108 protein-coding genes and 1 pseudogene (2 of these 109 running past the window's edge) are annotated in these 111489 nt (G+C 66.2%); 60 read left to right on the plus strand and 49 right to left on the minus strand.

The window, feature by feature from the left end:
• On the minus strand, positions 1 to 1268 hold the 5' portion of the coding sequence (gene atpA / locus J2X38_RS20845; RefSeq protein WP_058537705.1) for a F0F1 ATP synthase subunit alpha. The gene continues 262 nt to the left of window position 1, outside the view; only the first 1268 of its 1530 coding nucleotides appear in the window; the start codon lies at positions 1266 to 1268; the stop codon falls past the left edge of the window.
• Between the two features lie 3 nt (positions 1269 to 1271).
• Complete coding sequence (locus tag J2X38_RS20850) at positions 1272 to 1838, minus strand: F0F1 ATP synthase subunit delta (RefSeq protein ID WP_310257122.1); 567 nt, start codon at positions 1836 to 1838, stop codon at positions 1272 to 1274.
• 202 nt (positions 1839 to 2040) lie between these two features.
• Here J2X38_RS20850 and J2X38_RS20855 point away from each other — a divergent pair, with 202 nt between their 5' ends.
• The 3 genes from J2X38_RS20855 to J2X38_RS20865 are packed head-to-tail and all read left to right on the plus strand — an operon-like array spanning position 2041 to position 4044.
• A complete protein-coding gene (locus J2X38_RS20855; protein ID WP_310257126.1) occupies positions 2041 to 2718 on the plus strand; it encodes a dienelactone hydrolase family protein in 678 nt (225 codons plus the stop codon).
• Positions 2715 to 3245, plus strand: a complete 531-nt coding sequence (locus J2X38_RS20860) for an AAA family ATPase (protein ID WP_310257129.1) — start codon at positions 2715 to 2717, stop codon at positions 3243 to 3245. The genes J2X38_RS20855 and J2X38_RS20860 overlap by 4 nt, the downstream gene beginning before the upstream one ends.
• Before the next feature lie 10 nt (positions 3246 to 3255).
• Positions 3256 to 4044, plus strand: a complete 789-nt coding sequence (locus tag J2X38_RS20865; RefSeq protein ID WP_310257131.1) for an alpha/beta hydrolase — start codon at positions 3256 to 3258, stop codon at positions 4042 to 4044.
• A 3-nt stretch (positions 4045 to 4047) separates the two neighbouring features.
• Here J2X38_RS20865 and J2X38_RS20870 read toward each other — a convergent pair whose 3' ends face one another.
• Both J2X38_RS20870 and J2X38_RS20875 read right to left on the minus strand, forming a co-directional pair.
• Entirely contained in the window at positions 4048 to 5589 is a 1542-nt protein-coding gene (locus tag J2X38_RS20870) for a serine protease (RefSeq protein ID WP_310257134.1), read from the minus strand.
• Between the two features lie 41 nt (positions 5590 to 5630).
• The gene (locus J2X38_RS20875) at positions 5631 to 6452 is read right to left on the minus strand and encodes a DUF2306 domain-containing protein (protein WP_310257137.1); all 822 of its coding nucleotides are present in this window, start codon (positions 6450 to 6452) and stop codon (positions 5631 to 5633) included.
• Positions 6453 to 6616: 164 nt separating this feature from the next.
• Here J2X38_RS20875 and J2X38_RS20880 point away from each other — a divergent pair, with 164 nt between their 5' ends.
• From J2X38_RS20880 to J2X38_RS20890, 3 genes are read left to right on the plus strand one after another with little or no spacing between them, the layout of a single operon-like run.
• Positions 6617 to 7081 (plus strand): DUF1203 domain-containing protein, encoded by a 465-nt coding sequence (locus tag J2X38_RS20880; protein ID WP_310257140.1) that lies wholly within the window; start codon positions 6617 to 6619, stop codon positions 7079 to 7081.
• Between the two features lie 2 nt (positions 7082 to 7083).
• Positions 7084 to 8118, plus strand: a complete 1035-nt coding sequence (ada, locus tag J2X38_RS20885) for a bifunctional DNA-binding transcriptional regulator/O6-methylguanine-DNA methyltransferase Ada (protein ID WP_310257142.1) — start codon at positions 7084 to 7086, stop codon at positions 8116 to 8118.
• On the plus strand, positions 8118 to 8876 hold the full coding sequence (locus tag J2X38_RS20890; protein ID WP_310257144.1) for an isocitrate lyase/phosphoenolpyruvate mutase family protein: 759 nt from the start codon (positions 8118 to 8120) through the stop codon (positions 8874 to 8876). The genes ada and J2X38_RS20890 overlap by 1 nt, the downstream gene beginning before the upstream one ends.
• A gap of 7 nt (positions 8877 to 8883) precedes the next feature.
• Here the strand turns inward: J2X38_RS20890 and J2X38_RS20895 are convergent, their stop codons facing one another.
• The 4 genes from J2X38_RS20895 to J2X38_RS20910 all read right to left on the minus strand — a co-directional run bounded on the left by J2X38_RS20895 (position 8884) and on the right by J2X38_RS20910 (position 16177).
• Positions 8884 to 10440 carry a hypothetical protein gene (locus J2X38_RS20895; protein WP_310257146.1) on the minus strand — a complete coding sequence of 519 codons (1557 nt, stop codon included), beginning with the start codon at positions 10438 to 10440 and terminating at the stop codon, positions 8884 to 8886.
• Positions 10441 to 10510: 70 nt separating this feature from the next.
• A complete protein-coding gene (locus tag J2X38_RS20900) occupies positions 10511 to 12679 on the minus strand; it encodes a primosomal protein N' (RefSeq protein WP_310257148.1) in 2169 nt (722 codons plus the stop codon).
• Positions 12680 to 12826: 147 nt separating this feature from the next.
• Positions 12827 to 13912 carry a PepSY-associated TM helix domain-containing protein gene (locus J2X38_RS20905; RefSeq protein WP_310257395.1) on the minus strand — a complete coding sequence of 362 codons (1086 nt, stop codon included), beginning with the start codon at positions 13910 to 13912 and terminating at the stop codon, positions 12827 to 12829.
• An 18-nt stretch (positions 13913 to 13930) separates the two neighbouring features.
• The gene (locus J2X38_RS20910) at positions 13931 to 16177 is read right to left on the minus strand and encodes a TonB-dependent receptor (protein WP_310257150.1); all 2247 of its coding nucleotides are present in this window, start codon (positions 16175 to 16177) and stop codon (positions 13931 to 13933) included.
• A 144-nt stretch (positions 16178 to 16321) separates the two neighbouring features.
• Between J2X38_RS20910 and J2X38_RS20915 the strand changes: the two genes are divergently transcribed.
• Positions 16322 to 18634 carry a patatin-like protein gene (locus tag J2X38_RS20915; RefSeq protein WP_310257152.1) on the plus strand — a complete coding sequence of 771 codons (2313 nt, stop codon included), beginning with the start codon at positions 16322 to 16324 and terminating at the stop codon, positions 18632 to 18634.
• 116 nt (positions 18635 to 18750) lie between these two features.
• Here J2X38_RS20915 and dnaJ read toward each other — a convergent pair whose 3' ends face one another.
• Together dnaJ and dnaK are read right to left on the minus strand one after the other, a co-directional pair.
• A complete protein-coding gene (dnaJ, locus tag J2X38_RS20920) occupies positions 18751 to 19875 on the minus strand; it encodes a molecular chaperone DnaJ (protein ID WP_058537719.1) in 1125 nt (374 codons plus the stop codon).
• A gap of 116 nt (positions 19876 to 19991) precedes the next feature.
• Entirely contained in the window at positions 19992 to 21899 is a 1908-nt protein-coding gene (gene dnaK, locus J2X38_RS20925; RefSeq protein ID WP_058537720.1) for a molecular chaperone DnaK, read from the minus strand.
• A 154-nt stretch (positions 21900 to 22053) separates the two neighbouring features.
• Here dnaK and J2X38_RS20930 point away from each other — a divergent pair, with 154 nt between their 5' ends.
• The 3 genes from J2X38_RS20930 to J2X38_RS20940 are packed head-to-tail and all read left to right on the plus strand — an operon-like array spanning position 22054 to position 24473.
• A complete protein-coding gene (locus J2X38_RS20930; protein ID WP_310257157.1) occupies positions 22054 to 22581 on the plus strand; it encodes a copper chaperone PCu(A)C in 528 nt (175 codons plus the stop codon).
• Between the two features lie 27 nt (positions 22582 to 22608).
• Entirely contained in the window at positions 22609 to 23064 is a 456-nt protein-coding gene (locus J2X38_RS20935) for a vgr related protein (protein WP_405053479.1), read from the plus strand.
• A gap of 56 nt (positions 23065 to 23120) precedes the next feature.
• Positions 23121 to 24473 (plus strand): DNA recombination protein RmuC, encoded by a 1353-nt coding sequence (locus J2X38_RS20940; protein WP_310257164.1) that lies wholly within the window; start codon positions 23121 to 23123, stop codon positions 24471 to 24473.
• A 194-nt stretch (positions 24474 to 24667) separates the two neighbouring features.
• On the opposite strand, the gene J2X38_RS20945 is transcribed toward J2X38_RS20940, so the two are convergent.
• The 8 genes from J2X38_RS20945 to J2X38_RS20980 form a co-directional block, all read right to left on the minus strand.
• Positions 24668 to 25375, minus strand: a complete 708-nt coding sequence (locus J2X38_RS20945) for an META domain-containing protein (RefSeq protein WP_310257167.1) — start codon at positions 25373 to 25375, stop codon at positions 24668 to 24670.
• A 52-nt stretch (positions 25376 to 25427) separates the two neighbouring features.
• Positions 25428 to 26237, minus strand: coding sequence for an RNA methyltransferase (locus J2X38_RS20950; protein WP_310257169.1), 810 nt, complete (start codon positions 26235 to 26237; stop codon positions 25428 to 25430).
• A 4-nt stretch (positions 26238 to 26241) separates the two neighbouring features.
• Entirely contained in the window at positions 26242 to 26520 is a 279-nt protein-coding gene (locus tag J2X38_RS20955; RefSeq protein WP_058537727.1) for an HPr family phosphocarrier protein, read from the minus strand.
• Positions 26517 to 26945: a PTS sugar transporter subunit IIA gene (locus J2X38_RS20960; protein ID WP_037513594.1), complete on the minus strand. Its 429-nt coding sequence runs from the start codon at positions 26943 to 26945 to the stop codon at positions 26517 to 26519. Before J2X38_RS20960 ends, J2X38_RS20955 begins: the two co-directional genes overlap by 4 nt.
• A gap of 14 nt (positions 26946 to 26959) precedes the next feature.
• Positions 26960 to 27898 (minus strand): RNase adapter RapZ, encoded by a 939-nt coding sequence (gene rapZ / locus J2X38_RS20965; protein WP_058537728.1) that lies wholly within the window; start codon positions 27896 to 27898, stop codon positions 26960 to 26962.
• Between the two features lie 10 nt (positions 27899 to 27908).
• Positions 27909 to 28355, minus strand: a complete 447-nt coding sequence (locus J2X38_RS20970; protein ID WP_310257176.1) for an HPr kinase/phosphatase C-terminal domain-containing protein — start codon at positions 28353 to 28355, stop codon at positions 27909 to 27911.
• A 129-nt stretch (positions 28356 to 28484) separates the two neighbouring features.
• Positions 28485 to 30107 carry an ATP-binding protein gene (locus J2X38_RS20975; protein WP_058537843.1) on the minus strand — a complete coding sequence of 541 codons (1623 nt, stop codon included), beginning with the start codon at positions 30105 to 30107 and terminating at the stop codon, positions 28485 to 28487.
• Positions 30097 to 30807: a response regulator transcription factor gene (locus J2X38_RS20980; protein ID WP_058537730.1), complete on the minus strand. Its 711-nt coding sequence runs from the start codon at positions 30805 to 30807 to the stop codon at positions 30097 to 30099. Before J2X38_RS20980 ends, J2X38_RS20975 begins: the two co-directional genes overlap by 11 nt.
• A 280-nt stretch (positions 30808 to 31087) precedes the next feature.
• On the opposite strand from J2X38_RS20980, the gene J2X38_RS20985 reads away from it, so the two are divergent.
• On the plus strand, positions 31088 to 32689 hold the full coding sequence (locus J2X38_RS20985; protein ID WP_310257183.1) for a phosphoenolpyruvate carboxykinase: 1602 nt from the start codon (positions 31088 to 31090) through the stop codon (positions 32687 to 32689).
• 49 nt (positions 32690 to 32738) lie between these two features.
• Entirely contained in the window at positions 32739 to 33188 is a 450-nt protein-coding gene (locus tag J2X38_RS20990; RefSeq protein ID WP_310257186.1) for a hypothetical protein, read from the plus strand.
• On the opposite strand, the gene J2X38_RS20995 is transcribed toward J2X38_RS20990, so the two are convergent.
• From J2X38_RS20995 to J2X38_RS21005, 3 genes are all read right to left on the minus strand, one after another.
• On the minus strand, positions 33185 to 34126 hold the full coding sequence (locus J2X38_RS20995) for a DUF2268 domain-containing putative Zn-dependent protease (RefSeq protein WP_310257188.1): 942 nt from the start codon (positions 34124 to 34126) through the stop codon (positions 33185 to 33187). The genes J2X38_RS20990 and J2X38_RS20995 overlap by 4 nt on opposite strands.
• A complete protein-coding gene (locus J2X38_RS21000; protein WP_310257191.1) occupies positions 34123 to 35967 on the minus strand; it encodes a DUF885 domain-containing protein in 1845 nt (614 codons plus the stop codon). The genes J2X38_RS20995 and J2X38_RS21000 overlap by 4 nt, the downstream gene beginning before the upstream one ends.
• A 124-nt stretch (positions 35968 to 36091) precedes the next feature.
• Positions 36092 to 36490: a DUF3597 domain-containing protein gene (locus J2X38_RS21005; RefSeq protein WP_039577117.1), complete on the minus strand. Its 399-nt coding sequence runs from the start codon at positions 36488 to 36490 to the stop codon at positions 36092 to 36094.
• A gap of 179 nt (positions 36491 to 36669) precedes the next feature.
• Here J2X38_RS21005 and J2X38_RS21010 point away from each other — a divergent pair, with 179 nt between their 5' ends.
• The gene (locus tag J2X38_RS21010) at positions 36670 to 37263 is read left to right on the plus strand and encodes a DUF937 domain-containing protein (RefSeq protein WP_310257194.1); all 594 of its coding nucleotides are present in this window, start codon (positions 36670 to 36672) and stop codon (positions 37261 to 37263) included.
• Between the two features lie 91 nt (positions 37264 to 37354).
• On the opposite strand, the gene J2X38_RS21015 is transcribed toward J2X38_RS21010, so the two are convergent.
• The 3 genes from J2X38_RS21015 to rplU all read right to left on the minus strand — a co-directional run bounded on the left by J2X38_RS21015 (position 37355) and on the right by rplU (position 39002).
• Positions 37355 to 37951, minus strand: coding sequence for a GNAT family N-acetyltransferase (locus tag J2X38_RS21015; RefSeq protein ID WP_310257196.1), 597 nt, complete (start codon positions 37949 to 37951; stop codon positions 37355 to 37357).
• A gap of 240 nt (positions 37952 to 38191) precedes the next feature.
• On the minus strand, positions 38192 to 38461 hold the full coding sequence (gene rpmA / locus J2X38_RS21020; protein WP_037513604.1) for a 50S ribosomal protein L27: 270 nt from the start codon (positions 38459 to 38461) through the stop codon (positions 38192 to 38194).
• Between the two features lie 52 nt (positions 38462 to 38513).
• On the minus strand, positions 38514 to 39002 hold the full coding sequence (gene rplU / locus J2X38_RS21025; RefSeq protein ID WP_058537736.1) for a 50S ribosomal protein L21: 489 nt from the start codon (positions 39000 to 39002) through the stop codon (positions 38514 to 38516).
• A gap of 228 nt (positions 39003 to 39230) precedes the next feature.
• Here rplU and J2X38_RS21030 point away from each other — a divergent pair, with 228 nt between their 5' ends.
• The gene (locus tag J2X38_RS21030; RefSeq protein ID WP_310257199.1) at positions 39231 to 39740 is read left to right on the plus strand and encodes a hypothetical protein; all 510 of its coding nucleotides are present in this window, start codon (positions 39231 to 39233) and stop codon (positions 39738 to 39740) included.
• Positions 39741 to 39888: 148 nt separating this feature from the next.
• Here J2X38_RS21030 and pspF read toward each other — a convergent pair whose 3' ends face one another.
• Positions 39889 to 40920, minus strand: a complete 1032-nt coding sequence (pspF, locus tag J2X38_RS21035; RefSeq protein ID WP_058537738.1) for a phage shock protein operon transcriptional activator — start codon at positions 40918 to 40920, stop codon at positions 39889 to 39891.
• A gap of 178 nt (positions 40921 to 41098) precedes the next feature.
• On the opposite strand from pspF, the gene J2X38_RS21040 reads away from it, so the two are divergent.
• From J2X38_RS21040 to J2X38_RS21085, 10 genes are all read left to right on the plus strand, one after another.
• On the plus strand, positions 41099 to 41269 hold the full coding sequence (locus tag J2X38_RS21040) for a hypothetical protein (RefSeq protein ID WP_156419602.1): 171 nt from the start codon (positions 41099 to 41101) through the stop codon (positions 41267 to 41269).
• 102 nt (positions 41270 to 41371) lie between these two features.
• Positions 41372 to 42037, plus strand: a complete 666-nt coding sequence (pspA, locus tag J2X38_RS21045; RefSeq protein ID WP_310257201.1) for a phage shock protein PspA — start codon at positions 41372 to 41374, stop codon at positions 42035 to 42037.
• A gap of 12 nt (positions 42038 to 42049) precedes the next feature.
• A complete protein-coding gene (gene pspB / locus J2X38_RS21050) occupies positions 42050 to 42325 on the plus strand; it encodes an envelope stress response membrane protein PspB (protein ID WP_056367989.1) in 276 nt (91 codons plus the stop codon).
• Between the two features lies 1 nt (position 42326).
• Positions 42327 to 42707 carry an envelope stress response membrane protein PspC gene (pspC, locus tag J2X38_RS21055; protein WP_056367992.1) on the plus strand — a complete coding sequence of 127 codons (381 nt, stop codon included), beginning with the start codon at positions 42327 to 42329 and terminating at the stop codon, positions 42705 to 42707.
• A gap of 39 nt (positions 42708 to 42746) precedes the next feature.
• Positions 42747 to 43046, plus strand: coding sequence for a hypothetical protein (locus J2X38_RS21060; RefSeq protein ID WP_056367994.1), 300 nt, complete (start codon positions 42747 to 42749; stop codon positions 43044 to 43046).
• 14 nt (positions 43047 to 43060) lie between these two features.
• Positions 43061 to 43378, plus strand: coding sequence for a hypothetical protein (locus tag J2X38_RS21065; protein ID WP_310257204.1), 318 nt, complete (start codon positions 43061 to 43063; stop codon positions 43376 to 43378).
• Positions 43379 to 43390: 12 nt separating this feature from the next.
• Positions 43391 to 43654 (plus strand): hypothetical protein, encoded by a 264-nt coding sequence (locus J2X38_RS21070; protein WP_037513613.1) that lies wholly within the window; start codon positions 43391 to 43393, stop codon positions 43652 to 43654.
• Positions 43655 to 43684: 30 nt separating this feature from the next.
• Entirely contained in the window at positions 43685 to 43948 is a 264-nt protein-coding gene (locus J2X38_RS21075; protein ID WP_310257206.1) for a hypothetical protein, read from the plus strand.
• Between the two features lie 23 nt (positions 43949 to 43971).
• The gene (locus J2X38_RS21080; protein WP_310257208.1) at positions 43972 to 44220 is read left to right on the plus strand and encodes a hypothetical protein; all 249 of its coding nucleotides are present in this window, start codon (positions 43972 to 43974) and stop codon (positions 44218 to 44220) included.
• Positions 44221 to 44354: 134 nt separating this feature from the next.
• On the plus strand, positions 44355 to 44765 hold the full coding sequence (locus J2X38_RS21085) for a SufE family protein (protein WP_310257210.1): 411 nt from the start codon (positions 44355 to 44357) through the stop codon (positions 44763 to 44765).
• A gap of 102 nt (positions 44766 to 44867) precedes the next feature.
• On the opposite strand, the gene J2X38_RS21090 is transcribed toward J2X38_RS21085, so the two are convergent.
• The 6 genes from J2X38_RS21090 to J2X38_RS21115 all read right to left on the minus strand — a co-directional run bounded on the left by J2X38_RS21090 (position 44868) and on the right by J2X38_RS21115 (position 54192).
• Positions 44868 to 48083 (minus strand): TonB-dependent receptor, encoded by a 3216-nt coding sequence (locus tag J2X38_RS21090; RefSeq protein ID WP_310257212.1) that lies wholly within the window; start codon positions 48081 to 48083, stop codon positions 44868 to 44870.
• Positions 48084 to 48352: 269 nt separating this feature from the next.
• The gene (clpX, locus tag J2X38_RS21095; protein ID WP_310257214.1) at positions 48353 to 49624 is read right to left on the minus strand and encodes an ATP-dependent Clp protease ATP-binding subunit ClpX; all 1272 of its coding nucleotides are present in this window, start codon (positions 49622 to 49624) and stop codon (positions 48353 to 48355) included.
• Positions 49625 to 49793: 169 nt separating this feature from the next.
• Positions 49794 to 50444, minus strand: a complete 651-nt coding sequence (locus J2X38_RS21100; RefSeq protein WP_058537746.1) for an ATP-dependent Clp protease proteolytic subunit — start codon at positions 50442 to 50444, stop codon at positions 49794 to 49796.
• Positions 50445 to 50598: 154 nt separating this feature from the next.
• Positions 50599 to 50937, minus strand: a complete 339-nt coding sequence (gene fdxA / locus J2X38_RS21105; RefSeq protein ID WP_058537747.1) for a ferredoxin FdxA — start codon at positions 50935 to 50937, stop codon at positions 50599 to 50601.
• A gap of 115 nt (positions 50938 to 51052) precedes the next feature.
• Complete coding sequence (locus J2X38_RS21110; protein ID WP_058537748.1) at positions 51053 to 51412, minus strand: RNA-binding S4 domain-containing protein; 360 nt, start codon at positions 51410 to 51412, stop codon at positions 51053 to 51055.
• Positions 51412 to 54192: a helicase-related protein gene (locus J2X38_RS21115; protein ID WP_310257217.1), complete on the minus strand. Its 2781-nt coding sequence runs from the start codon at positions 54190 to 54192 to the stop codon at positions 51412 to 51414. The genes J2X38_RS21110 and J2X38_RS21115 overlap by 1 nt, the downstream gene beginning before the upstream one ends.
• A 274-nt stretch (positions 54193 to 54466) precedes the next feature.
• Between J2X38_RS21115 and J2X38_RS21120 the strand changes: the two genes are divergently transcribed.
• The 5 genes from J2X38_RS21120 to J2X38_RS21140 all read left to right on the plus strand — a co-directional run bounded on the left by J2X38_RS21120 (position 54467) and on the right by J2X38_RS21140 (position 60516).
• Positions 54467 to 56011 carry a M23 family metallopeptidase gene (locus J2X38_RS21120; protein ID WP_310257397.1) on the plus strand — a complete coding sequence of 515 codons (1545 nt, stop codon included), beginning with the start codon at positions 54467 to 54469 and terminating at the stop codon, positions 56009 to 56011.
• Between the two features lie 173 nt (positions 56012 to 56184).
• A complete protein-coding gene (hemB, locus tag J2X38_RS21125; RefSeq protein ID WP_310257219.1) occupies positions 56185 to 57183 on the plus strand; it encodes a porphobilinogen synthase in 999 nt (332 codons plus the stop codon).
• Entirely contained in the window at positions 57180 to 57722 is a 543-nt protein-coding gene (locus J2X38_RS21130; RefSeq protein WP_310257221.1) for a GNAT family N-acetyltransferase, read from the plus strand. Before hemB ends, J2X38_RS21130 begins: the two co-directional genes overlap by 4 nt.
• A complete protein-coding gene (locus J2X38_RS21135) occupies positions 57719 to 59971 on the plus strand; it encodes a fused MFS/spermidine synthase (RefSeq protein WP_310257222.1) in 2253 nt (750 codons plus the stop codon). The genes J2X38_RS21130 and J2X38_RS21135 overlap by 4 nt, the downstream gene beginning before the upstream one ends.
• Positions 59968 to 60516 carry a gamma carbonic anhydrase family protein gene (locus J2X38_RS21140; RefSeq protein ID WP_310257224.1) on the plus strand — a complete coding sequence of 183 codons (549 nt, stop codon included), beginning with the start codon at positions 59968 to 59970 and terminating at the stop codon, positions 60514 to 60516. The genes J2X38_RS21135 and J2X38_RS21140 overlap by 4 nt, the downstream gene beginning before the upstream one ends.
• A 146-nt stretch (positions 60517 to 60662) precedes the next feature.
• On the opposite strand, the gene J2X38_RS21145 is transcribed toward J2X38_RS21140, so the two are convergent.
• The 6 genes from J2X38_RS21145 to J2X38_RS21170 form a co-directional block, all read right to left on the minus strand.
• Positions 60663 to 61241 carry a urate hydroxylase PuuD gene (locus J2X38_RS21145; RefSeq protein WP_310257226.1) on the minus strand — a complete coding sequence of 193 codons (579 nt, stop codon included), beginning with the start codon at positions 61239 to 61241 and terminating at the stop codon, positions 60663 to 60665.
• 81 nt (positions 61242 to 61322) lie between these two features.
• The gene (locus J2X38_RS21150; protein ID WP_082639535.1) at positions 61323 to 61994 is read right to left on the minus strand and encodes an inner membrane-spanning protein YciB; all 672 of its coding nucleotides are present in this window, start codon (positions 61992 to 61994) and stop codon (positions 61323 to 61325) included.
• The gene (gene ftsY / locus J2X38_RS21155) at positions 61991 to 62917 is read right to left on the minus strand and encodes a signal recognition particle-docking protein FtsY (protein ID WP_058537753.1); all 927 of its coding nucleotides are present in this window, start codon (positions 62915 to 62917) and stop codon (positions 61991 to 61993) included. The genes J2X38_RS21150 and ftsY overlap by 4 nt, the downstream gene beginning before the upstream one ends.
• The gene (locus tag J2X38_RS21160; RefSeq protein ID WP_310257230.1) at positions 62914 to 64227 is read right to left on the minus strand and encodes a MiaB/RimO family radical SAM methylthiotransferase; all 1314 of its coding nucleotides are present in this window, start codon (positions 64225 to 64227) and stop codon (positions 62914 to 62916) included. The genes ftsY and J2X38_RS21160 overlap by 4 nt, the downstream gene beginning before the upstream one ends.
• Positions 64224 to 65030, minus strand: coding sequence for a diaminopimelate epimerase (dapF, locus tag J2X38_RS21165; RefSeq protein WP_310257232.1), 807 nt, complete (start codon positions 65028 to 65030; stop codon positions 64224 to 64226). The genes J2X38_RS21160 and dapF overlap by 4 nt, the downstream gene beginning before the upstream one ends.
• 51 nt (positions 65031 to 65081) lie before the next feature.
• Entirely contained in the window at positions 65082 to 66713 is a 1632-nt protein-coding gene (locus tag J2X38_RS21170) for an EAL domain-containing protein (protein ID WP_310257234.1), read from the minus strand.
• 271 nt (positions 66714 to 66984) lie between these two features.
• Between J2X38_RS21170 and ffh the strand changes: the two genes are divergently transcribed.
• From ffh to J2X38_RS21190, 4 genes and pseudogenes are all read left to right on the plus strand, one after another.
• Positions 66985 to 68433: a signal recognition particle protein gene (gene ffh / locus J2X38_RS21175; RefSeq protein WP_197411425.1), complete on the plus strand. Its 1449-nt coding sequence runs from the start codon at positions 66985 to 66987 to the stop codon at positions 68431 to 68433.
• Positions 68434 to 68473: 40 nt separating this feature from the next.
• Positions 68474 to 68929: pseudogene (rpsP, locus tag J2X38_RS21180) on the plus strand (30S ribosomal protein S16); the annotation flags it as partial.
• Between the two features lie 258 nt (positions 68930 to 69187).
• A complete protein-coding gene (gene rimM, locus J2X38_RS21185) occupies positions 69188 to 69697 on the plus strand; it encodes a ribosome maturation factor RimM (RefSeq protein ID WP_310257237.1) in 510 nt (169 codons plus the stop codon).
• A 163-nt stretch (positions 69698 to 69860) separates the two neighbouring features.
• Positions 69861 to 71378, plus strand: coding sequence for a serine hydrolase domain-containing protein (locus tag J2X38_RS21190; RefSeq protein WP_310257239.1), 1518 nt, complete (start codon positions 69861 to 69863; stop codon positions 71376 to 71378).
• A gap of 79 nt (positions 71379 to 71457) precedes the next feature.
• Here J2X38_RS21190 and J2X38_RS21195 read toward each other — a convergent pair whose 3' ends face one another.
• Positions 71458 to 71658 carry a hypothetical protein gene (locus tag J2X38_RS21195; protein ID WP_058537761.1) on the minus strand — a complete coding sequence of 67 codons (201 nt, stop codon included), beginning with the start codon at positions 71656 to 71658 and terminating at the stop codon, positions 71458 to 71460.
• 101 nt (positions 71659 to 71759) lie between these two features.
• Here J2X38_RS21195 and J2X38_RS21200 point away from each other — a divergent pair, with 101 nt between their 5' ends.
• Positions 71760 to 72698, plus strand: a complete 939-nt coding sequence (locus tag J2X38_RS21200; protein ID WP_058537762.1) for a LysR substrate-binding domain-containing protein — start codon at positions 71760 to 71762, stop codon at positions 72696 to 72698.
• Here J2X38_RS21200 and J2X38_RS21205 read toward each other — a convergent pair.
• Positions 72695 to 73279, minus strand: coding sequence for a bifunctional transcriptional activator/DNA repair enzyme AdaA (locus tag J2X38_RS21205; protein WP_058537763.1), 585 nt, complete (start codon positions 73277 to 73279; stop codon positions 72695 to 72697). The two genes, J2X38_RS21200 and J2X38_RS21205, sit on opposite strands and share 4 nt — an antisense overlap.
• Positions 73280 to 73404: 125 nt before the next feature.
• On the opposite strand from J2X38_RS21205, the gene J2X38_RS21210 reads away from it, so the two are divergent.
• The 9 genes from J2X38_RS21210 (at position 73405) to J2X38_RS21250 (ending at position 79558) form a co-directional block, all read left to right on the plus strand.
• Entirely contained in the window at positions 73405 to 73815 is a 411-nt protein-coding gene (locus J2X38_RS21210; protein ID WP_310257242.1) for an SRPBCC family protein, read from the plus strand.
• A gap of 38 nt (positions 73816 to 73853) precedes the next feature.
• Positions 73854 to 74591, plus strand: a complete 738-nt coding sequence (gene trmD, locus J2X38_RS21215) for a tRNA (guanosine(37)-N1)-methyltransferase TrmD (RefSeq protein ID WP_058537765.1) — start codon at positions 73854 to 73856, stop codon at positions 74589 to 74591.
• A gap of 5 nt (positions 74592 to 74596) precedes the next feature.
• Positions 74597 to 74974 carry a 50S ribosomal protein L19 gene (rplS, locus tag J2X38_RS21220; RefSeq protein ID WP_037513643.1) on the plus strand — a complete coding sequence of 126 codons (378 nt, stop codon included), beginning with the start codon at positions 74597 to 74599 and terminating at the stop codon, positions 74972 to 74974.
• A gap of 98 nt (positions 74975 to 75072) precedes the next feature.
• Positions 75073 to 75699: a DUF1287 domain-containing protein gene (locus J2X38_RS21225; protein ID WP_310257244.1), complete on the plus strand. Its 627-nt coding sequence runs from the start codon at positions 75073 to 75075 to the stop codon at positions 75697 to 75699.
• 47 nt (positions 75700 to 75746) lie between these two features.
• Positions 75747 to 76772 carry an aspartate-semialdehyde dehydrogenase gene (locus J2X38_RS21230; protein WP_310257245.1) on the plus strand — a complete coding sequence of 342 codons (1026 nt, stop codon included), beginning with the start codon at positions 75747 to 75749 and terminating at the stop codon, positions 76770 to 76772.
• A 169-nt stretch (positions 76773 to 76941) separates the two neighbouring features.
• Positions 76942 to 77721 carry an arginine deiminase family protein gene (locus J2X38_RS21235; protein ID WP_310257247.1) on the plus strand — a complete coding sequence of 260 codons (780 nt, stop codon included), beginning with the start codon at positions 76942 to 76944 and terminating at the stop codon, positions 77719 to 77721.
• Between the two features lie 142 nt (positions 77722 to 77863).
• Complete coding sequence (locus tag J2X38_RS21240; protein ID WP_310257249.1) at positions 77864 to 78493, plus strand: DUF2238 domain-containing protein; 630 nt, start codon at positions 77864 to 77866, stop codon at positions 78491 to 78493.
• Between the two features lie 2 nt (positions 78494 to 78495).
• Positions 78496 to 79101 (plus strand): hypothetical protein, encoded by a 606-nt coding sequence (locus J2X38_RS21245; protein ID WP_310257251.1) that lies wholly within the window; start codon positions 78496 to 78498, stop codon positions 79099 to 79101.
• A gap of 1 nt (position 79102) precedes the next feature.
• Positions 79103 to 79558, plus strand: coding sequence for a GFA family protein (locus tag J2X38_RS21250; RefSeq protein ID WP_310257253.1), 456 nt, complete (start codon positions 79103 to 79105; stop codon positions 79556 to 79558).
• Between the two features lie 4 nt (positions 79559 to 79562).
• Here J2X38_RS21250 and J2X38_RS21255 read toward each other — a convergent pair whose 3' ends face one another.
• Genes J2X38_RS21255 through J2X38_RS21265 form a run of 3 tightly spaced genes read right to left on the minus strand, consistent with a single transcriptional unit; the run spans position 79563 to position 82705 of the window.
• The gene (locus J2X38_RS21255) at positions 79563 to 81152 is read right to left on the minus strand and encodes an MDR family MFS transporter (protein ID WP_310257255.1); all 1590 of its coding nucleotides are present in this window, start codon (positions 81150 to 81152) and stop codon (positions 79563 to 79565) included.
• Positions 81153 to 81158: 6 nt separating this feature from the next.
• A complete protein-coding gene (locus J2X38_RS21260) occupies positions 81159 to 82259 on the minus strand; it encodes an HlyD family secretion protein (protein WP_310257257.1) in 1101 nt (366 codons plus the stop codon).
• Positions 82259 to 82705 carry a MarR family winged helix-turn-helix transcriptional regulator gene (locus J2X38_RS21265; RefSeq protein WP_058537771.1) on the minus strand — a complete coding sequence of 149 codons (447 nt, stop codon included), beginning with the start codon at positions 82703 to 82705 and terminating at the stop codon, positions 82259 to 82261. The genes J2X38_RS21260 and J2X38_RS21265 overlap by 1 nt, the downstream gene beginning before the upstream one ends.
• A gap of 126 nt (positions 82706 to 82831) precedes the next feature.
• Here J2X38_RS21265 and J2X38_RS21270 point away from each other — a divergent pair, with 126 nt between their 5' ends.
• The 3 genes from J2X38_RS21270 (at position 82832) to J2X38_RS21280 (ending at position 86190) form a co-directional block, all read left to right on the plus strand.
• Positions 82832 to 83479, plus strand: coding sequence for a 2-hydroxychromene-2-carboxylate isomerase (locus J2X38_RS21270; RefSeq protein WP_310257259.1), 648 nt, complete (start codon positions 82832 to 82834; stop codon positions 83477 to 83479).
• Positions 83480 to 83523: 44 nt separating this feature from the next.
• Positions 83524 to 84288 (plus strand): alpha/beta hydrolase, encoded by a 765-nt coding sequence (locus J2X38_RS21275; RefSeq protein ID WP_310257262.1) that lies wholly within the window; start codon positions 83524 to 83526, stop codon positions 84286 to 84288.
• Positions 84289 to 84363: 75 nt separating this feature from the next.
• Entirely contained in the window at positions 84364 to 86190 is a 1827-nt protein-coding gene (locus tag J2X38_RS21280; protein WP_310257264.1) for a M2 family metallopeptidase, read from the plus strand.
• A gap of 54 nt (positions 86191 to 86244) precedes the next feature.
• On the opposite strand, the gene J2X38_RS21285 is transcribed toward J2X38_RS21280, so the two are convergent.
• Positions 86245 to 86571, minus strand: a complete 327-nt coding sequence (locus J2X38_RS21285; RefSeq protein ID WP_058537775.1) for a helix-turn-helix transcriptional regulator — start codon at positions 86569 to 86571, stop codon at positions 86245 to 86247.
• A 48-nt stretch (positions 86572 to 86619) separates the two neighbouring features.
• Between J2X38_RS21285 and J2X38_RS21290 the strand changes: the two genes are divergently transcribed.
• Entirely contained in the window at positions 86620 to 87102 is a 483-nt protein-coding gene (locus tag J2X38_RS21290) for an SRPBCC family protein (RefSeq protein ID WP_058537776.1), read from the plus strand.
• Positions 87103 to 87175: 73 nt separating this feature from the next.
• Entirely contained in the window at positions 87176 to 87910 is a 735-nt protein-coding gene (locus J2X38_RS21295) for a sulfotransferase (protein ID WP_310257268.1), read from the plus strand.
• 21 nt (positions 87911 to 87931) lie between these two features.
• Here the strand turns inward: J2X38_RS21295 and J2X38_RS21300 are convergent, their stop codons facing one another.
• Positions 87932 to 88369 carry a helix-turn-helix domain-containing protein gene (locus J2X38_RS21300; protein ID WP_058537778.1) on the minus strand — a complete coding sequence of 146 codons (438 nt, stop codon included), beginning with the start codon at positions 88367 to 88369 and terminating at the stop codon, positions 87932 to 87934.
• 90 nt (positions 88370 to 88459) lie between these two features.
• Between J2X38_RS21300 and J2X38_RS21305 the strand changes: the two genes are divergently transcribed.
• Positions 88460 to 89263 carry an SDR family NAD(P)-dependent oxidoreductase gene (locus J2X38_RS21305; RefSeq protein WP_310257271.1) on the plus strand — a complete coding sequence of 268 codons (804 nt, stop codon included), beginning with the start codon at positions 88460 to 88462 and terminating at the stop codon, positions 89261 to 89263.
• Between the two features lie 145 nt (positions 89264 to 89408).
• Here J2X38_RS21305 and J2X38_RS21310 read toward each other — a convergent pair whose 3' ends face one another.
• The gene (locus tag J2X38_RS21310; RefSeq protein WP_310257273.1) at positions 89409 to 90890 is read right to left on the minus strand and encodes an AMP nucleosidase; all 1482 of its coding nucleotides are present in this window, start codon (positions 90888 to 90890) and stop codon (positions 89409 to 89411) included.
• A 70-nt stretch (positions 90891 to 90960) separates the two neighbouring features.
• A complete protein-coding gene (locus tag J2X38_RS21315; protein WP_058537850.1) occupies positions 90961 to 91443 on the minus strand; it encodes a peroxiredoxin in 483 nt (160 codons plus the stop codon).
• 131 nt (positions 91444 to 91574) lie between these two features.
• Here J2X38_RS21315 and J2X38_RS21320 point away from each other — a divergent pair, with 131 nt between their 5' ends.
• Positions 91575 to 92138 carry a YqgE/AlgH family protein gene (locus J2X38_RS21320; protein ID WP_058537851.1) on the plus strand — a complete coding sequence of 188 codons (564 nt, stop codon included), beginning with the start codon at positions 91575 to 91577 and terminating at the stop codon, positions 92136 to 92138.
• On the opposite strand, the gene J2X38_RS21325 is transcribed toward J2X38_RS21320, so the two are convergent.
• Complete coding sequence (locus tag J2X38_RS21325) at positions 92135 to 92533, minus strand: hypothetical protein (protein ID WP_310257276.1); 399 nt, start codon at positions 92531 to 92533, stop codon at positions 92135 to 92137. The two genes, J2X38_RS21320 and J2X38_RS21325, sit on opposite strands and share 4 nt — an antisense overlap.
• Positions 92534 to 92937: 404 nt before the next feature.
• Here J2X38_RS21325 and ahcY point away from each other — a divergent pair, with 404 nt between their 5' ends.
• The 8 genes from ahcY (at position 92938) to trxA (ending at position 106095) form a co-directional block, all read left to right on the plus strand.
• Complete coding sequence (gene ahcY, locus J2X38_RS21330; RefSeq protein ID WP_310257278.1) at positions 92938 to 94353, plus strand: adenosylhomocysteinase; 1416 nt, start codon at positions 92938 to 92940, stop codon at positions 94351 to 94353.
• A gap of 170 nt (positions 94354 to 94523) precedes the next feature.
• Positions 94524 to 96887 (plus strand): PAS-domain containing protein, encoded by a 2364-nt coding sequence (locus J2X38_RS21335; RefSeq protein WP_310257281.1) that lies wholly within the window; start codon positions 94524 to 94526, stop codon positions 96885 to 96887.
• Positions 96884 to 97336 carry a tRNA (adenosine(37)-N6)-threonylcarbamoyltransferase complex ATPase subunit type 1 TsaE gene (gene tsaE / locus J2X38_RS21340; RefSeq protein WP_310257283.1) on the plus strand — a complete coding sequence of 151 codons (453 nt, stop codon included), beginning with the start codon at positions 96884 to 96886 and terminating at the stop codon, positions 97334 to 97336. Before J2X38_RS21335 ends, tsaE begins: the two co-directional genes overlap by 4 nt.
• The gene (locus tag J2X38_RS21345) at positions 97333 to 98304 is read left to right on the plus strand and encodes a phosphotransferase (protein WP_310257399.1); all 972 of its coding nucleotides are present in this window, start codon (positions 97333 to 97335) and stop codon (positions 98302 to 98304) included. The genes tsaE and J2X38_RS21345 overlap by 4 nt, the downstream gene beginning before the upstream one ends.
• Entirely contained in the window at positions 98301 to 99020 is a 720-nt protein-coding gene (locus J2X38_RS21350) for a nucleotidyltransferase family protein (protein WP_310257285.1), read from the plus strand. Before J2X38_RS21345 ends, J2X38_RS21350 begins: the two co-directional genes overlap by 4 nt.
• A gap of 179 nt (positions 99021 to 99199) precedes the next feature.
• Positions 99200 to 102214 (plus strand): double-strand break repair protein AddB, encoded by a 3015-nt coding sequence (gene addB, locus J2X38_RS21355; protein ID WP_310257287.1) that lies wholly within the window; start codon positions 99200 to 99202, stop codon positions 102212 to 102214.
• Complete coding sequence (gene addA, locus J2X38_RS21360) at positions 102211 to 105741, plus strand: double-strand break repair helicase AddA (protein ID WP_310257288.1); 3531 nt, start codon at positions 102211 to 102213, stop codon at positions 105739 to 105741. The genes addB and addA overlap by 4 nt, the downstream gene beginning before the upstream one ends.
• Before the next feature lie 33 nt (positions 105742 to 105774).
• Positions 105775 to 106095 (plus strand): thioredoxin TrxA, encoded by a 321-nt coding sequence (gene trxA, locus J2X38_RS21365; protein WP_310257290.1) that lies wholly within the window; start codon positions 105775 to 105777, stop codon positions 106093 to 106095.
• A gap of 63 nt (positions 106096 to 106158) precedes the next feature.
• On the opposite strand, the gene J2X38_RS21370 is transcribed toward trxA, so the two are convergent.
• Entirely contained in the window at positions 106159 to 106800 is a 642-nt protein-coding gene (locus J2X38_RS21370; protein ID WP_310257292.1) for a CerR family C-terminal domain-containing protein, read from the minus strand.
• A gap of 301 nt (positions 106801 to 107101) precedes the next feature.
• On the opposite strand from J2X38_RS21370, the gene J2X38_RS21375 reads away from it, so the two are divergent.
• Positions 107102 to 109366 carry a TonB-dependent receptor gene (locus J2X38_RS21375; protein WP_310257294.1) on the plus strand — a complete coding sequence of 755 codons (2265 nt, stop codon included), beginning with the start codon at positions 107102 to 107104 and terminating at the stop codon, positions 109364 to 109366.
• Between the two features lie 34 nt (positions 109367 to 109400).
• The gene (locus J2X38_RS21380) at positions 109401 to 111101 is read left to right on the plus strand and encodes a sulfatase-like hydrolase/transferase (RefSeq protein WP_310257296.1); all 1701 of its coding nucleotides are present in this window, start codon (positions 109401 to 109403) and stop codon (positions 111099 to 111101) included.
• A 10-nt stretch (positions 111102 to 111111) separates the two neighbouring features.
• Here the strand turns inward: J2X38_RS21380 and J2X38_RS21385 are convergent, their stop codons facing one another.
• Positions 111112 to 111489 carry the end of an MFS transporter gene (locus J2X38_RS21385; protein WP_310257401.1) on the minus strand. It continues 1128 nt past the right edge of the window, so the window shows 378 of its 1506 coding nt (coding positions 1129-1506); its start codon lies beyond the right edge, outside the window; the stop codon is at positions 111112 to 111114.

Raw genomic sequence — 111489 nt, forward strand, 5'->3', positions numbered from 1 at the left:
CGCGCGCCGCGGTTGAGCAGCTTCTGCGTCGACGCGTCGAGGTCCGAACCGAACTGCGCGAAGGCTTCCATTTCGCGATACTGCGCGAGTTCGAGCTTGATCGAGCCCGACACCTTCTTCATCGCCTTGGTCTGCGCGGCCGAGCCGACGCGCGACACCGACAGACCCACGTTGATCGCGGGACGGATACCGGCGTTGAACAGGTTGGTTTCGAGGAAGATCTGGCCGTCGGTGATCGAAATCACGTTGGTCGGGATGTACGCCGAAACGTCGCCCGCCTGCGTTTCGATGATCGGCAGCGCGGTGAGCGAGCCCGAACCATTGTCGGCGTTCATCTTGGCCGAACGCTCGAGCAGGCGGCTGTGCAGATAGAAGACGTCGCCGGGGTAAGCTTCGCGGCCCGGCGGGCGGCGCAGCAGCAGCGACATCTGGCGGTAAGCGACGGCCTGCTTCGACAGATCGTCATAGACGATCACGGCGTGCATGCCGTTGTCGCGGAAATATTCGCCCATCGTGCAGCCGGTGTAGGGTGCGAGGAACTGCAGCGGAGCGGGCTCCGACGCGGTCGCGGCGACGACGATCGAATATTCCATCGCGCCATTTTCTTCGAGCTGGCGGACGATCTGCGCCACGGTCGAGCGCTTCTGGCCGATCGCGACATAGATGCAGTAGAGCTTCTTGCTCTCGTCATCGCCCGCGTTGGCTTCCTTCTGGTTGATGAAGGTGTCGATCGCGACGGCGGTCTTGCCGGTCTGACGGTCGCCGATGATCAGTTCGCGCTGGCCGCGGCCGACGGGGACGAGGGCGTCGAGCGCCTTGAGGCCGGTCTGGACGGGTTCGTGAACCGAGGTACGCGGGATGATGCCCGGCGCCTTCACTTCGACGCGCATGCGCTTCTCGGCCTTGATCGGGCCCTTGCCGTCGATCGGGTTGCCGAGGCCATCGACGACGCGGCCGAGCAGGCCCTTGCCGACGGGGACGTCGACGATCGTGCCGGTGCGCTTGACGGTGTCGCCTTCCTTGATCTCGGCGTCCGAGCCGAAGATCACGATGCCGACATTGTCGGCTTCGAGGTTGAGCGCCATGCCCTGCACGCCATTGGCGAATTCGACCATTTCGCCGGCCTGGACGTTGTCGAGGCCGTGGACGCGGGCGATGCCGTCGCCGACCGACAGAACCTTGCCGATTTCGCTGACCGTTGCGTCGGTGCCGAAATTGGCGATCTGGTCCTTGATGACCTTGCTGATTTCAGCGGCGCGGATTTCCATGGTTTAGCCTTTCATCGCCTGTGCGAAGCTATTGAGACGGGTACGGATGCTGCCGTCGATCAGCTGGCTGCCCAGCTGGACGACGAGACCGCCAAGAATGGCGGGGTCGACGGTCGCGGCGACGGTGACGTCGCGCCCGACACGGGATTTGAGGTTCGCGGTCAGCTCCTTGAGCTGCGCGGCCGAAAGCGGGTGCGCGCTGGTGATCTTCGCGGTCACTTCGCCGCGGTGATCGGCGACGATCGCGTCGAAGGCGTCGATCATCCCGGGCAGGTCGGCGAGGCGGCGATTCTCGGCGAGCACGCCGAGGAACTTCGCGGTCAGCGAATCGAGCTTCATCGCCTTGGCGACCGCGGCGATCGCGTTCGCGGCGTCGGTGCGGGCGACGACCGGGCTGGCGATCAGCGCCGAGAGGTCGGCCGATTCGGTCAGGCCGGCGCGAAGCGTCGCAAGGCTCTTGGCCACCGCGTCGATCGCGTTCGATTCGCGCGCCAGATCGAACAAAGCGACCGCATAACGGCCCGCGAGGCCCGCCGTGATGTTGCCCTGAATGCCGCCGGAATTCTCCACGCGTGAAAGTCCTTTGTTGCTATCCCGTGGGGGATGGGTCGCGCGCTTTTCGGGGATATTCGACGAATGCCCCCCACGCGAAGTCGCGGCGCGCCTAGCAACGATTTTGCTGCAATGCAAGGCGGGGGGACGATTGCTTTTGCCCCTTCGTGCGATAGGGACGGGCTAACCAAAAAATATGACGTCGAAGGGAAGGTGCACGATGGGCGAGATGATCCGGATGACGATGGACGATGGTGCCGAGATCGCGGTCTATCACGCGCAGCCCGACGGCGAGCGGCGTGGCGGTCTGGTGCTGATCCAGGAAATCTTCGGGGTCACCGACGATATCCGCGAGATGTGCGACGAGTTTGCCGCCGAGGGGTATGAGGTGCTGAGCCCCGCGCTCTTCGACCGCGAGCATCCGGGGTTCGAGAGCGATTATTCGGGGCCGCAGTTCCAGCGCGCGGTCCAGCTGGCGCGCGAGCTGCACCCGTTCGAGCAGAGCCTGAAGGATGCGCAGACGTGCATCGACGCGCTGAAGGGCAAAGGTCCGGTGTTCATCACCGGCTATTGCTATGGCGGCTCGGTCGCATGGCGGATGGCGCAGATCAGCGCCGACCTCGCCGCATCCTCGGCCTATTACGGCAGCCTCGTGCCGACGATGTTCAAGGACGAGGCACCCGCCTGTGCGGCGATCGCGCATTTCGGCCGCTATGACGACGGCATCCCGATGGAGGGCGTCGAGGCGCTGATCGCGAAGGATCACCCGACCGCGCAGATCTTCGTCTATGAGGCGGGGCATGGGTTCAACAGCGACCGGCGCAAGGATTATCACGAAGCGAGCGCAACCCAAGCGCGCGAGCGCACGCTGATGCTGTTCAGGGCGTGCGGGGGGTGAGGCTGGTCTTCATCCATGGTCCCGCGGCGTCGGGCAAGCTGACCGTCGCGCGCGAACTTGCGGCGCAGACCGGGCTGCCGCTGTTCCACAATCATCTGGTCGTCGACGCGCTGCTGGCGGTCTTTCCCTTCGGCAGCGATGCCTTTGTCGAACTGCGCGAGACGATGTGGATGGATGTATTTCGCGCGGCCGCGGCCGGCGGGCGATCGCTGATCTTCACCTTCCATCCCGAGGCGAGCGTCGCCCCCGATTTTCCAGAGCGGGTCGTCGCGCTGGTCGAACAGGCCGGGGGGCGGGTCGATTTCGTCGCGCTGACGTGCGCGCGAGAGATTGTCGAAGCCCGTCTCGATGCGCCGTCGCGGCAGGCAAGCGGCAAATTGTCGTCGGTTGCGTTGTATCGCGAACTCGCGGCGACCGGCGCCTTCGCCTATCCCGCGCTTCCCGCCGCGCGGGTCGCGATCGATTCGGGGGCCATGCTTCCCGCCGAAGCGGCGGAGCGGATTCGCGCCGCGCTCGGCCTCGGATAGCGCGCAACGCGTGAAGCTCGCCCTGAACCTGCTACTGGCGCTTGCCGTCTTCGCACTCGTCGCGGCGGCGCTGCTCTATACGCAGCAGCGCCGGCTGATCTTTCCGGCGCCATCACACTATCCGCAGGCGCCGCCGCAAGGCTTCCGCCTCGTCCACACCCGCACCGACGACGGGCTGCGGCTCTCGGCCTTCTATCGCCCCGCGCTGCCGGGCAAGAAGACGCTCCTCTTCTTCCACGGCAATGGCGACAATATGCTCGGCGCGATCGAGGCGACGCGCGGGCCGGCGGCGGCGGGGCACGGGCTGATGCTGGTCGAATATCGCGGCTATGGCGGCAATCCCGGATCGCCGGGCGAGGCGGACCTCTATCGCGATGGCGCGGCGGCGATGCGCTGGCTCGCCGGGGCCGGGGTCGATCCGCGCCAGATCGTCGTCGTCGGCAATTCGGTCGGCTCGGGACCGGCGACCGAAATGGCGCTGCGGTACGATGTCGCGGCGTTGATGCTCGTGTCGGGGTTTTCGGATTTGCCGTCGGTCGTGAAGAGCCAGATCCCGCTCGTCCCGCGCTGGCTGGTGCGCGACCGGTTCGACAATGCGGCAAAGCTGGCCCGCGTGAAGGCGCCTGTCTATCTGATGCACGGCGACGCCGACACGCTGGTGACGCCCGCCAATCTGGATCGACTGGCGCGGGCGCGGCCCGACGCGACGGTCGCGCGTGTCGCAGGGGTTGGGCACGAGCTGGCCTACACCGCCCCCGCGCAGGCGATTCTCACGAAATGGGTTGGCGGACTCCGCTGACGGTCAGCCGCCGGTCGCCGGTTTGACCGCTGCGCCGCTCGCCGGCTGGCAGCGATAGACGAGCCGCTCGTTCGGGCTGGCGGGCAGCGCGCTGCGGATCGCGTCCTGCTGCGCGGCGAGCCCTGCGAGCTCGTCGGGGTTGGCGGTGCAGCTCTTGAGCGTGACCGTCGCGCGCGTCTCGCGCGCCTTGGTCATCGTTTCGGCGTCGAGCAGATAGCGGTCGACGCGGTAATCGCGCCCGGTCGAATCGATCGACGCGACGGTGACCGTCGCCTCGTCGTTCGGCACGAGGATGCGCTGCCAGCGGTCGTCGGCGCCCCGCGTATATTGCGTGCGCCCGTTGACGCAGCCGCTCTTGCCGATGGTGATCGGTACGTCGGTCGTCGCCGATACGGTGATGCGGCTGCGGTCGGGGCGGATCGTGCAGAGGAAATTGCCCTGCGCAAGTTTGGGCGTTTCTGTGGTCGAGGCGACGGCCGCCTCTTCGGCGATTTCGGCGTGCGCGTCGGGACGCGTGACGAACAATATCGCGGCGCCGAGCATCAGCACCGCGCCCGCGCCGCCCGCGATCTTGGCGTTGCGCAGATTCTTCTGGCTGTAGAAGAGCAGCCCCGCACCCGCGGCGAGCGCGCCGATCACGAAGAAAACCCCCGCGAGCGCGATCCGGTTTTCGCGCGATGCGAGCGCGTCTTCCTCGGCGCGCGCCTGCTTCAATTCGCGGTCGAGCCGGGCGGCGGCGTTCTTCGCGGCATTCGCCTCGGCGCTCGCGCGCGCTTCGGCGTCGATCGCGGCGCGATCGCGGGCGTCGGCTTCGGCGAGCGACAGGCACGGCGTGCCGACGCTGCTATATTGCTGGTTCGCATCGGCGAGGAAACGCATGAGCTCGCGCCCGGAAATGGCGAAGGCGAAGGGCGAATCGCCGTCGTCGGCGCGCGTGATCGCGGTGTTGATCCCGGTGATGCGGCCGCATTGGTCGACGAGCGGCCCGCCCGAATTGCCGCGCGAAATCTTCGCGGTGTGGATCAGCATCGCGACCCCGTCGACGCTCTGCGTGTTCGACATATTGCCCTCGCTGCGCGTCGGGGTGCGCGGGGTGATATAGTCGTTGGCGCTGCGCGCGGTCGCAAGGTCGACATTGCCGGGATAGCCCAATGCGACGACATCGGCGCCCGAATCGAGCGGTCCGGTATAGATCGCGGCGGCGGGCAGGCGGCCCTCGGTAATCTCGATCAGCGCAAGATCGCGCGCGGTGTCGATCGCGATCAGCTTGCCCGCGAAACTCTTCTGCCCTTCGGACGGGACGACGCCCAATGCGACATTGTCGGGATATTTGGCGGCCGATTCGACGACATGCGCGTTGGTGACGATCCTTGTCGGCGAGATCGCGATGCCGCTGCCGTGGCCGAAACCGACGACCTCGCCATCGACCATCGCGACGGTGACGACGCGCACGACGCTGCGCGAGGCGGCGCTGATATCGTCGGCGGCGCGGGCCGGAAGCGAGAGAGTAAGAAGGGCGAGCAGCAGCGCGAGGAGGCGGGTCATGGCGCGGAACCTAGTCGCTCGCGGCGCGAAGGCAAGCGCGGCTAGATATAAGGGCTCCACATCATCATCCACGCGCCGGTGCTGCCGGCAAGGATGACGAGGCCGCTGAACGCCAGAATGATCGCGACGCCTTTTTTCGCCGCCGGGGTGCCGTGCGCGCCCGCGCGCAGATAAAGCTCGGCCAGCCCGAGCGGGATCAGCGAGCTGGCGAAGGCGAGGAAGAGGTCGAAGGGGCCGTCGAGCGCCTTGCCGATCCCCGCGCCGCCGGTCGCGATGCCCCACGCCATATAGGCGACGCGCATGAACCACACCGCCGAGGCGACCGCGAAGAGGCGCAGCGCCCAGCGGCGATGCTCGACAAAGCGGCGCGCGCGGGCGGCGCGCCACGCGAGCGCGGCGAAGGCGAGGATGAGCAGCGCGTCGAGCGTGATCCCGATCGCGCCGGCGAGCACGAGCCAGGTTTCGCGCACCCAGGTGAGCCACAGCCCGCCGAGCGCGAGGGTGACCGCACTGAGGAGATAGAGCCGTCCGTTCCAGCGATGCACCGCGGGCCAGCGGCTGCGGATCGCGGGGACGAGCTGGAGGAGCCCGCCGAAGGTGATGACCGCCGCCATCAGCACATGCACCGCGAAGAACAGATTGCCCGCGCCGTCGCCCGCGACGAATCCCTTGATCAGCGGCTTGTCGTTCCACGCCGCGAAATTGCCCGAGAGCGAAGAGGGATAATAGAAGAGCAGGATGAAGGCGGTGAAGAGCAACTGCCCTGCGGCGATGGCGAGATAACAGAAGGTCGCGCTGCGCCCGAGCCAGTCGGTGCGGCGCGCCGGTCGTGCGGGTGCGATCGATGCGTCGATGGTTGCCATGCTCAGCTCCCCGATTTCTGGCGGGAGCGTGCGCCTTTCGGTCTAGTGAGTCAATGATATAATACAGTAATACAGCGAGGCCAAATGTTTGAACGCAAGCATCGGGACGCGGCGCGAATCGGACCGTGGCATTGAATGTCCAACGCACGAGAAAGGATATTCCGATGACCTATTCGATCCAGGGACTAAACCCCGAACCCTTCGCCCCGCTGTTCGCGATGGGCGACAGCGAACTCGCGGCAGTCAACGCGCGCCGCGTCACCGCGACCGCCGATCGCGGCTTCCCGTGCCGGGTCAGCCTGGAGGATGCAAAGGCGGGTGAGGCGCTGATCCTGCTCCACCACACCAGCCACGATGTCGAAACGCCGTATCGCAGCGCCTATGCGATCTATGTGCGTCCTGGCGTCGAAGTGGCGACCTATCGCGACGAACTGCCCCCGGTGTTCGAAGGGCGTTCGCTCGCGCTGCGCGCCTTCGCTGCGGACGGTATGCTGCAAACCGCGCGGCTTGTGGGGCCGGGCGAGGCCGACGGCGCGATCCGCGACCTGTTCGCCGACGATGCGATTACCTATATCGATGCCCACAACGCCGCCTATGGCTGTTTTGCCGCGCGAATCGAAAGGAATTGACCATGGACTTCAGGGCCATGACCGACGACGAGCGTTGGGAAGCGGTGCAGGCGCGGGACAAGGCGCAGGACGGCCGTTTCGTCACCGGGGTGCTGACCACCGGCATCTATTGCCGGCCAAGCTGCGCGGCGCGCCATCCCTTGCGCCAGAATGTCCGCTTCTTCGCCGACGGCGACGCGGCGCGCGCCACGGGCCTCCGCCCTTGCAAGCGCTGCCTGCCCGACGATGTCGCGCGCGACGAAAATGCGGTGATCAAGGCGATCGCGGCGATCAAAGGCAGCGAGGAACCGCTTGCGCTCGGTGATCTCGCCGCGCGCACCGGCTATTCGCCGACGCATTTCCAGCGCGTCTTCACCCGCCACACCGGCCTGTCGCCCGCGGCCTATGCCCGCGCGCTGCGCGAAGAGCGCGCGCGGCAGGCGCTGAGCGATGGCAGCCGGGTGACCGACGCGATTTACGACGCGGGCTTTTCGGGGCCGTCGCGTTTCTACCAGAATATGGAAGGACGCATGGGCATGACGGCGTCGGCGTGGGTGAACGGCGGCAAGGGCACCGAGATCCACTGGGCGGTCGTGCCGACCAGCCTTGGCGAAATGCTCGTCGCGGCGACGGAGAAGGGCGTGTGCCGCCTTAGCTTCGACGAAGGGCGCGAGGCGCTCGAGGAACGTTTCCCCGCGGCCGAACTGGTCGAAGGCGGCAAAGAGTTCGAAGCCCTGCTCAAACAGGTCGTCGACGCGGTCGAGGCGCCGGTGAATGGCTTCGATCATATTCCGATCGACGTGAAGGGCACCGCCTTTCAGGAAGCGGTGTGGCGCGAGCTCCGGAAAATCCCGGCGGGCGAGACGCGCAGCTATGCCGACATAGCCGCGGCGGTCGGCAAGCCCAAGGCGGTGCGCGCGGCGGGGAGCGCGAATGGCGCAAATAACGTGGCGGTGCTGATCCCGTGCCACCGTGTGGTACGCAGCGACGGAACGCTCGGCGGCTATGCCTATGGCCTGCCGATCAAGGAAGAATTGCTCAAAAGGGAGAGTTTTTGATGGCCGACAAAGTTGCCGAGTTCCGCGCGTTGCACGTTCCGGGCGATCCGCTGATCCTGATCAACATCTGGGACGCGGGAAGCGCGAAGGCGGTCGCGGCGACGGGCGCCAGGGCGATCGCGACCGGCAGCTGGGGCGTCGCGTCGGCGCACGGATCGTCCGACGGCGAGAATTTTCCGCTCGAAGCGGCGCTCGCCAACCTCGCGCAGATCCTGGCGGTCACAGATCTGCCCGTCACGATCGATATGGAAGCGGGCTATGGCGACGACCCCGCGGCGGTGGGCGAATCGGTGGCGCTGGCGCGCAACGCAGGTGCGGCCGGCATCAATATGGAAGACCGGCTGCCCGGGCAGAAGGAACTGCTCGCGACTGCAGATGCCGCCGAACGCTATCGCGCTGCCGCCGACACCGGCATCTTCGTCAACGCGCGCTGCGATCTGTTCCTGGGGGAGGATGCGGCGAAGGACGGCGACGCGCTCGTCGCGGCGACGCTCGAACGCGCGCGCGCCTATGCCGATGCGGGCGCGGGGTCGCTGTTCGTGCCTTTCCTGCTCGATCCCAAATGCATCGGTGCGATCTGCGACGCCTCGCCGCTGCCGGTGAACATCCTGCGCGGCAAGGGCGGCCCGACGCACAAGGAGCTTGCCGCGCTCGGCGTCGCGCGGATCAGCCACGGGCACCAGCCGTGGGCCGCGGCGATGGCATGGCTGGCGGCGCAGGCTGCCCAAGTGCTGGGCGGCGCCGAACCCGACTATTGAAGAAAGGCTAGTCGTCGTCGGCGTCGTCGGCGACGGCTTCCTTGCCGGTTCCTGCCGCGCCCGCGCGGCGGGCCTTCATCGCCTCCAGCCGCGCGAGCATCGCTTCGCCCCGGCCATTGTCGTGCGGATCGAAGGCCACCGTCCGCGCCATCCGCAACGCGGGTTCGAACTCACCCTGATTCGCGAGCGCAAAGGCATAGGCGACCCGCATCTCGATATTTTCCGGCGTGAGGACAAAGGCGCGCTCGAGCGCCTTGATCGCCATCTCGCTCGGCCGTTTGCCTTCGGCCAGAAAGCTGTCGAAATAGGCGTAGAGCGGCACCGCATCGTCGGGATCGGTGCGGTTGGCGAGCTGGATCGGCCTCCGCGCCGCGCGCCATGCGGCGGCGTCATCCTCGCCCTTTTCGCGCAGTTGATACAGCTTCAGCCGGCCGAGCAGGACATTGGCGCGGACATGATCGGGCTTGGCCGCCAGCACCTTGTCCAGCGCGGCCTGCATCGCCGCAAGGTCGCGCTTGTCGCTGTCGATGTCCCATTCGGCGGCCGCAAGCTCGAACTGGACGTCGGCATTGGCGGGCTGCGCGGCCGCCAGTTTTCGCAGCGTATCGCGCGCTTTGGTCAGCCGCGCCGCGTCGCCACGCGCATTCAGCCGTTCGAGCCGCGCCATGACCACGGCATCTTCGTCCGCCGACAGTGGCGCGATCCTGATGTTGGTCGAGACGGGAACGGCCTCGCGCGTGGTGCGGTAGCTGAGCCTGCTCTCGATATAGCGGTTCAGATCTTTGTCGAGCAGCGCAAGGTCGCCAAAGGCGTCGGTCGCCGCCTGTCTGGGGTCGGTGCCGGCATTGATCGCATTGGTATAGACGTTGATCTGGTCCCCCCGCGCGGCGCTGTGGAACAGCATGTGGGTGAGCACCCAGGCGCGGCCGTAATAGACATCCATCTGCCCGCTGTTCCGCATCGCGCGGGGTTGTTCGAACAACAGCCTTTCCGCCGGAATTTTCGGCATCGCCAGCAGGCCATAGGCGCGGCGATAGACCGGATGGCCGATCATCGCGCGGCCCTGCTTGTCGAAGTCGACCGTTGAATAATATTCCGCGAACCCTTCGATCAGCCAGGCAGGAAACGCCGCGCGGAGGTGGCGCTTCATGAAATGGTGGCTATATTCGTGGAACACCACTTGCTGTGAGGCCGATGTGCCGGCGACGTTGCTGCCGCCGTTTTGGCGAAAGGACATGGCGAAGCTGCCGTCGCGGTCCTGCCGATAATAGCCCGCGATCGACGCGCTCCGCGATCCGGTTGCCAGTTCGGCGACGTCGGGCGCCGCGGCGACCAGATAGATCGGCAGCTTGCTTTCCTCGCCAGGCGTTTCGACCTTGAAGAGCAGGCGCAGCGTGGTGTCGAAACGCTGCAAATTCTGCGCGAATTCGCGGAGCGATTTCTCGTTGCTCTCGCTGTAGATGATGAAACTGTCGGTGTCGGCGCGCAGCCATTTGGCCTCGGCCGCGCCCGCCATCCCGACCGCCGCGATTCCGGCCAGCAGGCCCAAGCCGATTCTCTTCATTCTGCGCCCCCGCATCATACCCTTAGGGGATGCTGCCAGCGCGCCCGGCTACAGTAAAGCCCTGTTGCGGCTAGACAAAGCTATAGGGGTCGATATCGATCGCGAGGCGCGCTTTTGCCGGCCAGTCGACGCTGTTCACCCAGTCGCGGATCGTGCCCTGCAGGTCGAAGCTGCGCGGCGCGTGGAGCAGCAGGCGGAAGCGGTGGCGGCCGCGCAGCATCGCGAGCGGGGCGGGGGCGGGGCCATAGACGGCGAGGCCTTCGGCGACCGGTGCTTTCTGGCCCAGCCGCTGCGCGACGCCGCGCGCGACCTCGATGTCCTCCGACGAGATGACGAGCGCGGCGAAGCGGCCATAGGGCGGCGCGCCCGCGAATTTGCGCGCCGCGGCCTCGGCCGAATAGAAGCCGTCGCGGTCGTTGGCGACGAGCGCGGCCATCACCGGCGCGTCGGGAACGCGCGTCTGGATCAGCACCTCGCCGGGCTTGACCCCGCGCCCCGCGCGCCCCGCGACCTGCGCGATCTGCTGGAACGTGCGTTCGGACGCGCGCAGGTCGCCGCCCTCGAGGCCGAGGTCGGCGTCGACGACGCCGACGAGAGTGAGGTTGGGGAAATGATAGCCCTTGGTGACGAGCTGCGTCCCGATGATGATGTCGACCAGCCCGCCCTCGACATTGTCGACGAACTCGGCGGCCTTGGCGGGCGACCACAAAGTATCCGACGTGACGATCGCGACGCGCGCCTCGGGAAAGCGCAGCGCGACCTCGTCGGCGACGCGTTCGACCCCGGGACCGCACGCGACGAGGCTGTCCTCATCCTCGCATTCGGGGCACAGCCGCGGCGGCGGCATGACATGGCCGCAATGGTGGCACGCGAGGCGGTGGACGAGGCGGTGCTCGACCATCCACGCGGTGCAGTTCGGGCACTGGATGCGGTGGCCGCACGTCCGGCACAAGGTCAGCGGGGCGAAGCCGCGGCGGTTCAAAAAGAGCAGACTCTGCTCGCCCTTCGCGAGCCGGTCGGCGAGTGCGTCGACGAGCGGCGGGGCGAGCCAGCGGCCGCGGTCGGGTGGGTCCTGCCGCATGTCGATCGCCGCGAGGTCGGGCAAGGTCGCGCCGCCGAAGCGCGCGGGAAGCTGGATATGGCGGTAACGTCCCGCCTCGACCATCGCGAGGCTCTCGAGCGCGGGGGTCGCGCTCGCGAGGATGACGGGCAGCCCCTCGAAGTGCCCACGCATCACCGCGACGTCGCGCGCGTGATAATGGACGCCATCCTCCTGCTTGAAGCTCGTCTCGTGCGCTTCGTCGACGACGATGACGCCGAGATTGGCATAGGGCAGGAAGAGCGCCGAGCGCGCGCCGATGACGATGCGGGCGTCGCCCGACGCGATCGCGTGCCAGGCGCGGCGGCGTTCGGCCGAGCGCAGCCCGCTGTGCCAGGCGACGGGCTCGCAGCCGAAGCGCGCGGTGAAGCGCGTGAGCATCGGTTCGGTGAGCGCGATTTCGGGAAGTAGCACCAGCGCCTGCTTGCCTGCATCGATCGCGGCGGCGATCGCTTCCATATAGACTTCGGTCTTGCCCGACCCGGTGACGCCGTCGAGCAGCAGCGTGTCGAATTTCTCCGCATGCACCGCATCTCTCAGCTGCGCGGCGGCGGCGGTCTGTTCGGCGGAGAGATCGGGCGGAGCGAAGCCGCTGTCGGGTTCGGGGTAGGGCTGGTCGGCCGATACGGTCACGGCTTCGAGCGCCCCCGTGTTCACCAGCCCGCGGATCACCGCGTCGCTGACCTCGGCGATCGCGGCGAGTTCGCGCACCATGCCCTGCCGCTCGCCGATCGCCTCGAGCGCGACGATGCGCTGCGGGGTCATCCGCGCGGGCAGTTCGCCCGTCGCGCGATATTCGACGATCGGGCGGCGCGCATCGGCGAAGGCGACTCCGGGGAGGACCATGCGCAGCACCGCGCCGGGCGGCGCGAGATAATAGTCGCTCGTCCATTCGACGAGGCGGCGGAGCGGCGCGGGCACCGGCGGGACGGGCACGACTTCGTTGAGATTGCGCAGGCGATTGTCGCCGACCGCCTCGGGCGCGCCGAAGCTCTCATCCTCCCACACCACGCCGCCGAGCCGCCGCGGGCCGAGCGGCGCGATCACGACGCTGCCGAGCGGCGCTTCGCTTTCGCGCGGGACGCGATAGTCGAGCGGGCCGAGGGCGGCGGTGAGGAGGAGGACGCGGGCGCGGGTCATGGGCTGCGCAGGATATAGGGCGGCGGGTAAAATAGGAAAGCGCGGGGAGCGGTGCTCCTCATTCTTTCGTCATGCCGGACTTGATCCGGCATCCATTCCTGCGTCATCGACATGGACCCCGGATCAAGTCGGGGGTGACAATGAAGGTCAGGTGGGGGCGAACGCCGCCTTCTTCACCCGGCGCTTCGCCGGCTTCGGCCGCTTGAACCAGAAGGTCCACACCGCAAGGCTGCCGAGCATCGTCAGCGAAAGGCCCGAGATCGTCAATATGATGCGCCACGTCCAGCCGCCGACCTTCGACGCGTGGATCGGGAAGGCCATGTTGAACGCCTGCGCGCCGCCCGGCATCGCGAGCGCATCGCGGGCGCCGAGCAGCTCGCCGTTCGCCGCGTCGAACCACAGGGTCGAGCGGCCGTTGGGCAGCCATTCGGCCTTCTGGCGCATCCGCAGCATGATCGGGTCGCCCTCTTTGCGCGGCAGGCTGAGGATGCGGAATTCGGCGTCGGGGAAGCGGCGCCGCGCCTCGGTCAGCATCGCGGTGTAATCGGGCTGTCCGGCGAGCGGGCCGCCCTTGTATTTCGGCGGCTCGATCGCCTTCGCCGCCTCGGCGGGCGAACCGAAGGGGGCGATCATCACCATCGCGAAGGGGCGGAAGATCATCATCGTGCCCGTGACGATCGAGATCAGCAGCAGCGGCGCGGCGATGATGCCGAGATCGCGGTGGTGCATCACGATCGACGGGCGGCTCATCCGTTTCGGCCACAATCGCAGTTGAAACGTTTTCCGCGTCCGCCACCAGAGGATCACGCCGCTGATCACGAAGAAGAGCCCGCACAGCCCGGCGATCCCGATCACCCATTCGCCATTGTCGCCCGCGAACAGATGGTGGTGGAAATCGAAGATCCAGAGCTCGGGCCGCTCCCACTGGCTCGCCCAGCGCGTGACGATGTCACCCGACTGGCTCGCATAGGCGCCGGCATCCTTGCCGAAGCGGAGCTGGTGGAGCCCGAAACGTTCGTCGGCATAGATGATGCCCTGCGCACCCGGCATCGCCATCAGCTTTTCGGTGGTCGCGGCGACCGTCGTCAGGTCGCCGCGCAGCGGATCGCCGGTGCCCGGGAAGCCGATCCACAAATGCTCATAGAGCAGGATCGTGCCCGACAGGCCGAGCAGCGCGAGCACAAGGCCGATCAGGCCCCCCGTCCAGCGGTGCAGCGTGTCGAGCAGCTTCATCATCAGAAACGCCTCCCTTTAGAACCTGTAGTCCCAGCCGAGGGTGAAAGTGCGCCCGCGACCCGCGAAATAGGACAGCTGGTCGCTCGGCAGACGCGTGTCGCTCGAATAGTCGATATATTGCTTGTTGAAGAGATTCTGCGCCGACAGGCTGATCCCGCCAAAGCCCGTCTGGTAACGGACATAGGCGTCGGTCAGCGTGTAGCCGCCAAAATCATTGTCGCGCAGCTTGAGCGGGCTGCCCCGCGCATCGTCGGCGGCGCGCGCCTTGCCGTCGAAGCGGCGCTTCAGATAGACCTGCGTCTGGATGCGCGCCGAGAAGGGGCCGCTGTTATAGCTTGCCGCGAGGTTGACGCGGTCGGGCGAGATGTTGACGCCGTCGAGGTCGCTGTCGACCTTGCCGTCGGGCACCGCATCGCTGTCGAAGCGGCCGATCAGATGCGCATAGCCGATATTGAGCTTGAGCCCGTCGATCGGCGTTTGGACGCCGAGGTTGACTTCGAGTCCCTGGATTTCGACGCGCAGGCGCTGGACGTCGAAGATGCGGTCGGGGCGGGTGATGAGCAGCTGGCCCTTGTCGCTCGACGACCAGAAATAGGCGGCGCTGGCATCGACCGGTCCGCGCTTCACCTCGAAGCCGATCTCGCGGTTGTTCGACACGACGGGCGAGATGTCGAGGAAAGTGTCGATATCGACCCCGGTGCGGTTCACGCCGCGCGTGATGCGGCCGATGTCGGGAACGGTGAAGCCCTCGGCATAGCTCGCATAGGCGCGGATGCCGTCCCACGGTTCGACGATCACGCCGCCGTTGATCAGCAGGTCCTCGAACTTGGGTTTGCCGCCGGCGACGTCGACGCCGCCATAGCTCGCGAGGCCGCACGGCACGGGCTGCGTCGCGGGCGGCGCGGGGCAGGCGACGAAGGTCGTCGAGGCCAGCGTGTGGAAATCGTTGATCTTGATCTTCACATTTTCCCAGCGGAGCCCGCCCGCGAGACGGACAACGCCGTCGAACAGCGCAAGGTTCGCCTGACCGAAGGGCGCGAGGCTCTGGAAATCGCTCGGCGGCACCCAGACGCGGTTCGTCGCGATCAGCGCCTGCTCGGTCTTGTCGACGAGCGCGTCGAACCCGATCGTCAGCGTCAGATCCTCGAAGCCCGGGACCGCGCGTTCATAGCTGAACTTGGCGCCGAGTTTGCGGCTGCGGTTCTGCGACTGGTCGAACACGGTGCCCACCGGCGCGATCACCGGGTCCTGGAAGGTCGCGATCGGCGCGATTTCGCCGCCGAAGGTGTCGCGGCTGCGGTTGAAGAAAATCTGGCTGACGAAATTGCCGCCCCAAAGGTCGGTGTCGGTCAGCGACAGCGCGACGCTTTCGGTGCGGTTCGCCGCGGGCACGCCCGGCGGGGTGCCGCGGACCGCGCTCGTCGGCAGCCCGAGCGCCCGGTTGCCGGGGATTGCGACATAGTCGCCGTCGCCCTTCAGCTCGAAGCGGCTGGCGATCAGGTCGAGGCGTGCGCTCGGCGACAATTCATAACCCAAACGCGCGAAGAAATTCGTCGCCTTGCTGTCCTGCGTTTCGCCCTGCGTCAGGTTGAGCCCGATCGGGCGGCCCTTGGCGTCCGAAAAGACGCCGCGGATTTCATAAGTCGCGCCGACGCTCGCGTCGAACCGTCCCGCCTTATACTGGACGAGGCCGCCGGCCTTGCCGCCCATCCCGGCCTTCGAAAAATCATTGTCGGCGGTGCCTTGCAGCAGGAAGCGGCCCGAAAGACCCTCGTCCTTCGGCGCGCCAACGGTGACCTGGTTGACGATGCCGCCGGTGCCGCCGATGCCCTGCAGTGCATTCGACCCGAAGATCAGCTCGACGCGGTCGACGAAGAAGCCGTCGATCGTGAAGCCGTCGCGGCTGCCGTCGCGCATCGGGGTCGATTGCGGAATGCCGTTGATCGCATAGAGCGGCGAGCGCCCGCGCAGCGATTCGCCCGAGCCCGAAAGCTTCTGCCGCGTCGGCGAGAAGCTGGGGGTCAGGTTCGCGACCGCGTCGGTGACCGACCCCGAAATCGCGAGCTGCTGGTCGAGCGCATCCTTGCCGATGATGTCGATCGTCAGCGGCAGCGCGTTCGGCGGCAGGATCGTGCGCGCCGCGGTGACGACGATCGTCTCGCCCGCCGCGCTGTCCGCATCGACGGGGGCGCCGTCCTGCGCAAAGGCGGGCGACGAAAGCGCGGTGCTGAGCAGCGCGGCGGCGGCAATTTTGCGAATCATTATCAACTCCTGTTCGCAGGGGCCGCTAATGAGAGCGATTCGCATAGGCAAGGAAAAACCCGCCCGATCGATGCTGTTTTGCTACTTTGTCCCGCCGCGTGGAAAATTCGCCACAGTGCCGAAAAGCGCGCTATCAGACTGCCGATGCGGGAAAAGGAACTGCGCTTCGCCCTGATTTGCTACGGCGGCATCAGCCTCGCCGTCTATATGCACGGCATCACGAAAGAGGTCTGGCGGCTCGCGGCGGCGTCGCGTGCCTTTCACGACGGCGCGTCGCTGAGCGGGGCGGGCAAAGTCTATGGCGAGCTGCTCGCCGCGATCGCGGCGCGCAGCAATGTGCGGCTGCGCGTGCTCGCCGACATCGTCGCGGGGGCGAGCGCGGGGGGCATCAACGGCATCTTCCTCGCGCGCGCTCTGGCGACGGGGCAGTCGCTCGACCCGCTCACCGACCTGTGGCTCGACGGCGCCGATGTCGACCGGCTGATCGATCCCGACGCGCGTCCGCTGTCGGCGGCGACCAAATTCTGGGCGGTGCCGATCGCCGGCTGGATGATGAAGAAGCGCGGCAACGCCATCGACCGCACCGTCGGCGAAGGCGCGCAGGACGAGGTGCGCGTCAAGCTGTCGCGCTTCGTCCGCGCGCGCTGGTTCGAACCGCCCTTCGGCGGCGAGACCTTCACGAACCTGCTGCTCGATGCGTTCGATGCGATGGATGCGGGGCCGCGCGGGCCGGTGCTGGTGCCGGGCGGGCAACCGGTCGACCTGTTCGTCTCTGTCACCGATTTTGCGGGGCACAGCGTTCCGCTCGCGCTCAACAGCCCGCCGCGCGTCACCGAGGACGAGCATCGGCTGATGCTGCATTTTCGCAAGGACAGCCAGTTCGGCAAGCGGCTCGACGATGTGCCGGGACTGACCGCGGCGGCGCGCGCGACGGCGAGTTTTCCGGGCGCCTTTCCGCCCTTCACCTTGCGCGAACTCGACCGGGTGCTCGAAAAGCGCAAGATCGCATGGCCGGGGCGCGAGGCGTTCGTCCATGCGCAGCTTCCGGCGGGGGGCGAAGGCGATCCCGCCGACCGCGTGCTGATCGACGGTTCGGTGCTCGCGAATGCGCCCTTCCGGCCCGCGATCGCGGCGCTCAAACAGCGCCCGGCGCGGCGCGAGATCGATCGCCGTTTCGTCTATATCGACCCCAAGCCCGATTATCGCTCGATCAGCTTCGGCAAGCCGGGCGAACAGGTGGCGGGCGAGGCCGCCCGGCTTCCCGGCTTTATGGCCACCATATTGGGGGCGCTGTCCGAAATTCCGCGCGAACAGCCGATCCGCGAGAATGTCGAGGCGATCGAGGGGATGTCGCGCCGCATCCGCCGGATGCAGCATATCGTCGATGCGATGAAGGTCGAGGTCGAGGAGCAGGTCGCGGCGCTGTTCGGCACGACCTTCTTCCTCGACACGCCGACGGTCGCGCGGCTCGAAAAATGGCGCGCCAAGGCGCAGGACCAGGCGTCGGCGCGCGCGGGCTTCGCCTATGCGCCCTACGGTCACCTCAAGCTGTCGGCGGTGGTCGAGGAGATGGCGAGCCTGATCGACCGGCTGTTGCCGCCCGAGGGCGCCGTCCATCAGGTCAACCGGCGCCTCGCGCTGTGGGAAGAGGCGCGCGCGCGCGGGCTCGACCGGATTTCGGGCAAAAAAGGTGCAGGCGCGAGCAGCGACGCGGTCGTCTTTTTCCGCACCCACGACCTCGGCTTTCGCATCCGTCGCCTGCGTTTCCTCGCGCGCGAACTCGACACCGCGGTCGAGGCGACGCGCGATGGCCGCGACCCGGTGTGCGAGGACATGCGCGAGGCGATCTTCACCGCGCTCGGCCTCTATCTCGACCGGCAGGGCGACAGCTGGCTTGCCGATCTCGACCTGCCCGCCGACGCCGGACCCGGCGACTGGATCGACGCGATCGCGGCGCGGCGCGACCTGCGCACGGTCGATGGCGAGGCCGATGCGCTCATCGCCGCGGGGCTCGCCGCGATGCCCAAGAACGACCGGCGGACGCTCCTGCTCGCCTATCTCGGCTATCCCTTTTACGACATCGCGACTTTGCCGCTGTTACAGGGCGAGGGGTTCGACGAGTTCGACCCGATCAAGATCGACCGCATCTCGCCGTCGGACGCGACCGCGATCCGCACCGGCGGCGCGGCGGCGATGCTGAAGGGGGTCGAGTTCAACAGCTTCGGCGCCTTCTTCAGCCGCGCGTACCGCGAGAATGATTATCTCTGGGGGCGGCTCCACGGCGCCGACCGGTTGATCGATATCGTGGCGAGCAGCGTCGGCGGCGAGGGGGCGCTGACGGGCGAGGATCTGAAGGCGATCAAGCGCCGGGCGTTCCACGCTATCCTCGACGAGGAGGAGGGAAGGCTGCCCAAGGTGAAGGCGCTGATTGCGGAGTTGAGGGCGGAAATCGGGTAATCACCCTTTCGTCATCCCCGCGAAGGCGGGGATCCCGCTTTAGAGCAGCGCTGGAAGCGGGATCCCCGCCTTCGCGGGGATGACGGAAAGAAAGCAAAGGTGCGAGCGAGGGATCGCTACGTCAGATCGTCCCACATTTCCTTGATGCGGCCGAAAAAGCCCTGGCTTGCGGGGCATTCCTCGCCTGTCTCGGTTTCGCGAAACTCGCAGAGCAGTTCCTTCTGCCGCGCGGTGAGCTTCGTCGGGGTCTCGACGTCGATCTGGACGACAAGGTCGCCGTGGCCGCGGCCGTTGAGCACCGGCATGCCGGCGCCGCGCTGGCGAAGCTGCTTGCCCGACTGGATGCCCGCGGGGATGGCGATGTCGTGCATCTGGCCGTCGAGCCCGGGAATGCCGATTTCGCCGCCGAGTGCCGCGGTCGTGAAGCTGATCGGCGCACGCGTGAACAGCGTCGTGCCTTCACGCTCGAACACCTTGTGCCGCGCCATGTGCAAGAAAATGTAGAGGTCGCCCGGCGCGGCGCCGCGCGCGCCGCTCTCGCCTTCGCCCGACAGGCGGATGCGCGTGCCCTCGTCGACCCCCGCGGGGATGTTGACGGTCAGCGTCTTGCGCCGGTCGACGCGGCCTTCGCCATGGCATGAATTACAGGGATCGGCGATGACCTCGCCCGCACCCTGACAGGTCGGGCAGGTACGCTCGACCATGAAGAAACCCTGCTGCGCGCGCACCTTGCCGTGGCCGGCGCAGGTGGTGCAGCGGTTGGTCTGTGTGCCCGGCTTGGCGCCCGATCCGTCGCACGTCTCGCAGCGTGCCGCGACATCGACCTGGATCTCGCGCGTGACGCCGGCAAAGGCATCCTCGAGCCTGATCTCCATGTCGTAGCGCAGGTCGGCACCGCGCGCGGGGCCGCGCTGCTGGCGTCCGCCGCCGAACGCCGAGCCGAAGATCGATTCGAAAATATCGCCGATGTCGCCGAAATCGGCGCCATTGCCGCCGCCGAAACCGCCGTTGCCGTTGACGCCGGCCTTGCCGAAGCGGTCATAGGCGGCGCGCTTCTGCGGGTCCTTCAGACAGTCATAGGCTTCGCTGATCGCCTTGAAGCGCGCTTCGCTGTTGTCGCACCCCGGATTCTTGTCGGGGTGATATTTCATCGCGAGCTTGCGGTAGCTCGCCTTCAGCGCGGCATCGTCGGCGGTGCGCTCGACTTCCAGCAGTTCGTAATAATCGATGTCGAGTGACATAGAGGCCCCCTCTTCAGCCCGTCACCCCGGCGAAAGCCGGGGTCGCTATCGGGCTGGCGGTGCCTTGCCGAGAGCGATGCCAGCCTGCGCCGGCATGACGGTTGAAGATCATTTTCTTACTTCTTGTCGTCTTCGACTTCGGAGAATTCGGCGTCGACGACGTCTTCGTCGGCTTTCGCCTCACCAGCTTCGTCGGCGCCGGGAGATGCGGCCGACTGCTGCTCCTTCTCGTAGATCGCCTGGCCGAGCTTCATCGCGACCTGCGCGAGCGCCTGGCTCTTTTCGGTCATCGCGGCGGCATCGCCGCCTTCGACCGCGGTCTTGGCTTCGGCGATCGCGGCTTCGATCTCGGACTTGAGGCCCGCGTCGACCTTGTCGCCATGTTCGATGATCTGGCGTTCGGTCGAGTGGATCAGGCTTTCGGCGTTGTTCTTCGCCTCGGCCGCCTCACGGCGCGTCTTATCCTCTTCGGCGAACTGCTCGGCGTCCTTGACCATCTGGTCGATGTCCGAATCCGAAAGGCCGCCCGACGCCTGGATCTTGATCTGCTGTTCCTTGCCGGTGCCCTTGTCCTTGGCGTGGACCGACACGATGCCGTTGGCGTCGATGTCGAAGGTCACTTCGATCTGCGGCACACCGCGCGGCGCGGGCGGGATGCCGACGAGGTCGAACTGGCCGAGGATCTTGTTGTCCTGCGCCATTTCGCGCTCGCCCTGGAACACGCGGATCGTCACTGCCGACTGGTTGTCGTCAGCCGTGGAGTAGACCTGCGACTTCTTGGTCGGGATCGTCGTGTTGCGGTCGATCATCTTGGTCATGATGCCGCCCAGCGTCTCGATGCCGAGGCTCAGCGGGGTGACGTCGAGGAGCAGCACGTCCTTGACGTCGCCCTGCAGCACGCCCGCCTGGATCGCGGCGCCGATCGCGACGACTTCGTCGGGGTTCACGCCGGTGTGCGGTTCCTTGCCGAAGAAATCCTTCACGACTTCGCGCACGCGCGGCATGCGCGTCATGCCGCCGACGAGCACGACTTCGTCGATCTCGCTCGCCGAAATGCCGGCGTCCTTGATCGCCTTCTTGCAGGGTTCGAGGGTGCGCTTGACCAGCTCTTCGACCAGCTTTTCGAGGTCGGCGCGCGTGATCGTCTTCACCAGATGCTTCGGCCCGTTGGCGTCGGCGGTGATGAAGGGCAGGTTGACCTCGGTCGTCGCGGCCGACGACAGTTCGATCTTCGCCTTTTCGGCGGCTTCCTTCAGGCGCTGGAGCGCGAGCTTGTCACCGCGGAGATCAATGCCTTCGTCCTTCTTGAAGCCGTCGGCCAGATATTCGACAATCTTGCTGTCGAAATCCTCGCCGCCGAGGAAGGTGTCGCCGTTGGTCGACTTCACTTCGAACACGCCGTCGCCAACCTCGAGGATCGAGATGTCGAAGGTGCCGCCGCCAAGGTCATAGACCGCGATCGTCTTGTTCTCGGTCTTGTCGAGGCCGTAAGCCAGCGCGGCCGCGGTCGGCTCGTTGATGATGCGCAGCACTTCGAGGCCCGCGATCTTGCCGGCGTCCTTGGTCGCCTGGCGCTGCGCGTCGTTGAAGTAAGCGGGAACGGTGATCACCGCCTGCTCGACCTTTTCGCCCAGATAGGCTTCGGCGGTTTCCTTCATCTTCTGAAGGATGAAGGCCGAAATCTGCGACGGCGAATAATCTTCGTTGCCGGCCTTGACCCACGCGTCGCCGTTGCTGCCCTTGACGATCGTGTAGGGGACCAGCTCGGTGTCCTTCTTGGTGATCGGGTCGTCGAAGCGGCGGCCGATCAGGCGCTTCACGGCGAAAACGGTGTTTTCGGGGTTGGTGACGGCCTGGCGCTTCGCCGGCTGGCCGATCAGGCGCTCGCCATCCTTCGCAAAGGCGACGATCGACGGGGTCGTGCGCGTGCCTTCGACATTTTCGATAACCTTGGGTTTTCCGCCTTCCATCACCGCGACACAGCTGTTCGTGGTGCCGAGGTCGATCCCGATCACTTTGGCCATTGGTATTACGTCCTTGTTGCTTCTGTGGCGCCCTGAAAAGGCACGCCGTCCATGGTTTTGATGGGGGCGATATAGGTGCGCTAATCCTTGGCACAAGAGCTTTCAGGGCTTATCGAGGGCGTGAAATGACGCGCTTTTACGGAGTCCTCCCAAAATGAAACCTTTTGCGATCCTTGCACTTGCCGCCACTGCGCTGACCCTGACGGCCTGCGGGGAAAATCTGGGCAAGGGACAGCCGCTCAATGTCGTGAGCGGCCATATCGTGATGGGCGCGACCCCCGACCGTCCCGCCGTCGGCTATTTCCGCGTCCAGGGCGGGCCGCAGCCGGTCCAGCTCGTCGCGGTGACCGCCGACCTCGCGCAGCGCGTCGAAATGCACGAAAGCGTCAAGGAAAATGGCGTCGTGACGATGAAGCCGCTGCTCCGCGCCGACGTTCCCGCCAAGGGCGAGCTGGTGTTCAAGCAGGGCGGCAAGCATCTGATGATCTGGGGCATCAATGGCGCCGCGGTGCGCGCGGGCAAGCTGCCGATGGCGTTCGTGTTCACCAACAACAATAATGAGCGCATCCTGTTCGACCTGGTGATCAAGCCGGCCGAGGGCGCGGCTGCCGAGGGCGAAATGGACCATGGCGCGATGGATCATGGCTCTGACAAGGCGGCGCCGGACGCGGCCAAGAAATAAGCCCGCGTGCCGCGCCACGCGCGTCCCTTGACCGAAGGCGAGGTCGCGCTGGCGCGCAGCGTGTTCGGCGGCGCCATCGCTTACGACCGCGTGCGCGTGTGCCATGACAAATGGATCTTCTTCCAGCCGCGCCACATCGTCATGGCGCCGATGGGCAGCCTGCACTTCAACCCGCATGGTGAGCTTTATTGCGAGGATTTCAGCGCCGCGTCGCAGCGGCTGCAGGGGCTGTTCATCCACGAGATGACGCATGTGTGGCAGGCGCAGACGCGCGGGCGCTGGTATCTGGTGCTGATGCGCCATCCGTTCGCGACCTACAGCTACAGCCTCAAACCCGGCTGGCTCCTCACCCGCTATGGGCTGGAGCAACAGGCCGAAATCGTCCGCCATTACTGGCTGCTCACGCAGGGCATGGTCGTCGGCGGCGCGCCGGGGATCGATGCCTATCGCGCGATCCTGCCCTCATCGTGGGACGCGATGTGACGAGGGCGACAATTACTGGCTAGCCAGAGGGGCGGCGTTCGTCCTATGTTCCTCCCATGGATGGAACCTCGCTTGTCATCGCCCTTGTTGCCCTGGCCGTCGGCGGCCTGATCGGCTGGCTCTTCGCCGGCCGCCAGTCGGGCGCGCTCCAGGCCGAGCGCGACGGGTTGTCCGAGCGGTTCAAGAGCGCGGTGACCGACCTTGCCGCCGAGGCCGAGGCGCGCAAGACCGCCGACATCCGGCTTGCCGCGCTGCTCAGCGAGCAGAAAGCGCGCGACGAGGCGCATGACGCGCAGATTGCGGGGTTGAAGGATGCGCAGGCGGCGCTCACCGCGCAGTTCCGCGAGGTCGGGCAGGTGATGCTCGAGGGCGCGCAAAAGGCATTTTTAGAACGCGCCGACGCGCGCTTTCGCCAGAGCGAAGAGACGGCGGGGCAGAATCTGAAAGCGCTTCTGAATCCGGTCCACGAGCGCTTGCAGAAATATGAGGAAGCGGTCGGCAAGGTCGAGGCCGAGCGGCGCGATGCTTTCGGCCTGCTCCACGGCCAGATCGCGGCGATGCGCGAGGGCACCGAACGCGTGTCGAGCGAGGCGGCGAAGCTCGTCAACGCGCTGCGCAACGCGCCCAAGGCGCGCGGGCGCTGGGGTGAGCAGCAGCTCAAGAATGTACTCGAAAGCTGCGGTCTCTCCGAACATGCCGATTTCCAGACCGAGGTCAGCGTCGACGGCGGCGACGGCGGGCGGCTGCGCCCCGACGTCGTGGTGAAAGTTCCGGGCGGGCAGAGCCTCGTGATCGACGCCAAGGTTTCGCTCAACGCCTATCAGGATGCGTTCGGCGCGGTCGACGAACGCGAGAAGGCGGCGCACCTCGCGGCGCACGCCGCGGCGATGAAGGCGCATGTGAACACGCTCGGCGCCAAAGCCTATTGGAACCAGTTTCCCGATACCCCCGATTTTGTCGTGATGTTCGTTCCCGGCGAACATTTCCTCGCCGCCGCGCTCGATCAGGACCATGAGCTTTGGGATTATGCGTTCGAGCGCAAGGTGCTGCTCGCTACCCCGACCAACCTCATCGCAATCGCGCGCACCGTCGCGGCGGTGTGGCGGCAGGAAAAGCTCGCCAATCAGGCGCGCGAGATCGCCGCGCTCGGCAAGGAGCTTTACGCACGCATGTCGGTGATGGGCGCGCATATCGCCAAGGTCGGGCGCAATCTCGACCAGGCGACGGGGGCGTATAATGCGTTTGTCGGCAGCTTTGAATCGCAGGTGCTGACGCAGGCGAAACGTTTCGAGGCACTCGATATCGAAACCGGCGACAAGGAAATTCCGTCGCTACCGGTTGCTGAACAATCGGCGCGTCCGTTGGCGAAGCTGGGTTCGGCCCCCGCGGCGGTCAACGACGGCGAGTAACCCTCCTCCGTCATTCCCGCGAAGGCGGGAATCCAGCTTTTTCCTTCTTTGCGTCTTTGCGCGAAATTATTTGGATCGCGCAAAGGCGCAAAGAACGCGAAGGGTTCGGGGTTGATTGTCGGTGCGAACGGAGAGCTCAGAAGAAGCTGGATTCCCGCCTTCGCGGGAATGACGGTTTTGGAATGTGGCGCCCGTCAAATCACCCGCCGTAGCACCGCGGTCCGGCCTTCAATCCCCGTCAGGATCAGCGTCCCGTCGTCGGCGAAGGTCAGGCTGACCGGCGAAGCCATCAGTTTGAAGAAGGCCGCCTCCTGCGTCATGCCGGCGCCTGGACACGCCATTTCGGTGGCCATCAGCGGCCCGGCCTTGAGTGTCCCCCCATCGACCGCATAGCCGCCCGAAAAGCGGTTGCAGCCCGCGCTGCCGCTTAGCCGGTTGCCGTCGAATTGCAGCGACGTCGGCCAGTCCGCCGCGACGGGCACGCCGCCGATCGACACGAAGCTCCAGTTTGACCCCGTGAGCGTGTCGGGCGGCAGGATTTTGCCGCCGCACCCCTGCAAGCTCTTGCCGTCGGCGACGATGCCGACGGTGTCGGAATAGCGGCGATCGCTCATCCCGTCGCTGCACGGCGCCGGCTTGATCACGACCGACAGGCGGTCGGTGGTATAGGTTCGGCCGTTTGCCGAAGGTTTGGCGCCGGGGTTAGGCACCATGATCTTTGTCTCGCCATAGTCGCCGTCATAGTTGAGCCGCGATGGCGTGATTTCGAGCGTCCAGCCGGGCTCGGTGCCGAGCGCCATATAGGCGGCGGGCTGCTCGCCGGGGCTTTGCGGCGGGCCTTCGGCGGCGGGGGCACAGGCGGCGAGCGCGAGAAGCGAAGCGGGTAGGGCGATCCTGATCATGCGGCATCTCCTGAACGCATTATGCTGATCGATCGATGAACCGCGCGGCCAGCTATTGGTTCCGCCGCTGGTTCAGCACCTCATACGCCATCACCGCCGTCGCGACCGCGGCATTCAGGCTGTCGGCCTTGCCCATCATCGGCATCTTGACGCGCACGTCGGCGGCGTCGGCATATTCGGGGGGCATGCCCTGCGATTCATTGCCGGTGAGGATGAAGGTCGGCGCGGTGTAGCGCACCGCCTGATAATCCTGCGTGTCGCCGCCGAGCCAGGTCGCGACGAGCTGGCCCGGTCCCTGCCGCAGCCAGGGGAGGAATTCGTCCCAGCGCGCGACCACCAGCTTCTGCGTAAAAATCGCCCCCATGCTCGCGCGCACCGCCTCGACCGCATAGGGATCGGTCGATTCGTCGAGCAGGATCAGCCCGCCCGCGCCGACCGCATCGCCGGTGCGCAGCATCGTGCCGAGGTTGCCCGGGTCGCGCAGCCGTTCGGCGACGAGCCAGATCGGCGCGGCGTCCCGGTCGAGATCGGCGAGCGACGTCTGCGGTTCGGCATAGATGCCGACGACGGTCTGCGGATTATCCTTGCCCGACAGTTTCGAGAGGATCGCGCCCGTCGTGTCGATGACCTCGCCGCCCGCCGCCAGCGTGTCGGCAACCAGCGCCGCCGCGAGCGGGTGCGTATCGCCCTCGGGCCCGAGGAACAGCCACTGCGGAAGCACGCCCGCCTCGCGCGCCTCGGTCGCGATGCGCAGCCCTTCGGCGAGGAACAGCCCCTCGGCGCGGCGATGGCGTTTCTCGCGCAGCAACCGCATCCGCTTCACCAGCGGGTTCGACAGGCTCTCGATGGTGGAACGGCGCATGCCGTCAATCCTCGCCGAAGCTGTCCTTGACCAGCCCGACGAGTTTCAGCAGCGCCGCGTCGGCGCCGTCGCCGCGCGTGTGGATGGTGATCGAATCGCCCTTCGCGGCGCCGAGCATCATCAATCCCATGATCGAGGTGCCGTTGACGCGCGACCCGCCCTTTTCGACCTCGACCGACACGCTTTCGGGCAGGCGGCTGACGAAGGTCACGAACTTGGCGCTCGCGCGCGCGTGCAGCCCGCGCTGGTTGGTGATTTCGACCGTCTGGGAATTTTCGTTCAAGGGCCCACTCCCAGCATTTCCGACGCGACCGATATATATTTCTGGCCGGCTTCCTTCGCGGCGATCACCGCGGCGCGCAGCTCCATCGTCTTGCGCGCGCTTTCGAGGCGGATCAGCATCGGCAGGTTGACGCCGGCGATCACTTCGGTGCGCCCCGATTCGAGCAGGCTGATCGCGAGGTTCGAGGGCGTGCCGCCGAACAGGTCGGTCAGCATCACGACGCCGCGGCCTTCGTCGACCTTGCGAATCGCGTCGGCGATTTCCTTGCGGCGCATTTCCATATTGTCGTTGGGGCCGATGCACACGGTCGCGATGGCGCGCTGCGGCCCGACGACATGCTCCATCGCGCGCACCATTTCCTCGGCGAGGCGGCCGTGGGTGACGAGCACCATTCCCAGAAGCGGCAGAGCCTTATCGTTCGGCATGCAGTCGTCGACCCTTATGTTTTGCCGCCGGGCGCGGAAGCCGCGGGCGGGGGCCTGCCCTCAAGCCCATCTTGCGGGGCAGAGTCAAGATTGCGGTGGGTCAGCGTTGGCTCATATCCGGATTCGCGTAGCGTTTGGGCAACACGGCTGGCGACATGGACCGACCGGTGGCGGCCGCCGGTGCAACCAAAAGCAATGGTGACATAGCTTTTGCCCTCGGCGCGGTAGCGCGGCAGCAACGTCAGGATCAATTTCTCGATCTGCGCAACGCTGTCCTCATAGGCGGGGTCGGCGATGACATAGGCGGCGACGTCGGGATCGAGTCCGGTGCCGGGCTTGAGCTTCGGGTCCCAGTGCGGGTTGCGCAGATAGCGCATGTCGAACACCAGGTCGGCGTTGCGCGGCAGGCCGCGCGCGAAGCCGAAGCTCATCACGTTGAGCACCGGCTCGCCTTCGTCGGCGTCGCCGAAGCGCTGGCGGATTTCCTGCTGCAAATCGTTGCTGCTGTAGTTCGTCGTGTCGACGACATGCTCGGCCCAGCGGCGGAGCGGCTCCATCATCTCGCGCTCGCGCGCGATGCCGTCGGCGGCGGGGCGGTCCTCGGCCATCGGGTGGCGGCGGCGCGTTTCGGAAAAGCGGCGCTCGAGCTCGGCGCCGGCGCAGTCGAGAAACAGTGTCTGGATGTCGCGGCCGCCCGCTTCGCGCAAATCCTTGATCCGGCGCACGAGCAGAGCGGGACGGAAGCCTCGACTACGACTGTCGATCCCGATTGCGAGCGGGCGACCCGCTTCGCTGCGCTGCATCGGCGCGTCGATCAGCGTTTCGAGCAGCGCGAGCGGCAGATTGTCGACAACCTCCCAGCCGAGGTCTTCGAGCACCTTGAGCACGGTCGACTTGCCCGCGCCCGACAGGCCGGTGACCAGCAACAGGCGCGATTCGGCGGCCGGACTCATCGTCGATGCATCATGCGCCGGGCGCCAGCCGTTCGAGCGCGAGCAGGATCTTGATCGGCGCCGACGCCTCAAACGCTGACAAGAGCAGCGCGGGCAGCGGGTGGCCCGCGACCATCTCGACCTGGTTGATCGACGGCATGCGATCGTAACGGTCGGTCAGGCGTACCGCGAGCGCGAGCGGCACGGGTGCCGTCCATGCGCGTTCGATGATCCCGATACCGCGGACCTCCAGCTTGCCCGCCAGGCTTTCGGGCGGGCGGCACCACAGGCGGTCGCGTTCGAACCAGATATCGCAGCGATCGTCGGCGACCAGCTTGGCGCCGCGATCGATCAGCCGCAGCGCGAGGTCCGATTTGCCCTGTCCCGAATTGCCGAGGATCAGCACGCCGCCATTGCCCGCCGCGACGCAGCTGGCATGGATATTGACGATATCGGTTCTGGTCCGGCTCGGAAGCATGGCGCATGGCTTACCGGCGACGATGCGGTGTCGCAAGGCGATAGAAGGAACGTCGCCCCCGCGAAGGCGGGGGCCGCCGTCGGCCTTGCGCGACGTCTCCAGCGGCCCCCGCCTTCGCGGGGGCGACGATCACGCCGCGTCCTGCCCGCCTTCGCGCGCGGGGAGGGTGATGAGCAGGCTGGCGCCGGGTTTGCCGTCGTCGCGATCCTTCGCGCTGATCGTCCCGCTATGCCCCTCGACGATCGTCCGCGCGATCGCGAGCCCCAGCCCGCTGTGGCGGCCGAATGCCTCGCCGGCAGGGCGTTCGCTGTGAAAACGGCGGAAAATGGCATCGCGCTGCGCGGGGTCGATGCCGGGGCCGTCGTCGTCGACCTTGATGTGAACCTCGTCGCCGAGGCGCGTCGCCGAAACGCACACGAGGCCGGCTTCGGGCGAGAAGCTGATCGCATTGTCGATGACATTGTCGATCGCGCGTTCGAGCCGGTGGCCGTCGCCCATCACCACCGTCGTGCCTTTGCGCGGCCGCGCGAAGGCGACGCGCGGCTGCGGCGCATTCGCGTCGACGCGCGCCGCGCGCGCCGCGAGCATCGATTCGATCATGATGCCGACGTCGATCGGTTCGAACAGCGTGCGCGACAATTGCGCGTCGACGCGGCTCGCCTCACTGATGTCGCTCACCAGCCGGTCGAGCCGGCGGACGTCCTCGTCGGCTATGCTGAGCAGTTGCGCGCGCTGCTCGTCGCTTTTGACGCGCCCCAGCCCCTCGATCGCCGAGCGGACCGAGGCGATCGGATTCTTGAGTTCGTGCGTCACGTCGGCGGCGAAATGTTCGCCCGCGTCGATGCGTTCACGAAGGGCTTGCGTCATGTCGGACAGCGCGCGCGCGAGCGTCCCGATCTCGTCGCGGCGGCTCGGCAGGCGCGGGACGACGACTTCGCGCGCCCGGCCGAGCCGGACGCGCACCGCAGCGCGCGCGAGGCGGCGGAGCGGGCGGACGATCGTGCGTGCGAGGAACAGCGAGAGGAGGACCGAGGCGAGCAGAACCATGAAGACGACGACCGCGATGCGGAACCGCTCGGCGCGCACGGTGCGCGTGATGTCGCGCGCGTTGAGCGTCATCAGCACCGTCTGCGGCGTCTCGAGGTCGACGACGCGTGCGGCGCTGAGCAGCGGCGTGCGTTCGGGGGCAAAGCGGAAGCGGCTCGCGGCGACCCCGCCGGTCTGTGCCTCGACGACTTCGGGCCAGGACTGCGCCCGGTCGACGCGGGGTTCCTCGAAATCGGGATAGGTCGGCGCGCCGACGACCCAGTCGATCCCGCGGTCCATCGCGCGCGCGGCATCGCGCTTCCATGGCTGGAGGTCGGGATCGCGCAGCGTATAGGTCGGCGGACCGTTCTGGAAACTGTCGGAGATGCGCCGGCCGTCGGGGGCGTAGAAGCGCAGCCGCGATTCGGTCGCGGTCGCGAACTCCTCGATCAGCCGCGTCCGCTCCTCGGGGCGTGCCGCCTCGAGCGCGCTGTCGAGCATCGCGAGTTGGTCCTTCATCACCTCAATGCGCGTATCGACCAGGCGGCTGCGATAGGTGTCGAGATAATAGAAGCCGCCCGCGAGCAGCGCGATCGCGAGGATGTTCACCGCGAGGATGCGCGTCGTCAGCGACCAGCGCGCCGACCAGACGAGCGGCGATTCCTCCTGCTCGGCGACGCTCCCCTCGGGTTTCTGCCCGTCGCGTTTTTGGGCGTCAGCTTTCATCGGCAAAGCGATACCCCGCGCCATAGAGGGTGGCGATCGCGTCGAATTCGGGGTCGACCTCGCGGAACTTGCGGCGCAGGCGCTTGATGTGGCTGTCGATCGTGCGGTCGTCGATATAGACGTCGTCCTGATAGGCCGCGTCCATCAACTGGTTGCGGCTGCGCACGATGCCGGGGCGGCTGGCAAGCGTTTCGAGGATCAGGAATTCGGTGACCGTCAGCGTGACGTCCTTGCCGTCCCACGCGACCTTGTGGCGCGCCGGGTCCATGCTCAGCCGGCCGCGGGTGATCGGTTCGGCGACGGGCTCGTCGCCCTCTTCGGACGCGCTTTTGTTGAGCTCGACACGGCGCAAGATGGCGCGAATGCGCGCGATCACCAGGCGCTGAGAAAAGGGCTTGGCGATATAATCGTCGGCGCCCATCGCGAGCCCCAGCGCCTCGTCGATCTCGTCGTCCTTGCTGGTGAGGAAGATGACCGGAAGCTGGCTCTTTTCGCGCAAGCGGCGCAGCAGTTCGAGCCCGTCCATGCGCGGCATCTTGATGTCGAACACTGCCAGGTCGGGCGGATTGTCGATGAGCGGTTTCAGCGCCGCTTCGCCGTCCGAATAGACGCGCGTCACGAAACCCTCGGCCTGCAGCGCGATGGAAAGGGATTGCAGAATGTTGCGGTCGTCGTCGACCAGCGCGATAGTTGCCGTCATGCTCTTTCCGTTGGGCGGGCCCGGCAGATCGATTAGCCTATCCGGGGCGCAGCGACAACAGCGCGCGCATGGTCACCGGTTCCCTCGCCGCGCGTTCGTCGCAAGCGCCGCGCGGCCCCGCTTTAATCTTTTGACCTCCCCCGCCAAGCGAGCTAACGCGGCCGGGATTTCGGAATCGGCGGTCACGTCGGCACCCATGCAAATGCGGGCCAACCCATTAGTGCGCTAAGCATTGCATAGGTATGCAACGACGCCGCCGGACAAGGAAAGGCGAAGGCAGATGACCAAGATATTGATCGGCGCGAGCACCGTCGAGACGAAGGCGGAGGTCGCCGAAAACTGGGGCACGCCGCAGCTGATCGAGGACGCGGTCCGCCACGGCGAGGGCGTGCTCGCCAAGGACGGCCCGCTGGTCGTCGAAACCGGCAAGCACACCGGGCGCAGCGCCAAGGACAAGTTCATCGTCCAGGACGCCGAGACCGCCGACACGATCTGGTGGGGCAAGACCAATGTCCCGATGACCCCCGATCATTTCGCAGCGTTGAAGGCCGACTTCTTCGCGCATCTCGCGCAGCGCCCGCGCCTCTATCGCCAGCAACTGTTCGGCGGCTCGCAGCCCGAGCATCGCGTCGCGGTGCAGGTCGTCACCGAATTCGCCTGGCACAGCCAGTTCATCCGCACGTTGCTCTGCCGCCCGACCGCGGCCGAACTCGCCGCGTTCGCGGCTGAATATACGATCATCGACCTGCCGAGCTTCCGCGCCGATCCCGCGAAGCACGGTACGCGAACCGAAACCGTCGTCGCGGTCAATTTTGCCGAGAAGCTGATCCTGATCGGCGGCACGCAGTATGCCGGCGAGATGAAGAAATCGGTGTTCGGCATCCTCAACTATCTGCTCCCCGTCGATGGCGTGATGCCGATGCATTGCTCGGCGAATATCGGCCCCAAGGGCGACACTGCGGTCTTCTTCGGCCTGTCGGGCACCGGCAAGACGACGCTGTCGGCCGACGCCTCGCGCACGCTGATCGGCGACGACGAGCATGGCTGGTCGGACACCGCGGTCTTCAACTTCGAGGGCGGCTGCTACGCGAAGATGATCCGCCTCTCGCCCGAGGCCGAGCCCGAGATTTTCGCGACGACGAAGCGTTTCGGCACCGTGCTCGAAAATGTCGTGATCGATCCCGTGACGCGCGAGCTTGATTTCGACGACGCGAGCCTCGCCGAGAACAGCCGCGGTTCGTACCCGATCGACTTCATTCCGAACACGTCGGACCATAATATGGGTCCGGTGCCCAAGACGGTGATCATGCTGACGGCCGATGCCTATGGCGTTTTGCCCCCGATCGCGAAGCTGACCCCCGATCAGGCGATGTATCATTTCCTGTCGGGCTACACCGCGCGCGTCGCGGGGACCGAAATCGGCGTGACCGAGCCCGAGGCGACCTTCTCGACCTGCTTCGGCGCGCCCTTCATGCCGCGCCACCCGTCGGTCTACGGCAATCTGCTCAAGGAACGCATCGCCAAGGGCGGCGTCCAGTGCTGGCTCGTCAACACCGGCTGGACCGGCGGCATGGCGACGATGGACGGGATCAAGCGCATGCCGATCAAGGCGACGCGCGCGCTGCTCAACGCCGCGCTCGACGGCAGCCTCAACGACGCCGAATTCCGCAAGGACCCGAATTTCGGCTTCATGGTCCCCGTCGCGGTTCCGGGCGTCGACAGCAACCTGCTCGATCCGCGCGAAGCGTGGGCCGACAAGGCGGCCTATGACCGCACCGCGCAAACGCTCGTCGGCCAATTCATCGACAATTTCGCGCAATTTGCGGACCATGTCGACGAAGGCGTCCGCCAGGCCGCACCGCAGGCCGCCGTCGCAGCGTAATTGACCCGGATCGCTTCCGGGTGGCACATCACCCGGAAGGACCGGACTCATGACCACCGAATATAAACCGCGCCTGTTCGCGCGCGACGATGAAATCCGCGCGCTCGGCGAAGGGCTGCTGGCGTGCGCGTTGCCGCGCGAGGCGTGGACGCACGAGGCGCATCTCGGCGCGTGCCTCTGGCTGCTGACCGAGCGCCGCGACGTCGATGTTGACGCCGAGATTGGCACCATTATCCGCCGCTTCAACGAAAGCGTCGGCGGCGTGAACGACGACCATGGCGGCTATCATGACAGCGTTACCCGCGCCTATGTCGCAGGCGTGCGGCTGTTCCTGTCGGAGACGGCGGAGACCGGGCTCGCGGCGCGCGTCAACGCGCTGCTGCTTTCCGACATCGGCCGTCGCGACTGGCCGCTACGCTTCTACAGCCGCGAGCTGCTCTTTTCGGTCCCGGCGCGGCGCGCCTTCGTCGAACCCGATCTCGCGCCGCTGCCTGCCTAAAGCTTCATTCCGGGCGTCCAACCGCTCTCCGCGAGGAAGGCGGCGGGGTCGCGCATCTCGATGATCGCCTTGATCGCCGCGGCCTTGTCCGGGGTCCGGCCGTAATAGCTTTTCGCGACGCGATAGCCGACCCAATAACCAAGGTCGCCGGGCCACCCGTCCGCGCCTTGTTTGTTGTAGAGCCAGCGCGACCCGATCGCCTTGGCGTCCTTCTCGGCGAGGAAAGCCGTCTCCAGCTCCTTCTCGCGTCCCTTGGCCCATATGTGGAGCAGCGGATAGCCGACCGAACCCGACATCTGTTCGGCGACAAATTCGGCGGCGCCCTCGACGAGCGCGGCGCGCAGCACCGATTCTTCGCGATCCTCGACTTGCGCAAGCGGCTGCTGCGCGTGGACATATTCATGCGCGATGACGTGGACGAAGCGGTCCTCGTCGTCGGCTTCGATGAATTTGGCGGCGCACAAGGCTTCGAGGCCGATGTACAGCCCCTTCGCATTCGCCGTTCCCGCCGTCGTGGCGCGGCCGATGGCGATGGTGATCGGGGGGAATTTCGCAGCGGGATAAAGCTGGGCGAGGCGGTCCGTCGCGGCGACAAGCCGCGTGCGGACATCGGGAAGATGGGTCGCGCAACCACGCGCGTCGTCAAAGACCTGGCGTTTGTCGCGCAGCGCGGCGGCGAGCTTTTCGGGGGTGATCCGGCGCATCACCATGAATTCCGCCAGCCCCGGCGTGGGGGCGGCCAGATAGCGCGTCGCCACCACATCGGGCTGGCTTGCGAGTGCGGGGTCATCATAAAGCGCGTAAAAGCGATCGACGTCGCTCGTCACGATGGCGACGCGCGCGCCGCCGTGCGGCGGGGCCGATTCGGATGCCTGCCCCGGGATCGCCGCGAGCAGCGCCACGCCGAACAGGCTTTGCATCATGCGCCGCACCGTCATGCCTTCTTCTCCGCCACATAGGCCGCGACATTCTGCGCGAGCACGTCGAGCGGGACGTTGCCGCCCTCGACGACGACATTGTCGAAATCGCGGAGGTCATATTTTGCGCCGAGCGCCTTTTGCGCGAGTCCGCGCTGGCGGACGATCTCGCTGTGCCCGACCTTGTAGCCGCACGCCTGTCCGGCCCAGCTGCAATAACGGTCGACCTCGCTCGCGACCTCGAGCGGGTTCGAGCCATTTTCCTTGACGAAAAAGTCAACGCCCTGCTCGCGCGTCCAGCGCTTCGCGTGAAGGCCGGTATCGACGACGAGGCGGCAGGCGCGGAATGCGAGCGACTGGAGGTAGCCCAAACGCCCGACCTCGAAATCGTCGTAGAGGCCGAGTTCGTCGGCGAGCTGCTCGGCGTACAAGGCCCACCCTTCCGAATAGGCGTTGAACGCCAGCATCGTACGGATCAGCGGCATCTGGTTCGCATATTCGCCCTGCCACACATGCCCGGGGATCGCCTCGTGCATCGTCAGGTCGGGGAGCGAATATTTGCTGTGGAGCTCGGTCGTGCGCAGGTTGATCCAGAATTTGCCCGGAACGCTGCCGTCGATCGACCCCGCGCCGCCATAGGCCGCGGGCGCGCCGGGCTCCTCGGCGAGCGGTAGCCGCTTCACCTCGACATTGCCTTTCACCAAAGTGCGGAAGGCGCGCGGCAACTCGGCGCGGATCTTGCCGAGCCACGTCTGGATATAGGCGTGGATTTCGGCGCGGCCCGCATCATTGTCAGGGAATTTGAAGCGCGGATCCTTGGCGAGCGCGTTCATCCGGTCGCCGACCGAGCCTTGCGTGTAGCCGAGCTTTTTGAGGATCGGATCCATCCGGCCGTGGAGTTCGGCGAGTTCTTCGCGGCCCATCGCGTGGATCTCGTCGGGGGTCATGCGGGTGGTGGTCGAGGCGCGCAGCCCCCACGCATACCATTCGTCGCCGCCCGGCCGCGCCCACATGCCGGCGTCCATTGTCGCCTTCGGCCGCTGCGCCTTCATCTCAGCGAGCTGGCGTTCGAGCGCCGCGACGACGGGACCCTGCACGATCTTCGCCGAGCGCGCGCTCCAGTCGCCCGCGATCTTCGCCGTGCCGGTGCGGCGGACGAGGCTTTCGACCATCGAGCCGCCCGCCTTCGCATCGGCAAGGCTCGCCTCCATCTGCTTCACCGCCTTGTCGATCAGGAAGGCGGGGGCGATCATTCCCTGTCCGCCCGCGGCCTTCAGCCGGTCGGTTTCGCCATCGAGCGCGCCGGGAAAGGCGTTGAGACGCGACAGATAGGCTTCGGCATCGGCGGCATTCTTCACCGGATGGTCGCTGTCGAGGAATTTTGGGACGTCGAGATAGGCACCGACATTCTGGATCACGACATAGGGCGTGTTGCGCCAGCCGCCGACCGCGACGTCGCCATAGGGCAGGGCAAAGCCGTCGAGCGCGACGCCATAGGCGCTTTCGACGACGGCAAGGCTGGTGCGCGTACTGTGATCGAGTCCCGCCTTGTCGAACGCGCGCACGCGCGCGAGGTCGGCCCTGAGCGTGTCGGCGACGGTTTTCTGTCCTGCCGCCGACCGGTCGCCGAGACGCCCCCGCATCGCGGCGCGCGCGCCGGTGTCGATGCCGAGCGACGTCGCGCCTTCGGGCGACAGCGCGAGCAGATTGTCGGCGACCGAATCGAGCAGTTTCTGCGCGCCGGTCTTCGGCGGCGACTGCAGCGCGGCCGCGGGGCCGGCGAGGGCAAGCCCCGCGGTGCCCGCGCCGAGTGTGGCGAGCGTCTGGCGGCGGCTGACGGGGGTGGAAAGCGGATTGGACACGGGCTGCTCCCTGGCGACTTGTTTCTTGTGAAACCTGTCTAGGGAGCGCCGCGCGGCGGTCAACGAAAAGGGGCCGGGAAAGCCTCCGCCCTCCCGACCCCCGTCGAAAATTATCGGCCGTCTATCAGTCGGTAAGGTCGGCGGGCACCTTGCCGCCGTTCGCCGCGAGTTCGCGCATCACCGCCTTGTGCAGCCAGATGTTCATTTCGGCGCTGCCGTCGAGTTCGCCGGTATAGCCGAGTTCCTGCGCCAGCTCCTTGCGGTTGGCGAGGCTCGAATCGATCCCGAGCAGCTTCATCAGGTCGACGATCGACGTGCGCCAGTTGAGATCCTGCCCGGCATTGGCGGCCTCGGCGGTGAGGATGGCATCGACATCGACCGGCGCGGCGGCCGCTGCTGCCATGGCTTGCGTCGCGGCGTCGAGCGCGGTGCCGACGGGGCTGGGGGCGGCCGGGGCGGCGGGTTCTGCGGCGACGGCCTTCTTGCCGAAGATGGCGTCCTTGATCTTGCCGAAAATGCTCATTGTGTAGCTCCCACTAGAATAGCGGCCCAACCCGGAAGAGGCGAGTCGAACAGTTGCAGGCTAGGACTATGCATTTGAGAATGACAGTCAAAAGACCGACTCGTTCTTCGCTCGCGCGCTGCTATACTCATTCCAGTCGGCGCGGTGTCCGATCCGCGCCGAAGCGGGAGTATGACGATATGAATCTCACCGACATTTTGGCGCAGGCTGGCGGCATCGAATCGATGGCGAAGGAACTGGGCATTCCGCCCGCGATGGCAAAACAGGGCGCCGACGCGCTGCTTCCCGCGATTCTCGGCGGGTTCAAAAAACAGGCGCAATCGGGCGGCGGCGTCGAAGGACTGGGCGGGCTGCTCGGCCAGCTGGGCGGCGGCGGGCTGCTCGATTCGGTCCTCGGATCGCAGCCCACGGAAGTGAGCCAGGGCAATGACGTGCTCGGGCAGATTTTCGGGTCGAAGGATGTCAGCCGCACCGTCGCCGGACAGGCGGCCGCGCAGACCGGGATCGATTCGGGGATTCTCAAGCAGATGCTGCCGATGCTCGCGATGATGGCCGCGGGCTATATGGCGAAGCAGGGCGGGCAGGGCGGCGAGAGCGGCGGCCTCGGCGGTATGCTCGGCAATGTGCTCGGCGGCGCGATGGGCGGCGGTGCGGCCCCGTCGGCCGGCGGCCTTGGCGGAAGCCTGGGCGGCCTCGGCAAGATGCTCGACATGGACGGCGACGGCAATCCCCTCGACGACATCATGGGCATGGTCAACAAGATGCGGGGGTAATGAAATCGTCGCCCCCGCGAAGGCGGGGGCCGCTATCGGAATAGCGTAAGGCTGCCAGCGGCCCCCGCCTTCGCGGGGGCGACGCTAACTGTTAAGCCGCGATCAGGCGCAATTCCTCACGGAAATCCTCGTCCACCCCGATGCGGCTTCGCATCGGGGTGACGGTGCCGTCCGATGTGGCGTCGCCTTCCTCGAACAGCGCGCACGCCGCCTCGCCGCCACGCGCGAGGCTATAGCGCTGCGCGACCTTGCCGGTGGGCTTAAAACCAAGCTTGCGCAGCACCGCGCCCGACGCCGGATTGTCGAGGAAGTGGCCCGCCGACAGCTTCGGCAGGTTCATCGCGCGCGCGATATGGATGAGCTGGCGCCCGGCCTCGGTCGCAAAGCCGAGGCCCCAATAGGGCCGCGCGATCCAGTAACCCATTTCGAGCGGACCCTCGGGGCTCGGCGCTATGCCGCAGCCGCCGACGAGGCGCGGCGCGCCGCCGGTGCGGGCAAAGATCAGGAAGCGCGGCTGGTCGGGATCGATCGGCTGGCTCAAATATGCCTGTGCCTGCTCTTCGCCATAGGGCCAAGGGGCGCGAGCGAGATTGCGGACCACCGCTTCCTCGCCGATCGCTTGGGCGAGCGCGGGGGCGTCTTCCAGCCAGCCGGGCCGCAGCAACAGTCTTTCGGTACGCGCGAACATCTTTTCTAACTCCCAATGCCTGTCGCCTTGGCGCCAGATGGTGACGCTTTGACGACATTCGATATGGAGGGAGATGGATGGCCCCGTTTTCGCGCCCGATCGTCACAAGTGACGGATTTTGGACAAGAAAAAAGGGAGATCGGGGGCGACCCGTCTCCCTCTTTTCGAACTTTGTTTCCGCTTGCGGCGGAAAGGACCGTTCCGGGTCATCCCTTGGTGGACGACCCTGGAAGATCGTCCTTATTCGGCGGCTTCCGCCATGGCGTCGACCGACACATATTTGCGGCCAAGCTTGCCATCGTGGAATCGGACCTGGCCGTCGGCGGTTGCGAACAGCGTGTGGTCCTTGCCCATGCCAACGTTGACACCCGGGTAAACCTTGGTGCCGCGCTGACGCACGATAATGTTGCCGCCGATCACTTCCTGACCGCCGAACTTCTTCACGCCAAGGCGGCGGCCGGCTGAGTCGCGACCGTTGCGCGAAGAACCGCCTGCTTTCTTATGTGCCATGACTGATGCTCCTTAATTCGTTCGTTCGAGAGGCCGAGCCGCGTTGCCGCGCTCAGGCTTCCTTCTTGGGGGCTGCCTTCTTGGCAGCGGGCTTCTTTGCGGGCGCTTCGGCAGCGGCTTCGGTCTTCGGAGCAGCGGCCTTCTTCGGCGCGGCTTCCTTGGCGGGCGCAGCAGCCTTGGCTTCGGCGGCCGGAGCGGCCTCTGCCTTCGGAGCGGCTTCCTTCTTCGGCGCGGCCTTCTTGGCATCGCCGACGGCGAGGATGCGCAGCAGCGTCAGCGACTGGCGGTGACCGTTGCGGCGACGATAATTGTGCCGGCGGCGCTTCTTGAAGACGATGACCTTTTCGCCGCGCGTCTGGGCGATGATCTCGGCCGAAACGACGAGGCCATCGGCACTCTTCACTTCGCCGCCGTCACCGGCCAGCAGGATGTCGCCCAGCGACACGGTGTCGCCAGCTTCGCCGTCGATCTTTTCAACGGCGATCTTGTCTCCAGCGGCGACGCGATACTGCTTGCCGCCCGTGCGCACGATTGCGAACATGGTCTTCCATCCAATCAGAAACTAAAACACCCACGCTGCCAGTCACCCGCCAAAGCAGGCGATTTTTCCGGCATGCGGGAAAGTCAGCGCCACTAGCGAGCCAAGCCGTCGCTGTCAACCGCCAAATCCCGTGCTTTTCATCCAAAAGCGCGGGGCTGCACCGATTATCGCGCGCGCCGCCGATTCGGTGCTTGCTGCGCCGTCGGTGCGCCCATATCAGGGGCGGCGATGAAGCGCGCCTTTCTTTTTGCTCCGCTGCTCCTGCCGCTGCCCGCCTGCGCCGCGACGCAGGCCAATGACGGACCCTCGCTGGCAAAGCGCGCGATCGAGGGGCGATTCGATGTCGCGCCCCCCGCGGTCGTCGTCGCGCCCCCGGGGCCGCTGCCCACCGACCTCGCCGGACGGCTTCAGCGCTGGGAATCGGATGGTGCCGCGGGCCAGCAGGCCTTTGCCGCCGAACGGGCCGCGACGGCGTCGGCGGTTTCGGCCGCCGCGGGCGCGCCCGTCGGCAGCGAACGCTGGGTCGTCGCGCAGCAGGCGATCTCGCGCCTTACCGCGGCGCGCGCGCCGCTCACCGCGGCGCTCGCCGATATCGATCGCCTCTATCTCGAGCGCAGCGTCGACGAGCAGATCGACGGGCTTCCCGACATCTATGCGCTGCGCGATCGGCTCGCCGACCTCGCCTCGACGCAGGACGCGGTGCTGGAAGCGTTGAACGCGCAGTTGCCAGGGCAGTAATGCGAAAATCCTCCCTGCCGCGAAGCGGTGGGGAGGGGGACCATCCGCAGGATGGTGGAGGGGCAGCGACGTTGCGTCATTGGCCCCTCCGTCAGCACTTCGCGCTGCCACCTCCCCATCGCTTCGCGACAGGGAGGATCAACCGCCCTTACTGATTAAGCCCGTGCTTTTTCAGCGCGTGGCGGATCTGGTCGTAACTGAGGCCCAGCGCTTCGGCCGCGACCTTCTGGTTGAAGCGGCAGCGTGCCATCGTGTCGGACAATATCTGCTTTTCATAAGCGTCGACCGCCGCGCGCAGGTCGCTGACCGGGCCCGAGGGCGGGGCGGTGGCCGCGTGCGCGGCGTCATTCGCCGGCGCCGGCGCGGACGCCTCGGGCCGTGCGGGGACCTTGCGCGATACCGGCTGCCACGGGCTCGCGAACGGGTCGAAGCTCAGCGCGTCGACCGGCTTTTCGGCGTCGGCCCAGCGATAGATCGCGCGCTCGATAACATTCCTCAATTCGCGGACATTGCCCGGCCAGTCGTGGCCTTCCATCGCCGCGAGCGCGCGCGGACCGAAACCCGGCCATTCGTCCCATCCGAGCACCGCCGCCATGCGCTGCCCGAAATATTCGGCGAGCACCTCGATATCGCCTTCGCGTGCGCGCAGCGGGGGCAGGGTGATAACCTCGAACGACAGCCGGTCGAGCAGGTCGGCGCGGAAGCGATTATCGTCGGCGAGCGCGGGCAGATGCTCGTTCGTCGCCGCAACGATACGCACGTCGACGCGGATCGGGCGCGACGATCCGACGCGCGTCACCTCGCCATATTCGACCGCGCGCAGCAGCCGCTCCTGCGCGCCCATCGACATTGTCGCGAGTTCGTCGAGGAACAAGGTGCCGCCGTCGGCTTCCTCGAAGCGCCCCGCGCGGGTGCGCGTCGCGCCGGTGAAGGCGCCCGCCTCGTGTCCGAACAATTCGGACTCGATCAGCGTTTCGGGCATCGCGGCGCAGTTCATGATCACATAGGGGCGATCCCAGCGCGTCGACAGCCGGTGGAGGCGTTCGGCGATCAATTCCTTGCCCGTCCCGCGCTCGCCGATCACCAGCACCGGGCGGTCGAGCGAGGCGGCGAGGCTCGCGCGTTCGACCGCGTCCTGAAACGCCGCCGATTGGCCGATAAATTGGGTCTCGCGCTCCATTCCCAATCATTGGCAAATTTTCCCGCTGATTGGCAAGTCAAATCGATTGGGGGCGCCGTTTCAGCGTGAAGTTCGGCGGTTTTCCGTGGGCGCACGCAATTGGCACGCCCTATGCATTGTTTCAGACGAACCGGCGCAGATCGCACCGGTGCAGCGAAAACACAGGGAAGGTTGATCCATGAAAACGATGTTTGCCCAGGCCGCCACTTTCGCGCTCAGCGCGGTCGGAGCGCTTGCCATCCTCGTCGGCGTGATCGACCAGCCCCAGGTTGCCGCCAGCGTCACCGGCACCCCCGCCGGCCCGCTGGTTGCCGCTGTCATGTCCCCGGCGGTCAGCGCTTTGGCCTGACCGGCACTGGTGCCGGGGCACTCTCCCCCCTTGCCCCGCCCCGGCACCAGCTTTTCTTCAAAAACAGACAATGGTCTCAAGATTTTCGACAGGAGTTTCAAAATGGGTATTTTTTCACGAACCCGCGACATCATCGCCGCCAACGTCACCGACCTGCTCGACCGGGCCGAGGACCCCGAAAAGATGATCCGCCAGATCATCTTCGAGATGAACGAAACGCTCCTCGAAGTTCGCGCCTCCGCCGCCCGCACCATCGCGGACCAGAAAGAAATGCGCCGCCACATCGCCAAGCTCGAAAGCCTGCAGGACAGCTGGAAGGAAAAGGCCGAACTCGCGCTGTCGAAGGACCGCGAAGACCTCGCCACCGCCGCGCTCGTCGAAAAGCAGAAGGCCGGCGACATGGCCGAGAAGCTCAAGGCCGAGATCGCCGTCCTCGATGACGCGCTGACCGGTTACGAGGCCGACATCGCCAAGCTGCAAAAGAAGCTTTCGGAAGCCCGCGCGCGCCAGTCGAGCGTCGTCAACCGCCTCGAGAGCGCCGAGAATCGCTACAAGCTGCGCGAGATGACCAACGGCGACCGCGTCGAAGACGCCTTCTCGCGCTTCGAGATCCTCGAACGCCGCGTCGACGAAGCCGAAGGCCGCGCCGATGCGCTGAGCCTCGGTTACAAGAAGTCGCTCGACGAAGAGATCGCCGAACTGCAGGCCGCCGACAAGGTTGCCGACGAACTCGCCGCGCTGAAAGCCGCGCAGGCCAGCAAGCAGTAAGGAGCAAGGCCGATGGAAGAGATCATCATCGTCCCGATCGTTATCGGAACCCTCTTCCTCGGTCTGCCTTGGCTGATCCTCCACTACATCACGAAGTGGAAGCAGGCCAAGACGCTGACCGGAGAAGACGAACAGCTGCTCGACGAACTCTATGATACGGCACGAAGGCTCGAAAACCGCCTGCACACCGTCGAACGCATCATCAGCGCCGACCATCCCGACTTCCGCCCCGCGGTACGCAGCGATGAAGAACTGGCGCAACTCGAAAACAATAGCCGGAGGAACTGAGATGTCTGCCAGCCGCACAAAATTCTACCTCGACAAGCAGAACGGCAAATGGAGCGGTGTGTGCGCCGGGATCGCGGATTATAGCGGGATCGACGTCCTCTGGGTCCGCGTCGGCGCGGTCCTCCTGACCCTGATGGGCGGCTTCCCCTGGACGCTGATCGCCTACTGGATGGTCGCCTGGATGGGCACGCCCAAGCCGTTCGCGCTCTATGGTTCGAGCGAGGAAGCGAAATTCTGGCAGGGTGTGCGCAGCAACCCGACCGCATCGACCCGCGACATCAAGTCGCGCTTCCGCGACATCGACCGCCGGCTTGCCGACATCGAGCAATATTATACGAGCCACAACCGCCGCCTCGCGGACGAGATCGACGCTCTCCGCTGATCGGGCCTCACGCGGAAACGGCAACAGGGAGGAAGATACATGAATTTCGGTGGCACCACTTTTGTCCTCGCCATCATCGCATTGTCGATCGGCGGCTGGATGTTCACCACCTGGATCCGCGCCAAGCACGGCTATCCCGTTGAGAATGAATGGGGCGGCACGGTTCATCGAACCGACCCCGACGCTGATCGAAAAATCGCCCTGCTGACCGATGACAACGCCAAGCTGGCGGGGCAGGTCAGCCGGCTGGAAGAGCGGATTTCGGTGCTCGAACGCATCGCGACCGAAAACCATGGTCAGGCGGCAGAGCTCGCCAGCCAGATCGACCGCCTGCGCTGAGAGGATAAAAGACAATGAATCTCGATGTCCTGAACGCCATCGCCCCCGTCATCGCCACCATCGGGCTGGCCGGGGTCGGAGGGTGGGTCTTCACCGCCTGGCTCCGCGTCAAGAACGGTTATCCGCTCGAAAACAGCTGGGGCAAGGCGGTTTACCCCAAGACCAGCGACGAGGCGATGGAACGCGTCAAGCTGATCAGCCAGGAAAATGCCCAGCTGCGCGCCGAGCTCGGTTCGGTGAAGGATCGCCTCGCGGTGATCGAGCGCATCGTCACCGACGAGAGCCACCGGCTGAGCCATGAGATCGAGGCGTTGCGGCGCCCCTCTAACTGAGGAGATTGAACCATGGAAGTCATCTTCATTCTCGCCATCGTCGTCGGACTGCCCGTCACCTTGGCCATCGGCTATGCCGCTTATGAGCGGACCTTGAAGTTCAAGGAAAAGCAGTTCCAGGCGATCACCCACGAGACCGCCGAGAAGGCCGCGCAATATGCGGCGCAAACCGAACGGCTGGAGGCGCGCGTCCGTGTTCTCGAGCGCATCGTTACCGACAAGGGAATTGATGTCGCCGACGAGATCGAAAAGCTGCGCGACGCCCCGCTGAACTAAAAACAAAGATATACGGAAAGGATCTTCCCCATGGGCCCGTTTGAAATGGTTGTCGGCATCGTCCTGATCGTGACCATCGGCAGCATTATCCGCGCCAAGCACGGCATCCGCCGCGATCACAAGGGCGGCGACTATTTCGTCGCCACCGACAATAGCGAGACCAAGGCGCTGCAAGCCGAAATCCGTGCGCTGAAGGACCGGATCCAGGTGCTCGAACGCATCGCCACCGACCACAACCGCGCGGTCACGCTCGATCAGGAAATCGAGAAATTGCGCGACAACAGCAAAATCTGAATGCCGGAAAAGGAGCAACGCTCATGGCTTTCATCACCCCCGACTTCACCGCCGCAGCGATCGCGCTGACCGCACTGACCATCGTCAGCCTGGTCGCGCTGCGCGGCTGGCGCGACTGGATCCAGCTCAAGCGCGAGGAACTCGCCGCGGGCCACCACGCGCCGCTCGCGCAGGATCCAGGCGTCCCGCACGCCGGGTCGCGGATCGAGATCGCCGACCTCAAGGAACGGCTGCGCAAGCTCGAAGCCATCGCGGCGGGGGTCGATCTCTAATCCATCCGCGACACCCGCGCGGCACCGGCCCTCTCCCCTGTCCGTCGCCATCCGTCCGGCGGCTGACAGGGAAGCGGGCCGATGTCGTTTCAGGGCTCTTTCAACTTGGCGCCATCTATGCGAGTGGCGCGGCCATGCGCAGCCTGACCGATATCTTCGACGAATATGATTTTCTCGACGGCGACGATCGCTATCGCCTGCTGATCGATCTCGGCCGGACGCTCGAGCCGATGCCCGATGCGCTCAAGACCGACGCGACAATGGTGCGCGGTTGTTCGGCCAGCGTCTGGGTCTATCCGGTGCCACGCGAAGACGGGCAGCTCCACTTCCTCGCCGACAGCAACGCCGCGATCACCAAGGGGATCGTCGCGCTCGTGCTCGCCGCGGTGCAGGACAAGCCCGCGGCCGAAGTCGCCGACATGGACGTCGCGGCGGCGCTCGCGCCCTTCGACCTCACGCGCCAGCTGTCGTCGAACCGGACGCAGGGCGTGCCCAACATGATCGCGCTTGTGCAGGAGACCGCGCACCGCATCGCCGCGGGCTGATCCGTCAAGAGCGCCGCTTGCGCCGGACCTGTTCTCACCCAAAGAAAAGGGCGCGGGAGTTGCCTCCCGCGCCCCTTTTCTTTTTGGCCGAAGCCGGATGGCTTAGAAGTTGACCTTCACGCCGACGCGGACGCCGTACAGCGACACGCGGTTCGTCAGAACCTCGTTCGGTGCAAGAGTGTTGGTATACTGATATTTGGTGCAGTTCGCCCCGCTCGTCGCGGCGCAGGTGACGCGCACCAATGCCGAGTTGTACGGGAACGACACCTGACGGAGCGAACCCCAGTCGCTGTCGATCAGATTCAGCACATTCTCGACGTCCGCGAACAGCTTGAACTTCGCATTGCCAACAAAGGCCGGGATTTCCTGGCTGAAGTGCAGGTCGACCTTGAAGAAGTCGGGCGAGGTCTGGCTGTTCTTCTTGACGATCTTGCCGCGATAATTTTCGAGGCCGAGCTGGCTGATCAGATCGTTGAACGCCGCTTCGTTCTGCGCTGCGGTCACGGTTGCGCCGTTGGCAGTGTGCGAACCCCACTGGACGAGCGGATCGTTGGCACCGGTGGGAACGTAGAGCAGCATGTTGCCAAGGTTCCCGACGGTGCCGAACACCGCGCCGCGGCCGCTGCTGTTGTCCAGCATGGTGACGCTGTACGGGCGGCCCGAGCGATATTCGCCGAACAGGCTGATACGCGTTTCATTGTCGCCAAAGAAGTTGCGCTTGAAGTCGGCGCCGAATTTCCACTGGTGGGTATATTCGTAGATCGACCGGCCATAGGCAGCGCGGTTCGGATCGACGAAGGCGTTGTTGCCATAGTTCGACGACGCGGTCGAAGAGGTCATCGCGCCTTCGTCCTTGACGTTCGAATAGGTGTAGCTGCCGTCGATCGAGAGGCCGAAGTCCCATGCCTTGGCGAAGCGGGCGGTCGCGAAATAGGCGCGGCCCTTTTCGCTGTTGGTCAGCTGGAGATCGCGGTTGCTCGTTGCGGCGCCGCCGATCGGACCATAGCGGGTGCGACCATCGGGCAACGTGCCGACCGGCACCGAGCGCAGGTCGGTCCACGTGTAGCCATAGATGTTCTTGTCGTACAGGAACTGGCCGCCGACGAACCAGCCGTCGCCGATTTCATAATCGGCCTGCAACGAAGCCTTCCACTTGCGCGCGACCTTCAGATCCGGATCGATATTGTCGGTCGGCGCGGCTGCCAACGAGCCGACGTTCCGCGACAGGAAGTCGGTGACGCTGGTCGGGATTGTGCCATTCGAGACGTTGGTAAGGGCGTTACAGGTCACCGACGCCGCACAGTTGGCGTCGTTGATGTCGACCGAGTTGGTCAGCAGGCCCGTGTTCGAGAAGCTGTTCGACAGATAGACGTCGGGCGTGCCGCCCGAGAAAATGCCGACGCCGCCGCGGACGATCAGCTTGTCGGTGGCCTGCCAGTTGAAGCCGAAGCGCGGCTGCAGCACGTCGCGGCCGTTGAAGGTTTCGCGGTTGTGGAAGCCATAACGAGCCAGGAAGTTCGGGTTCAGCGGCGGCTTCACATCGTTGCCGAACAGGTCGTAACGAACGCCGAGCGACAGCGTCAGATCGGGGGTGACCTGCCAGTCGTCCTGGATGCCCACGGTGTAGTTCTGCGTGCTGAAACGGGCCGCGGCATCGTTCGGATCGAGGCTGGGCACCGCGTTGCCGTAGCGCAGGCGGTTCGCATTGCCAGCGGCGAAATCGGCGAGGCTATCGAAATAGAAATCGCCGAGCGAACGCTGCAGGAACAGGTTGTACACCGAAACGTCGGTGTAGCCCGCGAGCAGGCGGAACGAATGATCGCCGGCGTCCAGACGCGCGGTGAGGTCGAACGACAGATTTTCGGTGTTGAGGTCGTTCGACTGACGGCTGACGTCGGGGCCGAAGAACAGGCGCGTGCCGTCGCAGCTGGTTGCCGAACCCGTCGAAGCCGCGTCGGTGCAGACTTCCATCTGCGGGAACTCGCGGCCGCCGAACGGCGTCTGGTCGCGGTTATAGTCGCGATACGATGCGCGGAAGGTGGTCGAGAAAGTGTCCGACCAGGTCGAGTTCAGTTCAAAGGAACCCGAGTTGACTTCTTCGGCCAGCTCATAGCCGTTCGACTGGAAACCCAGCGCGAAAGGCGCGGTCAGGAAGGTGTTCTGCTGGAACTGCTGCGTGCCGACGTTGCGGATATAGGTCAGCGATGCGCGCTGCGTGTCGCTGATGTTCCAGTCGAGCTTGCCGATGATCTTTTCGTCTTCTTCGACCGCATTCGGCGACAGGCCCAGCGTGTCGTAGCCATAGCGCGACTGTGCGACGTTGCTGACCTGGTCGATCACCGCCTGCGTCAGGCCGGGGACCTGGTTCGCGAAGCCGTCGCCGAACCCATCGTCGAACGGATCGCTTTCCTTCGTTTTTTCATAGGCAAGCATGAAGAACAGCTTGTCCTTGATCAGCGGCCCGCTGAGGTGCGCACCATATTGCTTGCTGTCGAAGTTCAGATTGATGTTGCGACCGCGGGTGCGGTCGCCGGTCAGGCTGTCGTCGGTGTAGGTGAAGAAGGCGCCGCCGTGGAACTTGTTGCCGCCCGAACGGAGAATGACGTTGACCGCGCCGCCCTGGAAATCGCCCTCGGCGATGTCGAAGGGGGCGACCTTGACCGAGAATTGCTCGATCGCGTCGAAAGGAACCGGGCCGCGCGAGGTCGGCAGGCCGCCGTTGTTGAGGCCAAAGTCGTCGCTCATCTGGACGCCGTCGACCGAGAAGCGGTTGAGACGGCCGTTGTTGCCGGCGACTTCGATCGTGCGGGCGTTGCTCAGGTCGAGCGTGACCAGCGGATCGCGGCGTGCGAGGTCGCGGATGTCACGGTTGATCGAGGCGGCACCTTCGATCGCTTCGCGGTTGAGCGCGGTGATCGGGCCGTTCGAGGTTTCGACTGCGCCCTTGACCGACGAGGCCGTCACGACGATCGCCGTGTCTTCGAGCGTGATCGGCAGGCGGAAAGGCTGGCCGGCCTGCAGGAACAGGTCGGTGACCTGCGTGCTGTCGAAACCGTCAGCGGTCACTTCGACCGTGTAGGGGCCGCCGACGCGAAGGCCGTTGGCGCCGAAATTGCCGCTGGCGTCGGTGGTCGTACGCGACACGGTGCCCGACGGGACGTGGGTCACGGTGACGGCGGCGCCGGCGACCGGGCCGCTGGCCGTTTCGACGGTCCCCCGGAGCGACGAGCTGGTTTCCTGGGCTGCGGCGGGAGCGGCGAGCGCGACGCTCAGGCTGAGCGCAGCGGCGCTGGCAGCCAGATAATGACGGAAATGCATTTGGATTGTCCCCTTTGGTGTGCATTTGGCAGGCGCCCGAATGGGGCGCGCCTGACCTGCGAGCGCCCCTGAAGCCCGCATGTGGCACGATTGTGACAGCAATTGTGACAGTGCAAGCGGGGAGGGCCGCGCCGCTCAGACGCGGTGCAAAAAACCGCTAATTTTCGTCAGGTGCCCAAACTTATCCACAGGCGGGGATGCGTTTTTTCCGGAAACTGTTGCTGCAATGCAACATAAAAGGGCGCCCCGTGGGGCGCCCCATGTGCGACTCAGGCGGCGTCGCCTGCGGCTTCTTTCGCCTTGTCGGCATAGACGCGCACCGGATCCTTGCGGCCCTCGACGACATCCTTGTCGACGACGATCTCGACCACGTCGGTGAGGTCGGGCAGGTCGAACATCGTGTCGAGCAGGATCGCCTCGACGATCGAGCGCAGCCCGCGCGCGCCGGTCTTGCGTTCGATTGCCTTCTTGGCGACCGCGACCAGCGCATCGTCGGTAAAGGTCAGCACAACCTCCTCGAGGTCGAAGAGCTTGCGATACTGCTTCACCAGCGCGTTCTTGGGCTCGCCCAAAATCTTGACCAGCGCGTCGATGTCGAGATCCTCGAGCGTCGCGATGACCGGTAGGCGGCCGACGAATTCGGGGATCAGGCCGAATTTCAGCAGATCCTCGGGCTCGATATTCTTCAGCACTTCGCCCATGCGGCGCTCGTCGGGGCCGGCGACATGCGCGCCGAAACCGATCGACTTGCCCTGCAGGCGGTCGCCGATGATCTTTTCGAGGCCGCTGAACGCGCCGCCGGCGATGAACAGGATGTTCGTCGTGTCGACCTGCAGGAATTCCTGCTGCGGATGCTTGCGCCCGCCCTGCGGCGGAACGCTCGCGGTCGTGCCTTCCATCAGCTTGAGCAGCGCCTGCTGCACGCCTTCGCCCGACACGTCGCGGGTGATCGACGGGTTTTCGGCCTTGCGCGAGATTTTGTCGATCTCGTCGATATAAACGATGCCGCGCTGCGCCTTTTCGACATTATAGTCGGACGACTGCAGCAGCTTGAGGATGATATTCTCGACATCCTCGCCGACATAGCCGGCCTCGGTCAGCGTCGTCGCATCGGCCATGGTGAAGGGCACGTCGAGGAAACGCGCGAGCGTCTGCGCGAGCAAAGTCTTGCCGCTGCCGGTCGGGCCGACGAGCAGGATGTTCGACTTCGCGAGTTCGACATCATCGCCGCGGCCCGAGTTGGCGAGGCGCTTGTAATGATTGTGCACCGCGACCGACAGCACGCGCTTGGCGGTGTTCTGGCCGATGACATAGGCGTCGAGATGCTGGCAGATTTCCAGCGGCGTCGGCACCGCGCCATCCTTGCGTGCGGCGATCCCGCCCTTGATCTCTTCGCGGATGATGTCGTTGCACAGTTCAACGCATTCGTCGCAGATGAACACGGTCGGTCCTGCGATGAGCTTGCGAACTTCGTGCTGCGACTTGCCGCAGAAGGAGCAGTAAAGGGTGCTCTTGCTGTCCGAGCCGCTCAATTTCGTCATAAATCTTCCTCTGGCAGCGCCAAAAGGGCACCGCCGCCTTTATCCTAGCCCGCGGTCACCCAATTACAATATGGCAATTGGGTGACATCGGTTCAATGTCCCGCGTAGCGCCAGAGGGCGAAGCGGGCGTCAAGAAACGCGGTTACTGGTTCGTTTCGGGACGTGGCACTCAGGGCGTCGGGCCTTCGCTCACATCCTTCGGCGCGTCGTCGCCCGGCAAGCCCGGACGGCGGTCGAACACCTGGTCGACGAGTCCGAATGCCTTGGCCTCGTCGGCTTCGAGGAAGGTGTCGCGGTCCATCGCTTTTTCGATCTCTTTCAGCGGCTTGCCGGTATATTTCACATACAGGTCGTTCATCCGCTTGCGGATGCGCAGAATCTCGCGCGCCTGGATTTCGATATCCGATGCCATGCCGCGCGCACCGCCCGAGGGCTGATGGATCATCACGCGCGCGTTGGTCAGCGCGACGCGCATGCCGGGCTCACCCGCGGCGAGCAGAAAGCTGCCCATCGACGCGGCCTGACCGACGCACACCGTGCCGACGCGCGGGCGGATATATTGCATCGTGTCGTGGATCGCCATGCCCGCGGTGACGACTCCGCCCGGCGAGTTGATGTACATATAGATGTCCTTCTTCGGATTTTCCGATTCGAGGAACAAAAGCTGGGCGGTAATCAGCGAGGCCATATTGTCCTCGACCTCGCCGGTGACGAAGATGATCCGTTCGCGCAGCAGGCGCGAGAAAATGTCGAAGCTGCGTTCGCCGCGGCTCGTCTGCTCGACGACGACGGGAACAAGGGCTGCGAGCGGGTCGATCATTGGGAATTCGTCCTTATGTTATCGGGATGCCGCGCCGGAGAATCCGGCGGGCTGCCCCTCCATGATCCTACATCGTCGCCAAGCGGAGGTCTTTCAAGGGGGCAAAAAGAAGGGGCGGGAAAGTCCCGCCCCGTCCGGATTATCTGGTTTCGCCTCAGTCGCCCTCGCCGGGTTCGGGCGAAAAGAGCGTCTCGAACTTGTTCTCGACGCCTTTGAACTCGTCGGCGTCGGCGGGGCTGTCCTTCTTGACCGTGATGTTCGGCCATTCGGCGCTGAACTTGCTGTTCACTTCGAGCCACTTTTCCAGGCCGCTCTCGGTGTCGGGCAGGATCGCCTCGGCCGGGCATTCGGGTTCGCACACGCCGCAGTCGATGCATTCGTTCGGATTGATGACGAGCATATTCTCGCCCTCATAGAAACAGTCGACGGGGCACACCTCGACACAGTCCATATATTTGCACCGGACGCAGGCATCGGTGACGACATAGGTCATGGGCTTTCGGCTCCCTCAGATGACGGCAATCGGGCCGTCAGGCTCTCAATATGGGCTCGCCTCTATGCCGCGTGAAGGCGGTGCGTCAACGCTAAGCGACAGTTGCGAATCACTCTCACTGAATAGGACGATCGGGATGCCGCGGGTGCAAAGCATTTCCATCGGCGTCGATAGCCGATTGTGCGGGCGGCAACGCCCCGGGATCGAGCCGCTGGTAACAAGCCTGCGCCTCGGGCGCGGGGCCGCGGCGGAGCGGCAACGAAAGCAGGCGGATCACCTCGATCCGCTCGCCAACCGGCAGAACGAGCGTCGACCCGGCATGCACTGCGCATGATGAACGCGTGATGCGCCGCCCGTCGAGCCTGATATGCCCCGCTTCGACCATCGCCTGCGCCATGCTGCGCGAGCGGGCGAAGCGCAGGAACCACAGCAGCTTGTCCAGCCGGATGCTTCCCGCGGCGCCCGGACTTGCCATCAGTCTTTGCGTGCGTCCGCGAGCAGCGCAGCGAGGCCGGCAAAAGGGCTGTTCGGCGACGGGCCGCGACGTGGCTGCCGGTCGGGGCGGTCGGGACGCGGCGGGCGCGGCGCGTCGACACGCACTTTGTCGGGCTTGCCGCGTTTGCCCTTCGCCTGGTGCGTCGGCGGGCGCCTTGTTTCGCCATTCGCGGCGCGCGGCGGTGCGTCGGCGCTTTTGCGATGCGGGTGCGGCTTGCGGCGCGGGCGCTTTTCGGGCTTGCGCAGCCCCGACCAACGCCAGCGCTGCAGCGCGGGTTCGCCGATGCTGCGGAAACCGAAGCTGCCGAGCAAGGCGCGGCGCGTCTCTTCGTCGAGCCCGAGCGAGGTCGCGAGCGCGGGGTCGATTACGAAGCCGGGCGGCGGCGCGGCGCCTACGCCGTCATGCTCGTCACCCGCATGATCGTCATGATGCTCGTCGCGGCCGGCGAGCGGCGCGGTCGGCGGTGCCGCCGCCTGCATCCGCGCGGCATGCGCCTGACGCGCGAGCTTTTCGGCCATGTCGATGCGCAGCCAGCCCGACGCGCAGCGGCGGAACCCCGCGATCACCAGCCCGGCGTGGCTGCCCGCCTTTTGCAGCACCGCGCCGTGCGGCGGCAGCACGGGAACCGGCGCGCCCTGCTGCGCCGCCGTCAGCGCCGCGCGCCAGCGCACCGCCTCGGGCTTGAGCAGCAGCGGGTGGAAGAGATCGAGCGAGCCGATGGTGAAGCCGAGCTTGCGCAACTGTGGACGTTCTTCGGGCGTCAGCGCGCCCAGCTGGTCCTCGACCGCCGCGCGGCCGATCGTCCCGCTGTTGTCGGTGAGCGCGGCGAGCAGCGCGCGGACGCGCGGCGGGGTGAAGAGGTCGCCCGCCGCCTCGCCCATCGCGGCGAGCGGGCCCGCGTGGCGCGCGAGCTGGGCGGCGACGAAGCGCTGGAGCCGCTCCGAAATCGCCTGCACCTGATGCAGTTCGAGCCGCCGCAGCGACGGGTCGATCTGGATCGCCGGCTGGACGAGCGTCGGCCCGCGCGCGAGCGTGGCGATCGCGTGGCCGTGCCAGGCGAGGCGCGGCGCGGTCCCCGGCTCGGCGATCAGCGACAGCGCGCTGTCGTCGCCCTCGGCGAGCGCGGTCGCGCGGCGCGCGAGTTCGGCGCGCAGATGCTTTTCGGCCGCGGCGAGCAGCATCCGGTGGTCGCTCGCTTTCGCCACCGGATCGACCTTGAACTGAAAGCCTTTCAGCGTGCCGATCGCCTCGCCGTCGACCGCGACGGTGCCGTCGGCGCCGACCGCGACGGGCAGCGCGGCGCCCCGCTGTCCCGCGTCGCGCAGCAGCAGCGCGAGCCGCCGGTCGACGAAACGCTGCGCGAGCGCGGCGTGCAGCGCGTCGGACAGGCGCGATTCGAGCGCCTGCGTTTGCTCGGTCCAACCCGCCGCGCCCGCGATCCAGTCGCCGCGCTGCGCGATGAAGCAGAGCGTGCGCACCGCGGCGATGCGGCTTGCGAGCTGGTCGATATCGCCCTCGACATCGTTCAGCCGCGCGAGGCGGCGCGCGAACCAGTCGGCATCGATCATCCCGTCACCGCTCGTGCGCCACTGCCACAGCTTGAACACCGTACGGCTATGATGTTCGGCGCCCAATTGCTCGAAATCGGGGAGGCCGCAGACGTCCCACAGACGCTGCACCGCATCGAAATCGCCGCCGCGCGCGCGTACCTCCATGTCGCCTGCCAGATGCTTGAGCACCGCGATGTCGACCGCCTCGGGCGCGGCGCGCAGCATCGGCTGGCTCGGCGGCTGCGCGAGGTCGGACAGAAGTTGATCGAGCGAGCCGAAGCCCGGGGTCGGGTTGCGCCAGAACAGGCTCGCGAGCGGCGGGAAATGATGTCCCTCGATCGCGTGGATTTCCTCGGGCGTGAAGCCGCCCTGCGGCAGCCCGACGGTCCCGAAGCCGCCATCCTGCTGGTGGCGCCCGGCGCGCCCCGCGATCTGCGCCATTTCCGAAACTGTCAGGCGGCGGAGGCGGCGACCGTCAAATTTCTGCAGGCTCGCAAAGGCGACATGCTGGACGTCGAGGTTGAGTCCCATGCCGATCGCGTCGGTCGCGACGAGATAATCGACTTCGCCCGCCTCGAACATCGCGACCTGCGCATTGCGCGTCTTGGGGCTGAGCGCGCCCATCACGACCGCGGCGCCGCCCGAAAAGCGGCGCAGCATTTCGGCGATCGCGTAGACTTCCTCGGCCGAAAAGGCGACGATCGCCGAGCGTTTGGGAAGGCGCGAGAGCTTCGACGACCCGGCGTAGCTCAAGGTCGAGAAACGCGGCCGGGTGATGATCTCGGCCTCGGGCACCAGTCCCTTGACCAGCCCGCGAAGGCTCGCCGACCCCAGGATCATCGTTTCCTCGCGTCCGCGCGCGCGCAGCAGCCGGTCGGTGAAGACATGGCCGCGCTCGGGGTCGGCGCCGAGCTGCGCCTCGTCGATCCCGACAAAGGCAACGTCGCGTTCGACCGGCAGCGCTTCCATCGTGCCGAGCAGATAGCGCGCGTCGGGCGGCAGGATTCGCTCCTCGCCGGTGACGAGTCCGACCTGCGCCGCGCCCTTGATCGCGACGACGCGGTCGTAAACCTCGCGCGCGAGCAGGCGCAGCGGAAAGCCGATCATGCCGCTCGAATGGGCGGTCAGGCGCTCGACCGCCAAATGGGTTTTGCCGGTGTTGGTGGGGCCAAGGACAGCCTTGACCGGCTGGGAGGAGGATGACGTCATTTTCTTGGGAGCCAAGCTGGCATGCGCAAGGTCCGCGCGCAACAGCCGATCGCGCAATGGCAGGACGGAGGCCGATTTTTTCCACACTGTTGCATAATATCCCGGCCCCGCCACGCCTTGCCGCAACGCGCCGCGGCAAATCCGCCATTAAATTGACTTTAACGACCTTTCTTTACAGACAGTGCCTCGAAAACATCATTCGGCAGCCGGGGATATGCGAGGCTGGCCGAGCGGGGGTTGCAATTTGTTCCAGCGTCACGAACCCATCGCGGGGATGTCCGGCAACGCGGCCGCCCTCACGATGTCGCAAGCGATCCCGCTGCGGCGCGCCGTTGCCGACGCCGAACAGCATCTCGGATGGCGCGACCGGCTGGCGCAGCTCGACCTCGTTCCCGACCTCGGCGACAATATCGGTTCGGCCGAATGGTGGCGCGGCCTTGCGACATTAACCCTGCTGTGCGGAACCGCGATCGCGACCTTCCCGGGCATCCAGCCGCTTCAAGTCGGCGGAACCCCAGCGCTCGATGCCGCCGATTTTAACGAAGCGCGTGCGCAGATGATCGTGCCGCTGGCATTCGGCGGCGACACCGGACGGCATATGGCGGCGACCGACGCGGTGCGCCCGCTGACCCAGACGCCCGAACGGCCGCAGATCGAACTCACCGCCACCTTGGGCAGCGGCGACAGCTTTGCCCGCCTGCTCGAACGCTCGGGCGTCGGCAGCAGCGAGGCGCAGGCGCTGGCGCGCCAGGTATCGGGCGCGGTTCCGCTCGCCGACATCGCGCCGGGCACGCGGATCGACCTGATCCTCGGCCGCCGCGCCGCGCGCACGATGCCGCGCCCGGTCGAGGCGCTCGCGATGCGCGCGCGCTTCGATCTGCGCATCGAGATGGAGCGGCAGGGCGGACAGCTCGTGATGCGGCGCATCCCGATCGCGGTCGACGCAACCCCGCTGCGCATCCGCGGCCGGGTCGGCGACAGCCTCTACCGTTCGGCGCGCGCCGCCGGCGCGCCGCCCGCCGCGATCCAGTCCTATCTGCGCGTCGTCGGCAAGCAGATTTCGGTCGGCAGCGATATTCGCGCCGGCGACGAGTTCGACATCATCGTCGATTACCGCCGCGCCGAAACGGGCGAGACCGAAACGGGTAAATTGCTCTACGCCGGGCTGATCCGCGGCGGAAAAGCGAAACTCTCGATGCTCGAATGGAATGTCGACGGCCGGACGCAATGGTTCGAGGCGTCGGGTGTCGGCGAGCAGCGCGGCGGCATGACGCGGCCCACGAATGGCCGCGTAACCTCGACCTTCGGCATGCGCCGCCACCCGATCCTCGGCTACAAGCGCATGCACAGCGGCATGGATTTCGGCGGCGGCTATGGCGCGCCGATCTATGCCGTCACCGACGGCGTCGTGACGATCGCGGGGCGCCACGGCGGTTTCGGCAATTATGTGAAGCTCAATCACGGCAACGGCCTCGGCACCGGCTATGGCCATATGAGCCGCATCGCGGTGCGCTCGGGCCAGCGCGTGCGCCGCGGGCAGGTGATCGGCTATATCGGCTCGACTGGCCTTTCGACCGGCCCGCACCTCCATTACGAACTCTATCGCAACGGCCGCGCGGTGAACCCGTCGTCGGTGACGTTCGTCACGCGCGCGCTGCTCGAAGGCAAGGCGCTCGCCGATTTCCGCGCCCGCATCCGGTCGCTGACATCGATCGCGCCGGGCGCCGCGCTGACCCCGATCGCGGCGAAACAGGTCGAGGGGCCGAAGCTCGGTTCGCTCGCGGACGTCGCCTCGAAACGCGCGGGCGACGGGATCTGATTTAGCCTCTCCGCGCTTCTAAATTCCGTTCGCGTCGAGCGAAGTCGAGACGCCTCTCGGCCGTGCGCCTTGCCGATGGGCATCTCGACTTCGCTCGATGCAAGCGGAGAAGTTGGCACGCTGGCAGCCCAATATCCATTTGCCCCGCGCCCGCACGCCGCTATGCACCCCGCATGACCCAAGCCGCTTTTCCCGACCTGCGCCTGCGCCGCACCCGCCGCACCGGCTGGAGCCGCGCGATGGTGCGCGAAACCCAGCTTTCGCCCGCGAACCTGATCTGGCCGCTGTTCGTCGCCGATGGGTCCAACACCGAGGAACCGATATCGAGCCTGCCCGGCGTATCGCGCTGGTCGGTCGACCTGCTCGTCGAACGCGCGCGTGACGCGGTCGCCGCGGGCATCCCGTGCCTCGCGCTCTTTCCCTATACGCAGGCCGATCGCCGCAGCGAGGATGGCGGCGAGGCGCTCAATCCCGACAATCTGATGTGCCGTGCCACCGCCGCGATCAAACAAGCGCTCGGCGACGAGATCGGCATCCTCACCGACGTCGCGCTCGACCCCTATACCAGCCACGGGCAGGACGGGCTGATCGACGATGCGGGCTATGTGCTCAACGACGAAACGGTCGAGGTCCTCGTCGGACAGGCGCTCAATCAGGCGCGCGCCGGCGCCGACATCATCGCGCCCAGCGACATGATGGACGGCCGCATCGGCGCGATCCGGCAAGCGCTGGAGGCCGAGGGCTTCGGCCATGTCCAGATCATGAGCTACGCCGCCAAATATGCCTCGGCCTTCTATGGCCCGTTCCGCGACGCGGTCGGCTCGCGCGGACTGCTCAAGGGCGACAAGAAGACCTATCAGATGGACCCCGCGAATGCCGAGGAAGCGCTGCGCGAAGTCGCACAGGATCTCGCCGAGGGCGCCGACAGCGTGATGGTGAAACCCGGGCTTCCCTATCTCGACATCGTCCGCGCGGTGAAGGACAATTTTGCCGTGCCCGTCTACGCGTATCAGGTGTCGGGCGAATATGCGATGATCGAGGCCGCGGCCGCCGCCGGCGCGGGCGACCGCGATGCGCTCGTCCTCGAAACATTGCTTGCCTTCCGACGCGCCGGCGCGTCGGGCGTGCTCAGCTATCATGCGCTCCATGCTGCACGGCTGCTTAACGCATGATCGTGACCGAGCGGCTGGTGATGCGATCGTGGCGCGACGAGGATGTCGCGCCCTTTCAAGCGATCTGCAGCGACCCGGAAGTTATGGCAACGCTTGGCCCGCCGCTCGACATGGATGCGACGCAGGCGCTGATCGAACGGGTCAAGGCGCGCGAAGCCGAACATGGGCATAGCTTCTGGGCGCTCGAGCGCCGCGAAGATGCGCGGCTGATCGGCTGGTGCGGCGTCATCCGCGGCGACATGGGCCCCGTCGCGGACAAGGTCGAGATCGGCTGGCGGCTCGCGCGCGATTGCTGGGGCGCCGGTTTCGCGAGCGAGGCGGCGCGCGGCGCGATTGCGTGGAGCTTCGCGAACCTGCCCGACGATGAAATCCTGGCGATCACCTGGCAGGGCAATGTCCGCAGCCGGGCGGTGATGGAACGGCTCGGCATGCAATATTGCGCCGACCTCGACTTCGATCATCCGGGGCTCGCCGCCGACAATCCCTTGCGGCCGCACGTGACCTATTCGCTATCGCGTTCGGCGTGGAAAATCGCATGACCGTTTCCGCCTCGCCGCGCCGCTGGCTGTTCGTGCTGACGATCCTCGTCGGCAGCTTCCTGCTTTTCCTCGTCCAGCCGATGGTTGCGCGCATGGTGCTGCCCAAATTGGGCGGTGCGCCCGCGGTGTGGAACAGCGCGATGCTCGTCTACCAGGCGCTGCTGCTCGGCGGCTATGCCTATGCGCACTGGCTCGGGCGTTTCACCGTGCGGCGCCAGGCGGTCATCCACCTCGCGCTCTTCCTCGTCGCGGCGCTGTGGCTCCCGATCGGCATCGCGCAGATCGCGGCACCCGGTCCGGGGCAGGAGGCGCTGTGGGTGCCCTTGCTCCTGCTCGCGTCGATCGGCCCCGTCTTCTTCGTCGTCTCGGCGCAGGCGCCGTTGATGCAGCGCTGGTTCGCCGCCGATACGCGCGCGGGCGATCCTTATTATCTCTATGCCGCCTCGAACCTCGGCAGCTTCGCCGGCCTCATCAGCTATCCGGCACTCGTCGAGCCGACGATGCCGCTCGCGGTGCAGAGCTGGGGCTGGACCGCAGGTTACGCACTGCTCGTGCTGCTCGTTGCGGGGGCTGCGGCGGCGCGCTGGCATGGCGGCGCCGAAGCGCATGCCGCGATCACTGACGAACCGCGCCCGAGCCTGCGCCGCCAGCTTCACTGGCTGTTGATCGCCGCGGTGCCATCGGGGCTGATGCTGTCGACGACGACGCACCTCACCACGGACATCGTCGCAATGCCCCTGCTGTGGGTGCTGCCGCTCGGCCTTTATCTCTTGAGCTTCGTGATCGCCTTTTCGACGATGGAGCGGCCGACACAGATCATCACGCTGATCGCACCCGTCTTGCTGCTCGCGGTCGGCGGGCTCGGGCTGCTGAGCTCGGGCGGCGGCTCGATGATGGTCGCGCTCGCAAGCCTCGCGATGCTGTTCGTCGTCGCGACGGCGCTCCACGGCTATCTCTATCATCTCCGCCCGGCGGCGCAGCATCTGACGCTCTTCTATCTCATCATGTCGGCGGGCGGCGTGCTCGGCGGGCTGTTCGCCGCACTGTTCGCGCCGCTGATCTTCGACTGGGTCTATGAGCATCCGCTGCTGATCCTCGCCGCCGCGATGCTGCTGCCGCTCCCCGCACTGTTGCCGTGGGACAAATGGCTGGGGCTCGAAGCGAAGACCGCGCGGATCGTGGCCGCGGTATTCGTCGCGCTCGCCGCTTTCGGCGCCTGGCATATGGTCGGCGACTGGACCGGCCGGCTCGACAGCGCGACGACCTCGTGGGGCATCGCGATCTTCGTCGTCGGCACGCTCGTCATCGGCTGGCGCTGGGCCTATGTGCCCGTGCTCGCGCTGCTGATGATCGGCGTCGGCGGCTGGGACACGATCCAGGAAAGCTTCACCGGTGCGCGCGTGCGCAGCTATTTCGGCGTCTACACCGTCACCGATTATCCGGCATCGAACCAGCGCCGTCTCGCGCATGGCACCACGCTCCACGGACTTCAGCGTACTGACGCCGCGCACCGGCGCGATCCGACGACCTATTATGGCCATCAATCCGGCGTCGGGCTGACGCTCGATAAGGCCGCGGCGCTTGCCGGGCCGAATGCGTCGATCGGCATCGTCGGGCTGGGGGCAGGCACGCTCGCCTGCTATCGAAAGCCCGATCAGCACTGGACGATCTTCGAGATCGATCCGGTGATGGTCGACATCGCGCGCGATCCTTCGAAATTCACCTTCCTCTCCGATTGTGCCGGCGACACGCCGATCGTCATCGGCGATGCGCGGCTCCAGCTTGCCAACCAGCCCGCGGGGCGCTTCGACGTCATCGTCATCGACGCTTTTTCGTCCGATGCGATTCCGCTGCATCTGCTGACCGAAGAGGCGATCGGCATCTATGCGCGTGCGCTGAAGCCCGACGGGATCCTGCTCATCCACATCTCGAACCGCTTCTTCGATCTGGAGCCGGTGCTGGCGGCGGAGGCGAAGGCGCGCGGCTGGACGAGCGCGATCCGCATGGACCCGGGTCCGGTCGGCGACGAATATGGCGACCTCACCGGATCGAACTGGGTCGCGCTGACCGCGACGCCGCAGCGGATGCAGCAATTGACCGGCGGGATCAGGCCGCGCAAGGATTCGCGCGACCTCGACGCCTGGGTGCCGCTCGAAGCGCGTCCGAACTTCGAACGCTGGACCGACGATTATGCCTCGACGCTGCCGGTCCTGATCTGGAAGAATCTCATTGGAGGCCGCGACGAATGAACGACATCAGCATCATCAGCGTCAATGGCAAGACGCCGCAGATCGACCCCAGCGCCTTCATCGCGCCGGGATGCCGCATCATCGGCGACGTGACGATCGGGCCCGATGCCAGCATCTGGTATAATTGCGTGCTGCGCGCCGATGTCAGCCGCATCGTCGTCGGCGCGCGCTCGAACATCCAGGATGGCAGCATCGTCCATTGCGACGGCCCGATGCCGCACCGCCCCGAAGGCTTTCCGACGATCATCGGCGAGGATGTGCTGATCGGCCATCTCGCGATGGTGCACGGCTGTACGCTCGCCGACCGCGCGTTCGTGGGTCTCAAGGCGACGGTGATGAACGGGTGCCGCATCGGCAGCGACGCGATGCTCGCGGCGGGCGCACTGCTGACCGAGAACAAGGAAATCCCCGATCACGAACTGTGGGCCGGATCGCCCGCGCGCCGCGTGCGCGAAATCGACGATGCGCAGGCCGCAGGGATGCAGCTGGGCGTCGCGCATTATGTGATGAACGGCCGCATGCACAAGGCGGCGATCGAGGGGTAAATAGATCCTCCCTGTGGCGAAGCCATGGGGAGGGGGACCGTCCGCGAAGCGGATGGTGGAGGGGCCGCAACGGCGCGTCATAGCCCCTCCGTCAGCCCTTCGGGCTGCCACCTCCCCATCGCTACGCGACAGGGAGGATCGTCAAGTCAGCCGAGGTTCGCGTTCACCATCGCATAGAGCATCGGGATCGACAGCAGGGTGTTGGTCCGCGAAAAGATCATCGCGGTCCGCGCGGCCTTCGCCTTGGTCGCATCGTCGGCTTCGACGATCCCCAGCGCCTTCTTCTGGTTCGGCCAGATCAGGAACCACACGTTGAACGCCATGATCAGCCCCAGCCACATGCCGACGCCGATCAGCTTGTACGGGTCCTGAAGGCCCAATGCGGGCACCAGATATTTGGCGTGGCCGGCGATCGCGACGCCCAGCAGCACGGTGACCAGCGCCGCCCAGCGGAACCAGAACAGCGCGGCAGGCGCGATATGCTTACCGACCGCGGGTTTCAGTTCGGCCGGGATCTTCGGCATCGTCGGCATCTGGACGAAGTTGAAATAATAAAGCAGGCCGATCCACAGCACGCCGAAGAAGGTGTGCAGCCAGCGCATGATCGCGTTGCCCGCGGCGACCCCGTCCTCGAAATTCTGGCCGTTGAGGCACAGCATCAATATGATCGCGAGCACCAGGCCCGCGCCGAGCACGGCGTGCAGGTTTCCGAAAAATTTATCCATGGCAGTTCCCCCTGTTTATCGCGGCGCCGCGTGCGACCCGGTGCCGGTGACGCAGCTATGCCAGCGCGGTGGGGAAATGCATCAACTTTTGTCGGTTGCGGCCTCTTCGGGAACGGCGAGGCCGTTCTTCAGCATCACCGGAACCTGGCTGAAAGTGAAGAGGAAGGAGAGGGCGGTGACCCCCCAGACCTTGATCGTCAGCCACAGGTCAAAGCTCATCTGTTTCGCCTGGATCATCTCGTACATCACATGGTTCGCGATGCCGAGCGTGGCAAAGAAAATCCCCCAGTTGCGCGACAGCAGCAGCCAGCCGCGGTCGGTGAGCCCCTCGAGCGCCGATTGCAGCAGATATTTGAGCATCGGCTTTTTGAACCAGTAGCCGCCGAGCAGCAGCGCGGCGAAGGCGCCATAGATAATCGTCGGCTTCATCACGATGAAGCGCTCATCGTGGAACCAGATCGTCAGCGCCCCGAAACCGAGGACGAGGATGCTCGACATCCACAGCATCGGCGAAATCTTGCCGAGCTTCCATTTCGACACGACCATCGCGATGACGATCGCGACCATGAACGCCACGGTGCCCTTGATCGCCGCGGTCGTCGCGGCGAACGCGCCTTCGCCGCCCGACGAGAATTTATAGGCGAGGAAAAAGACGAGCAAAGGCCCAAAATCGATCACGAAGTTGAGCCAGCCATGCTTCGCCGGCGGCGGCGCCGGGACCGACTCGGGGCCAGTGGGAAGCACGTCGCTCATCGGATATTTCCTGCAATAATTCCCGCGATCTCGTCGGCATCGAACGGACGAAGGTCGTCGATGGTTTCGCCGATGCCGATCGCGTGGATCGGAAGCCCGTGGCGCTCGGCGGCGGAGACGAGCACGCCGCCGCGCGCGGTGCCGTCGAGCTTGGTCATCACGAGCCCGGTGACACCGGCAACCTCACGGAACACGTCGATCTGCGACAGCGCATTCTGCCCCGTCGTCGCGTCGAGGACGAGCACGACGTCGTGCGGCGCCGCGGGGTTGAGGCGGCCGAGCACGCGCTTGATCTTGGCGAGCTCGTCCATCAGTTCGCGCTTGTTCTGGAGCCGCCCGGCGGTGTCGACGATCAGCACGTCGATCCCCGTCGCGGTCGCCTGTTTTACCGCGTCGAACACGATGCCCGCGCTGTCGCCACCTTCGGGGCCCGCCATGATCGGCACGCCAAGCCGCTCGGCCCAGACCTTGAGCTGCCCGATCGCGGCGGCGCGGAACGTGTCGCCGGCGACGAGCATCACGCCATAATCCTGTTCCTGGAACAGGTGCGCGAGCTTGGCGATCGTGGTGGTCTTGCCCGATCCGTTGACCCCGATGACGAGGATCACCTGCGGTCGCGGAAAGGCGTCGATGTCGAGCGGTTCGGCGACCGGGCGCAGCACCGCGGCGATTTCCTCGGCGACGACCTTGCGCAGTTCCTCGGTGCCATTCGCGGCGATGTCGCGGCGCTCGGCGAGGCGGCTGCGGATCCGGTCGGCCATCGCGGGGCCGAGGTCGGCGGTGATCAGCGCTTCCTCGATGCGGTCGAGATCATCCTCGTCGAGCCGCGCCTTGCCGGTCAGCCCTGCGAGATTTTCGCCGAGCCGTTCCGACGTGCGGCGAAATCCGCCGAGCAGCCGTTCGCTCCAGCTTTGGCCGGTCATGCCGCGATATCCTTTGCTTCGATTTGGGTGGCGATCATGCGGTCGCCGTCACGCGCGCCGAGGCGCACGTCGATGATGGTGCCGGGCGCCGCGGGTGCGGTCAGCGCCACGGCGGCGAAATTTTCGGCATGGCCGCTGACGCCGTCGCGCTCGACGAGCATCGATGCGGTTCGGCCGATCTGCGTTTCGAGCCAGTCCTGCCGCCGCCGCGCATTGGCGTCGCGCAGGATTGCGGCGCGCTCGCGGGCGATGGTGCGCCCGACCTGCGGCATCCGCGCGGCGGGCGTCCCGGCGCGCGGGCTGTACGGAAAGATGTGGCCAAAGACGATGTCGCAATCGTTGATCAGCGCCAGCGAGTTCGCGAACATCGCCTCATCCTCGGTCGGAAAGCCCGCAATCAGGTCGGCGCCGATCGCGATCTCGGTGCGCGCGGCCTTCAAACGCTCGATCAATGTAACGGCATCGGCGCGGCGGTGGCGGCGCTTCATGCGCGTCAGCACCATATCGTCGCCCGCCTGCAGCGACAGGTGGACATGCGGCATCACGCGCTTTTCCTGCGTCAGCAAGGCGAAGAGCGCGTCGTCGATGCGGTCGGGGTCGAGCGACGAAAGGCGGAGGCGCTCGACCGGCAGCACCAGCAACGCCTCGACCAGCGCGGCCAAGGTCGTGCCGCTGTCGTCGCCATAGCTGGCAAGGTCGACCCCGGTCAGGATGATCTCGCGCTGGCCGCGATCGAGCGCGTTTCGCGCGGACGCGACCACGGCATCGACGCTCGCCGATCGCGCCGTCCCGCGCGCCAGCACCGTCGCGCAAAAGGTGCAGCTATGCGAGCAACCGGTCTGGACACCAAGGAAGGCGCGCGCATGATCGGCGCCCGAGAGGGCGGGGGCGTAAGGCGTCGTGTCCCCGCGAAGGCGGGGACCCATCTCCGATGGGTTCGAATTTGCACCGGCGGGAGATGGACCCCCGCCTTCGCGGGGGAAGGGGACAGGATTTGAAAGGTAGCTCTGAGCCAAGCCCTTCGCATCATTGGACACCACCCGCGCGCCCATCGCGGCGAAGGTTTCGCGCTCCAGCTCCGCCGCGCACCCGGTCACCACAACCTCGGTTCCCGGCCGCTCGCGCAGCGCGCGTCGCACCGCCTGCCGCGCCTGCCGCACTGCTTCGTCGGTCACCGCGCAGCTGTTGAAGACGATCGTGTCGCGCGCGCCCGCAGCCTTGACGGCCGCACGAACCCCTTCGCCCTCGGCGATGTTCAGCCGGCAACCGAAATTGACGACCTCTTGCCGGTCGGCGAGGGAAGCGCTCATCCGAACTGCGCCCAGTCGGTCTCGCCCTCATAGACGCGCGTCGCGGCGCCGCTCATCACGATCGGCTCGCCGGGCGCCCAGCGGATGACGAGGTCGCCGCCGGGCAGCGACACCGTCACCGGCGATTGCACCAGCCCCGCGCGGATCGCCGCGACCGCGGTCGCGCACGCGCCGGTGCCGCACGCCTGCGTCAGCCCGACGCCGCGTTCCCAGACGCGCAGCTGCAGCTGGTTTTCGCCGTCGAGGCTTGCGACATTGACGTTGACGCGCTCGGGGAACAGCGGGTCGGTCTCGATCCGCGGGCCGAGCTCGTCGAGCGCGACGGCGTCGGCCTCGGGCACGAAAAAGACGATGTGCGGATTGCCGACATTGACCCCGGCGCCATGCTCCAGCTCGTCCCACGCGACGGGCATGTCGCGCGTGTCCATCGGCATCGCGAGCGGGATATGCTCCCAGTCGAATTCGGGTTCGCCCAGCACGACTTCGGCGCCGCCATCGGCCGGAGTGACGCGCAGCATCCCGCCCAGCGTCTCGATCACCGCGGGTTTGCCGATCAGCGTCGCGACGCAGCGCGTTGCATTGCCGCACGCCTCGACCTCGCCGCCGTCGGCGTTGAAAATGCGCATCTTCACGTCCGCGCTGTTCGACGGTTCGAGCAGGATCAGCTGGTCGCACCCGATGCCATGGCGGCGGTCGGCGATCGCGTGCGCGCGCGCCGGCGTCATCTCGACGCCATGCTCGCGCGCGTCGATCACGACAAAGTCGTTGCCGAGGCCGTGCATCTTGGTGAAGCGGTCTGCCATAGTCCGCGCATGTAAGGGCGCGCGGGCGCGAAGTCTAGCGATGCGGCGGGATCAGGCCGACTTGCGCAGCGGCGCGTCTTCGCGGGCGTCGGGGCCGGCGGGCGGCGCCATCGGCGTGCGCAGCAGGCCGCGGTCGGCGAGCAGCCGTTCGGTGTCGGCGGCCGACGAGGCGCGGCCGAAATACCAGCCCTGCCCCTTCGAACAGCCGAGGCGTGTCAGCTCGATCGCGGTCGCCTCATCCTCGACGCCCTCGGCGGTGATCGGCATCGCGAGGCTTTCGCCCAGCCGCACGATCGCGACGACGATCGCCTGCGCATCGGGGCTGCCGCGCATCGCGGCGACAAAGCTGCGGTCGATCTTGATCCGGTCGAACGGCAGCGCGCGCAGGTGCGACAGCGAGCTGTAGCCGGTGCCGAAATCGTCGAGGCTCAAGGATACGCCCTGATTCTTGAGGCTGGTGACGATCGAGCGCACCAGCGGCAGATTTTCGAAGAGCGAGCTTTCGGTGATCTCGACCTCGAGCTGGCTGGCAGGAAAACCGACCTCGATCAGCAATTTGGTGAGCTTCTGGCTGAACCACGGATCCTTCAGCTGCTGCGGCGAGATGTTGACCGCGAGCATGATCGACGGGTCCCAGCGTTTGGCGGTCTCCATCGCCTCGCGGATCACCTGCAGCGACAATTCGCCGATCAGGCCGCTTTCCTCGGCGACCGGGATGAAACGTTCGGGCGGGATCATGCCATATTCGGGCGATTCCCAGCGCATCAGCATTTCGAAGCCGATCAGGCGCCCGCTGGCGATGTCGACCTGCGGTTCGAAATGCGGGACGAACTCGCCGCGCGGCATGCCGTCGCGAATCCCGGTTTCGATCTGGTTGCGCACCTGCACCGCCATCTCCATCCCGGCTTCGAACCAGCAGAAGCGGTTCCGGCCCTCGTCCTTGCAATTATACATCGCGATGTCGGCCTGACGGACCATCGTTTCCATCGTCACGCTGGCATCGCTGGCGAGCGATATGCCGAGCGACGCGCCGACGCGGATCTGCTGCCCATCGTGCGTGACGCTATTGTCGAGCGCCATGACGAGTTCGGCGGCGAGCGCATCGACGTCGGCGCGCGCGGCGGGTTCGAACACCAGCATCGCGACGAACTCGTCGCCGCCCAGCCGCGCCTTGGTCGCGTTGGGCGGCAGCACCGCCGAGATGCGCTCGGCGGCGACCTGCAGCACGCGGTCGCCCGCGGCATGGCCGTGGATGTCGTTGACGGTCTTGAAATGGTCGAGATCGAGCAGGAACAGCGCGACCTGGCGCTTTTCGGCGATCGCGCCCGCGATCTGCCGCTGCCCCGTCGCGAGCAGCGCCCGGCGGTTGAGAAAGCCCGTCAGCGGGTCGGTGTCGGCAAGGTAGCGCGCGCGCTGCTCGGCCTCGGTCCGCTCGAGGATTTCGCGATTGAGGTCCTTGTAGCGGCGCCAGCCGAACAGGATCAGCGCGACATTGAGGATGACCGCCGTCGCCAGCGCGCGGTCGGGGCCGCCGCCGATGCCGATGAGCGCGCGAACGGCCGCCTGCATCACATTGCTGCCCGTCCCCACGAACAACAGGATCGCGGCGACGACGATGCCGCCGGCTATGATGTCGCGTTTGGCGCCCTCGCTGCGGTCGAATGGCTTCGGCGTCGATGTCATATGAATTTGTCCCACCCTTAGGGGCTCTATGCGGGCAAAGCGGTGAAATTTGGGTTAAGTGCGCCGCGGCCGTGCCCTTCGCGCGCGCAGGGCGCCCCACCGCTTGCTTTCGGCGGGGCTTTTGCGTAAAGGCCGCCGCGTCCGCGCGCATTTTGCGTTCGGGCATATCGACATCCGCGACGGAAACTCTGTCCACGGATACCGCTGGTTGGCGAGGTTTCGCTCACCGGCGTGTTTTGCGTTGCGGGCGTTGTAGGCAAGGATTTTGGCTGTGTTCGATAGTCTGAGCAACCGGCTTGGCGATGTTTTCGGGAAGCTCCGCGGCCGCGGCGCGCTGACCGAGGCCGACGTGCGCGCCGCGATGCGCGAAGTGCGAATCGCCTTGCTCGAGGCCGACGTCGCGCTGCCCGTCGTGCGCAGCTTCATCGACCAGGTCACCGACCTCGCGATCGGCGCCAATGTCCTGCGCTCGGTCACCCCGGGGCAGCAGGTCGTCAAGATCGTCAGCGACGCGCTGACCGAAATGCTCGGCTCCGAAACCGCCGAGCTCGACCTTGCCGTCACCCCGCCCGCCGTGATCATGATGGTCGGCCTGCAGGGCTCGGGTAAGACGACGACGACCGCGAAGATCGCGAAGCGGCTCAAGGAAAAAGAGCGCAAGAAGGTGCTGATGGCGTCGCTCGACGTCAATCGCCCCGCCGCGCAGGAACAGCTCGCCGTCCTCGGCACGCAGATCGACGTCGCGACCTTGCCGATCGTCGCGGGGCAGGGCCCGGTCGAGATCGCGCAGCGCGCGCTCCAGGCGGCGAAGCTTCAGGGCTTCGACGTCCTGATGCTCGACACCGCGGGCCGCCTCCACGTCGACCAGCAGCTGATGGACGAGATGCAGGCGGTGTCGCGCACCGCCAATCCCGCCGAAACCCTGCTCGTCGTCGACAGCCTGACGGGTCAGGACGCGGTGCAGGTCGCGCAGCGCTTCACCGATCAGGTGCCGCTCACCGGCGTCGTGCTCACCCGCATGGACGGCGACGCGCGCGGCGGTGCCGCGCTCTCGATGCGCGCCGTCACCGGCAAGCCGATCAAGTTCGCGGGCACCGGTGAAAAGCTCGACGGGCTCGAACTCTTCCAGCCGTCGCGCATCGCGGGCCGCATCCTCGGCATGGGCGACGTCGTCAGCCTCGTCGAACGCGCCGCCGAGACGATCCAGGCCGAAGAGGCCGAGGCGATGGCGGCGAAGATGGCCAAGGGCATCTTCGACCTCAACGATTTGCGCACGCAGCTCAACCAGATGCGCCGCATGGGCGGCCTCGGCGCGCTCGCCGGCATGATCCCGGGGATCAAGAAGGCGCAGGCGCAGATGGCGGCGGGCGCCGCCGACGACAAGATGCTCATCCACTTCGACGCGATCATGGGGTCGATGACCCCCAAGGAACGCGCAAAGCCCGAAATCCTGACCGCGAAGCGCAAGATCCGCATCGCCAACGGGTCGGGCACGACGGTGCAGCAGGTCAACAAGGTGCTGAAGATGCACCAGGAAATGGCCAGCGCGATGAAGAAAATCCGCAAGATGGGCGGGCTCAAGGGGCTCGGCGCGCTGTTCGGCAAGGGCGGCGGCATTCCCGGAATGGGCGGTATGGGCGGCGGCGGTGGCCTCCCCGGCCTTGGCGGGGGTGGATCGATCCCGCCTGAACTCGCCAATTTGATGAATAAAAAGAAGTAATTAAACCCGAATTTCAGTTTAGAAGTAAAAGGAAAATATCATGGCAACCTCCATTCGCCTCGCACGCGGCGGTTCGAAAAAGCGTCCTTATTACAAGATCGTCGTCGCCGATTCGCGCAGCCCGCGCGACGGCCGCTTCATCGAACGTATCGGCAGCTACAACCCGCTGCTCGCCAAGGACAATCCCGAGCGCATCAAGCTTGACGCCGACCGTGCGAAGCATTGGGTTTCGGTTGGCGCGCAGCCGACCGACCGCGTCGCCCGCTTCCTCGACGCCGCGGGCGTCCTCGAACGCGCTGCCCGCAACAACCCGAACAAGGCTGTCCCGGGCGAAAAGGCCAAGGAACGCGCCGAAGAAAAGGCCCAGAAGCTGGCTGACGCCGAAGAAGCCGCAGCAGCCGCTGCCGCCGCTCCGGCACCCGAACCCGAAGCCGTCGAAGAAGCTGCCCCCGAAGTGGCCGCTGAAGAAGCGCCGGCTGAAGAAGCTGCTGCCGAAGCGCCCGCCGCTGAAGAAGCCGCTGCTCCCGCCGCTGCTGAATCGGATGCGACCGGTTCGGTGAAGAGCGAAGCGACCGCCGAAGCGGTTGCCGAAGCCGTCGCCGACGAAACCCCGGCCGATGCGACTGCCGACGACGCGACCGCGATGGCCGAACAGGCTGCCGAAGGCGGCCCGGCCGAAGAAGCTCCGGCCGCTCCGGTCGCCGAAGAAGCGCCCGCTGAAGAAGCTGGTGAAGAAAAGGCTGAAGGCTAAGCCTTGGCCGACGCGAATCGCCCCGTCACCCTCGCCGCCATCGCCGGCGCGCATGGGGTACGGGGCGAGGTGCGCCTCAAATTGTTCGGCGAAGGCGCGGAGGCTCTCCGCGCCTTTTCCGTTTTTGAAGCCGGCGAGCGCAAGCTCACGCTGAAATCGGTGCGCCCGGCGAATCAGGGCGCGGTCGCGACCTTTGCCGAGGTCACCGACCGCAGCGGCGCCGAGGCGCTGCGCGGCACCCTCCTCACCGTCCCGCGCTCGGCGCTGCCGCCCTTGGGCGAGGGCGAATATTATCACCACGACCTGCTCGGCCTGCCGTGCGTGTCGACCGATGGCACGGCGATCGGCCATGTCGCCGCGATCGAGAATTTCGGCGCGGGTGACATCCTCGAAATCGAGAAGGCGGCCGAGCCCGGCAAAAAGGCCGCGCGCTTCATGGTGCCGATGACCGCACAGGCGGTGCCGGCATGGAACGACGACGGCGTGACGATCGACGCGGCGTTCGTCGAGTAACGGATAGTCCCATCCTTCCATCGTCACCCCGGGCTTGACCCGGGGTCCCGCTTCTTCGGCACATCGGTGACCGAAGCGGGTTGACCTCAAGAGCGGGACCCCGGATCAAGTCCGGGGTGACGGACAAGGAAATGTCGCGTCAGCTTGTCCAGGGAGGATCGTCATGCGCTTGAAATCGGGTCTCGTTTTTGCCGTCATTCTTGGCGTTTCCGTACCCTCCACCGCGCAAGAACCAACTCCCAAAACCCTCGGCCAGCTCGCCCCCGAAATCGACGCGCTTTTCGCCAGATTCCAGACCGAGCAGCATGTGCCCGGCGTCGTCTATGGCGTCGTCAAGGACGGCAAGCTGGCCTATGTGAAGGGCCTTGGCGTCCAGAACATCACCGACAAGCGCCCCGTCACCCCCGACAGCCTGTTCCGCATCGCCTCGATGACCAAGGCGTTCACTGCGCTGTCGATCCTGAAGCTGCGCGACGACGGCAAGCTCCGCCTCGATGACCTCGCCGAACAATATGTGCCCGAAATGAAGGGCTGGACCTATCCGACCAAGGACAGCCCCCGCATCCGGGTGCGCGACCTGCTCCAGCATGTCGGCGGCTTTGTCACCGACGATCCATGGGGCGACCGCCAGCAGGTGCTGCCCCAGGAGGACTTCACCCGGATGATCGCGGCGGGGGTGCCGTTCAGCCGCGTGCCGCAGAGCAGCCACGAATATTCGAACTTCGGCTATGCGCTGCTTGGGCGGATCGTGACCAACGCCTCGGGCATGCCTTACACCGACTATGTCCAGCGGACGATCCTGACCCCGCTCGGCATGACGAGCAGCGGCTTCGACGCGCCCAAAGCGCCCAAGGCGCGCTACGCGCTCGGTTATCGCTGGGAGAATGAGCGCTGGACCGCCGAGCCCGAGATGGTCAACGGCGCGTTCAACAGCATGGGCGGGTTGCAGGTCAGCGCGAACGACTATGCCAAATGGGTGGCCTTCCTGCTTTCTGCGTGGCCCGCGCGCGACGATGCGGACAATGGCCCGGTCAAGCGCGCCACCGTTCGCGAGATCGCACAGGGGTTGAACTTCGTTTCGGTCGTCAACCGCACCGGCGCGAGCGGTGCCGACGCGTGCAAGCTGTCGAGCGCCTATGGCATGGGCTGGCGCGTCGCGCAGGATTGCGATCTCGGCCTGACGCTCGCGCACGGCGGCGGTTATCCGGGTTATGGCAGCCATGTGATGCTGATGCCCGATCACGGCGTCGGGGTGTTCGCGCTGTCGAACCGCACCTACGCCGGCCCGTCGGGCCCCGCATGGGACACCGCGGTCGCGATGGACAAGGCGGGGCTGCTCGAAACACGCGCCGTGCCGGTGTCGCCTGCGGTGGCGGACGCCTATGCGGCGGCAAGGGCGGCTTATGCCGCGGGCGATCTTGGCCCGCTGCAGGGCAAGCTCGCGATGAACTTCCTGCTCGACCGCTCGGCCGACAATTGGAGGGCCGAATTTGCGAAATTGAAGGCGGAGGTGGGCGCGTGCCCGACCGACGAACCGCCCATGCCGACGGGCGCGATGTCGACCACCTTCCGCCTCAATTGCGCGAAGGGCAAGCTCGACGGAATTTTGCTGCTCGCGCCCACGACGCCCGCCACGATCCAGGCGCTGCGTTTTCGCGTGGTGCCGCCCGAGGCGCGCTGATGTCGACGGGGTGGGGCCTTTAGCAAGGGACGGCCCCACCCCGTTTCGCCCTGGACCTTGAGGGGAGGGGCAGGGATTCTTATCGCGCCCGGCGCGGACGCACGCCGCAGCGTGCGGCGACGCGGGTGAAGACGCTGTCTTCGCCCGGCGCGCTCGGCACCGCGATCCATTCGCCGAGGCGGCGGAACGGGGTCGCGAGCCAGTGGAGGCCGCGGGCGATATCGGCGCTGAAATGATCATGACCGTCATTCCAAACGCGCATGAACTGCTCGTCTTTCATCGTTCATCTCCTTTCGCTTGATGTTGCCTAGATGCACTTCCCGGCATCGCTCCGCCAACAAAAGGCGTAGACCATATTATAAGCTGAGCTTATAAGGTGGCATGTCCCGCCTGCCGCCCCTCGCCGCCGTACGCACCTTCGAAGCCGCCGGTCGGTTGCAGAATTTCTCGCGCGCGGCCGAGGAGCTGGGGCTGACGCAGGCCGCGGTGAGTTATCAAATCCGCCAATTGGAAGACCGCCTCGGCCGCGCGCTGTTCGTGCGCGAGAAAGGCCGCGTGCGGCTCTCCGAAACGGGCCAGCGGCTGCTCCCCGCGATCAGCAACGCCTTCGCGACGATGGGCGACGCCTTCGCCGCGCTCGGCAGCGACGAGGCGGACGTGCTGACGATCAACGCCGCGACCAGCTTCGGCGGCACCTGGCTCAGCGCGCGCATCGGCAGCTTTCAGCTCCAATATCCCGAACTCGCGGTGCGCATGGCGATGAGCAACGATCTGATCGATTTCGATGCCTCGAACGTCGACGTCGCGATCCGCATCGGCAAGGGCGTCTGGCCCGGGCTGCGCAGCGACTTCCTGATGCGCCAATATCTCGCGCCGATCGCCTCGCCGGCCTTTATCGAAGAACATGACATTCGCGAGCCCGCCGATCTGCTGCGCGTCCAGCGGCTGGCGCCGAACGACAGCTGGTGGGCCGAATGGTTCGCCTTGGCCGGCGTGGCGAGGCCGCCGGCGTCGACACGGCGCGGGATCGAACTCGACAGCCAGTTGCAGGAAGGCAGCGCGGTGCAGGCGGGCTTCGGCGTCGCGATGATGACCCCGCTCTATTGGCAGGGCGAACTCGCGAGCGGGCGGATGGTCCAGCCCTTCGACACGCTCTATGTCTCGGCCTCGTCGGGCATGTGGCTCGTCCACCGCGACAATCGCGTCGGGGTGCGTAAGATCGAGCGCTTCCGCGAATGGCTGCACGCCGAAATCGAGAAGGATCGCCACCTGCTCACCGACGCGCTATTGGAGCCGCCGTCGCCGCCCGAACTGCGCTAGCGCCTCGCGCGGCGTTTCAACATGCTCGGCGCCCGGCGATAGACCTGCTGGAAAGCCGCGTTGAACGACCGCACGCTGCCAAAACCCGCCGCCAGCGCGATGTCGGTCATGCCCAGGTCGGTGGTATCGATCAGTCGCTTCGCGCGCTGGATGCGCGCGGTGCGCGCGGCGGCCAGCGGTGTCGTGTCGAGATGGCGGCGGAACAGCCGCGTCAGGTGGCGGGCGCCGATGCCGAGCCGCCCGGCCAGCGCCTCGACGTCGGCCTCGTCGAGCGCGCCGTCCTCGATCAGCCGCAGCGCGCGATCGACGGTCGCGCGGGTCCCGTTCCACGCCGGCGAGCGCGGCGCCGTCTCCGGCCGGCAGCGAAGGCAGGGGCGAAAGCCCGCGCGCTCGGCCGCCGCCGCGCTGCGATAATAGCTGACGTTGCGCGAGAGCGGCTGGCGCACCGGGCAGACCGGGCGGCAATAGATGCCGGTCGATTTGACCGCGATGAAGATAATTCCGTCATAGGCCGGATCGCGCGCATAGCGCACCCGTTCGCACAGCGCGAAATCGAGGTCGGGTTCGTCGGGCGGTGTCATGCGCCCTTTATACGGAAATCGGCCGCGCTTGTCCGGGGGTGTCGGTGACCGCGTCCGATTCCTGCCAGCGATGGCGCGGCGACGCCGCTATCATCGGCGGCATACCCAGAGCAGGAGCAAGCCCGATGGCCTCGATCCACCACGACATCTTCATTGCCGCCGACCCCGCCACGATCTGGGACGCTGCACGCGACGTCGGCCGGCTCCACGACCGGCTCGTCCCCGGGTTCGTCGCTGCCACCGAAATGCTCGAAGGCGATGGCGCGCCGGTACGCCGTGTCACCTTTGCGAACGGCGCGGTGGCCGACGAAACGATCGTCTCGGTCGACGATGACCGCCGCCGCCTCGTCTGGGCGATCAAGGCGTTCGAACATCATAATGGCGTGCTCGAAGTCGCCGGGGCCGAAGGCGGCGCGCGCGTGCGCTGGACCGCCGACATCCTGCCCGATGCGCTCGCGCAGCAGGTCGCGCCGATGATGGCAGAGGGGCTCGCGCGCATGAAGGCGCATATGGAGCGCGTGCGCGTCGACAGCTGACGCTTGCCAAGCGGGGGCAGTGGGCGGCATGGGGTGGCATGACCTTCACCGCCGTCCCCCTTACGCTTTACCCAGACATGTTCCCCGGCCCGCTGGGGCACAGCATGGCGGGGCGCGCGCTCGAAAGCGGGACGTGGCATTGCGCGCCGGTGCAGATCCGCGATTTCGCGACCGATAAGCATCGCACCGTCGACGACACGCCGGCGGGCGGCGGCGCGGGGATGGTGCTCAAGGCCGACGTGCTCGGCGCCGCGATCGACCATGCGGTGGCGGCGCATCCGGACCTCCCGATCCTCGCGATGACCCCGCGCGGCGCGCCGATCACGCAGGCGCGCGTCCGCCAGCTTTCCGCCGGCCCGGGCGCAATCATCCTCTGCGGCCGCTTCGAGGGATTCGACGAACGCATCTTCGACGCGCGGCCGATCGAAGAGGTGTCGATGGGCGACATCATATTGTCGGGCGGCGAGATGGGGGCGCTGTTGCTGCTCGACGCTTGCATTCGGCTGCTTCCCGGCGTAATGGGCGCGGCTTCAAGCGGTGACGACGAATCGTTCGAAAACGGTTTGCTCGAATATCCGCACTATACCCGGCCCGTAAATTGGGAAGGGCGCACGATCCCCGAAGTGCTGCGATCGGGGGATCATGCGAAGATCGCGGCCTGGCGGAAACAACAGGCGGAAGATCACACACGGTTACGCAGGCCGGACCTTTGGGAGCGTCATGTCGATGCTCGGGCCCGACCTGCCTCTGGCGCGCGGCGAAAAGAAAAGGACTAGAGGACATGAACCTCATCCAGACGATCGAAGCCGAAGAAATCGCCAAAGCGGCGAAGACCATTCCGACTTTCCGTCCCGGCGACACGCTGAAGGTCGGCGTGAAGGTGGTCGAAGGCGAACGCACTCGCGTCCAGAATTTCGAAGGCGTGTGCATCGCACGCTCGAACAAGGGCATGGGCTCCAACTTCACCGTGCGCAAAATGTCGTTCGGCGAAGGTGTCGAGCGCGTGTTCCCGCTCTATTCGCCCAACATCGACAGCATTACCGTCATCCGCAAGGGTGCCGTGCGTCGTGCGAAGCTTTACTATCTTCGTGGCCGCACTGGTAAATCGGCGCGTATTGCGGAGCGCCGCGAATACCGGTCGGAAGCCGGCGAAGGCTAAGGAGAGCTTCTCCTCTACAAAGCCGAAACAGCTTTCAAAAACGACCGGTTCCGCCAACAGGCAGAGCCGGTCGTTTTCTTTTGGGCAAAGCGAATTTCATGCAGCAGTCCGTCCTCCCGTTCCAGCCGACGCGGCGCGCCTTTCTTGGCGCGGTGCCCCTTGGTCTTTTTGGCCTGTTCGGCGTGTCGGGCGAGGCGGTGGCGCTCACCAATGCGCAGCGCATCGTCGCGGCGGCGCGGCGGCAGGTCGGTGTGACGCTGTCCTATGATCCGGCCTATACCGTGCTGCGCTTCCCGAACGGCGATGTCGACCGCGCGAAGGGCGTTTGCACCGATGTCGTGATCCGCGCCTTCCGCGATGCGCTCGGCGCCGACCTGCAGGCGCTTGTAAATGCCGACATGCGCGCCAATTTTGCAGCCTATCCGAAGAATTGGGGATTGGGGCGCCCCGACCGCAACATCGACCACCGCCGCGTTCCCAACCTCGCGACCTATTGGCGGCGGCAGGGCGCCTCGCTGCCCGTAACGACCAACCCTGCCGACTGGCGCCCGGGCGACATCTTCACCGCGATGGTGGGTGGCCGTCTGCCGCACACCGGCATCGTGTCCGACCGCAAGGATACGACCGGCGTGCCGCTCGTCCTCCACAATATCGGTGGCGGGACGCGCGAGGAGGATGCGCTGTTCGACCATAAGCTGACCGGCCATTTCCGCTGGAAAGTCTGAATTATCGTAACGTTTTCAACCGAGTTCTTGCCTTGAGGAGTGAGTAAATGGGTTATCGTATCGTTGTCGCCGGAGCCACGGGCAATGTCGGGCGCGAAGTGCTCGCCATTCTCGCCGAGCGCGAATTTCCGATCGACGAACTGGCAGCGGTCGCATCGTCGCGCAGTCAGGGCACCGACGTCGAAATCGGCGACAGCGGCCGCACCGTCAAATGCCAGAATATCGACAATTTCGACTGGGCCGGCTGGGACATGGCGATCTTTGCGATCGGCAGCGACGCGACCGCGATCCACGCGCCGAAGGCTGCCGCGGCGGGCTGCGTCGTGATCGACAATAGTTCGCTCTATCGCATGGACCCCGACGTGCCGCTGATCGTGCCCGAGGTGAACCCCGACGCGATCGACGGTTATACGAAGCGCAACATCATCGCGAACCCGAACTGCTCGACCGCGCAGATGGTCGTCGCGCTGAAGCCGCTCCACGATGTGGCCAAGATCAAGCGCGTCGTCGTCTCGACCTATCAGTCGGTGTCGGGCGCGGGCAAGTCGGGCATGGACGAACTGTGGAACCAGACGCGCCAGATCTTTGTCGGCGACGAAAAGGACGTGCAGAAGTTCACCAAGCAGATCGCCTTCAATGTCATCCCGCACATCGACAAGTTCCTCGACGACGGCTCAACCAAGGAAGAGTGGAAGATGGTCGTCGAAACCAAGAAGATCCTCGATCCGAAGATCAAGGTCACCGCGACCTGCGTCCGCGTCCCCGTCTTCGTCGGCCACTCGGAAGCGATCAACATCGAGATGGAAGACGAGCTGTCGGCCGAGGATGCGCAGCGCATCCTGCGCGAAGCCCCCGGCGTCGTGCTCCACGACAAGCGCGAGGACGGCGGTTACATCACCCCCGTCGAATGCGTCGGCGATTTCGCGACCTTCGTGTCGCGCGTGCGTGAGGACCCGACGGTCGAAAACGGCCTCAACCTCTGGTGCGTCAGCGACAACCTCCGCAAGGGCGCGGCGCTGAACGCGGTGCAAATCGCCGAATTGCTGGGGCGGCGTCACCTGAAGAAGGGCTGAAAGTAGAGTTGGTGTGCCCCTGCGAAGGCAGGGGCCCATCACCTAAGGTTCCGGCACCATGCCGCGGTTCCTTTTGAAGGGCGACGGCGGGAGATGGACCCCTGCCTTCGCAGGGGTACGGCTTCGCGGCATCTCGACTTCGCTCGATGCGAACGGATAAGAGGGGCAGATGACTAGCCCCTACGCCTTCACCCACGCCCTCTGCCGCGCTCCCGCCCGTTCGGCGGTGAGCGGCATCCGCGCCAACGGCGGTCCCGACCCCGACTTCGCCGTCCTCGCCGCCGAACATGAATCCTATGTTAGCGCGCTCCGCGACCTCGGCCTCGCCGTCGAAGTCCTGCCGCCGCTCGACGATTTCCCCGACGCGCTGTTCACCGAAGACGTCGCGCTGACCTTTCCCGAGGGCGCGATCCTGCTTCGCCCCGGCGCACCGAGCCGCGCGGGCGAAGTCGCGCATATCCGCGAGGCGCTCGCGGCGCGCCACGCCACTTTGCTCGAAATGACCGGCTCCGGCCATGTCGACGGCGGCGATGTGCTGCGCCTTGCCGACCGCGTGCTTATCGGCCTGTCCGACCGCACCGACCGCGCGGGCGCCACCGAACTCGCGGCTTTGCTCGAGCGGCTCGGTTATCGCGCCCAGATCGCGGTGACACCCGCGGGCGTGCTCCATTTCAAGACCGGCTGCAGCCTGATCGACGAAAGCACGATCCTCGCCGTACCCGCGATGCGCGATTGCCCCGAATTTGCGGGCCTCGAAGTCGTGCTGACTCCGACCGGCGAGGAAGGCGCGGCGAATATCCTGCGCGTACGCGATACCGTCCTCATCGGCGCGCGCTGGCTGGCGACGCAGGCGATGCTGGCGGCGCGCGACGTATCTTTCCGCCCGATGGCGACCGACCAGATCGCGCGCATCGACGCCGGGCTCAGCTGCATGTCGCTGCGCTGGTGACGCATCGAAAATCGCTGTCCTACAATATCTTGCTGCATTAGGTCTTCGGCATGATGAAAGCCCTGACGCCGCGCCCGATACATGCATTTGCGAGTGAAGTTAGGCAGTTTTCCGCCCTTTCTGCCTTGACGGATTTCGATCGATGACGGCCGGTTCGGCGCCCTCAAAAGCGCAAAGGCCGCTGATCGGCCTGCTCCTTGCGCTCCTCCTCCTCGCGCAGATCGACCAGCCCTATCCCGAGGTCGCGCTGCTCCAGCATATCCCGACGATGCTGCTGATCGTTGCGGCGCCCTGGCTGCTCCGCCGCTGGCCGCTATCGACGCCAGCCGTCACGTGCATCGTCGCCTTCATGGCGCTGCACACGCTCGGCGGGCGCTACGCCTACAGCAATGTCCCCTATGACGACTGGGCGCGCGCGCTGACCGGCACCAGCCTCTCCGACACCTTTGGATGGACGCGCAACCATTATGACCGGCTCGTCCATTTTGCCTTCGGCGCGCTGTCGGTCATCCCCGTCGCCGAAATCGCACGGCGCTGGGGTGGTCTCGGCCCGCGCGGTGCGGCCTTAACCGTGCTTGGTTGGGTCTTGGCGATCTCAAGCCTCTACGAAATCTTCGAATGGCTGCTCACCATCGTCGCGGCGGGCGAAACCGCCGATCGCTACAATGGGCAGCAGGGCGATATCTGGGACGCGCAAAAGGATATGGCGCTGGCAACGCTCGGTGCGATATTGGGGATGGCGATGGGGCGGATCGTCAGGAACAGGAGATAGGCATGCGCAAGTTCACGACCCTCGCGATGGTGGCGCTGCTCGCCGCGTGCAAACCCGCCGCCGAAAAGACCCCCGTCGACGCCGATCCCGTCGCTCCCACGGTGCCCGAGGCGAAGGCCGACGGGCCGAACGCGGCGACCACCGCGGTCAGCCTCGACGGCGAGGGGCTGCGCTTCGTCGACACGAACAGCGGCAAGACCAGCCTGCTCGCCTTCGGCGTCCCGCGCGCGCAGGCGGAGGCCGCGCTCGCCAATGTCGCGGGCAAGGAAGACGACCGCAGCACCAACGAGGAATGCGGCGCGGGATCGATGGAATTCACGCGCTACGACGCGATGACGCTCAATTTCCAGGACGGCAAATTCGCCGGCTGGTTCCTCGGCAACGAACCCGGCGCCGACAGCTATTCGACGATGAGCGGCATCGCCATCGGCACGACGCGCGCCAAGGCGAAGGAATCGGTGACGATCGTCGACCTCGAGGACAGCACGCTGGGCGAGGAATTCAGCATCGGCACCGGCGACAAGGTGATCGGCGGCATGTTCGCCGCGCCCGGCGACGCGGCGAAGATCGACGCGCTGTTTGCCGGCACCAACTGCTTCTTCCGCTGATATGGCGCGGGAAATCACCGGCGGCTGCCGCTGCGGCCAACTGCGTTACAGCTTCGAGCAGGACGGGCCGCTCCTCAACTATTGCTGCCACTGTCTCGATTGCCAGAAATCGACCGCGAGCGCCTTTGCCGATCAGCTGATCGTATCGACCGACGCTTTGACACTCACGGGACGAAGCGTGACATTCTCGACCGAGCGCCCGTCGGGCGGGACGACGAACAACCAGCATTGCCCCGACTGTTTCAGCCGCGTGTGCAATGCGAACACCGTCTATCCCGCGATGACCATCGTGCGCGCCGGCACGCTCGACGATCCCTCGGAGCTTGAGCCTTTCGCGCACATCTGGGTCAAGCGAAAGCGTGGATGGATCGCGATCGCTGAAGGCGTGCCGACCTTCGACGAAAGCCCCGATCCGATGGAGTTCATGCGCTTTGCAACGGAGCGACGCGGCGCCTGATGCGTCAGTGCCCCATATCCGCCGCCGACGCTTTCGGCCCGCCCGGTTTCGGCGGGCGTAGCAACAGCACCAGCGGCACCGACGCCAGCGTCACCCACATCATCGCCCAAAAATCGTCGATATAGGCGACCATCGCGGCCTGCCGGTTGATCTCGGCATTGACCATCGCCATCGCCGTGTCGCCCGCGATGCCGAAGCGGTCCGCGGTCGACGGGTCGAGCAGGCTGACCGAGCTGTTGGTAACATGCGCCGCCAGATCCGCGTGGCTCCGCTGGATGTTCGACCCGAGCAGGGTGGTGACGATCGAGATGCCGACCGACGCGCCGAGGCTCCGGAACAGGTTGAGCAGGCTCGACCCGTCGGTGCGATATTGCGGCTGGATCGTCGCGAACGCCATGGTGTTCAAGGGAATGAAGATCAGCCCCATGCCGAGGCCCTGCACCAGCCCGCTGATGATCACCGGCTGCATCCCCATCGCGAGCGACCAGTGGCTCATCTGCCATAACGAATAGGCCGCGGTGAGGAGCCCGGTGCCGACCAGCCAGCGCGCGTCGATCTTGCCGAGCAATTGTCCCGCGACCCACATGCTCGCAAGGATGCCGATCCCGCGCAGCGCGAGCGCGACCCCGGTGTCGATCACCGGCCAGCCGAACAGATTCTGCAGCATCGGCGGCAGCAGCGCCATCGATGCGAACATCACGACGCCGATTACGACCATGAAGCCCATCGCGGTGACGAGGTTGCGGTCGGCGAGCATCTTGCGGCTGAACAGCGGCGCGCGCGCGGTGAACATATGGACGATGAACATCCACAGGCAGGAGACGGCGACGCCCATTTCGATCCAGATTTCCATGCTGTCGAACCAGTCCTGATGCGCGCCGCGGTCGAGCATCAGTTGGAGCGCGGCGAGGCCGAGCGCGAGCATCGAAAAACCGAACAGGTCGAAGCGCCGTGTGACGCTTCGCGTCTTGGGCAGCAGCGCCCACATCATCGCGAGCGTGATGAGCCCGACGGGCAGGTTGACGTAAAAGACCCAGCGCCAGTTGACGCTTTCGGTCAGCCAGCCGCCCAATATCGGGCCCAGGATCGGCCCGATCATGATCCCCATGCCCCAGATCGACATCGCGCGCGCGTGGCGTTCGGGCGGATTGATGTCGAGCATCACCGATTGCGACAGCGGCCCGATAAAGGCGGCGCTGACCCCTTGCAGGAAACGGAAGGCGACCATCTGTTCGAGCGTCTGCGCGGCGCCGCACGCCATCGACGCGACGATGAAACCCGCGACCGCGGCCATGAACAATTCGCGCCGCCCGATCCGGTCGGCGAGCCAGCCGGTGATCGGCATCGCGACCGCCGATGCGAGGATATAGCTCGTCAGCACCCACGTCACCGTCTCGCTCGTCGCGCCCAATGCCGACTGCATGTGCGGGATCGCGACGTTGGCGATCGTCGTGTCGAGGATCTGCATGATCGACGCGCCCATGACGGCGACGGTCAGCAGCCCGCGATAGCGCACGCGTTCGTGCAGCGGGATCGACTCGTCGTCGGGGAGCGCCGCGGCGGACGGCCGGCGGGGAAGGGCATTGCTCGCCACGGGACCTTACTTCGTAATCACCCGCACATCGGCCGACAGCCCCGCGATCATGTCGCGCGCGGGCTTTTCGTCGAAGGCGATGCGCACCGGCACGCGCTGCGTCACCTTGACCCAGTTGCCGGTCGCATTCTGCGCGGGCAGCACCGAAAATTCGCTGCCGGTGCCCGCGCCGATCGTCAGCACATGGCCGCGCACCTTCACGCCGGGATAGGCGTCGAAGCTGATTTCGGCGCGCTGGCCGACGCGCATGTCGGCAAGGTCGGTTTCCTTGAAATTGGCCTCGACCCACGGATGCGCGGTATCGACGAGCGTCACCGCGGGAAGCCCGGCGACCATCATCTGGCCGACCTGCAGCCGGTCCGACTGCGCGATACGGCCGGCGCTCGGCGCGCGAACCGTCGTGCGGCCCATGTTCACCTCGGCCTGCGACCGCTGGACGCGCGCCGCCTCGACCTGCGGGTTGATCCCGCTCGATGGGCCGGCGGCGAGCTTGGTGCGGGCTTCCGCGGCGGCGGCTTCGGCTTGACGTACGCTCTCGCGCGCCTGCTGGAGCGCGTGGCGCGACGCGTCATAGGCGGCTTTGGTCGTGAAGCCCTTTTCCATCAACGCCGCCTGCCGCTCGAAAGTGACCTGCGCGAACTTCACATCCTCACGTGCCGCGGCGATGTCGACGCTCGACGTTTTCGCGCTCGCCGAGAGGTTGCCGACCTCGACCTCGGCGGCGTCGATCGCCGCGGTCGCCTGCGCGACGGTCAGCGCATAGGGTTCACCGTCGATGCGGAACAGCAGCTGGCCTTTCGCGACCTGCTGGCCGTCGCGCACCGCGACTTCGGTGATCCGTCCGCCGACTTCGGCGGCGACCGACACCTTGTCCATCTGCACATAGGCGTTGTCGGTCGACACCGACCCGCCGCTCGTCAGCCACCAGCCGGCGCCGCCCGCGATCAGAGCGAAGGGCAGGCCGAACATCAGGATGCGCGTGCGCCAGCTTGCCTTGGGCGCGGCCTCGTTTTCGAGTGCCGGGTTCGGCAAGGGGTCGGCCTTTGGCGCGGCCTTGGGCGGCGTCACCTTTTCGGCCTTCGGGCGGGATGGGGAGAGCTGGTCCATCAAACGGTCTCTTCTTCTTTTTGGCATATACGGCGGGACAAATTGGCGCGAACGCGTTCGACAAGATCGATCAGCTGGTCGCGCTCGGCGTCGCTCAGCCCTTCGGTGGCTTCGGCGGTCAGCGCGTCGGCCATCTCGCGCATCCCGCCGAGCAGGTCGCCCGCGCGGGGGGTCAGATAGAGCCGCCACGCGCGGCGGTCGGCAGGGTCGGCGCGGCGCTCGACCAGCTCGCTTTCGACCAACCGGTCGACCATGCGCGACAAGGTAATCGGCTCGACCTCGATCAGCTCGGCGAGCGGCCCCTGACGGATGCCTTCGTGGCGCTTGAGATAGGTAATCAGCCGCCATTGCAGCGCGGTAATGCCGCTGCCCTTCGTGCGCGCGTTGAACGAACGGCGAAACAGCCGCGCCGTGTCGTTCAGCAGGAATCCGATGGTTTCACTCATGGACTAGGATATAATAGCAATTGCTACTATTTTCAACATCCGGATGTTGCGGCCAACAATCTCGAATCCGGTGTAAATTTTCTTTACACTGCTTGCGCCGCGCGTGTTTTTCGGCAGGATGACGTCATGAGTTTGACCGCAGACCTCTTCTGGTCCTTTCGCTCGCCGTACAGCTATCTCGCTATCGGCCGTTATCGTGCGCTCGCCGCCAGCCACGATGTGACGATCAACCTGCGGCCCGTTTATCCGCTCGCGATCCGCCAGCCCGACTTTTTCGAGCGCAACCATCCCAACTGGCTAAGCTATACGGTGCGCGACATGATCCGCGTCGCGCAATTTCATGGCATTCCCTTCGGTCCGCCGCGTCCCGACCCGATCGTGCAGGACATGGCGACACGCACGATCGCGGCCGAGCAGCCCTATATCTATCGCCTGACGCGGCTCGGGCAGGCGGCATCGCGGCGCGGCAAGAGCCTTGCCTTCGCGCACGAGGCGGCGCAGCTCATCTGGGGCGGCGCGCAGGACTGGCACCTCGGCGATCATCTGGCGGGTGCGGCGAAGCGCGCGGGCCTTGACCTGGCCGAACTCGATGCCGAAGCCGTCAGCGACGCCGAGCTACTCGACAATGAAATCGCCGCCAACCAGGTCGCGCTCGAAATCGCCGGTCATTGGGGCGTGCCAACCCTGGTGTTCGATGGCGAACCCTTTTTCGGGCAGGACCGCATCGAAATGGCGAAGTGGCGCATGGAGCAAAAGGGCCTGCGCCCACGCTGATCGGCGCTTGCCGAACCGGGCGTGAAGGGCGCATAGCGCGGCGCATGACGATCGAACCTCAATATTTCGAGGCGCGCGACGGCGTGCGGCTGGCGTGGCGCGAGATGGGTCCAGAAACGGGGGGCGGGCGGCCGCTGTTGCTGCTCCACGGCCTGTTTTCGAGCGGCGAGGTCAACTGGATCAAGTTCGGCACTGCCGCGCGCGTCGCATCCGAGGGCTATCGCGTGATCATGCCCGATCTGCGCGTCCACGGGTCGAGCGACGCGCCGCACGAGGAGGAATATTATCCGTCCGACGTGCTCGTGCGCGACCTTGAGGATCTGGTGGCACATCTGGGCCTGACCGATTTCGACCTCGGCGGCTTTTCGCTCGGCGCGCGCACCAGCGTCCGCACGGTCGTCGCGGGGATGAAGCCGCGCCGGCTGATCCTCGGTGGCATGGGGCTCGCGGGCCTCGCCGGCTGGCAGCGGCGCGGGCAATTCTTCAAGCGCGTCATCGCCGAATATGAGACGGCGAAGCGCGGCGACGACACATGGCTGTCGATCCAGTTCATGAAAACGATGAAGGTCGATCGCATCGCCGCGGGGCATCTGCTCGACAGCTTCACCGACACGGCGCCCGCTATGCTGGCGGCGATCACGATGCCGACGCTCGTCGTGTGCGGTGCTGACGATCAGGACAATGGTTCGGCGCCCGAACTCGTCGCCGCTCTCGCCGACGCGCGGCTCGCGACGATCCCGGGCACGCATATGTCGAGCGTAACCCAACCCGAGCTGGGCGAGGCGATCGCTGCCTTTCTCGCGGCTTGACCGGACTCGCGGCAAGCGCCTAGCTGTTGCCATGCGCCGCAGAGCGCTGACAAAATATTCCAGAGGACGCACCCCATGAAAGCCATGATTTCGACGCTGTCGCTTGCCTTGTCGCTCGCGGTGGCGACCCCCGCCTTTGCCCAAACCGCGCCGACGGCGGCCCCCACCGCCGCTGACGCCGATGCCTTTATCGCGTCGGTCGAAAAGGACCTGTTCGACTATACGGTCGAGGCGAGCCAGGTGAACTGGGTCAACAGCACCTACCTGACTGAAGATACCGATGCGATGGCGTCGCGGATCAACGCCGTCGGCACCGAAAAATCGGTCAAATATGCGCTCGAAGCCGCCAAATATAAGGATGTCGGGGGGCTCAGCGCCGACACCAAGCGCAAGCTCGATATTTTGCGCACCGGGATTGTGCTGCCCGCGCCGACGACGCCGGGCGCCGCGACCGAGCTCAACACGATCGCGACCGACCTGCAGTCGCAATATGGCAAGGGTCGCGGCACGCTGGACGGCAAGGAAATCTCGGGCTCGGACATCGAGGCCGCGATGGGCGACCTCAAGCACACGCCGGCGCAGTTCGCCGAAATGTGGACGAGCTGGCACGACAAGGTCGGCGCGCCGATGAAGGACGACTATGCCAAGCTGGTCGGCATCGCGAACGCCGGCGCGAAGGAGCTGGGCTTCGCCGACACCGGCGCGATGTGGCGTTCGGGTTACGACATGCCGCCCGAGGAATTCGCCAAGGTCACCGAGAAGATCTGGCAGGACATGAAGCCGCTCTATGTCGCGCTCCACACCTATGTCCGCTGGAAGCTGAACGAGAAATATGGTGACGCGGTGCAGGCCAAGACCGGCCCGATCCGCGCCGACCTGCTCGGCAATATGTGGGCGCAGGAATGGGGCAATATCTACCCGCTCGTCGCGCCCGCGGGAACCGGCGACCTCGGCTATGACATCGGCGACCTCTTGACCGCGCAGGGCAAGACCCCGCTCGACATGGTCAAGGCGGGCGAGAATTTCTATTCGTCGCTCGGCATGGCGCCGCTGCCCGAAACCTTCTGGAAGCGCAGCCAGTTCCTGAAGCCCGCCGACCGCGAAGTCGTCTGCCACGCCTCGGCGTGGGATATCGACAACAAGGACGATATCCGCATCAAGATGTGCATCAAGGTGAATGCCGACGACTTCATCACGATCCACCACGAACTCGGCCACAATTATTACCAGCGCGCTTATAACAAGCAGCCATTCCTGTACCTCAACGGTGCCAACGACGGCTTCCACGAGGCGATCGGCGATTTCGTCGCGCTGTCGATCACGCCGCAATATCTCGTCGACATCGGGCTGCTCGACAAGGCGAAGGTGCCGAGCGCCGACAAGGACATCGGGCTGCTGCTGCGTCAGGCGATGGACAAGGTCGCCTTCCTGCCCTTCGGCCTGCTCGTCGACCGCTGGCGCTGGGGCGTCTTCGACGGGTCGATCCAGCCCGCCGACTACAACAAGAAATGGACCGAGCTGCGCACCCAATATCAGGGCATCGTCCCGCCGGGCGCGCGGCCGGCGAACGCGTTCGACGCGGGCGCGAAGTTCCATATCCCGGGCAACACGCCCTACACGCGCTACTTCCTCGCGCGCGTGCTGCAGTTCCAATTCTATCAGGCGGCGTGCAAGCAGGCCGGCTGGAAGGGGCCGCTCCACCGCTGCTCCTTCTATGGCAACAAGGAGGTCGGCGCGAAGCTGAACGCGATGCTCGAAATGGGCGCGTCGAAGCCCTGGCCCGATGCGCTGCAAGCCTTCACCGGCAGCCGCGAAATGTCGGGCAAGGCGATGGCCGATTATTTCGCGCCGCTGAAGACGTGGCTCGACCAGCAGAACAAGGGCAAACCGCAGGGCTGGTGAGCCGGACGATCGACGGCAAGCAGAAAGGCCGGGGCAGCGACGCCCCGGCCTTTTTCATTGCGCCTCGACCGCCTGTTTGAACCGCGCGAGCCGCGCGCTCGCGGCGGCGGCGTGCGGACCGATCCAGCGGTCGTGGATGTCCTGGATCGGCACCGCGTTGAGGTGGTTCCAGCGTTCGCGGCCGCGGCGCTCGGCGATCACCAGCCCCGCATCCTCCAACACCTTCAGATGTTGCATGACCGTGCAGCGGTCGATGTCGGCAAAATGGGCGCACAGCGCGCCAGTGGTCAGCGGCTGGTCCTTCAGATCGTCGAGAATCTGGCGCCGGATCGGCGAGGCGAGCGCCTTGAAGGTCGCGTCGAACTGGTCGTGAATTGACATGTTACATAAATATAACATAAAAGAGTGCGACTCAAGCGGAGAATGGACATGGAACTGAAATTCAGGGTCGCGGCGCGGATCGCGAAGCCGGTGCACGAGGTGTTCGAGGCGGTCGCAGACCCCGCGAAGCTGTCGAACTATTTCACCACGGGCGGCGCAAAGGGCCGGCTCGAGACCGGCGCTACGGTCGAATGGGACTTTCACGACTTTCCCGGCGCCTTTCCGGTCTGGGTGATCGAGGTGGTGCCCGACGAGAAAATCGTCCTCGAATGGCAGGCGAACGAAGGCGAGCCGCCCAATGTGGAAGGCGGCGCGCACAAGGACGCCGATTACCGGACGCGGGTGACGATGAGCTTCAAGGGGCTCGACGACGGGCGCACGATGGTCGAGATCGCCGAGGAAGGCTGGCGCGAAAATCAGGGTGCGCTCGGCGCCTCCTATGGCAATTGCCAGGGGTGGGCGCAGATGCTCTGCGCGCTCAAGGCGTGGACCGAGCATGGGATCAACCTGCGCGAGGGCATGTATATCTAGCCGCGCAATCGCCGGCGGAACGGCCATTGCGGGCGGCGTTGCGAACGACGCGGCCGGGCGATAGGCTGGCCGCATGACAAGCGCACCGCCGGTGATGGTCCTCGGTTGCGGCCGAAGCGGCACCTCGATCTTCGGCGAGCTGTTCGACGGCCTCGATCGCTACATCTATCAAAGCGAACCGGCGTTCGAGGCGGTGTTGGCGGCCGACTACAGCACGCCGCAGGCGTTCAAGGTGCCGCGCGAAAGCGACCTTCATCCGGCAAGGCCGGGCCTGTCCTTTCCGCTCGACCGCTTTCTGGAGGTGGCGCCCCGCGCCCGCCTGTTCTGGATCGTGCGGAATCCGCTCGACGCCGTCTGTTCGTTGCGGGTCGGAATCGCGAAGCAATGGGGGCATCACCCGAGGCCGCCCGACTGGCGGGACTGGCTTGGGGAGGCGCTGATCGCGCAATGCGCGCGTCATTGGGCTTTCCTCAATCTCGCGGGATATGCGCAGGTCGAACATTGCGCCACGCTTGTCCGGTTCGAGGATATGATCGCCGATCCGGCGCGGTTTTCGGCCCGGATATGCGAGGTTCTGGCGATCGATCCCGCCGCCAATGCCCCGCATCTCGCGAGGTGGGCGAAGCGGGTGCAGAACAGCAACAACAAGGACTTTATCGAAGCGCAGACCTCGCGGAGCTATTCACGGCCGGATCACAGGGTCCGCGTCGACCGCTGGCGCGAGAATCTGACCGACGAAGAGGCCGCCGCGATCTGGGATATCGTCGGCGAGACGGCGCAGGCGCTGGGCTACCGCGCCCCGGCTTGAAATCGGCGCTGAGGACGGGCGTCAGCCCGGAATTTCCAAGTGCAGTGGCCGCGAGCCGATCGGGGCGCCGGTGTTGGCGTCAACCACCACCGGGCGCACGACCTCGCCCGTCGCGGCGTCGAGGTGACGGCTGAGTGCGCCGGCGCCGTTATATTTGCGCCCCCACGCGCCGATCGCCATCAGGATCGGCAGGAAGTCGCGCCCCCCCTCGGTGAGCAGATATTCGTCGCGCGGCGGGCGCTGACTGTAGCGCCTCTTCTCGATCAAACCAGCATCGGCAAGCGCCGACAAGCGCCGCGACAAGATGTTCGGCGCGATGCCGAGGCTGGTGCGCAATTGCTCGTACCGCGTCAGCCCGCGCTCGATATCGCGGAGCACCAACATGCTCCAGCGGTCGCCGACGCGCATCAACCCGCGATCGACGGGGCAGGTGCCCAAATTATTTTCGTCGCTGCTCATTGAAGTCACATAAGGCAGTCACTATCATTTTGCAAGCGACTCGCGGCGGGCTTTTCTCGTCCTGGGGGCCGCCTCACAAGGAGCAATGATTTGACTATCCCGAGTGGAACGGCCCTGATCACGGGCGCTTCGACCGGCCTTGGCGCCGTCTATGCCGACCGCCTCGCCAAGCGCGGGCACGACCTGATCCTTGTCGCACGCAACGGCGCGCAGATGGAAGAACTCGCCGCAAAGCTGCGCGCCGAAACCGGCGCCCAGGTCGATGTGATCGCCGCCGACCTTACCCACGGCGACGATGTGACGCGGATCGAACAGCGGCTGGCGGGCGATGCGGCGATTACGCTGTTCGTCAACAATGCCGGCATGTCGCTGAACGGCGGCACGCTGGAGAATAGCCCCGCCGAGATCGAGACGATCATCGCGCTCAACATCACCGCCGCCGCGCGGCTCGCGATTGCGGCGGGCAAGGCGTTCGGCGCGCGCGGCAAGGGGGCGATCGTCAACATCGCCTCGGTTCTCGCGCTCGCTCCCGAAGCCTATGAAGGCGTCTACAGCGGTTCGAAGGCGTTCCTGCTCAACCTCAGCCTTTCGCTCGCGAACAGCCTGCGCGAACAGGGCGTGACGGTGCAGGCCGTGCTGCCCGGTGCAACGCGCACCGAAATCTGGGAACGCTCGGGCAAGGACATCGACGCCTTCCCGGCCGAGATGGTGATGGGTGCCGGCGACCTCGTCGATGCTGCACTGCTCGGACTCGATAGCGGCGAGGACGTGACGATTCCGCCGCTTGCCGATGAAAGCCAATGGGGTGCCTATCACGCGGCGCGGCTGGCGATGGGGCCGGGACTGTCGCGGCGTGACGTCGCCGAGCGCTATCGGGCAACAGAAGCGGTTTGAAACCCCGTTGGGTCAGTGACGTTCTCAACATTCGTCATTCCCGCGAAAGCGCGAACCCAGTGGCTATGGCAGCTCGCTGGGTCCCCGCTTTCGCGAGGATGACGAAGTAGGAAATTGAACGGCAACTACGGGTCGAAAGCCGCCGTCAGCGGAACGGCGGCTCGTTGAACGCGCGGAGTTTGCGGCTATGGAGCTTGGCGCCCTCGTCGCGCATCGTCTCGCACGCGCGGATGCCGATCTGGAGATGCGCGGCGATCGCTTCCTCGTAGAAGCGGTTCGCCTGTCCGGGGAGCTTGAGTTCGCCGTGGAGCGGCTTGTCGCTGACGCAGAGCAGCGTCCCGTAAGGCACGCGGAAGCGATAGCCCTGCGCAGCGATCGTCGCCGACTCCATGTCGATGCCGATCGCACGCGACTGCGAGAAGCGCAGCGCGCTGTCGGTGTAGCGCAGCTCCCAGTTGCGATCGTCGGTCGTGACGACGGTGCCGGTACGCATGCGTTTCTTGAGGTCGGCGCCGGTGGCGCCGGACACCGTTTCGGCGGCGGTCGCGAGCGCGACCTGCACCTCGGCGATCGGCGGGATCGGGATGGCGACCGGCAGCACCGTGTCGAGGATATGATCGTCGCGGAGGTACGCGTGCGCGAGCACATAATCGCCGATGCGCTGGCTGGGGCGGAGGCCGCCGCAATGGCCGATCATCAGCCACGCCTCGGGGCGCAGCACCGCGAGATGGTCGCAGATCGTCTTCGCGTTCGAGGGACCGACGCCGATGTTGACGAGCGTGATGCCGCCGCCGTCGGGCGCGATCAAATGATAGGCGGGCATCTGGTGCCGCCGCCACGCGCTGTCGGCGACGAGCGCGCTGGCGTTGACGCCCGGCTGGTCGACATAGAGCCCCGCCGCACCCGCGAGCGCGGTGTAACGGCCTTGACCGACCTGCGATCCCGCCCAGGCGACGAATTCGTCGACATAGCGGTGATAGTTGGTGAACAGGATGTAGCGCTGGAAATGCTCGGGCGCGGTGCCGGTGTAATGGCGGAGGCGCGCGAGCGAAAAGTCGGTGCGCAGCGCATCGAACAGCGCGAGCGGCTGCGCCGCCGAGGGGTCCTGTCCGAACAATCCGTCGGCGAGTTCGTCGCCGATGTCGGCCAATTCGGTGGTCGGGAAATGGCGTGCGAGTTCGAGCGGGGTGACCCCGCCCATGTCCGACCCGTCGCTGGCGTCGAGCACGTAAGGGAAGGGGATCTGCTGTCCGGTGCGCGTGACTTCGAGCGTGATGTCATAGTGGCGCGCGAGGAGCATAAGCTGGTCGCGCAGATAGTCGGCGAACAGGTCGGGGCGCGTCACCGTGGTTTCGAAGGTGCCCGCGCGTTCGAAGCGGCCGAAGGAGAGATTATGCCCCTTCTGTCCCTCGCGCTGTTCGCCGGTGGTGACGAGGCGGATCGCGGGATAGTCGAACAGGCCCTTCGCCGCGGCGTCGGCCGGCGGCAGCGTGCGATCGCGGACATAGGCGGCGATGGCCGATTTGAGATTGGAGACCGACGTCCGGAACGCGGTTTGAAGTTCGGCGATGATGTCGTCGACGAGCGCCGTGGGGTCGGTGGTGTCTTGCGATGAGTTGGATGTCATCAGGGCGGTGTTGCATGAAAATGTGACAAAAGGGAAGGGGGCAGCCCGTTGGCTGCCCCGCTCCGGATTCTTACAGCTGTTCGAGCATATGGTCGGCGCTCGACACCTTGAATTCGCCGGGAGCTTCGACGTTGAGCTGTTCGACGACGCCGTCGTTGACGATCATCGAGAAACGCTGGCCGCGCTTGCCCATGCCGAACGCCTTGCCGTCCATGGTCAGGCCCACGGCTTCGGCGAAATCGCCATTGCCGTCGGCGAGCATCGTGACGCTGTCGCCGGCATTCGCATTCTTGCCCCACGCGCCCATCACGAAAGCGTCGTTGACCGCGGTGCAGACGATTTCGTCGACGCCCTTGGCCTTCAGTTCGCCGGCCTTGTCGACATAGCCCGGCAGGTGCTTGGCCGAGCAGGTCGGGGTGAAGGCGCCGGGAACCGAGAAGAGCGCGACGCGGCGGCCCTTGAAATAATCGGCGGTGTTGACCTGTTCGGGGCCGCTTTCGGTAACCTTTACGAAAGTGGCGTCGGGCAGCTTGTCTCCGGTCTGGATCGTCATGGTCGGCATCCTTTCACTCGAGGGGATTTTGATGGCGGTGACATCGGGTGCGCCGGTCGCCAAGTCAAGCGTCGGGCGGCGGTTGATCGAAAAGCTGGACCGCGCCGCCGCGACGCGGCATGGTGGCGCCCATGAGCACAGACCCCACCTGGTTCACCGGCCAGCTGCTGCTTGCGCTGCCGGGCATCGGCGATCCCCGTTTCGAACATTCGGTGATCGCGATGATCAGCCATGACGAAGAGGGTGCGATGGGGATCGGCATCGACGATCCGATCGAGGGCATGACCGTCGGGGCGGTGCTCGACCAGCTCGAAATCGCGCACGAAGTGCCGCTCGACCAGCCGGTGTTTCTCGGCGGACCGGTCGAGCCGTCGCGGGGCTTCGTCCTCCATAGCCTCGACTGGGGCGGGCAGGAGGCGGTGCAGGTCGGCGATCGCTGGATGGTGTCGAGTTCGCACGATATCCTGCGCGCGATCGGCGAGGGGCGCGGCCCGTCGCGCTGGCTGGTCGCACTCGGTTATGCCGGATGGTCGCCGGGGCAGCTCGAAGGCGAAATGGTTCGCCACGGCTGGCATGTCACGCCGGGCAGCGACGGCCTGTTATTCGAAACGCCGCCCGCCGAGCGATGGCAGGCGGCGTTTGCCGAAGCGGGAGTGGACGCCCGCTTGCTCACGACCGAAGGCGGCGAGGCTTAGCGCGCGAGCGCGAGCAGCGGGCGGCCAGTGTCGAGATTGGCGCGCGCGGTGCGTGCGGCCCAGCGCGAATCGACATAGCGGCCGTCGGCGAGTTCGAGATCGTAGCGGATCGGGCTGCCGATTGCGTTGTCATAGGCGGCGGCGGCTTCGGCGGTGCGACCCAGACGAGCGTAAGCGGTGCCAAGATTGATCAGCCGCGACGGGTCGCGGGCATCGAGGCCGGTGTCGCCGGTCAGCTTTTCGACAGCAGCCCGATTTTCGCCGGCCTTCAGCTCGGCATAAGCGACCGGAAGAACCTCCGAATCAGCTTGCGGCGCGGTAACAACGACGATCGATTGCGCCGCAGCGGGGTTCGCGAAAGCCAGTGCGAAGAGCGGCAGCAGAATTTTTTTCATCTTTCGTATCTCCCCGAAAACTTTCGCCGATTTTCTCGCGCGCCGGGCAAAAAGTCAATATTTTCGGGGGTTTGTAACACTGTTGTCACAATAGCGAATTAAGCTGAACGCAAGGCGCATTATAAGTCAGGATTTTCAGAATCTTGGCGATAGCGACTCGTTGTCACAAAGTCGTGGCAGCGATTGTCACAATTGCGTCCGCTAAAAATTATTTTCGTGAGGCCGGTGCATTTTGCGCCGCCGATTCGTGCGTCCGACATCCGGGCGGGCGGTGTCGATATTGCGATATAAAGAAAAGTTTATATTTGATCGGCGGCGACGTTTCGGCTAGGGCGCCGGGCATAATTACCTGACTTTTCGTGGCCGCTCGCCTGCGGCCGAACTCGCCTACAGGAGACTTAACCGTGGCCACTCTCGCCGCCGATACCCGTGATTATGTGATCGCCGACATCGGCCTCGCCGACTTCGGTCGCAAGGAAATCAATATCGCCGAAACCGAAATGCCGGGCCTGATGGCGCTGCGCAGCGAATTCGGCGCGGCGCAGCCGCTCAAGGGCGCACGCATCGTCGGTTCGCTCCACATGACGATCCAGACAGCGGTGCTGATCGAGACGCTGACCGCGCTCGGCGCCGACGTCCGCTGGGCGACGTGCAACATCTTCTCGACCCAGGATCACGCCGCCGCCGCGATCGCCGCGACGGGCGTGCCGGTGTTCGCGGTGAAGGGCGAAAGCCTCTCCGATTATTGGGACTATGTCGGCCGCATCTTCGACTGGGGCGTCGAAGATGGCACGACCTGCAACCTGATCCTCGACGACGGCGGCGACGCCACGATGTTCGCGCTGTGGGGCGCGAAGCTCGAAGCCGGGCAAGAAATGCCCGCGCCCGAGAATGAAGAAGAGATCGAGATGCAGCGCGCGCTGAAGGCGTTCGTTGCGGCGAACCCCGGTTACCTCACCAAGACGGTCAAGGCGATCAAGGGCGTGTCGGAAGAAACGACGACCGGCGTCCACCGCCTGTACCACATCGCCAAGAAGGGCGAGCTGCCCTTCCCCGCGATCAACGTCAACGACAGCGTCACCAAGTCGAAGTTCGACAACCTCTATGGCTGTAAGGAATCGCTCGTCGACGCGATCCGCCGCGGCACCGACGTGATGCTCGCGGGCAAGGTCGCCACGGTTGCCGGCTTCGGCGACGTCGGCAAGGGCTCGGCCCAGTCGCTCCGCAATGGCGGCGCGCGCGTCCTCGTCACCGAAATCGATCCGATCTGCGCGCTGCAGGCGGCGATGGAAGGCTTCGAAGTCGTGACGATGGACGAAGCGGTCAAGCGCTCGGACATCTTCGTCACCGCGACCGGCAACGCCGACGTGATCACCGCCGAACATATGGCGGGCATGAAGAATATGGCGATCGTCTGCAACATCGGCCACTTCGACAGCGAGATCCAGATCGCGGCGCTGGCGAACTATAAGTGGACCGAAGTGAAGCCGCAGGTCGACCTGGTCGAATTCCCCGACGGCAAGCAGATCATCATCCTGTCGAAGGGCCGCCTGGTCAATCTCGGCAACGCGACGGGCCACCCGAGCTTCGTGATGTCGGCGAGCTTCACCAACCAGACGCTCGCGCAGATCGAGCTGTGGACGCGGAGCGAGCAGTATAAGAACGACGTCTACGTCCTGCCCAAGCATCTCGACGAAAAGGTCGCGGCGCTGCACCTCGAAAAGCTGGGCGTGAAGCTCAGCCAGCTGAGCCAGAAGCAGGCCGACTATATCGGCGTGCCGGTCGCAGGCCCGTTCAAGCCCGACCATTATCGTTACTGACCGGTCGAGGGCTTCGCCCTCTTCGCAACGATAAAAACTGTGGACGGCGCGCCCATCGGACGATGCGGCGCGCCGATCCGTATGACATGCGATTGAAACATGACTCCATCGCCTTTAGGGCTGGCGAGAATGGCACCGAAGACAGCCGAAGCGTGGAAGATTGAAGCGGGATGAGCGGATCGCTTTCCCCGGCCTTTTTGTTCGCCATCGGTCTGTTCGCCGCACTCTGGCTGCTCGCCGGATTTTGGGCGACCGTGCGTGGGATCGCGATGCAGCGGCGCGCGGCGTTCGTTGCGGGGCAGGCTGAAAGGCTTGCAAGCCTTGTCGAAGCGTCGCCCCAGCTTCCCGTCATCGTCCGCGCCGACTGGCGGATCGAGGCGAGCGAGCGGCTCGGCCGCTGGTTGGGGCTCGAGCGCGGGCCGCGCAATTTCGACGAGCTGCGCGGGTTGGGCAGCGGGCTCGACGCGGCGGGCCATGATGCGCTGCGGCAGGCGATTCTCGGCGCGCAGCGCGGCGCGAAGCCCTTTACGCTCAGCCTGAAGCCCGAGGGTGGCGACAGGGCGATCATCATCCACGGTGCCGCGGCGCCGAACGCGGTCGGCGGGCCGGGCGGCGTGCTGCTCTGGCTGAGCGACGCGACCGACGGACAACGGGCGCTGGCGCATGCGCGCAGCGAGCGCGACGAGGCGATGGCGGCGTTCGAGGCTTTGTCGGGACTGATCGAGGCGGCGCCCTTTCCGATGTGGTTCCGCGACACCGATCTCCATCTCGCGCTCGTCAACACCGCCTATGTCCGCGCGGTGGAGGCAAAGAGCGCGGTCGCGGTGATCGATGGCGGGGTCGAGCTGTGCGAGACCGTGGCCGGCGTGAGCGCCGCCGAAGCCGCCGACGAAGCGCGCATTGCGGGATCGGCGCAGGTACGGACGATTCCGGTGACGATCGAAGGCGAACGCCGCATCATGCGCGTCGTCGACGTGCCGCTGGCGCCGCAAGGCGGCCGCGTGATCGGGATCGCGGGCTATGCGATCGACATTCAGGAACTCGAAACCGAGCGCGGCGCGCACCGCCGCTTCGTTGACACGCAGCGCGAGCTGCTCGACCGTTTGTCGGCGGCGGTGGCGCAATTCGGTCCCGATCAGGGGCTCAATTTTGCCAATCTGCCGTTCCGCCGCCTGTTCGGGATCGAGTCCGACGATGTCGCCGAGGCACTGCCGTTCGCGCGGCTGCTCGATGCCTGGCGCGAACGCGGGCGGACGCCCGAGGTGCGCAACTATCCCGAATGGCGGCAGGTCCATGTCGACTGGTTCGCGCAGCCGGGGGCGAGCGAAGAGGATTGGCTGTTGCGCGACGGCACGCACCTCCATGTCGTTGCGCAGCCGACCCCCGATGGCGGGCTGTTGCTGATCGCCGAGGACAAGACCGAGCAGGTGCAGCTTGCGGGCGCGCGCGACACGCTGCTGCGCGTGCGCACCGCGACCTTCGACAATCTGTTCGAGGCGGTGGCGGTTTTCGCGCCCGACGGGCGGCTGCATCTGTGGAATCAGCGTTTCCGCCGCCTGTGGGGCATCGACGAGGGGACGCTCGCGGCGCATCCGCGTGTCGATGCGTTGATGAGCGGGCTGGCCGACCGGCTCGCGAAGCCGAACCAGATCAGCATCGTGCAGGAAGTCATCCGTGCCGCGACGCTCGAACGCCAGCAGCGTGTCGGCGAGGTTCGCTTTGCCGACGGGCGCCATTTCGATTTCGCGTCGATCCCGCTGCCTGACGGCAATGCGCTGCTCATCATGCTCGACATCACCGCGAGCCGGAAGATGGAGGGCGCGCTCCGCGAACGCAACGAAGCGCTCGAAGCCGCCGACAAGGCCAAGACCGCCTTCCTGTCGCGGATGAGCTATGAACTCCGCACCCCGCTGACCTCGATCGGCGGCTTCGGCGAGATGCTGCAGGCGGGCTATGCCGGCAAGCTCGGCGATCAGCAGCGCGCCTATATCGATGCGATCATGGATTCGGTGGCGGTGCTCTCCCGCCAGATCGACAATGTCCTCGACCTTGCGCAGGGCGAGGCGGGGACGCTCGCCGTCGAGCGCGCGCCGGTCGATATCCGCGCGCTGCTCGAAGGCGCGCTCGCCGACGCCAAGCCCCTTGCCGACAGCGAGAAGGTCGAACTCGTCGGCAATATCTCGGCGAACCTCGGCAGCATCGACGGCGACGCGCCGCGGCTGTCGCGGCTCGTCGCGGGACTGCTCGACAATGCGGTGCGCTTCACATCGCCGTCGCGCAAATCGGGCGCGCGCGTGTTGCTCCACGCCGATGGCGACGCGCGCGGCGTCGATATCATCGTCTCCGATAACGGTCCGGGCATGCCCGAGGCCGCCGTCGCGGTCGCCAAGGGGCAGCAGGCGGGGACCGCGACCGGCGGCATCGGCCTCGCGCTCGCGCGCCAGCTCGTCGCGGCGCACGGCGGGACGATGGAAGTGGTGAGCGAGCAAGGCCAGGGCACGCTCGTGCGGATCAGTCTGCCGCGCGGCGCATGACGGTTTTTACCTGCAACTATGGCTTGGACGATGCCGGGCGGATTGGCGCTGCGATCGGGACGGCGCTGATCGCGGGCGACGTCGTTTTATTGTCGGGCGGCCTTGGCGCTGGCAAGACGACGCTGGCGCGCGCGATGCTGAAGGCACGCGGGCTCGCGGGCGAGGCGCCGAGCCCGACCTTTGCAATCGTCCAGCCCTATGCGCCGCCCGAGGTCGATCTGCCCGTCGCGCACGTCGATCTTTATCGCATCGACGATAGTGAAGAGCTGATCGAGCTGGGGCTCGACGATTATCTTTATGACGGCGCGCTGCTGATCGAATGGCCCGGACGGCTGGGCGACGAAGGCTGGCCGGACGCGCTGCTGCTCACGATTTCGGGTGAGGGCGACGCGCGCGTCTTGACAGCCGATGTGCCTGCGGCTTGGGGAGCAAGATGGCCGCTCCGATGATTCCGCCCGCCCATGCCCCGGCGTTCCTTGCCGCGCATGGCTGGGGCGATGCCCAGATTTTGCCGCTCGCCGGCGACGCGTCTTTCCGCCGCTATTTCCGGATCGTCGACGGCGACCGGCAGGCGGTGCTGATGGATGCGCCGCCGCCGCACGAGGACCCGCGGCCGTTTATCGCGGTCGCCGAGTTTCTGTGCGAGCAAGGGCTGACCGCGCCGACGATCCTTGCGCGCGACCTCGAACGGGGCCTGCTGCTGATCGACGATTTCGGCGACGTGCGGCTGCGCGAAACGGTCGATGAGGCGCCGCATACCGAGGCCGGTTATTATGCCGGGGTCACCGACCTGCTCGTCCACCTCCACGCGCGGCCGCCGATGGAGGGGCTGCCGGTGCACGGGCTCGACCAATGGCTCGACGAGGTGATGCTGTTCAGCGACTGGTATTGTCCGGCCTTCGACATCGAAGTCGACCGCGACGCGTTTCGCGCCGCGTGGGCCGAAGTGCTGACGCCGGTCGAAACCGACGGTCTGCCGCGCGTCACGGTGCTGCGCGACTATCATGCCGAAAATATCATGCTCGTGCCCGGCAAGGGCGGCATCGCGCATTACGGCCTGCTCGATTTCCAGGACGCGCTCGTCGGCCACCCTGCCTATGACCTCGCCTCGGTGCTTGAGGATGCGCGGCGCGACGTCAGCCCGGCGATCGAAGCCGCGATGCTCGCGCGTTATCAATCGGCGACCGGACAGGACATCGAGGCCGCCTATTGGGCGCTCGCGGCGCAGCGTAATACGCGCATCCTCGGCGTATTCGTCCGGCTGTGGAAGCGCGACAACAAGCCACATTACAAGAGCTTCCAGCCGCGCATGTGGGGGCTGCTCGAACGCGATCTGACGCATCCGGCGCTTGTCCCCGTTCGGCAATGGTTCGACGCCAATGTCCCGCTCGAGAAACGGGCGGAGATTTGGTTGTGAGCGTGAAGATCGAAAGCGCGATGGTGATGGCGGCGGGGATCGGCAAGCGCATGCGCCCGCTCACCGCGACGCGGCCCAAGCCGCTGGTGCGCGTCGCGGGCAAGGCGTTGATCGACCATAGCCTCGACCGGATCGAGGCAGCGGGGGTCGAGCATGTCGTCGTCAACGTCCACTATCTCGCCGACGCATTGGAAGCGCATCTCGCGGCGCAGAAGCGCCGCTTCAGCATCGCGATTTCGGACGAGCGCGACCTGCTGCTCGAAACCGGTGGCGGGATGGTCAAGGCGCTGCCGCAGCTTCGCGGTGACCCGATTCTGATCGTCAACAGCGACAATATCTGGACCGACGGGCCGCAGGACAGCATCCGGCACCTTGCGCGCCACTGGGATGGCGAGCGGATGGACGCGCTGCTGCTCCTGATCCGGCAGGCGAGCGCTACGGGACATGGCGGGCGCGGCGATTTCCACATGGACGGCGACGGCAAACTCAGCCGCCGCAAGCCGGGGCGGATCGCGCCCTTTGTCTATACCGGCATCCAGCTCATCTCGCCGCGGCTGCTCGACGATGCCCCCGAGGGGGCGTTTTCGACCAACATCCTCTGGGACCGCGCGATTGCAGCGGGGCGGCTCTATGGTCTGTCGCACATGGGGCAATGGTTCGACGTCGGCACCCCGGCGAGCATCGCGCCGACCGAAGCCGCACTGACGGATGGCTGATCGCTCGATCCTCCCTGTGCCGAAGGCATGGGGAGGCGGCAGCGGCGGAGCCGCTGACGGAGGGGCGATGACGCGACGTCGCAGCCCCTCCACCACCCTTCGGGTGGTCCCCCTCCCCACGGCTGCGCCGCAGGGAGGATCGGCTTGCGTATCGAAGCCCTGCTCTAGATAGGGAGAGGATGACCCCGCATCCCACCGTCTTTTCCATTCCCGTCCAGCGGGCCTTCGCCGACGCGCTCGCCGCCGGATTGATCGCGCGCTACGCCGACGGTGCGCTGGGGCTGGCACAGGGCCTGATCATACTGCCGAGCAATCGGGCGCGGAGCGCTGTGCAGGCCGCGTTCGTGCGCGCGGGCGGCAACGGGCTGCTGATGCCGCGGCTCGCGGTGATCGGCGACGCCGACCTCGATGAAAGCGTCGCGCTCGCGCTCGACCCGATCGACGAGAGCGATGCGATCCCGCCCGCGATCGACGCGCTGAAGCGGCGGCTGATGCTCGCGGGGTTGATCGAGAAGCATAATCCTGCCGGCGAAGAGCCGATCACCGGCGCCGCGGCGTTCCAGCTCGCCGAGGGGCTGGGGCGCGTGATCGACCAGCTCCATTATGAAGAGATCGCGCCAGCGCGGCTCGCCGATATCGAAAGCGCGCTCGGCGACCTTGCCGGGCATTGGCAGGCGTCGTGGCGGCGGTTGTCGCTGCTCGTCGATCAGTGGCCGAAGCGGCTCGCCGCGACGGGGCATATCGACCGCGCCGATCGCCGCAACCGTCTGCTCGGCCGGGTGACCGAGGGGTGGCGCGTCGCGCCGCCCGCGCGGTTCGTGGTCGCGGCGGGTGTCACGACGGCCGCACCCGCAATCGCGCGGCTGCTGCGTACCGTCGCCGATCTGGCCGACGGCATGGTCGTCCTGCCGGGGCTCGACCTCGGCATGGCGGGCGAGGAATGGGATGCGCTGGGGCCGGTGAAGCCCGACCCTGAGAGGCCCCATGAACGTCCGCTCGAGACGCACCCGCAATATCATCTGAAGCTGCTGCTCGGGCGCATGGGCGTGGCGCGGGGCGAGGTGCAGGCGTGGGACGCGACGTCGCCCTTCGATGGCCCCGATGCGCGCGCGCCCTTCGCCTCGCTGCTCTTTGCGCCCGCCGCCTATACCGCGCGCTGGCAGCGGGCGGGCGACCTCGGCGCCGGCATTGCCGGGGTCACCGGGGCGGTGTTCGCCGACGATGGGCAGGAGGCGCAGGGGATCGCGCTGATGATGCGCCACGCGCTCGAAACGCCGACGCGCACCGCGGCGCTGGTGACCCCCGACCGCGCGCTTGCAACGCGCGTCGCGGCGGCGCTCGCGCGCTGGGATATCTCGGTCGACGACAGCGCGGGGCAGCCGCTCGGGCAGACGCCGCCGGGCGCGCTGCTGCTCGCGCTCGCCGAATTCGCCGCGGCGTTCGATCCGGTGCGGCTGGTGGCGCTGCTCGGACATCCGCTCGTGCGCGCGGGCGCGGCGCGGCTTGGCTGGCTCGATCAGGTGCGGCGGCTCGACCTCGTGCTGCGCGGGCCGGGGCTGGTGCCGGGCTGGGGCGGGGTCTCCGCGCGGATCGCCGAACGCGCCGCCGATTCCAAAGGGCGCGGCCATGCCGAAGCTGAGGCGATCGGCGACTGGTGGGGCGATGTCGCCGCCGGTCTGGGCACGGCGCTTGCGCCCTTCGCGGCGGGCGTTCCCGCGCCGCCTTCGGTCCTGCTCGGCGCGTTGCAGGCGGCGCTCGGCTGGCTGACCGGCGAGGGGGCGTGGACGGGGCATGCCGGGCGTGCGCTATCCGAATTGTTCGATCGCTGGGCGCTCGCAAAGGGCGACGGCCCGGCGCTCGTCGCGCCCGCGGATTTCCCGGCGATGCTGGCCGATCTCTTGTCAGGCGAGAGCGTCCGGCCGCCCTATGGCGGGCACCCGCGCCTGTTCATCTGGGGCCTGCTCGAAGCGCGGCTGCAGCGCGCCGATGTGATGATCCTCGGCGGGCTCGACGAGGGCCGCTGGCCGCAGCAGCAAAGCCCCGACCCTTGGCTCGCGCCCGGCATCCGCCGGATGCTCGGCCTCGCCGCGCCCGAGCGTCAGCAGGGCGCGGCGGCGCATGATTTCGCGGGCGCCTTCGCGGCGCGCGAGGTGGTGGTGACGCGCGCGCAGCGCAGCGGCGGTGACCCGGCGGTCGCGTCGCGCTTCTGGCTGCGGCTCGCGGCGCTCGCGGGCGAATTGCCCGAGGCGCGGCTGGACGAGCAATCGGTGGTGGCGCTTGCGGGCATGCTCGACGTACCGCCGGGCGTCAGCACACCCGCTGAAAAGCCGCACCCGGCGCCGCCGCTCGCGGCGCGCCCCGACCGGATCAGCGTGACCGGGGTCGACCAGCTCGCGCGCGATCCCTTTGCCTTTTATGCGGCAAAGATCTTGCGGCTGAGCGAACTCGATCCGCTGAGCAGCGGCCCCGACGCGAAGTGGTTCGGCATTCGCGTCCATAAATTCCTGCAGGACTGGCAGACGGCCGGGCTGACCGAAGCCGCGTTCGATATCGAACTGGCGGCGCTGCGTGCCGACCCGGCGCTCGATTCGCTGGCCAGCGCTTTCTGGTTGCCGCGGATCGAGCCGTCGCTGCGCTGGGCGGCCGAGCGCGTCTGGGCGTCGCGCGACGAACGCTGGCCGGTCGCCAATGAAGTGCGCGGCGAACGGATCGTCGACGGCATCCTGCTTTTCGGGACCGCCGACCGCGTCGACCAGACCGCCGACGGCACGCTGGCTATCGTCGATTACAAGACGGGTGCGGCGCCGTCGGCCAAATCGACGGGCGAAGGGCTCAACAGCCAGCTTGGCCTTCTGGGCTTGCTGGCGCAGGAGGCGGGCCTTGGCGACCTCGCGCCCGAAATCGTCGACGCATTCGAATATTGGGAGTTGAAGCGCGACCGGAAAAAGGATGTCGATGGCGCCGTGAAAGCGATCCGCGGGCAAAAACCCAAACCCGCGACGGCCGCGGCGGTCGTCGAGCGCGCGTGCGAAGTATTCGGCGATCTGATGGCGCGTTACCTGTTGGGACAGGAGCCCTTCGTTCCGGGCGATACGGGCAAGCGCTATGCCGATTTCGACCATCTGATGCGCCGCGACGAATGGTTCGGGCGCGGCGACGCCGACGATAGCGCGACCGAGGTGGGGGCGGCATGATCGATCCCGACAAGCTGCTCAAAATGCTCGATATCGGGCAACGCGCCGCGGCGCAGCCCGACGATCATGTCTGGCTGGGCGCGTCGGCGGGGACAGGCAAGACGCAGGTGCTGTCGGCGCGCGTGCTGCGCCTGATGCTCGAAGGCGTATCGCCCGAGGCGATCCTGTGCATCACCTTCACCAAGGCGGGCGCGGCCGAAATGGCGCATCGCATCCACGAGCGGCTCGCGATGTGGGTGCGGATGGACGACGGCGACCTGCGCACAGAACTGGGGGCGCTGGGACTGGACCTCGAATTCATCGGTTATGACCGCGGCGTCCCGGCGCTGATCGAACGCGCGCGATCCTTGTTCGCGACGGTGATCGACAGCCCCGGCGGCGCCGTTCGCGTCCAGACGATTCACAGCTTTTGTCAGACCCTGCTCGCCAGCTTCCCGCTCGAGGCGCGGATATTGCCGGGGTTCCGCGCGCTCGAAGATAGCGAGGCGCGCGCGCTGCAGCGCGAGGTGCTGGGCAAGCTCTTGTCGCAACCGGGGGACGACGGCGATCATATGCGAAGCATCGCCGCGATGCTGTCGCGCCGGTTGGGACAGGATGCCGCCATCGCCTTCCTCGCGCGCTGTGCGAGCAGCTTCACCGCGGCGAACGCCCCGCGCCTTGCCCCGCGGGCGACCGACCTGCGAACCGCGCTCGGCCTGCCGCAGGGCGACCCCGCCGACTGGCGCGCGGCGGCGATTGCGGGCGGCGCTGTCGCCGATGCCGATATTGCGGCGGTTGCGCTCAGCGGCCGCGACTGGGCGACGAAGACCGGCGATGCGCGCGCCGATATCATGGACGACTGGCACCGCGCCGATTCGCACGGCCGCGCGGCGATGCTGGCCGCGGTGCGCGGCTGCTTCCTGACCGGGACGGGCGATCTGCGCGCCGACTACACCAAGGAAAAGGGCGCGATGCGCGGCTGCGTCGGCGCCGCCGAACGGATCGTTGCCGCCACCGGCGATCTTTTGGCAACCGCAACCGCGATGCAGGTCGCCGACGATCTGGCGGCGGCGTGGGACCTCGGCAGCCGCTTTGCCGAGGCCTATGCCCTCGCCAAACGCGACAAGGGTTATGCCGATTTCGACGACCTGATCAGCATCGCCGGCCACCTGCTCGCCACCGGCGATTTCGGCGACTGGGTGCGCTTCAAGCTCGACCAGCGCACCGATCATATCCTGGTCGACGAGGCGCAGGACACCAACGCGCGGCAGTGGGCGATCATCCTCTCGCTCGCGGCGGAGTTTTTCGCGGGGCTGGGCGCGAAGGACGACCGGGTCCGCACGATGTTCACCGTCGGCGACCGCAAACAGGCGATCTTCGGCTTTCAGGGCACCGAACCCGCGGCGTTCGAGGCGGCGCGAATCCGCTTTGGCGAGCGCGCGATGGCGGGCGGCAGGCCGTTCGAGGATGTCGATCTCGACACCAATTACCGGTCGAGCCCCGCGGTGCTCGATGTCGTCGACGCGTGGATCGCGGCGGGCGCGCCCGAACTGATGGGGCTGGAAAGCGACGAGCCGCCGCACATCCCCGCCGATTTCAACCGCGACCGCGCCGGCCGCGTCGAGCTGTGGGAGCCGCTGCCGGTCGGAAAAGCGCTCGATGCCGCCGCCGACGACGAGGGCGATCGCGAAGACGGCGAAGAAGACGCCGCACCGGGCGACTCCTCCGCGGCGGCGAGCGATCCCGCGAGCCTGCGCCTGTCGCGCGCGATTGCCGACGAGGTGCAGGACTGGATCGAACATGGCAAGGACGGGCGGAGCGTCGCGCCGGGCGATATATTGATCCTTGTCCGTCGCCGCCGCGACCTTGCGGCGCGCATCGTCGCGCGGCTGCAATCGCGGCACGTGCCGGTCGCGGGGGTCGATCGTTTTTCGCTGACGCAGTCGCTCGCGGTGCAGGATCTGCTCGCGGCGATGCGCTTTGCGGTTCAGCCGCTCGACGACCTCAACCTCGCCGGCTTGCTGGTCTCGCCGCTGCTCGGCTGGACGCAGGACGATCTGTTCGGTTTTGCCCATGGCCGCAAGGGCCGCGCCTTGTGGGAACAGCTGCGCGCGCGCGAAAGCGACGCGCCGCCCGAAACGATGGCGGCGCTGCGCGGATTGCTCGGCATGGCCGACTTCACCACGCCCTTTCGTTTCCTCGACGCCATCCTGTCGGGGCCGCTGGGCGGGCGGCGCAAGCTGTACCGCCGGCTCGGCCGCGAAGCGCGCGATCCGATCGACGAATTGCTCGGCCAGGCGCTCGCCTTCGAACGGCGGGAGGTGCCGTCGCTGCTCGGCTTCCTCGCCCACATCGCCGCCAGCACGGCCGAGATCAAACGCCAGACCGAGGCGCGTAGCGACGTTGTGCGGGTGATGACCGTCCACGGGTCTAAGGGGCTGCAGGCGCCGATCGTCATCCTCGCCGATGCGACCGACGACCCGCGGCCGCGGCGGCTGACCTTCGACGTGTCGATGGGCGCGTGGGAAAAGCTGCCGGTATTCGGGCTGGGCAAGGACGAACGGCACGGCGCGATCGCCAAGGCGCATGACGACAAGGAAGCGGCCGAGCGCGAGGAGCATTGGCGACTGCTCTATGTCGCGATGACGCGCGCCGAGGAATTGCTGGTGGTCGCCGGGATCACCAAGACCGCCGACCGCAGTCTGCCCGACAATAATTGGCACAGCGCGGTCGATGCGGTGATGGCCGACATGGGCGCCGACTGGCAGGATGCCGGGCCGCGCTGGGGCCGCAAGCGCGTGTATGCGGTGCAACCGAAGAAATGGGCGCGTCCGCCGAAGGACAAGGCGCGGCAGGTGGCGCCGCCCGTCGTCGTGCCGTCTTGGGCGACGAAGCCCGCCCCCGAGGAGGCGCGCCCGCCGCGGCCGCTCGCGCCGTCGGCGCTGGGCGAGGACGATGTGGCATCGCCGCCGCAGGGGGGCGAGCGTGCGGTCGCGGTCGAGCGCGGCTTGCTGCTCCACGCGCTGTTCGAGCGACTGCCGCCGGTGCTGGCCGGGCGGCGTCGCGCGGCCGCATTGCACTGGCTCGCGGTACAGGCGGCGGCGCTCGACGAGGGCGCGCGCGCGGCGATGGTCGATGAGGTGCTCGCGGTGATCGAGGATCCGGCGCACGCCGCGCTTTTCGGTCCCGGGTCGCTGGGTGAAGCGCCGCTGTCGGCGGTCGTCGACGGCGTGGTCGTGGCGGGGATCGTCGACAGGCTGCTCGTCACACCCGACACGGTGACAGTGATCGACTATAAGACCGGGCGGCATGTGCCGGCGCATGCGGCCGATGTCGCGCCCGCATACCTGCGGCAGATGGCGGCCTATCGCGATGCGCTGCGGGTGATCTTTCCCGGCCGGCGCGTCGAGGCGGCGTTGCTCTACACGGCCGGGCCCCGGCTGATCTTGCTCGGAGACAACCTGCTCGACGCTTACAAGCCGGGCTTGCCCGCAACCAAGGCGAATTTGCCGGGTTCCACCCTTGAGCCGGACGCGCCGACGCCTTAGCTTGGGGACAACAGAGTTTCAGGAGTTCAGACTATGGGTACCAAAGCCATCACCGACGCCACCTTCCAGTCGGACGTGCTCGACAGCGACACGCCCGTGCTCGTCGATTTCTGGGCCGAATGGTGCGGTCCGTGCAAGATGATCGGCCCGTCGCTCGAGGAAATCTCGGACGAACTCGCGGGCAAGGTGGTGATCGCCAAGATCAACATCGACGAAAATCCCGATGCGCCGGGCAAATATGGCGTGCGCGGAATCCCGACGATGATCCTGTTCAAAAATGGCGAGATCGCCGACACCAAGGTCGGCGCGGCGCCGAAGAGCGCGCTCAAGGGCTGGCTCGAAGGCGCGCTCTGACCCTGTTTTCGTCATCCCGGACCAAGTCCGGGGTGACGATATTATTGAGCTCAGCCATCGAGCTTACACCCGGTCGATCTGGAGATGCAGGACTTTCGTGACAAGCGCTAGCTCCGCAGCACCGATTGCCGACCAGCCCATGGCCTTTTGCGCGACGATCCTCCGGGTATGGAACGACGGGATGCTCGATACGAGCAATATCGATTGCACGCGCGATTCGGCCGACACGTCGGGCTCCGACTTGATCCGCGATATCAGCCGCGCGTTGCGTTCGATGCCGGGCAGCCACAGGCGATCGTAAAAGATATCGAAAGCCGGGCCCGGTTCGGCGAGTTCGCGGGCGATGATTCCGCTGCCGAGCCCATAGGTCGCGTTGCCCAATATCAGTTCCACCGATGCGGCCATCAGCTTTTTGAGCGCGTCGCGCGCCTCTTCCGTGCCCGATGTCGATTCGATGGTCCGCCTTGCTGCGGCCACGGCATCATGGTTCGCGCGCTCGAAACGCGCCACTATCTCTTCGGCGCACGCGCGATATAGCCCTTCCTTGCTGCCGAAATAATAGTTTAGCGGCGGAAGCGTCGTTTTCGCCCGTTCGGCGATGCGGCGCGTCGTCGCAGATTTGAATCCCGCCGCCCCGAATTCGATCAGCGCCGCCTCCAATATGCGCTGGCGCGATTGGTCGCCCTTGCGCGACGCGTTCGACACCGCGTCTCTTCCGGGCTGCGCAACGGGCCCTTCGTCCGTATCTCCCATCGTCATTATCAACCTCAAAGCTCTTCGCCGCAATCGATCTGCCATGCGTAAAGCAAATGCTCGCAGGTTGGCAAACATCCGATTTCCGGCGGAATATAGAGCTTTTGGCGGCCTTCTAAAAAATACTTAGAATACTATTGATTTTGGTCATTCCGAAATATATCATTTGATACATAATATGGGAGGCCGCGGAGTCGAGGGCGCTGGGAACGCGTCTGCGGGGGCGTTGGCCGTGAACATGGGAGAGAGATGGATGACACGCCACCACCGGGCCTTGACGGCGCTCGCCACCGGAAGCTTGATGATCGCGGTTGCCCATCCCGCGGCGGCGCAGGAGGCCGAAGCGGCCGCGACGACAGGGACGGCGGGCAGCGAAGACATCATCGTCACCGCCTCGCGCCGCCCGCAAACGCTTCAGGAAGTGCCGATTTCGGTGGGCGTTGTGACGGGCGACGCGATCGAGCAGCAGGGGCAGCGCCTGTTCACCGACCTCCAGTCGTCGGTTCCCAACCTCCAGATCGACAACACCAACGGCAATTACGCGATCACGATCCGCGGGCTCGGGTCGGGCGCGAACAATCTGGCGTTCGAGCAATCGGTCGGGCTGTTCGTCGACGGCGTCTATTCCAGCCGCGCGCGGTCGTTGCAGGTGCCGTTCCTCGACGTCGAGCGCATCGAGGTCGTTCGCGGACCGCAGGGCGCGCTGTTCGGAAAGAACACCAATGCCGGTGCTATCAGCATGATAACGCGCCGCCCGACGCGCGATTTCGAGGCCGAGTTCCGCGCCGGAACCGAACTGGCCGAAGGCGGCATGAATTTCAGCGGCTATCTGTCGGGACCGATCAGCGACACGCTGAGCGTCCGGCTGAGCGGCGGTGCAGGGCAGGCCGACGGCTATATCGAAAACCGGCTGACGGGTTTCGACGACAATGGGTCGAAATACCGCTCGGGGCGCGCGCAATTGCTGTGGGAGCCGAGCGAGGATTTCGAAATCCTGCTCAAGGCCGAGGGGTTCCGAAACGAAATCAACGGGTCGAACGCCGTCTACAACAATATCGGCAATCCGAACTGCAACCTCTGCAACATCGTCCGTAATGCCAGCGGCGGTGCCGACGCGCAGGACAAGCCCGGTTTCTGGCGGTTCAGCCGTGGTTTTCCGGAGGAATATGACGTCACCAAGTCGCGCACCGGCGCGATGACGATGAACTGGACCCCGGGCGACTGGTCGGTCACCTCGATCACCGCTTATCAGGCGGTGGATTCGGAGCGCACGTTCAACACCATTCCCGGCCCGATCAACCTGCTCAACACGCTGCAGGCCGAAGAGAGCAGCCAGTTCTTCCAGGAACTGCGCGTCTCGCGCGACGTCGCCGCCGGGATCAACCTCGCGTTCGGCGCGACTTACACCGACGCCGACCTCGATATCCTGCAGCTCATCAGCTACAACGGCAATCTGGTGGGGACGACGCTGCCGCAGGCCGAGGGGAAGCGCGGCTTCACCCAGTCGTCCTGGTCGCTATCGCCCTTTGCGATCGTCGAGGCCGAACTGACCGACGCGCTGACCTTCAGCGGCAGCCTGCGTTACAGCCATGAAAAGAAGGAAGCGCGCGGGACGAGCACCAACGTCGGGCCGCGTATCCCCGCGAACAACCTCGATTTCGACATCAGCGGCAGCCGGACCGAGAAACTCTGGGACTATTCGCTCCGCGTCCGCTACGAATTCAGCCCGGCAGTGTCGGCCTATGTCAGCTATGCGACGGGAACGAAGGGCGGGGGCTTCCTGTCGAACGATGGACTGCTCCTCTATAATATCCGCAACAACAACGGCCGTTTCGACTTCGACGACGAACGCGCGCGCGCGTGGGAACTCGGCACGAAGATGCGCCTGTTCGACCGCAAGCTCGACCTCGACATCGCGCTGTTCCGCACGCGCTTCGCCAATCTGCAGGTGTCGTCGTACAATGGCACCGCCTTCATCACCGGCAACGCTGCCAAGGCAACCGCGCAGGGCGTCGAAGTCGAGGCGCGCTACCGGCCGAGTTCGGTCGTCAGCCTCGGCGCCACGGGGGCGTATCTGGACGCGAAATACAACGATTATCCGGGCGGCCCCTGCCTGTACAACGCGCCGGCCGGCTGCACGCCCGCGACGAACAATCTGTCCGGCGTGCGCCTGACCCGCGCGCCCGAATGGAAGGCATCGGGCTATGTGCAGTTCGATGTGCCGGTGAGCGATGACCTGATCGTCAGCGCTCGCGGCGCCGCCGACTACACGTCGAAATCCTATTTGCAGGGCGACCTGAACCCGCTCAATACGCAGCCGGGTTACGCGAAGTTCGACGCGCGCCTGGCGATCCGCAAGGAAGATGGCGCGTGGGAACTTGCGCTCGTCGGACGGAACCTGACGAACGAGGTGACGTTCAGCCAGGCGATCAACACGCCGCTGCTCGGCGGGAATAGCCATGTCGTGATGATCAACGCGCCGCGGACGGTCAATCTGGAAGCGGTCCTCCGCTTTTAGGCGCGGCATCGATTGGACATGGAAAGGCCCCGAGATGGTTTGGACTGTTGACCGCCGGACATTCGTAGGCGGACTGGGCGGCGCCGGGGCGCTCGCGGCGTCGGGCGCGCGGGCCAGCGTGTCCGCGGCGGACGGGCGCAAGCTCAACATCCTGATGATCGTCACCGATCAGGAGCAGAGTATCGCGAGCTTCCCGAAAGGGCTGCTCGAAAAGCTGCCGGGGCACCGCGAACTGATGGCGCGCGGGCTGCTCGTCGAAAATTACCATGTCCAGACGACGCCGTGCAGCCCGTCGCGCTCGACGATCTTCACCGGGCATCACACGCAGCGCACGGGCATCTATCTGAACTCGAGCGGCGCCGAGGATCCGGTGCTGCCGACCGACCTGCCGACGCTGGGCCATATGATGCGGTCGGCGGGCTATTACACCAGCTACAAGGGCAAATGGCACCTTTCGCCGATCAACGAGAAGCGGAACTGGAACCAGGTGTCGGGCATGATCTACCCGGCCACCGAACATGCGATGGAAGAATATGGCTTCGACGATTACGGGTTCGACGGTGAAGCGGTCGGCCTGACGTGGGACGGATACCGGCACGACCAGTATATCGCCGCCGACGCCTCACGCAGCATCCTCGATTTCAAGGAACGCGACAAGGCGGCTGGAAAACCCTGGTTCATGGTCGTCGGCCTGCTCAATCCGCACGACATCATGTTCTATGATGCGACGGGCAAGCAGACCGAAACGCGCGCGCATCCTTATCTTCTGGGGCCGCTCCGCCGCGAACCGGGGGACCCGCTCTATGCCGAGGACAATGGTTTCGAGCTGCCCGCGAGCTTTTACCTCGACGATCTCAGCGGAAAGCCCGAGGCGCATCGCGGCATCGCCGCGTCGAACGTCCGCACCTATGGCGCGATGGATCATGGCGACGAAGCGTCGTGGCGCCGTTTCCGCAATTATTATTACAATTGCATCCGCGACGTCGACCGGCGGATCGGCCAGTTGCTGTGGGCGCTCGAGACGAGCGGCCAGCTCGAGAACACGATCATCGTCTATACCGCCGACCATGGCGAACGCGCGGGCGCGCACGGCATGCGGCAAAAGGGCGGCACGATCTACCGCGAAGAGACCAATGTGCCGATGATCATCGTCCATCCCGATGCCGCGGGCGGGCGCCGCTCGCGCCGCCTGATGAGCGCGGTGGACATCGCGCCGACCCTGCTCGCGCTGGGCGGGAAGGATGTCGGCTGGCGGAAGGAGCATTATCCTGATCTGCCCGGCGTCGACGTGACGCCGTTATTGACCGACGCCAATGCGCGCACCGAACGCGACGTTAGAGGGCATTTGTTCAACTATGCGGTGGCCTATGGCTGGGCGCCGAAGGCGGGACAGCCCGCGACGGCTCCCTTCACCGACCGTTTCGACCTGTCGCGACGCCGGCTGCACCGCGGCGTGCATGACGGCCGCTGGAAGTTCGCGCGCTATTTCGCGCCTGCGCATCACCAGCACCCGCAAAACTGGGCCGAATTGTCGGCGAACAACGACCTCGAACTCTACGACACGCAAGCCGATCCCGACGAGATCGTCAATCTCGCCGCGCGGCCCGAGCAGCGACGCAACATGACGCGGCTCAATGCGATGGTGAACGCGCTGATCGCGCGCGAGGTCGGAACGGACGATGGCAGCGAATATCCCGGGCCGACCGAGATATATAATCGGCCTTGGCCGGGCTGAGCGAGGATTCTCAGCCTTGGCTGGCTTCGGCGCGGGCTGGCGGGTCGACGCGGGTCATCGCAGCCATCGCAAGCAGCAAGGCGAATGCTGCGAATGCCATCGTATAGATGGGCTCCCCCGGAAACAGGGCTTTCATGATCGAGCCCATCACCGTCGCCACGAGCAATTGCGGGACGACGACGAAGACGTTGAAAAGCCCCATATAGATGCCGAGCTTCGCTTGCGGCAGGCTGGAGGCGAGGATCGCATAGGGCATGGCGAGGACCGACGCCCAGAAAATGCCGATGAAAATCTCGCTGACGATCAGCTGCGAGGGGTCGCGCAGCAGGAAGAAGCTGGCATATCCCGCCGCGCCGCAGGCGAGGCCGACCATATGCGTGCGCGCCTG

The sequence above is a fragment of the Sphingopyxis sp. BE235 genome (assembly GCF_031457175.1).
Taxonomy (GTDB): domain Bacteria; phylum Pseudomonadota; class Alphaproteobacteria; order Sphingomonadales; family Sphingomonadaceae; genus Sphingopyxis.

What these genes read in the sequence shown, in the direction of transcription:
- J2X38_RS20855 (WP_310257126.1), top strand. Translation starts at nt 2,041, where the DNA reads ATGGGCGAGATGATCCGGATGACGATGGACGATGGTGCCGAGATCGCG.
- J2X38_RS20870 (WP_310257134.1), bottom strand. Translation starts at nt 5,589, where the DNA reads ATGACCCGCCTCCTCGCGCTGCTGCTCGCCCTTCTTACTCTCTCGCTT.
- J2X38_RS20875 (WP_310257137.1), bottom strand. Translation starts at nt 6,452, where the DNA reads ATGGCAACCATCGACGCATCGATCGCACCCGCACGACCGGCGCGCCGC.
- J2X38_RS20880 (WP_310257140.1), top strand. Translation starts at nt 6,617, where the DNA reads ATGACCTATTCGATCCAGGGACTAAACCCCGAACCCTTCGCCCCGCTG.
- ada (WP_310257142.1), top strand. Translation starts at nt 7,084, where the DNA reads ATGGACTTCAGGGCCATGACCGACGACGAGCGTTGGGAAGCGGTGCAG.
- J2X38_RS20890 (WP_310257144.1), top strand. Translation starts at nt 8,118, where the DNA reads ATGGCCGACAAAGTTGCCGAGTTCCGCGCGTTGCACGTTCCGGGCGAT.
- J2X38_RS20895 (WP_310257146.1), bottom strand. Translation starts at nt 10,440, where the DNA reads ATGAAGAGAATCGGCTTGGGCCTGCTGGCCGGAATCGCGGCGGTCGGG.
- J2X38_RS20900 (WP_310257148.1), bottom strand. Translation starts at nt 12,679, where the DNA reads ATGACCCGCGCCCGCGTCCTCCTCCTCACCGCCGCCCTCGGCCCGCTC.
- J2X38_RS20905 (WP_310257395.1), bottom strand. Translation starts at nt 13,912, where the DNA reads ATGAAGCTGCTCGACACGCTGCACCGCTGGACGGGGGGCCTGATCGGC.
- J2X38_RS20910 (WP_310257150.1), bottom strand. Translation starts at nt 16,177, where the DNA reads ATGATTCGCAAAATTGCCGCCGCCGCGCTGCTCAGCACCGCGCTTTCG.
- J2X38_RS20915 (WP_310257152.1), top strand. Translation starts at nt 16,322, where the DNA reads ATGCGGGAAAAGGAACTGCGCTTCGCCCTGATTTGCTACGGCGGCATC.
- dnaJ (WP_058537719.1), bottom strand. Translation starts at nt 19,875, where the DNA reads ATGTCACTCGACATCGATTATTACGAACTGCTGGAAGTCGAGCGCACC.
- dnaK (WP_058537720.1), bottom strand. Translation starts at nt 21,899, where the DNA reads ATGGCCAAAGTGATCGGGATCGACCTCGGCACCACGAACAGCTGTGTC.
- J2X38_RS20930 (WP_310257157.1), top strand. Translation starts at nt 22,054, where the DNA reads ATGAAACCTTTTGCGATCCTTGCACTTGCCGCCACTGCGCTGACCCTG.
- J2X38_RS20940 (WP_310257164.1), top strand. Translation starts at nt 23,121, where the DNA reads ATGGATGGAACCTCGCTTGTCATCGCCCTTGTTGCCCTGGCCGTCGGC.
- J2X38_RS20945 (WP_310257167.1), bottom strand. Translation starts at nt 25,375, where the DNA reads ATGATCAGGATCGCCCTACCCGCTTCGCTTCTCGCGCTCGCCGCCTGT.
- J2X38_RS20950 (WP_310257169.1), bottom strand. Translation starts at nt 26,237, where the DNA reads ATGCGCCGTTCCACCATCGAGAGCCTGTCGAACCCGCTGGTGAAGCGG.
- J2X38_RS20960 (WP_037513594.1), bottom strand. Translation starts at nt 26,945, where the DNA reads ATGCCGAACGATAAGGCTCTGCCGCTTCTGGGAATGGTGCTCGTCACC.
- rapZ (WP_058537728.1), bottom strand. Translation starts at nt 27,898, where the DNA reads ATGAGTCCGGCCGCCGAATCGCGCCTGTTGCTGGTCACCGGCCTGTCG.
- J2X38_RS20970 (WP_310257176.1), bottom strand. Translation starts at nt 28,355, where the DNA reads ATGCTTCCGAGCCGGACCAGAACCGATATCGTCAATATCCATGCCAGC.
- J2X38_RS20975 (WP_058537843.1), bottom strand. Translation starts at nt 30,107, where the DNA reads ATGAAAGCTGACGCCCAAAAACGCGACGGGCAGAAACCCGAGGGGAGC.
- J2X38_RS20980 (WP_058537730.1), bottom strand. Translation starts at nt 30,807, where the DNA reads ATGACGGCAACTATCGCGCTGGTCGACGACGACCGCAACATTCTGCAA.
- J2X38_RS20985 (WP_310257183.1), top strand. Translation starts at nt 31,088, where the DNA reads ATGACCAAGATATTGATCGGCGCGAGCACCGTCGAGACGAAGGCGGAG.
- J2X38_RS20990 (WP_310257186.1), top strand. Translation starts at nt 32,739, where the DNA reads ATGACCACCGAATATAAACCGCGCCTGTTCGCGCGCGACGATGAAATC.
- J2X38_RS20995 (WP_310257188.1), bottom strand. Translation starts at nt 34,126, where the DNA reads ATGACGGTGCGGCGCATGATGCAAAGCCTGTTCGGCGTGGCGCTGCTC.
- J2X38_RS21005 (WP_039577117.1), bottom strand. Translation starts at nt 36,490, where the DNA reads ATGAGCATTTTCGGCAAGATCAAGGACGCCATCTTCGGCAAGAAGGCC.
- J2X38_RS21010 (WP_310257194.1), top strand. Translation starts at nt 36,670, where the DNA reads ATGAATCTCACCGACATTTTGGCGCAGGCTGGCGGCATCGAATCGATG.
- J2X38_RS21015 (WP_310257196.1), bottom strand. Translation starts at nt 37,951, where the DNA reads ATGTTCGCGCGTACCGAAAGACTGTTGCTGCGGCCCGGCTGGCTGGAA.
- rpmA (WP_037513604.1), bottom strand. Translation starts at nt 38,461, where the DNA reads ATGGCACATAAGAAAGCAGGCGGTTCTTCGCGCAACGGTCGCGACTCA.
- rplU (WP_058537736.1), bottom strand. Translation starts at nt 39,002, where the DNA reads ATGTTCGCAATCGTGCGCACGGGCGGCAAGCAGTATCGCGTCGCCGCT.
- J2X38_RS21030 (WP_310257199.1), top strand. Translation starts at nt 39,231, where the DNA reads ATGAAGCGCGCCTTTCTTTTTGCTCCGCTGCTCCTGCCGCTGCCCGCC.
- pspF (WP_058537738.1), bottom strand. Translation starts at nt 40,920, where the DNA reads ATGGAGCGCGAGACCCAATTTATCGGCCAATCGGCGGCGTTTCAGGAC.
- J2X38_RS21040 (WP_156419602.1), top strand. Translation starts at nt 41,099, where the DNA reads ATGAAAACGATGTTTGCCCAGGCCGCCACTTTCGCGCTCAGCGCGGTC.
- pspA (WP_310257201.1), top strand. Translation starts at nt 41,372, where the DNA reads ATGGGTATTTTTTCACGAACCCGCGACATCATCGCCGCCAACGTCACC.
- pspB (WP_056367989.1), top strand. Translation starts at nt 42,050, where the DNA reads ATGGAAGAGATCATCATCGTCCCGATCGTTATCGGAACCCTCTTCCTC.
- pspC (WP_056367992.1), top strand. Translation starts at nt 42,327, where the DNA reads ATGTCTGCCAGCCGCACAAAATTCTACCTCGACAAGCAGAACGGCAAA.
- J2X38_RS21060 (WP_056367994.1), top strand. Translation starts at nt 42,747, where the DNA reads ATGAATTTCGGTGGCACCACTTTTGTCCTCGCCATCATCGCATTGTCG.
- J2X38_RS21065 (WP_310257204.1), top strand. Translation starts at nt 43,061, where the DNA reads ATGAATCTCGATGTCCTGAACGCCATCGCCCCCGTCATCGCCACCATC.
- J2X38_RS21070 (WP_037513613.1), top strand. Translation starts at nt 43,391, where the DNA reads ATGGAAGTCATCTTCATTCTCGCCATCGTCGTCGGACTGCCCGTCACC.
- J2X38_RS21075 (WP_310257206.1), top strand. Translation starts at nt 43,685, where the DNA reads ATGGGCCCGTTTGAAATGGTTGTCGGCATCGTCCTGATCGTGACCATC.
- J2X38_RS21080 (WP_310257208.1), top strand. Translation starts at nt 43,972, where the DNA reads ATGGCTTTCATCACCCCCGACTTCACCGCCGCAGCGATCGCGCTGACC.
- J2X38_RS21085 (WP_310257210.1), top strand. Translation starts at nt 44,355, where the DNA reads ATGCGCAGCCTGACCGATATCTTCGACGAATATGATTTTCTCGACGGC.
- J2X38_RS21090 (WP_310257212.1), bottom strand. Translation starts at nt 48,083, where the DNA reads ATGCATTTCCGTCATTATCTGGCTGCCAGCGCCGCTGCGCTCAGCCTG.
- clpX (WP_310257214.1), bottom strand. Translation starts at nt 49,624, where the DNA reads ATGACGAAATTGAGCGGCTCGGACAGCAAGAGCACCCTTTACTGCTCC.
- J2X38_RS21100 (WP_058537746.1), bottom strand. Translation starts at nt 50,444, where the DNA reads ATGATCGACCCGCTCGCAGCCCTTGTTCCCGTCGTCGTCGAGCAGACG.
- fdxA (WP_058537747.1), bottom strand. Translation starts at nt 50,937, where the DNA reads ATGACCTATGTCGTCACCGATGCCTGCGTCCGGTGCAAATATATGGAC.
- J2X38_RS21110 (WP_058537748.1), bottom strand. Translation starts at nt 51,412, where the DNA reads ATGGCAAGTCCGGGCGCCGCGGGAAGCATCCGGCTGGACAAGCTGCTG.
- J2X38_RS21115 (WP_310257217.1), bottom strand. Translation starts at nt 54,192, where the DNA reads ATGACGTCATCCTCCTCCCAGCCGGTCAAGGCTGTCCTTGGCCCCACC.
- J2X38_RS21120 (WP_310257397.1), top strand. Translation starts at nt 54,467, where the DNA reads ATGTCCGGCAACGCGGCCGCCCTCACGATGTCGCAAGCGATCCCGCTG.
- hemB (WP_310257219.1), top strand. Translation starts at nt 56,185, where the DNA reads ATGACCCAAGCCGCTTTTCCCGACCTGCGCCTGCGCCGCACCCGCCGC.
- J2X38_RS21130 (WP_310257221.1), top strand. Translation starts at nt 57,180, where the DNA reads ATGATCGTGACCGAGCGGCTGGTGATGCGATCGTGGCGCGACGAGGAT.
- J2X38_RS21135 (WP_310257222.1), top strand. Translation starts at nt 57,719, where the DNA reads ATGACCGTTTCCGCCTCGCCGCGCCGCTGGCTGTTCGTGCTGACGATC.
- J2X38_RS21140 (WP_310257224.1), top strand. Translation starts at nt 59,968, where the DNA reads ATGAACGACATCAGCATCATCAGCGTCAATGGCAAGACGCCGCAGATC.
- J2X38_RS21145 (WP_310257226.1), bottom strand. Translation starts at nt 61,241, where the DNA reads ATGGATAAATTTTTCGGAAACCTGCACGCCGTGCTCGGCGCGGGCCTG.
- J2X38_RS21150 (WP_082639535.1), bottom strand. Translation starts at nt 61,994, where the DNA reads ATGAGCGACGTGCTTCCCACTGGCCCCGAGTCGGTCCCGGCGCCGCCG.
- ftsY (WP_058537753.1), bottom strand. Translation starts at nt 62,917, where the DNA reads ATGACCGGCCAAAGCTGGAGCGAACGGCTGCTCGGCGGATTTCGCCGC.
- J2X38_RS21160 (WP_310257230.1), bottom strand. Translation starts at nt 64,227, where the DNA reads ATGAGCGCTTCCCTCGCCGACCGGCAAGAGGTCGTCAATTTCGGTTGC.
- dapF (WP_310257232.1), bottom strand. Translation starts at nt 65,030, where the DNA reads ATGGCAGACCGCTTCACCAAGATGCACGGCCTCGGCAACGACTTTGTC.
- J2X38_RS21170 (WP_310257234.1), bottom strand. Translation starts at nt 66,713, where the DNA reads ATGACATCGACGCCGAAGCCATTCGACCGCAGCGAGGGCGCCAAACGC.
- J2X38_RS21190 (WP_310257239.1), top strand. Translation starts at nt 69,861, where the DNA reads ATGCGCTTGAAATCGGGTCTCGTTTTTGCCGTCATTCTTGGCGTTTCC.
- J2X38_RS21195 (WP_058537761.1), bottom strand. Translation starts at nt 71,658, where the DNA reads ATGAAAGACGAGCAGTTCATGCGCGTTTGGAATGACGGTCATGATCAT.
- J2X38_RS21200 (WP_058537762.1), top strand. Translation starts at nt 71,760, where the DNA reads ATGTCCCGCCTGCCGCCCCTCGCCGCCGTACGCACCTTCGAAGCCGCC.
- J2X38_RS21205 (WP_058537763.1), bottom strand. Translation starts at nt 73,279, where the DNA reads ATGACACCGCCCGACGAACCCGACCTCGATTTCGCGCTGTGCGAACGG.
- J2X38_RS21210 (WP_310257242.1), top strand. Translation starts at nt 73,405, where the DNA reads ATGGCCTCGATCCACCACGACATCTTCATTGCCGCCGACCCCGCCACG.
- trmD (WP_058537765.1), top strand. Translation starts at nt 73,854, where the DNA reads ATGACCTTCACCGCCGTCCCCCTTACGCTTTACCCAGACATGTTCCCC.
- rplS (WP_037513643.1), top strand. Translation starts at nt 74,597, where the DNA reads ATGAACCTCATCCAGACGATCGAAGCCGAAGAAATCGCCAAAGCGGCG.
- J2X38_RS21225 (WP_310257244.1), top strand. Translation starts at nt 75,073, where the DNA reads ATGCAGCAGTCCGTCCTCCCGTTCCAGCCGACGCGGCGCGCCTTTCTT.
- J2X38_RS21230 (WP_310257245.1), top strand. Translation starts at nt 75,747, where the DNA reads ATGGGTTATCGTATCGTTGTCGCCGGAGCCACGGGCAATGTCGGGCGC.
- J2X38_RS21235 (WP_310257247.1), top strand. Translation starts at nt 76,942, where the DNA reads ATGACTAGCCCCTACGCCTTCACCCACGCCCTCTGCCGCGCTCCCGCC.
- J2X38_RS21240 (WP_310257249.1), top strand. Translation starts at nt 77,864, where the DNA reads ATGACGGCCGGTTCGGCGCCCTCAAAAGCGCAAAGGCCGCTGATCGGC.
- J2X38_RS21245 (WP_310257251.1), top strand. Translation starts at nt 78,496, where the DNA reads ATGCGCAAGTTCACGACCCTCGCGATGGTGGCGCTGCTCGCCGCGTGC.
- J2X38_RS21250 (WP_310257253.1), top strand. Translation starts at nt 79,103, where the DNA reads ATGGCGCGGGAAATCACCGGCGGCTGCCGCTGCGGCCAACTGCGTTAC.
- J2X38_RS21260 (WP_310257257.1), bottom strand. Translation starts at nt 82,259, where the DNA reads ATGGACCAGCTCTCCCCATCCCGCCCGAAGGCCGAAAAGGTGACGCCG.
- J2X38_RS21265 (WP_058537771.1), bottom strand. Translation starts at nt 82,705, where the DNA reads ATGAGTGAAACCATCGGATTCCTGCTGAACGACACGGCGCGGCTGTTT.
- J2X38_RS21270 (WP_310257259.1), top strand. Translation starts at nt 82,832, where the DNA reads ATGAGTTTGACCGCAGACCTCTTCTGGTCCTTTCGCTCGCCGTACAGC.
- J2X38_RS21275 (WP_310257262.1), top strand. Translation starts at nt 83,524, where the DNA reads ATGACGATCGAACCTCAATATTTCGAGGCGCGCGACGGCGTGCGGCTG.
- J2X38_RS21280 (WP_310257264.1), top strand. Translation starts at nt 84,364, where the DNA reads ATGAAAGCCATGATTTCGACGCTGTCGCTTGCCTTGTCGCTCGCGGTG.
- J2X38_RS21285 (WP_058537775.1), bottom strand. Translation starts at nt 86,571, where the DNA reads ATGTCAATTCACGACCAGTTCGACGCGACCTTCAAGGCGCTCGCCTCG.
- J2X38_RS21290 (WP_058537776.1), top strand. Translation starts at nt 86,620, where the DNA reads ATGGAACTGAAATTCAGGGTCGCGGCGCGGATCGCGAAGCCGGTGCAC.
- J2X38_RS21295 (WP_310257268.1), top strand. Translation starts at nt 87,176, where the DNA reads ATGACAAGCGCACCGCCGGTGATGGTCCTCGGTTGCGGCCGAAGCGGC.
- J2X38_RS21300 (WP_058537778.1), bottom strand. Translation starts at nt 88,369, where the DNA reads ATGAGCAGCGACGAAAATAATTTGGGCACCTGCCCCGTCGATCGCGGG.
- J2X38_RS21310 (WP_310257273.1), bottom strand. Translation starts at nt 90,890, where the DNA reads ATGACATCCAACTCATCGCAAGACACCACCGACCCCACGGCGCTCGTC.
- J2X38_RS21315 (WP_058537850.1), bottom strand. Translation starts at nt 91,443, where the DNA reads ATGACGATCCAGACCGGAGACAAGCTGCCCGACGCCACTTTCGTAAAG.
- J2X38_RS21320 (WP_058537851.1), top strand. Translation starts at nt 91,575, where the DNA reads ATGAGCACAGACCCCACCTGGTTCACCGGCCAGCTGCTGCTTGCGCTG.
- J2X38_RS21325 (WP_310257276.1), bottom strand. Translation starts at nt 92,533, where the DNA reads ATGAAAAAAATTCTGCTGCCGCTCTTCGCACTGGCTTTCGCGAACCCC.
- J2X38_RS21335 (WP_310257281.1), top strand. Translation starts at nt 94,524, where the DNA reads ATGAGCGGATCGCTTTCCCCGGCCTTTTTGTTCGCCATCGGTCTGTTC.
- tsaE (WP_310257283.1), top strand. Translation starts at nt 96,884, where the DNA reads ATGACGGTTTTTACCTGCAACTATGGCTTGGACGATGCCGGGCGGATT.
- J2X38_RS21345 (WP_310257399.1), top strand. Translation starts at nt 97,333, where the DNA reads ATGATTCCGCCCGCCCATGCCCCGGCGTTCCTTGCCGCGCATGGCTGG.
- addB (WP_310257287.1), top strand. Translation starts at nt 99,200, where the DNA reads ATGACCCCGCATCCCACCGTCTTTTCCATTCCCGTCCAGCGGGCCTTC.
- addA (WP_310257288.1), top strand. Translation starts at nt 102,211, where the DNA reads ATGATCGATCCCGACAAGCTGCTCAAAATGCTCGATATCGGGCAACGC.
- trxA (WP_310257290.1), top strand. Translation starts at nt 105,775, where the DNA reads ATGGGTACCAAAGCCATCACCGACGCCACCTTCCAGTCGGACGTGCTC.
- J2X38_RS21375 (WP_310257294.1), top strand. Translation starts at nt 107,102, where the DNA reads ATGACACGCCACCACCGGGCCTTGACGGCGCTCGCCACCGGAAGCTTG.
- J2X38_RS21380 (WP_310257296.1), top strand. Translation starts at nt 109,401, where the DNA reads ATGGTTTGGACTGTTGACCGCCGGACATTCGTAGGCGGACTGGGCGGC.